The 113,589-nt window shown below is 64.5% G+C and carries 99 protein-coding genes, 1 tRNA gene, 1 other RNA gene and 1 riboswitch (2 of these 102 running past the window's edge); of the genes, 49 read left to right on the forward strand and 52 right to left on the reverse strand.

Going from position 1 to position 113,589, the window contains the following annotated elements:
• On the forward strand, positions 1-2,374 hold the 3' portion of the coding sequence (locus tag ACZ0AJ_RS04365) for a bifunctional diguanylate cyclase/phosphodiesterase (protein WP_499454007.1). The gene continues 227 nt to the left of window position 1, outside the view; the window shows 2,374 of its 2,601 coding nt (coding positions 228-2,601); the start codon falls outside the window, past its left edge; its stop codon occupies positions 2,372-2,374.
• Here the strand turns inward: ACZ0AJ_RS04365 and xth are convergent.
• Entirely contained in the window at positions 2,371-3,138 is a 768-nt protein-coding gene (xth, locus tag ACZ0AJ_RS04370; RefSeq protein WP_499452893.1) for an exodeoxyribonuclease III, read from the reverse strand. The two genes, ACZ0AJ_RS04365 and xth, sit on opposite strands and share 4 nt — an antisense overlap.
• Before the next feature lie 457 nt (positions 3,139-3,595).
• Between xth and ACZ0AJ_RS04375 the strand changes: the two genes are divergently transcribed.
• From ACZ0AJ_RS04375 to ACZ0AJ_RS04385, 3 genes are all read left to right on the forward strand, one after another.
• The gene (locus ACZ0AJ_RS04375; RefSeq protein WP_183550317.1) at positions 3,596-3,943 is read left to right on the forward strand and encodes a phiTE_015 family protein; all 348 of its coding nucleotides are present in this window, start codon (positions 3,596-3,598) and stop codon (positions 3,941-3,943) included.
• Positions 3,944-3,956: 13 nt separating this feature from the next.
• Positions 3,957-4,145: a DUF1653 domain-containing protein gene (locus ACZ0AJ_RS04380; RefSeq protein ID WP_499452894.1), complete on the forward strand. Its 189-nt coding sequence runs from the start codon at positions 3,957-3,959 to the stop codon at positions 4,143-4,145.
• Between the two features lie 124 nt (positions 4,146-4,269).
• A complete protein-coding gene (locus tag ACZ0AJ_RS04385; protein WP_499452895.1) occupies positions 4,270-4,656 on the forward strand; it encodes a hypothetical protein in 387 nt (128 codons plus the stop codon).
• A 322-nt stretch (positions 4,657-4,978) separates the two neighbouring features.
• Here ACZ0AJ_RS04385 and ACZ0AJ_RS04390 read toward each other — a convergent pair whose 3' ends face one another.
• The gene (locus ACZ0AJ_RS04390) at positions 4,979-6,472 is read right to left on the reverse strand and encodes a leucyl aminopeptidase (protein ID WP_183550324.1); all 1,494 of its coding nucleotides are present in this window, start codon (positions 6,470-6,472) and stop codon (positions 4,979-4,981) included.
• 63 nt (positions 6,473-6,535) lie between these two features.
• Between ACZ0AJ_RS04390 and lptF the strand changes: the two genes are divergently transcribed.
• The 3 genes from lptF to ACZ0AJ_RS04405 are packed head-to-tail and all read left to right on the forward strand — an operon-like array spanning position 6,536 to position 9,263.
• Positions 6,536-7,690, forward strand: coding sequence for an LPS export ABC transporter permease LptF (gene lptF, locus ACZ0AJ_RS04395; protein ID WP_499452896.1), 1,155 nt, complete (start codon positions 6,536-6,538; stop codon positions 7,688-7,690).
• Positions 7,687-8,871: an LPS export ABC transporter permease LptG gene (gene lptG, locus ACZ0AJ_RS04400; RefSeq protein ID WP_499452897.1), complete on the forward strand. Its 1,185-nt coding sequence runs from the start codon at positions 7,687-7,689 to the stop codon at positions 8,869-8,871. The genes lptF and lptG overlap by 4 nt, the downstream gene beginning before the upstream one ends.
• Before the next feature lie 11 nt (positions 8,872-8,882).
• The gene (locus ACZ0AJ_RS04405; RefSeq protein ID WP_499452898.1) at positions 8,883-9,263 is read left to right on the forward strand and encodes a sirohydrochlorin chelatase; all 381 of its coding nucleotides are present in this window, start codon (positions 8,883-8,885) and stop codon (positions 9,261-9,263) included.
• Between the two features lie 85 nt (positions 9,264-9,348).
• Here ACZ0AJ_RS04405 and cobA read toward each other — a convergent pair whose 3' ends face one another.
• Genes cobA through ACZ0AJ_RS04435 form a run of 6 tightly spaced genes read right to left on the reverse strand, consistent with a single transcriptional unit; the run spans position 9,349 to position 15,324 of the window.
• Positions 9,349-10,068, reverse strand: coding sequence for a uroporphyrinogen-III C-methyltransferase (gene cobA, locus ACZ0AJ_RS04410; RefSeq protein ID WP_499454011.1), 720 nt, complete (start codon positions 10,066-10,068; stop codon positions 9,349-9,351).
• Between the two features lie 15 nt (positions 10,069-10,083).
• Positions 10,084-11,409 (reverse strand): sulfate adenylyltransferase subunit 1, encoded by a 1,326-nt coding sequence (locus tag ACZ0AJ_RS04415; RefSeq protein ID WP_499452900.1) that lies wholly within the window; start codon positions 11,407-11,409, stop codon positions 10,084-10,086.
• Complete coding sequence (gene cysD, locus ACZ0AJ_RS04420) at positions 11,409-12,341, reverse strand: sulfate adenylyltransferase subunit CysD (RefSeq protein ID WP_499452901.1); 933 nt, start codon at positions 12,339-12,341, stop codon at positions 11,409-11,411. Before cysD ends, ACZ0AJ_RS04415 begins: the two co-directional genes overlap by 1 nt.
• Positions 12,342-12,365: 24 nt before the next feature.
• On the reverse strand, positions 12,366-13,082 hold the full coding sequence (locus ACZ0AJ_RS04425) for a phosphoadenylyl-sulfate reductase (RefSeq protein ID WP_499452902.1): 717 nt from the start codon (positions 13,080-13,082) through the stop codon (positions 12,366-12,368).
• Positions 13,083-13,085: 3 nt separating this feature from the next.
• Positions 13,086-13,643: a DUF934 domain-containing protein gene (locus tag ACZ0AJ_RS04430; protein ID WP_499452903.1), complete on the reverse strand. Its 558-nt coding sequence runs from the start codon at positions 13,641-13,643 to the stop codon at positions 13,086-13,088.
• On the reverse strand, positions 13,636-15,324 hold the full coding sequence (locus tag ACZ0AJ_RS04435; RefSeq protein WP_499452904.1) for a nitrite/sulfite reductase: 1,689 nt from the start codon (positions 15,322-15,324) through the stop codon (positions 13,636-13,638). Before ACZ0AJ_RS04435 ends, ACZ0AJ_RS04430 begins: the two co-directional genes overlap by 8 nt.
• A 165-nt stretch (positions 15,325-15,489) precedes the next feature.
• Here ACZ0AJ_RS04435 and ACZ0AJ_RS04440 point away from each other — a divergent pair, with 165 nt between their 5' ends.
• From ACZ0AJ_RS04440 to ACZ0AJ_RS04455, 4 genes are all read left to right on the forward strand, one after another.
• Positions 15,490-16,428 (forward strand): CysB family HTH-type transcriptional regulator, encoded by a 939-nt coding sequence (locus tag ACZ0AJ_RS04440; RefSeq protein WP_258836081.1) that lies wholly within the window; start codon positions 15,490-15,492, stop codon positions 16,426-16,428.
• A gap of 29 nt (positions 16,429-16,457) precedes the next feature.
• Positions 16,458-17,126: a class I SAM-dependent methyltransferase gene (locus ACZ0AJ_RS04445; protein ID WP_499452905.1), complete on the forward strand. Its 669-nt coding sequence runs from the start codon at positions 16,458-16,460 to the stop codon at positions 17,124-17,126.
• Between the two features lie 2 nt (positions 17,127-17,128).
• Positions 17,129-17,575 carry a YaiI/YqxD family protein gene (locus tag ACZ0AJ_RS04450; protein ID WP_499452906.1) on the forward strand — a complete coding sequence of 149 codons (447 nt, stop codon included), beginning with the start codon at positions 17,129-17,131 and terminating at the stop codon, positions 17,573-17,575.
• 196 nt (positions 17,576-17,771) lie between these two features.
• Complete coding sequence (locus tag ACZ0AJ_RS04455; protein ID WP_499452907.1) at positions 17,772-18,062, forward strand: hypothetical protein; 291 nt, start codon at positions 17,772-17,774, stop codon at positions 18,060-18,062.
• A gap of 117 nt (positions 18,063-18,179) precedes the next feature.
• On the opposite strand, the gene ACZ0AJ_RS04460 is transcribed toward ACZ0AJ_RS04455, so the two are convergent.
• Positions 18,180-19,073, reverse strand: coding sequence for a LysR family transcriptional regulator (locus ACZ0AJ_RS04460; protein WP_499452908.1), 894 nt, complete (start codon positions 19,071-19,073; stop codon positions 18,180-18,182).
• A gap of 146 nt (positions 19,074-19,219) precedes the next feature.
• On the opposite strand from ACZ0AJ_RS04460, the gene ACZ0AJ_RS04465 reads away from it, so the two are divergent.
• On the forward strand, positions 19,220-19,657 hold the full coding sequence (locus tag ACZ0AJ_RS04465; RefSeq protein ID WP_499452909.1) for a PACE efflux transporter: 438 nt from the start codon (positions 19,220-19,222) through the stop codon (positions 19,655-19,657).
• 123 nt (positions 19,658-19,780) lie between these two features.
• Here the strand turns inward: ACZ0AJ_RS04465 and ACZ0AJ_RS04470 are convergent, their stop codons facing one another.
• On the reverse strand, positions 19,781-20,203 hold the full coding sequence (locus ACZ0AJ_RS04470; protein ID WP_499452910.1) for a hypothetical protein: 423 nt from the start codon (positions 20,201-20,203) through the stop codon (positions 19,781-19,783).
• A 414-nt stretch (positions 20,204-20,617) separates the two neighbouring features.
• Here ACZ0AJ_RS04470 and ACZ0AJ_RS04475 point away from each other — a divergent pair, with 414 nt between their 5' ends.
• A complete protein-coding gene (locus ACZ0AJ_RS04475; RefSeq protein ID WP_499452911.1) occupies positions 20,618-21,586 on the forward strand; it encodes an IS1595 family transposase in 969 nt (322 codons plus the stop codon).
• Between the two features lie 113 nt (positions 21,587-21,699).
• Here ACZ0AJ_RS04475 and ACZ0AJ_RS04480 read toward each other — a convergent pair whose 3' ends face one another.
• The 9 genes from ACZ0AJ_RS04480 to ACZ0AJ_RS04520 all read right to left on the reverse strand — a co-directional run bounded on the left by ACZ0AJ_RS04480 (position 21,700) and on the right by ACZ0AJ_RS04520 (position 34,306).
• Complete coding sequence (locus tag ACZ0AJ_RS04480) at positions 21,700-22,740, reverse strand: porin (RefSeq protein WP_499452912.1); 1,041 nt, start codon at positions 22,738-22,740, stop codon at positions 21,700-21,702.
• Positions 22,741-22,892: 152 nt separating this feature from the next.
• Positions 22,893-23,999 carry a PAS domain-containing sensor histidine kinase gene (locus ACZ0AJ_RS04485; protein WP_499452913.1) on the reverse strand — a complete coding sequence of 369 codons (1,107 nt, stop codon included), beginning with the start codon at positions 23,997-23,999 and terminating at the stop codon, positions 22,893-22,895.
• 117 nt (positions 24,000-24,116) lie between these two features.
• Complete coding sequence (locus ACZ0AJ_RS04490; RefSeq protein WP_499452914.1) at positions 24,117-24,878, reverse strand: LytR/AlgR family response regulator transcription factor; 762 nt, start codon at positions 24,876-24,878, stop codon at positions 24,117-24,119.
• A gap of 100 nt (positions 24,879-24,978) precedes the next feature.
• Positions 24,979-26,262, reverse strand: coding sequence for a sensor histidine kinase (locus ACZ0AJ_RS04495; RefSeq protein WP_499456721.1), 1,284 nt, complete (start codon positions 26,260-26,262; stop codon positions 24,979-24,981).
• Positions 26,263-26,468: 206 nt separating this feature from the next.
• Positions 26,469-28,832: an EAL domain-containing protein gene (locus ACZ0AJ_RS04500; RefSeq protein ID WP_499454018.1), complete on the reverse strand. Its 2,364-nt coding sequence runs from the start codon at positions 28,830-28,832 to the stop codon at positions 26,469-26,471.
• 144 nt (positions 28,833-28,976) lie between these two features.
• Positions 28,977-29,834 (reverse strand): formate dehydrogenase accessory sulfurtransferase FdhD, encoded by an 858-nt coding sequence (fdhD, locus tag ACZ0AJ_RS04505; RefSeq protein WP_499454020.1) that lies wholly within the window; start codon positions 29,832-29,834, stop codon positions 28,977-28,979.
• Positions 29,831-32,158, reverse strand: coding sequence for an FdhF/YdeP family oxidoreductase (locus ACZ0AJ_RS04510; RefSeq protein ID WP_499452916.1), 2,328 nt, complete (start codon positions 32,156-32,158; stop codon positions 29,831-29,833). Before ACZ0AJ_RS04510 ends, fdhD begins: the two co-directional genes overlap by 4 nt.
• 215 nt (positions 32,159-32,373) lie before the next feature.
• The gene (locus ACZ0AJ_RS04515) at positions 32,374-33,642 is read right to left on the reverse strand and encodes a nitronate monooxygenase (RefSeq protein ID WP_499452917.1); all 1,269 of its coding nucleotides are present in this window, start codon (positions 33,640-33,642) and stop codon (positions 32,374-32,376) included.
• A 178-nt stretch (positions 33,643-33,820) separates the two neighbouring features.
• The gene (locus ACZ0AJ_RS04520; RefSeq protein ID WP_183550398.1) at positions 33,821-34,306 is read right to left on the reverse strand and encodes a YajQ family cyclic di-GMP-binding protein; all 486 of its coding nucleotides are present in this window, start codon (positions 34,304-34,306) and stop codon (positions 33,821-33,823) included.
• Positions 34,307-34,449: 143 nt separating this feature from the next.
• On the opposite strand from ACZ0AJ_RS04520, the gene murB reads away from it, so the two are divergent.
• From murB to blaOXA, 6 genes are all read left to right on the forward strand, one after another.
• Entirely contained in the window at positions 34,450-35,466 is a 1,017-nt protein-coding gene (murB, locus tag ACZ0AJ_RS04525) for a UDP-N-acetylmuramate dehydrogenase (protein WP_499452918.1), read from the forward strand.
• Positions 35,467-35,476: 10 nt separating this feature from the next.
• Complete coding sequence (locus ACZ0AJ_RS04530; protein ID WP_499452919.1) at positions 35,477-36,184, forward strand: SDR family oxidoreductase; 708 nt, start codon at positions 35,477-35,479, stop codon at positions 36,182-36,184.
• Between the two features lie 104 nt (positions 36,185-36,288).
• A complete protein-coding gene (locus tag ACZ0AJ_RS04535) occupies positions 36,289-36,672 on the forward strand; it encodes a BlaI/MecI/CopY family transcriptional regulator (protein WP_258836062.1) in 384 nt (127 codons plus the stop codon).
• Positions 36,669-38,384 carry a penicillin-binding transpeptidase domain-containing protein gene (locus ACZ0AJ_RS04540; protein WP_499454023.1) on the forward strand — a complete coding sequence of 572 codons (1,716 nt, stop codon included), beginning with the start codon at positions 36,669-36,671 and terminating at the stop codon, positions 38,382-38,384. Before ACZ0AJ_RS04535 ends, ACZ0AJ_RS04540 begins: the two co-directional genes overlap by 4 nt.
• Positions 38,385-38,393: 9 nt before the next feature.
• The gene (gene bla / locus ACZ0AJ_RS04545) at positions 38,394-39,257 is read left to right on the forward strand and encodes a subclass B3 metallo-beta-lactamase (protein WP_499454025.1); all 864 of its coding nucleotides are present in this window, start codon (positions 38,394-38,396) and stop codon (positions 39,255-39,257) included.
• Positions 39,257-40,033, forward strand: a complete 777-nt coding sequence (blaOXA, locus tag ACZ0AJ_RS04550; protein ID WP_499456723.1) for a class D beta-lactamase — start codon at positions 39,257-39,259, stop codon at positions 40,031-40,033. The genes bla and blaOXA overlap by 1 nt, the downstream gene beginning before the upstream one ends.
• Positions 40,034-40,289: 256 nt before the next feature.
• On the opposite strand, the gene ACZ0AJ_RS04555 is transcribed toward blaOXA, so the two are convergent.
• The 6 genes from ACZ0AJ_RS04555 to ACZ0AJ_RS04580 form a co-directional block, all read right to left on the reverse strand.
• Positions 40,290-40,580, reverse strand: coding sequence for a GIY-YIG nuclease family protein (locus ACZ0AJ_RS04555; protein ID WP_499452921.1), 291 nt, complete (start codon positions 40,578-40,580; stop codon positions 40,290-40,292).
• Positions 40,581-40,771: 191 nt separating this feature from the next.
• Entirely contained in the window at positions 40,772-42,004 is a 1,233-nt protein-coding gene (locus ACZ0AJ_RS04560) for an argininosuccinate synthase (protein ID WP_258836058.1), read from the reverse strand.
• Between the two features lie 112 nt (positions 42,005-42,116).
• On the reverse strand, positions 42,117-43,040 hold the full coding sequence (gene argF / locus ACZ0AJ_RS04565) for an ornithine carbamoyltransferase (protein WP_499456724.1): 924 nt from the start codon (positions 43,038-43,040) through the stop codon (positions 42,117-42,119).
• Between the two features lie 84 nt (positions 43,041-43,124).
• A complete protein-coding gene (rsgA, locus tag ACZ0AJ_RS04570) occupies positions 43,125-44,039 on the reverse strand; it encodes a ribosome small subunit-dependent GTPase A (RefSeq protein ID WP_183550427.1) in 915 nt (304 codons plus the stop codon).
• Positions 44,036-44,380, reverse strand: a complete 345-nt coding sequence (locus tag ACZ0AJ_RS04575) for a 4a-hydroxytetrahydrobiopterin dehydratase (RefSeq protein WP_499452922.1) — start codon at positions 44,378-44,380, stop codon at positions 44,036-44,038. Before ACZ0AJ_RS04575 ends, rsgA begins: the two co-directional genes overlap by 4 nt.
• Positions 44,377-45,639 (reverse strand): M48 family metallopeptidase, encoded by a 1,263-nt coding sequence (locus ACZ0AJ_RS04580; RefSeq protein ID WP_499452923.1) that lies wholly within the window; start codon positions 45,637-45,639, stop codon positions 44,377-44,379. Before ACZ0AJ_RS04580 ends, ACZ0AJ_RS04575 begins: the two co-directional genes overlap by 4 nt.
• Before the next feature lie 47 nt (positions 45,640-45,686).
• On the opposite strand from ACZ0AJ_RS04580, the gene orn reads away from it, so the two are divergent.
• Positions 45,687-46,271: an oligoribonuclease gene (orn, locus tag ACZ0AJ_RS04585; protein WP_183550437.1), complete on the forward strand. Its 585-nt coding sequence runs from the start codon at positions 45,687-45,689 to the stop codon at positions 46,269-46,271.
• 114 nt (positions 46,272-46,385) lie between these two features.
• On the forward strand, positions 46,386-48,875 hold the full coding sequence (locus ACZ0AJ_RS04590) for a hybrid sensor histidine kinase/response regulator (protein ID WP_499454029.1): 2,490 nt from the start codon (positions 46,386-46,388) through the stop codon (positions 48,873-48,875).
• Between the two features lie 27 nt (positions 48,876-48,902).
• Here the strand turns inward: ACZ0AJ_RS04590 and ACZ0AJ_RS04595 are convergent, their stop codons facing one another.
• Entirely contained in the window at positions 48,903-49,589 is a 687-nt protein-coding gene (locus ACZ0AJ_RS04595) for a UPF0149 family protein (RefSeq protein WP_499452926.1), read from the reverse strand.
• Positions 49,590-49,732: 143 nt separating this feature from the next.
• The gene (locus ACZ0AJ_RS04600; RefSeq protein WP_499452927.1) at positions 49,733-50,773 is read right to left on the reverse strand and encodes an alpha/beta hydrolase; all 1,041 of its coding nucleotides are present in this window, start codon (positions 50,771-50,773) and stop codon (positions 49,733-49,735) included.
• Positions 50,774-50,929: 156 nt separating this feature from the next.
• Here ACZ0AJ_RS04600 and ACZ0AJ_RS04605 point away from each other — a divergent pair, with 156 nt between their 5' ends.
• A complete protein-coding gene (locus ACZ0AJ_RS04605; protein ID WP_499452928.1) occupies positions 50,930-51,943 on the forward strand; it encodes a serine/threonine protein kinase in 1,014 nt (337 codons plus the stop codon).
• 117 nt (positions 51,944-52,060) lie between these two features.
• On the forward strand, positions 52,061-54,523 hold the full coding sequence (locus tag ACZ0AJ_RS04610; RefSeq protein ID WP_499452929.1) for a coiled-coil domain-containing protein: 2,463 nt from the start codon (positions 52,061-52,063) through the stop codon (positions 54,521-54,523).
• A 151-nt stretch (positions 54,524-54,674) separates the two neighbouring features.
• On the opposite strand, the gene ACZ0AJ_RS04615 is transcribed toward ACZ0AJ_RS04610, so the two are convergent.
• Positions 54,675-55,109, reverse strand: coding sequence for a DUF8785 domain-containing protein (locus ACZ0AJ_RS04615; RefSeq protein ID WP_221290079.1), 435 nt, complete (start codon positions 55,107-55,109; stop codon positions 54,675-54,677).
• 124 nt (positions 55,110-55,233) lie between these two features.
• A complete protein-coding gene (locus tag ACZ0AJ_RS04620) occupies positions 55,234-56,292 on the reverse strand; it encodes a DUF475 domain-containing protein (RefSeq protein WP_499452930.1) in 1,059 nt (352 codons plus the stop codon).
• A gap of 133 nt (positions 56,293-56,425) precedes the next feature.
• On the opposite strand from ACZ0AJ_RS04620, the gene ACZ0AJ_RS04625 reads away from it, so the two are divergent.
• The 4 genes from ACZ0AJ_RS04625 to ACZ0AJ_RS04640 all read left to right on the forward strand — a co-directional run bounded on the left by ACZ0AJ_RS04625 (position 56,426) and on the right by ACZ0AJ_RS04640 (position 65,981).
• Positions 56,426-56,848 carry a divergent PAP2 family protein gene (locus ACZ0AJ_RS04625; protein WP_499452931.1) on the forward strand — a complete coding sequence of 141 codons (423 nt, stop codon included), beginning with the start codon at positions 56,426-56,428 and terminating at the stop codon, positions 56,846-56,848.
• Between the two features lie 269 nt (positions 56,849-57,117).
• Positions 57,118-58,263: an efflux RND transporter periplasmic adaptor subunit gene (locus tag ACZ0AJ_RS04630; RefSeq protein ID WP_183550458.1), complete on the forward strand. Its 1,146-nt coding sequence runs from the start codon at positions 57,118-57,120 to the stop codon at positions 58,261-58,263.
• Between the two features lie 28 nt (positions 58,264-58,291).
• Positions 58,292-61,498 carry an efflux RND transporter permease subunit gene (locus ACZ0AJ_RS04635; RefSeq protein ID WP_499454033.1) on the forward strand — a complete coding sequence of 1,069 codons (3,207 nt, stop codon included), beginning with the start codon at positions 58,292-58,294 and terminating at the stop codon, positions 61,496-61,498.
• A 262-nt stretch (positions 61,499-61,760) separates the two neighbouring features.
• A complete protein-coding gene (locus ACZ0AJ_RS04640) occupies positions 61,761-65,981 on the forward strand; it encodes an ATP-binding protein (RefSeq protein WP_499454035.1) in 4,221 nt (1,406 codons plus the stop codon).
• A gap of 70 nt (positions 65,982-66,051) precedes the next feature.
• Here the strand turns inward: ACZ0AJ_RS04640 and ACZ0AJ_RS04645 are convergent, their stop codons facing one another.
• The 4 genes from ACZ0AJ_RS04645 to ACZ0AJ_RS04660 all read right to left on the reverse strand — a co-directional run bounded on the left by ACZ0AJ_RS04645 (position 66,052) and on the right by ACZ0AJ_RS04660 (position 69,988).
• Positions 66,052-66,450: a hypothetical protein gene (locus ACZ0AJ_RS04645; RefSeq protein WP_499452935.1), complete on the reverse strand. Its 399-nt coding sequence runs from the start codon at positions 66,448-66,450 to the stop codon at positions 66,052-66,054.
• A 291-nt stretch (positions 66,451-66,741) separates the two neighbouring features.
• Positions 66,742-67,719 carry an NAD(P)H-hydrate dehydratase gene (locus tag ACZ0AJ_RS04650; RefSeq protein WP_499452936.1) on the reverse strand — a complete coding sequence of 326 codons (978 nt, stop codon included), beginning with the start codon at positions 67,717-67,719 and terminating at the stop codon, positions 66,742-66,744.
• Positions 67,720-67,730: 11 nt separating this feature from the next.
• Positions 67,731-68,492, reverse strand: a complete 762-nt coding sequence (locus ACZ0AJ_RS04655) for a histidine phosphatase family protein (protein ID WP_499454038.1) — start codon at positions 68,490-68,492, stop codon at positions 67,731-67,733.
• Between the two features lie 95 nt (positions 68,493-68,587).
• Positions 68,588-69,988 (reverse strand): L-cystine transporter, encoded by a 1,401-nt coding sequence (locus ACZ0AJ_RS04660; protein ID WP_499452938.1) that lies wholly within the window; start codon positions 69,986-69,988, stop codon positions 68,588-68,590.
• 252 nt (positions 69,989-70,240) lie between these two features.
• Between ACZ0AJ_RS04660 and ACZ0AJ_RS04665 the strand changes: the two genes are divergently transcribed.
• Positions 70,241-72,037 carry a methyl-accepting chemotaxis protein gene (locus ACZ0AJ_RS04665; RefSeq protein ID WP_499452939.1) on the forward strand — a complete coding sequence of 599 codons (1,797 nt, stop codon included), beginning with the start codon at positions 70,241-70,243 and terminating at the stop codon, positions 72,035-72,037.
• Between the two features lie 33 nt (positions 72,038-72,070).
• Here the strand turns inward: ACZ0AJ_RS04665 and ACZ0AJ_RS04670 are convergent, their stop codons facing one another.
• The 5 genes from ACZ0AJ_RS04670 to ACZ0AJ_RS04690 form a co-directional block, all read right to left on the reverse strand.
• Positions 72,071-73,441, reverse strand: a complete 1,371-nt coding sequence (locus ACZ0AJ_RS04670; protein WP_499452940.1) for a DUF3526 domain-containing protein — start codon at positions 73,439-73,441, stop codon at positions 72,071-72,073.
• Positions 73,438-74,868 carry a DUF3526 domain-containing protein gene (locus ACZ0AJ_RS04675; protein ID WP_499452941.1) on the reverse strand — a complete coding sequence of 477 codons (1,431 nt, stop codon included), beginning with the start codon at positions 74,866-74,868 and terminating at the stop codon, positions 73,438-73,440. Before ACZ0AJ_RS04675 ends, ACZ0AJ_RS04670 begins: the two co-directional genes overlap by 4 nt.
• On the reverse strand, positions 74,865-75,620 hold the full coding sequence (locus ACZ0AJ_RS04680; RefSeq protein ID WP_499454041.1) for an ABC transporter ATP-binding protein: 756 nt from the start codon (positions 75,618-75,620) through the stop codon (positions 74,865-74,867). The genes ACZ0AJ_RS04675 and ACZ0AJ_RS04680 overlap by 4 nt, the downstream gene beginning before the upstream one ends.
• A gap of 166 nt (positions 75,621-75,786) precedes the next feature.
• The gene (locus ACZ0AJ_RS04685; RefSeq protein WP_499452943.1) at positions 75,787-76,107 is read right to left on the reverse strand and encodes a hypothetical protein; all 321 of its coding nucleotides are present in this window, start codon (positions 76,105-76,107) and stop codon (positions 75,787-75,789) included.
• Between the two features lie 85 nt (positions 76,108-76,192).
• A complete protein-coding gene (locus ACZ0AJ_RS04690; protein ID WP_183550491.1) occupies positions 76,193-76,387 on the reverse strand; it encodes a hypothetical protein in 195 nt (64 codons plus the stop codon).
• Positions 76,388-76,813: 426 nt separating this feature from the next.
• Between ACZ0AJ_RS04690 and ACZ0AJ_RS04695 the strand changes: the two genes are divergently transcribed.
• Genes ACZ0AJ_RS04695 through ACZ0AJ_RS04705 form a run of 3 tightly spaced genes read left to right on the forward strand, consistent with a single transcriptional unit; the run spans position 76,814 to position 79,848 of the window.
• Positions 76,814-78,094 (forward strand): CmpA/NrtA family ABC transporter substrate-binding protein, encoded by a 1,281-nt coding sequence (locus tag ACZ0AJ_RS04695; protein ID WP_499452944.1) that lies wholly within the window; start codon positions 76,814-76,816, stop codon positions 78,092-78,094.
• A gap of 28 nt (positions 78,095-78,122) precedes the next feature.
• The gene (gene ntrB / locus ACZ0AJ_RS04700) at positions 78,123-79,025 is read left to right on the forward strand and encodes a nitrate ABC transporter permease (protein ID WP_499452945.1); all 903 of its coding nucleotides are present in this window, start codon (positions 78,123-78,125) and stop codon (positions 79,023-79,025) included.
• A 13-nt stretch (positions 79,026-79,038) separates the two neighbouring features.
• Positions 79,039-79,848, forward strand: coding sequence for an ABC transporter ATP-binding protein (locus tag ACZ0AJ_RS04705; protein WP_499452946.1), 810 nt, complete (start codon positions 79,039-79,041; stop codon positions 79,846-79,848).
• A gap of 141 nt (positions 79,849-79,989) precedes the next feature.
• On the opposite strand, the gene ACZ0AJ_RS04710 is transcribed toward ACZ0AJ_RS04705, so the two are convergent.
• The 10 genes from ACZ0AJ_RS04710 to ACZ0AJ_RS04755 all read right to left on the reverse strand — a co-directional run bounded on the left by ACZ0AJ_RS04710 (position 79,990) and on the right by ACZ0AJ_RS04755 (position 86,867).
• Positions 79,990-80,247: a hypothetical protein gene (locus ACZ0AJ_RS04710; RefSeq protein ID WP_332529813.1), complete on the reverse strand. Its 258-nt coding sequence runs from the start codon at positions 80,245-80,247 to the stop codon at positions 79,990-79,992.
• A gap of 70 nt (positions 80,248-80,317) precedes the next feature.
• Positions 80,318-80,393: transfer RNA gene (locus ACZ0AJ_RS04715), tRNA-Lys, on the reverse strand.
• 73 nt (positions 80,394-80,466) lie between these two features.
• Entirely contained in the window at positions 80,467-81,222 is a 756-nt protein-coding gene (gene ybgF / locus ACZ0AJ_RS04720; RefSeq protein WP_183550502.1) for a tol-pal system protein YbgF, read from the reverse strand.
• 130 nt (positions 81,223-81,352) lie between these two features.
• Entirely contained in the window at positions 81,353-81,880 is a 528-nt protein-coding gene (gene pal / locus ACZ0AJ_RS04725) for a peptidoglycan-associated lipoprotein Pal (protein WP_183550504.1), read from the reverse strand.
• A 33-nt stretch (positions 81,881-81,913) separates the two neighbouring features.
• Positions 81,914-83,185 carry a Tol-Pal system beta propeller repeat protein TolB gene (tolB, locus tag ACZ0AJ_RS04730; protein ID WP_499454045.1) on the reverse strand — a complete coding sequence of 424 codons (1,272 nt, stop codon included), beginning with the start codon at positions 83,183-83,185 and terminating at the stop codon, positions 81,914-81,916.
• A 31-nt stretch (positions 83,186-83,216) separates the two neighbouring features.
• Positions 83,217-84,290, reverse strand: a complete 1,074-nt coding sequence (tolA, locus tag ACZ0AJ_RS04735) for a cell envelope integrity protein TolA (RefSeq protein WP_499452947.1) — start codon at positions 84,288-84,290, stop codon at positions 83,217-83,219.
• Between the two features lie 24 nt (positions 84,291-84,314).
• Entirely contained in the window at positions 84,315-84,746 is a 432-nt protein-coding gene (locus ACZ0AJ_RS04740) for a biopolymer transporter ExbD (RefSeq protein WP_183550513.1), read from the reverse strand.
• Between the two features lie 16 nt (positions 84,747-84,762).
• Entirely contained in the window at positions 84,763-85,446 is a 684-nt protein-coding gene (gene tolQ, locus ACZ0AJ_RS04745) for a protein TolQ (RefSeq protein ID WP_183550516.1), read from the reverse strand.
• Positions 85,447-85,469: 23 nt separating this feature from the next.
• Positions 85,470-85,874, reverse strand: a complete 405-nt coding sequence (gene ybgC, locus ACZ0AJ_RS04750; protein WP_183550519.1) for a tol-pal system-associated acyl-CoA thioesterase — start codon at positions 85,872-85,874, stop codon at positions 85,470-85,472.
• Positions 85,875-86,120: 246 nt separating this feature from the next.
• Positions 86,121-86,867, reverse strand: a complete 747-nt coding sequence (locus ACZ0AJ_RS04755) for an SDR family oxidoreductase (protein ID WP_499452948.1) — start codon at positions 86,865-86,867, stop codon at positions 86,121-86,123.
• Between the two features lie 174 nt (positions 86,868-87,041).
• Positions 87,042-87,161, forward strand: a riboswitch (ZMP/ZTP riboswitch).
• A 99-nt stretch (positions 87,162-87,260) separates the two neighbouring features.
• Between ACZ0AJ_RS04755 and glyA the strand changes: the two genes are divergently transcribed.
• The 9 genes from glyA to ACZ0AJ_RS04800 all read left to right on the forward strand — a co-directional run bounded on the left by glyA (position 87,261) and on the right by ACZ0AJ_RS04800 (position 94,281).
• Complete coding sequence (gene glyA, locus ACZ0AJ_RS04760; RefSeq protein WP_183550524.1) at positions 87,261-88,508, forward strand: serine hydroxymethyltransferase; 1,248 nt, start codon at positions 87,261-87,263, stop codon at positions 88,506-88,508.
• A gap of 73 nt (positions 88,509-88,581) precedes the next feature.
• A complete protein-coding gene (nrdR, locus tag ACZ0AJ_RS04765) occupies positions 88,582-89,049 on the forward strand; it encodes a transcriptional regulator NrdR (protein WP_183550526.1) in 468 nt (155 codons plus the stop codon).
• A gap of 103 nt (positions 89,050-89,152) precedes the next feature.
• Positions 89,153-89,680, forward strand: a complete 528-nt coding sequence (gene pilV, locus ACZ0AJ_RS04770) for a type IV pilus modification protein PilV (protein ID WP_499452949.1) — start codon at positions 89,153-89,155, stop codon at positions 89,678-89,680.
• Positions 89,677-90,690 carry a PilW family protein gene (locus ACZ0AJ_RS04775; protein WP_499452950.1) on the forward strand — a complete coding sequence of 338 codons (1,014 nt, stop codon included), beginning with the start codon at positions 89,677-89,679 and terminating at the stop codon, positions 90,688-90,690. The genes pilV and ACZ0AJ_RS04775 overlap by 4 nt, the downstream gene beginning before the upstream one ends.
• Positions 90,691-90,697: 7 nt before the next feature.
• Complete coding sequence (locus ACZ0AJ_RS04780; protein WP_499452951.1) at positions 90,698-91,342, forward strand: pilus assembly PilX family protein; 645 nt, start codon at positions 90,698-90,700, stop codon at positions 91,340-91,342.
• 27 nt (positions 91,343-91,369) lie between these two features.
• Positions 91,370-91,849 carry a type IV pilin protein gene (locus tag ACZ0AJ_RS04785; RefSeq protein WP_499452952.1) on the forward strand — a complete coding sequence of 160 codons (480 nt, stop codon included), beginning with the start codon at positions 91,370-91,372 and terminating at the stop codon, positions 91,847-91,849.
• Entirely contained in the window at positions 91,846-92,439 is a 594-nt protein-coding gene (locus ACZ0AJ_RS04790; protein ID WP_499452953.1) for a GspH/FimT family pseudopilin, read from the forward strand. The genes ACZ0AJ_RS04785 and ACZ0AJ_RS04790 overlap by 4 nt, the downstream gene beginning before the upstream one ends.
• A gap of 93 nt (positions 92,440-92,532) precedes the next feature.
• Positions 92,533-93,642 (forward strand): bifunctional diaminohydroxyphosphoribosylaminopyrimidine deaminase/5-amino-6-(5-phosphoribosylamino)uracil reductase RibD, encoded by a 1,110-nt coding sequence (gene ribD / locus ACZ0AJ_RS04795; RefSeq protein WP_499456726.1) that lies wholly within the window; start codon positions 92,533-92,535, stop codon positions 93,640-93,642.
• A gap of 6 nt (positions 93,643-93,648) precedes the next feature.
• On the forward strand, positions 93,649-94,281 hold the full coding sequence (locus ACZ0AJ_RS04800; protein WP_183550533.1) for a riboflavin synthase: 633 nt from the start codon (positions 93,649-93,651) through the stop codon (positions 94,279-94,281).
• On the opposite strand, the gene ACZ0AJ_RS04805 is transcribed toward ACZ0AJ_RS04800, so the two are convergent.
• The 3 genes from ACZ0AJ_RS04805 to ACZ0AJ_RS04815 all read right to left on the reverse strand — a co-directional run bounded on the left by ACZ0AJ_RS04805 (position 94,242) and on the right by ACZ0AJ_RS04815 (position 102,687).
• Positions 94,242-96,704, reverse strand: coding sequence for a hybrid sensor histidine kinase/response regulator (locus ACZ0AJ_RS04805; protein WP_499452954.1), 2,463 nt, complete (start codon positions 96,702-96,704; stop codon positions 94,242-94,244). The two genes, ACZ0AJ_RS04800 and ACZ0AJ_RS04805, sit on opposite strands and share 40 nt — an antisense overlap.
• A gap of 236 nt (positions 96,705-96,940) precedes the next feature.
• Complete coding sequence (locus tag ACZ0AJ_RS04810) at positions 96,941-99,883, reverse strand: M16 family metallopeptidase (RefSeq protein ID WP_499452955.1); 2,943 nt, start codon at positions 99,881-99,883, stop codon at positions 96,941-96,943.
• Positions 99,884-100,008: 125 nt separating this feature from the next.
• Positions 100,009-102,687, reverse strand: coding sequence for a two-component system response regulator (locus tag ACZ0AJ_RS04815; protein WP_499452956.1), 2,679 nt, complete (start codon positions 102,685-102,687; stop codon positions 100,009-100,011).
• Positions 102,688-103,033: 346 nt separating this feature from the next.
• Between ACZ0AJ_RS04815 and ribBA the strand changes: the two genes are divergently transcribed.
• Genes ribBA through nusB form a run of 3 tightly spaced genes read left to right on the forward strand, consistent with a single transcriptional unit; the run spans position 103,034 to position 105,149 of the window.
• Positions 103,034-104,146 carry a bifunctional 3,4-dihydroxy-2-butanone-4-phosphate synthase/GTP cyclohydrolase II gene (gene ribBA / locus ACZ0AJ_RS04820; RefSeq protein WP_499452957.1) on the forward strand — a complete coding sequence of 371 codons (1,113 nt, stop codon included), beginning with the start codon at positions 103,034-103,036 and terminating at the stop codon, positions 104,144-104,146.
• Positions 104,147-104,179: 33 nt separating this feature from the next.
• Positions 104,180-104,659: a 6,7-dimethyl-8-ribityllumazine synthase gene (ribH, locus tag ACZ0AJ_RS04825; RefSeq protein WP_183550546.1), complete on the forward strand. Its 480-nt coding sequence runs from the start codon at positions 104,180-104,182 to the stop codon at positions 104,657-104,659.
• Positions 104,660-104,678: 19 nt separating this feature from the next.
• Positions 104,679-105,149 carry a transcription antitermination factor NusB gene (nusB, locus tag ACZ0AJ_RS04830; RefSeq protein ID WP_183550548.1) on the forward strand — a complete coding sequence of 157 codons (471 nt, stop codon included), beginning with the start codon at positions 104,679-104,681 and terminating at the stop codon, positions 105,147-105,149.
• Positions 105,150-105,273: 124 nt separating this feature from the next.
• Here nusB and ACZ0AJ_RS04835 read toward each other — a convergent pair whose 3' ends face one another.
• Complete coding sequence (locus ACZ0AJ_RS04835; protein WP_499456728.1) at positions 105,274-106,182, reverse strand: transglycosylase SLT domain-containing protein; 909 nt, start codon at positions 106,180-106,182, stop codon at positions 105,274-105,276.
• Positions 106,183-106,699: 517 nt separating this feature from the next.
• On the opposite strand from ACZ0AJ_RS04835, the gene ubiD reads away from it, so the two are divergent.
• From ubiD to ACZ0AJ_RS04865, 6 genes are all read left to right on the forward strand, one after another.
• Positions 106,700-108,184 carry a 4-hydroxy-3-polyprenylbenzoate decarboxylase gene (ubiD, locus tag ACZ0AJ_RS04840; protein ID WP_499452958.1) on the forward strand — a complete coding sequence of 495 codons (1,485 nt, stop codon included), beginning with the start codon at positions 106,700-106,702 and terminating at the stop codon, positions 108,182-108,184.
• A gap of 69 nt (positions 108,185-108,253) precedes the next feature.
• Positions 108,254-108,352, forward strand: an RNA gene (gene ffs / locus ACZ0AJ_RS04845) — signal recognition particle sRNA small type.
• Positions 108,353-108,535: 183 nt separating this feature from the next.
• Positions 108,536-110,761, forward strand: a complete 2,226-nt coding sequence (locus ACZ0AJ_RS04850) for a DNA polymerase III subunit gamma/tau (RefSeq protein WP_499452959.1) — start codon at positions 108,536-108,538, stop codon at positions 110,759-110,761.
• Between the two features lie 40 nt (positions 110,762-110,801).
• Complete coding sequence (locus tag ACZ0AJ_RS04855; RefSeq protein WP_183550557.1) at positions 110,802-111,131, forward strand: YbaB/EbfC family nucleoid-associated protein; 330 nt, start codon at positions 110,802-110,804, stop codon at positions 111,129-111,131.
• 59 nt (positions 111,132-111,190) lie between these two features.
• On the forward strand, positions 111,191-111,781 hold the full coding sequence (recR, locus tag ACZ0AJ_RS04860; RefSeq protein WP_499452960.1) for a recombination mediator RecR: 591 nt from the start codon (positions 111,191-111,193) through the stop codon (positions 111,779-111,781).
• A gap of 111 nt (positions 111,782-111,892) precedes the next feature.
• Positions 111,893-113,589 carry the 5' portion of a penicillin acylase family protein gene (locus ACZ0AJ_RS04865; protein ID WP_499454054.1) on the forward strand. 709 nt of this gene lie beyond the right edge of the window, so 1,697 of the gene's 2,406 nt are visible here — the first part of the coding sequence; its start codon is at positions 111,893-111,895; its stop codon lies off the right edge, out of view.

Raw genomic sequence — 113,589 nt, forward strand, 5'->3', positions numbered from 1 at the left:
CGTGTGCGTGTCGCCCGAGGCGTATCAGGCCCTGGCCACCGAAGCATTCACCGTGCTGGGGCGGGGCGACATGTTCGAAAAGAGCGAGCAGCAGTTTAGGCGCCGTGATGGCTCGCCCTTCTGGGCGCGCCTGCGCGGCTGCTCGGTCGAACCGGGCGACCGCAGCGCGGGCACGATCTGGATCGTCGAGGATGTGACCGAGGCGCGCCAGGCGGCCAGTGAAATGCAGGCGATCATGACCAACGCATCGATCGGCGTCATGTTCACCCGTAACCGCGTGATCCGGCGCGCCAATCCTGCCTTCTGCACGATGTTCGGCTATGCCGCCGATGAGCCGATCGGTGTCTCCACGCGCGTGCTGTATCCGGACGAAGAGGCGTACCGCGCGCTGGGCCTAGATGCCTATCCGCAACTGGCCGATGGCCGGCCGTTTCGCACCGAACGCATCCTCGTGCGCAAGGACGGCGCGCCGGCCTGGGTCCTGATGATCGGCTACCAGGTCAATCCGCTCGACCCGGACAAGGGCACGATCTGGATGCTCGAAGACCGCACCCGCGAGAAGGGCGACGAGCAGTCGCTGCGCGAGGCGCTGATGGAAAACCGCGCGATCCTGAATAATGCGGTGCTGGGCATCGCCGTCGTCGAGAACGGCCGCACGCTGCACTGCAACCGCAAGATGGAAGAGCTGTTCGGCGCACCGCCCGGCGGCATGGACGGCGCGCCGGTACGCGAACTGTATCCCGACCAGGACAGCTGGCTGGCGGCGCGCGCCGTATCCGAGACGCAGTTCGCCACTGGCCAGGCCCACATGGCCGAGCATGAAATGGTACGCCGCGACGGCACGCGCTTCTGGGCGCGCCTGTCCGGGCGCCTGTTCGACGCTGCACTCACGCGCGGGCGCAGCGTCTGGCTGGTGGACGACGTGACGGCCCAGCGTGAAGCAGCCGACGCCGTGCGGCGTGCACGCGACGAGCTCGAAGTGCGCGTGGCCGAACGCACGGCCGAACTGGCCGGCGCCAATGCGCTGCTGCAGGAAGAAATCAACGAGCGGCGCCAGGCCGAGGCGCGCGTGCACCACATGGCCTATCACGACAGCCTGACCGGCTTGCCCAACCGCGCCATGCTGTCGGACCGGCTCGATGCGGCGATGCGCAGTGTGGCCAGCGGCGACGAAGCGCACACGGGCGCGGGCCTGGCGCTGATCTTCCTCGACCTCGACCGGTTCAAGACAATCAACGATTCGCTTGGCCACCTGGTGGGCGACCAGCTGCTGTGCGAAGTCGCGCGCCGGCTGGTGCGCTCGGTGCGCCCGGGCGACCTGGTGGCGCGCCTCGGGGGCGATGAATTCGTCGTATTGCTGCCCGGAGTCGAGGAGGGCGCTGCTGCTGCAGCGGTCGGCGACGCGATCATCGCGGCGCTGGCCTCGCCGTGCGCCATCGAAGGCCGCAGCCTGCACATCTCGCCGTCCATTGGCATCTGCCTGTATCCGCAGGACGGCGGCGACGTCGATACCTTGATGCGCCACGCGGACGCGGCGATGTACCAGGCCAAGGCGGCGGGCCGCAACAATTACCAGTTTTTTACCGAGCGCATGAACCAGGCCGCAGCGCGCCACTTCGACCTCGAATCGAGCCTGCGCGGCGCGCTGGCGCGAGGGGAATTCGAGCTGCACTACCAGCCGATCATGTGCACCGCCACGCGCCGCGTGCACGCGCTCGAAGTGCTGCTGCGCTGGCGCCGCGGGGGCAGTGAGCTGGTGGGCCCGGACGAATTCATCCCGATCCTCGAAGAGAGCGGCATGATCATGGCGGTGGGCGAGTGGGTGATCCGCACCGCGTGCACGCAGAACCAGTTGTGGCGCAGCGAAGGGCTGGACGTCGTGCCGCTCGCGATCAACCTGTCGGCGCGCCAGTTCACGCACCACGGCCTGGTCGACTCGATCCGCGCCATCGTGCAGGAGACCCGGATCGACGCGGGCCTGGTGGAATTCGAGATCACCGAGACGGCCCTGATGCAGCATGGCGGCCAGACGCTCGAGACGCTGCGCGAGATGAATGCGATGGGGATGTGCCTGTCCATCGACGACTTCGGCACGGGGTATTCGAGCCTGGCGTACCTCAAGCGGTTCCCGGTACGCAAGATCAAGATCGACCGCGCCTTCGTGCGCGAGCTGGAAGTGAGCGCCGAGGATCGGGCGATCGTGGCGGCCGTGATGGCGCTGGCAAACAGCCTGCAGCTGGCGGTGGTGGCCGAAGGTGTGGAGACGGAAGGGCAGTACGCGCTGCTGCGCTCGTTCGGCTGTGAGTTCGCGCAGGGCTATCTGTTTGCACGGCCGTTACCGGCCGCACAGATTGGCAGGCTGCTGGCCGGTTAGTCGGCCAGCGTCGCCACCACAGGGGCGTGGTCCGACGGCTGCTCCCATTTGCGGGTCTCGCGGTCGATGTGGCATGCGGTGCAGCGCTCGGCCAGTGCATTGGACAGCAGGATGTGATCGATGCGCAGGCCGCGGTTGCGGCGAAACGCCATCTGGCGGTAATCCCACCAGCTGTACTGCTTCTCGGGCTGCTCGAACAGGCGGAATGCGTCAGTCAGGCCCAGGGCGATGAGCGCCTGCAGCGCGTCGCGCTCGGGCAGCGAGAAATGGATACGGCCTTCCCATTCGGCCACGTCGTGCACATCGCGCGCCTCGGGCGCGATATTGTAGTCGCCGAGGATCGCGAACTGCGGGTGCGCAGCCATCTCGGCTGCGACCCAGGTCTGCAGGGCCGCCAGCCAGGCCAGCTTGTAGGCGTACTTGTCGGAGCCGACTTCCTGCCCGTTGGGCACGTACGCGCAGATGAAGCGCACGCCGCCGATCGTCGCGGCCAGCAGGCGCTGCTGTGGATCGTCGAAGTGCGGATTGTTGCGTACCACGTCTTCAATCGGCAAGCGGGACAGGATCGCCACGCCGTTATAGGTCTTCTGGCCCGAGAATGCGACCTGGTAGCCGGCAGCGTTGAGTTCGGCGGCCGGGAACTTGTCGTCAGTCAGCTTGGTCTCCTGGATGCAGAGCACGTCAACAGGATTGGCGTCCAGCCATTGCAATAAATGTGCAAGGCGGACTTTCAAAGAATTCACATTCCAGGTGACAATTTTCATCGGTTTATCTACAGTTAACGTTGTGAAGTTGCTGATCGCTCAAGTGTGTGTAGGCGAATTGCTTGCCAACCGGCTATTATTAACGAAATTACCGGATTGATTACGTGTCATGCATGAAATAACGATAGAGTTATGGATGCTGGGTTGGTATAATTACAACACCTGATGACACTATTCATTGGTAGCTTTCCAAAAAGTATTGCCCGATTCGCCCTTCGAGACTATAACTAGTCGGGTCCGGTACTTGTCGCAAAAAGCGACAGCATCGAGGGATTGCTTTTTGGTAATAATAAAATTGCGTAGGTGCAACTTTCATTGTACCATTGGCTGGTCGCGATGTAGCGTTGGTCGACAGCTCACACAGTTGTTTAAAGCCATCAACGTGCGCTAGTGGTACTATTGTGAAATATTGCGTTCAGGAGTTCATCATCCTGGCGCAGAATTGAAAAGGACAGAAATGCGCAGTGCATTTGAAGCATGGGCCCAGCGTGAAGGCCACATCGTTCGCCGCCGCGAAGACAAGCCCGAGGAATACCTCGTTTTCGAGACCCAGCGTCGTTGGGTGATCTGGCAAGCTGCTCTGGCGCATGGCGCCAAGACCGCAGCCGATTCGCCATCGAAGTTCGGCAAGGATGGCAGCCCTGTGCCAGCCATCGCGCCCGACGAAGCGGCAGTGCGCAACAGCGTGCTGAACGAAGTCCTGGACGCCTTCAGCGAACTGGACGAGACCGCCGGCATGGAAGGCGTGCTCAAGGTCATCCAGGGCCTGAAGAAAAAGCAGAAGGCCGAGGCCGAAAAGGTCTGACCCGGTCTGCCGGATGCGTTACCGCCACTACAAGGGCGGCATCTACGAGCTGGTGTGCGAGGCGCTGCTGGAATCCGACCACACCCCGGTCATCGTGTACCGGGACGAGGGCGGCACTGTCTGGGTGCGGCCCCGCGATGCTTTCTTCGATACCGTCACGGTCGGCGGCGCCACGCAACCGCGTTTCGCGCCCCTCGACTGATCCCACCTCAGTATTTGCGCGCCACTGCCGTTAAAGAAGCATCTGCTTCTCGACGGTTGCCATGTTGCCTCTACTCCGCCCGCTTGTCTTGTCCGCGCTTGCCCTGCTGGGCGGCTGCGCGACCATGTCCGATTCCCCCATGCAGCAGCTCGAAGTGCGCACGGTGCTCGATTACCGCGAGATCGGTGGGGTCGGCTGCATCCTGAGCAATGACGCCGGCCGCTGGTACGTCATCGCCCCGGGCCGCGTGACCGTCACGCGCAACAAGGGGCCGCTGTCGATCAGCTGCAAGAAGCAGGGCGTGGCCATCGCCGCCGAAACCGTGCAGGCGCAGCTCAATACCAGTAATCTCGTCGGCAACCTGGTCACGACGGCCGGCATCGGCCACTACGTTGACCGCTACTCGGGCGCCGGCTACGGCTACCCGGCCACGCTGACCGTACTGATGCAGCCAGCAGAAAAATCCCCCGCCGCCGCAGGCGCCGAACCCGTAGCAACAAGGATGTTCTGACCCGTTTGAGCAAAGCCGGGGTCAGGTCTGACATTCGGACACGAACTCGACAATGAAGCCGGTAAAGCCGGGGTCAGGTCTGACATTCGGACACGATCTCGACAATCGGATAAGCGGAACTAGCTGGCACAGGTCTATGTTAATACTGGGCAAGGCACCGTCGGAAATGGCTACGGCTGAGGTCGTGTCCGAATGTCAGACCTGACCCCCGCTGTACGGCTGAGGTCGTGCCCGAATGTCAGACCTGACCCCCGCTGTATGTGCTGGTTCGAGACGAAAAAAAGCCCCGCATGCGGGGCTTTTTCACGATGAGTGGGATTGCTTACACGCGATTCATCAGGAACGTGGTCAGGAGCGGTACCGGGCGGCCCGTGGCGCCCTTGGCGGCGCCCGACTTCCAGGCGGTGCCGGCGATGTCGAGGTGGGCCCAGGTGTACTTGCGGGTGAAGTTTTCCAGGAAGCACGCGGCCGTGATCGATGCGGCGCCCGGGGTGCCGATATTGGCCAGGTCGGCGAAGTTCGACTTGAGCTGGTCGTTGTAGATCTCGCCCAGCGGGAAGCGCCAGGCCACGTCGCCAGCCTGCTTGCCGGCCGTGAGCAGCTCGTCGGCCAGCGCGTCGTGCGCAGCGTCGTCGCGGGTGAACAGGCCGCTCGTGTGGTGGCCCAGGGCCACGATGCAGGCGCCCGTCAGCGTGGCGATATCGACCACGACGGCCGGGTTGAAGCGCTCGGCGTACGACAGCGCATCGCACAGCACCAGGCGGCCTTCAGCGTCGGTGTTGAGGATTTCAATCGTGGTGCCGTTCATGGCGGTGACGATGTCGCCCGGCTTGGCGGCGCGACCCGATGGCATGTTTTCGCAGGCGACGACGATGCCGATCACATTGAGCTTCAGGCCCATCTCGCCGATGGCGCGGAAGGTGCCCAGCACCGACCCGGCGCCGCACATATCGTATTTCATCTCGTCCATGCTCGGACCCGGCTTGATCGAGATGCCGCCCGAGTCGAACGTGATGCCCTTGCCGACCAGGACGACCGGTGCATCGTTTGGCGCGCCGCCGTTGTGGCGCAGGACGATGAACTTCGGCGCTTCTTCGCTGCCGCGCGCAACCGCCAGGAAGCTGCCCATCTTGAGCGCTTCGAGCTGCTTGCGTTCCAGGACTTCGAGGCCAAAGCCGAAGTCGTCGGCCAGCTTGCGCGCCGTTTGTGCCAGGTAGGTAGGGGTGCAGATGTTCGGCGACAGGTTGCCCAGGTCGCGCGTGAGCTTCATGCCGTTGGCAATCGCCGCGGCCTGCGCCAGGGCGGCCTTGGCGCTACCGGCGTCCGGCGTGGCAATGACCACCTTGCGCACGCCGGCGGGTGCCGGTTCTTTCTTGCTTTTCTGCGCGTCGGTACGGTATTCGGCGTCGCTCGAGGCCAGCACCAATGCCTGCAACGCCCAGTTCGCGTCGCGTTCTTTCACGCTGTCGAGCGGGAATGCGATAATGGCGTCCGTGGAACCCAGCGTGGCGAACATTTTCAGGGCGGCGGTTGCGCCCGTGGTGAAGCTTTTCTGGGAAACGATCTCGTCAGCGCCCAGGCCGACGAGCAGCACGCGCGCCGCAGTCACGCCCGCAACGCCGCGCAGCAGCAGGGTCGAACCGGGCTTGCCGCTGATGTCGCCGGACTTGACCGCCGCGCTGATCTCGCCATTCACGTCGAGTGCTTTTGCTGCAGCCGACAATTTTTTATTTTCGAACACCGCCACTGCTACACAGCCGGTCTTCGCCGCTGCCAGGGTGTTTTTTGTGTCGAATGCTTTTATGCTAAAGTCCATTTGGTTCTCCGATTCGTTGTTCGCGGCGGACTGCCTAATCTGCAATTATAACGACTCTATTGAATGATCTTCCGACGTTCCCTGCAACGTGAGTTGGCAAGTGCCGCTGGCGCGACCTTCACGGTGCTGTTTTCCATTCTTGTGACCTGGACGCTGATCGCCATTCTTGGCCGCGCGGCGGGCGGCAAGGTCGCGTCTGCCGACGTGCTGTCGCTGATCGTGTTCCGCAGTGCCGAGCTGCTGCCGATCATCCTGATCCTCACCTGCTTCATCGCCGTCGTCGCCGCCGTCACGCGCAGTTATCGCGATTCCGAAATGGTGGTCTGGTTCGCGTCCGGCCAGTCGCTGCTGGCGTGGATCCGGCCCGTGCTCACGCTGGGCCTGCCGATGGTGTTCGTCGTGGCCGCGCTGTCGCTGGTCGTCACGCCGTGGGCCAAGATGAAGAGCGCCGAATTCGTCGAGCGTTTCCAGAAGCGCGAAGACCTGCAGCGTGTCGCGCCGGGCCAGTTCCGCGAATCGAGCTCGAACGACCGCGTGTTCTTTGTCGAACGCAGCGCCGAAGGCACGACCGTCGTGCAGAACGTGTTCGTCAACAGCGTCAGCGGCAACACGCACTCGGTCGTGGTGGCCAAGCAGGGCGTGATTGAGTCGGACGGCAAGGGCGGCCAGTTCCTCGTGCTCAGTAACGGGCGCCGCTACGAAGGCATTCCAGGCCAGGCCAACTTCCAGACGATGGAGTTCGAACGCTACAGCATGCGCGTGGCCACGCAGGCCCCGATGCTCGGCGCCGACATTCCGGTCGCGGCCTTGTCCACGCCCGCGCTGCTGCTCGCGCCCAACCGCTTTACGCAGGCCGAACTGCTGGCGCGCATCGCCGCGCCGATCACCTGCCTGATCCTGATGCTGCTGGCGATCCCGCTCGGCTTCGTCAATCCGCGCGCGGGGTCGTCGGCCAACATGATCCTGGCGCTGCTGATCTTCTTCACCTATAACAATCTGGTGCGGCTGTCCGAAGCCAGCGTCAAGCAGGGCAAGGTCGCCTTCGCGACCGGCTGGTGGCCGCTGCACCTGTTCGCGCTGCTGTGCGTCGCGGGCCTGTTCGCCTGGCGCCTGAACGTGAACCACCCGTACCACCCGCTGGTCATGCTGAGCGCCTTCAAGCGCCGCCTGCGCAAGCCGCAGCCGCTGCACAAGCGTGACGAGGCAGCCGTCGAATGAAAATCCTCCAGCGTTACTTCGCAATCAATATCTTCCAGGCGGTGGCCTTCGTGCTGGCTGCCTTCCTGGCGCTCGTCGCCTTCATGGACCTGACCAGCATCCTGCCGTCGGTCGGCAAGAACGACTTCGGCATGCAGCACGCGTTTCTGTACGTGCTGCTGCTCGTGCCGGGCAATGTGTACCAGGTGATGCCGGTGGCCGCGCTGATCGGCACCATCTACACGATGGCGCAGTTTGCCTCGAGCTCCGAGTTCACCATCATGCGCGCCTCGTCGATGTCGACCCGGCATGCGGCCTGGATGCTGTTCAAGATCGGCGCCATCTTCGTCGTGGTGACGTTCATTTTCGGCGAGCTGATCACCCCGCGCACGGCGCCGATCGCCGAGCGCATGCGCCTGACGGCCAAGGGCGGCTCGGTCTCGGCCGAGTTCCGCTCGGGCATGTGGACCAAGGACAGCGTCCACGAAAACGGCGTGCGCGGCACCATCACCGGCTCGCGCTTCTTCAACGTGCGCCGTATCGCGGGCGACGGCCAGCTCGAAGACGTGCGGCTCTACGAGTTCGACAACAATATGCGCATGCGCTCGCTCGTGACGGCGGCGCGCGGCACCTATGGCGGCAACAACACGTGGCGCCTGACGGACGTGACGGAAACGATGTTCACCAACAGCCGCGAGTTGCCGGCGCCCGGTTCGGCCGTGCCGGAAGGCCAGGCCATCCAGAGCACGTATGGCCAGGAAACCGCGGCGATCGCGACGCGCAAGCTGGCCACCTACACGCTGGCCTCCGAGATCACGCCGAAGATCCTGTCGGTGTCGCGCTCGGATCCCGAGCGCATGTCGGCGGCCGAACTGGCCGTCTATACGCGCCACCTGGCCGAGAACAAGCAGGAGACCGAGCGCTTCAAGGTCGCGTTCTGGAAGAAGGTCATCGATCCGTTTTCGATTTTTGTCCTGATGGCGCTGGCGCTGCCGTTTGCCTATCTGCACACGCGCAGCGGCGGCGTGAGCCTCAAGATTTTCATCGGGATCATGATCGGCGTGAGCTTCCTGCTCATCAATTCCCTGTTCTCGCACCTCGGTGTGCTGACCATCCTGCCCGCGTTCTTCACGGCGCTGGCGCCCAGCCTGTTATTCCTGCTCATGGCGCTTGGTGCGCTGTGGTGGGTGGAGCGACATTAAGCATGACGAGCATGACGACAATGAAACGTGGCCTGATCCTGTTTGCCCACGGCGCGCGCGCCGCTTCCTGGGCAGTCCCTTTCGAGCGCCTGCGCGACCAGACGCGCGAGCGTGTGGCCGGTGCGGTCGTGGAGCTGGCATTCCTGGAACTGATGACGCCGAGTCTTCCAGACACCATCGACGCCATGCGCGCGCAGGGCATCGACGACATCACGGTAGTGCCGGTGTTCCTGGGGAAGGGCGGGCACCTGCTGCGTGACTTGCCCGCGCTGTGCGATGAAGTGCGCGCGGCGCATCCGGCGTTGACGCTCAATGTCGCCGGCGCCATCGGCGAAGACCCGGGCGTGCAGCGGGCGATGACGGATTATTGCGTCAATTCGTTGGGTGGCTGAACGCGTGGACGGGATACCCGTCCACCCTACCTGTTGTCTTGACACCGTAGGGTGGACGGATTCTCCGTCCACGCGTTCAACGACATCAATCCGGCTGGTGCTCGCGCCGCGCCAGCGCTTCACCCATCATGACCAGAACGGGCCCATGACCCGGCTCCAGGCCACGTGCCAGGTCCGTCAGCGTCAAACGCAGAATGCGTTGATCGACGCGACTGCAATTTTCCACCACGACCACCGGCAGATCGGCACGCCGGCCTTCAGCCAATAACCGTTCTGCGGTCGCAGCGGCCTCACGCCCACCCATGTACTGGACCAGCGTATCGGTTTCGGGCAGGGCAGGATGGTCCGGTTCATCCGGCGCGGTACTCGACGTGAAGAACGCCACGCTGCGCGCCACACCACGCTTCGTCAGCGGCTGCTTGGTGGCTGCCGCGGCAGCGACGGCCGTGGTAATCCCCGGTACGACTTCGACCTCGATGCCTTCGGCTTCGAGTGCCCGCAATTCTTCATCGGCGCGGCCAAACAGCATCGGGTCGCCGCCTTTGAGGCGCACGACCAGCGCATACTTGTGCGCGCATTCGACGATCTGGCCGTTGATCACGGTCTGCGCCATCGAGCGCTGGCCCGAGCGTTTGCCGACCGAGATTTTTTCGGCCCGCTCGCACAACGCCAGCATCTCGGGCGTGACCAGTGCGTCGTACAGCACCACGTCGGCGGCTGCCAGCAGGCGCGCGCCGCGCACCGTGATCAGGTCGGCCGCGCCGGGGCCTGCTCCCACCAGATAGACTTTGCCCAGTGCCGCCATACCGCCCCTTCGTTGTTATGCGTCGATGCGGATCATACCTGCGGCCACGGTCTGGTGGGTGACTTCGTCGATCAGGATGAACGCGCCAGTCGCGCGGATCGCGTCGTAGGCATCGGCCGCCAGTGGCTGCTGGACGGTCAGTTGCACGCGTGCGATGTCGTTGAGCTTGAGGCCCTCGGCCGGATGGCGCTGTTGCGTGTTCACGTCCAGCAGCGTGTCGATGCGCGCGAACTTGGCCGCCGTCTGGCGCGTGCCGTGCTTGAGCCAGTACTTGCGGCGCAGGTCGAGCGGCTCATCGGCCATCCAGCAGACATCGGCCGTGACTTGCTTGAGCAAGGTCGCCGGCTGCGCGCTACCGGCCAGCATGTCGCCGCGCGAGACATCCACGTATTCGTTCAGCACCAGCGTGACCGACTGGCCGGCCGTTGCCGACTGCAGCGAGCCGTCGAACGTGACGATCTCTTTCACCGTCGCGCTCTGGCCGGACGGCTGCACGACGAGCGTATCGCCCACGTTCACGACGCCCGATTCGATGCGGCCCATATAGCCACGGAAGTCCTTGGCCGCGTGGCCATTGTGGCGCGCCACCAGCTGCACCGGGAAGCGGAAGGGGGCGCTGTGCGCTTCGTCGTAGACCGACAGCGATTCGAGCAGGTCGATCAGCGTCGGGCCGCTGTACCACGGCGTGTTCGCCGATTTTTCCACCACGTTGTCGCCGGTGAGCGCCGACAGGGGAATCGCCGTGATGTCCTTCAGGCCCAGCGACGTCGCAAAACTCTGGTACTCGGCCACGATGCGGTCGTAGATCGCCTGGTCGTACCCGATCAGGTCCATCTTGTTGACGGCCACCACGACGTGCTCGATCTGCAGCAGTTTCGCGATCGTCGAATGGCGTTTCGTTTGCGTGAGCAGGTCGACGCCGCCGTCTTCGCGCAGCGTGACCTTCGACACGTCGATCAGGATGATGACGGCGTCGGCGGTCGATGCGCCCGTGACCATATTGCGGGTGTACTGCTCGTGGCCCGGTGTATCGGCGATGATGAACTTGCGCTTGGGCGTGGCGAAGTAGCGGTAGGCCACGTCGATCGTGATGCCCTGTTCGCGCTCGGCTTCGAGGCCGTCGGTCAGCAGCGACAGGTCGATCGTGTCACCCACGGTGCGCTTGTGCTTGGCGCGCGAGACGGCGGCCAGCTGGTCGGCGAAGATGCCCTTGCTGTCAAACAGCAGGCGGCCGATCAGCGTGCTTTTGCCATCGTCGACCGAGCCGGCAGTGATGAAGCGCAGCAGTGAGCGGTTGGCTTTGGTGTCGCCGTTGGCGTTGAGGTCAGTCATGGCGTTCATCAGAAGTATCCTGCTTTCTTGCGTTTTTCCATCGAGGCTTCGGAAGTCTGGTCATCCATGCGCGTGGCGCCCCGTTCGGTGATGTCGGTAATCGCCGTTTCGGCAATGATGTCGGCCAGCGAATCGGCGCTGGAGGCCACCGGGCAGGTGCACGAGATGTCGCCCACGGTCCGGAAGCGCACGGTGCGGTTCTCGACCGTCTCGCCCTCGCGCGCCGGGGTCAAGGGCGTGAGCGGCACCAGGAGGCCATTGCGCTCGATGACGTCGCGCTGGTGCGCGAAATAGATCGATGGCAGCGCCAGTTGTTCGCGGGCGATGTATTGCCACACATCGAGCTCGGTCCAGTTCGAGATCGGGAACACGCGCATGTTTTCGCCCGGATGGACGCGGGTGTTATACAGGTCCCACAGTTCGGGGCGCTGGGCTTTCGGATCCCACTGGCCGAATTCGTCGCGGAACGAAAAGATGCGTTCCTTGGCGCGGGCTTTTTCTTCGTCGCGGCGCGCGCCGCCGATGCAGGCGTCGAAGCCGTGTTCGGCGATGGTTTCCAGCAGCGTAACCGCCTGGGCCGCATTGCGCGAATCGGTGGCCGGGTTGCGCAGGCGCACCGTGCCGCGGCGGATCGATTCCTCGACGCTGCCGACGATCAGGCGCTCGCCCAGTTCAGCGGCGCGGGCGTCGCGGAAGGCGATCACTTCGTCGAAGTTGTGGCCGGTGTCGATGTGCACGAGCGGGAACGGAAAACTGCCCGGGCGGAAGGCTTTTTCGGCCAGGCGCAGCAGGACAACCGAGTCCTTGCCGCCCGAGAACAGCAGGGCGGGGTTGCTGCATTCGGCGGCCACTTCGCGCAGGATGTGGATCGCTTCGGACTCCAGCGCGTCCAGGTGGGCGGCGTTTACTTCGTTAAAGAGTTTCTCGGTAACAGATGTCATGGCGGTGCCTGTTGTTGTTGTGGCTTAGGCAGCCACGGATTTGATGCGGATAAGTTTGCCGTCAACCACGTGCAGCCCGCATTCCTTCGATTCCGGGTTTTCCCACCACCAGCGGCCGGCGCGCACGTCTTCGCCGGGCTGCACAGCGCGGGTGCAGGGATCGCAGCCGATCGACGGGAAGCCCCGGTCGTGCAGCGCGTTGTACGGCACATTGTTCGAGCGCAGATAGTCCCAGACGTTCTCTTCGCTCCAGTCCGTCAACGGATTGAACTTCTGCATGGCGTGGCTCAGATCGTCTTCCTGCACCGCCAGTTCGGCGCGGGTGGCCGCTTGCGCGCGGCGCTGGCCCGTGATCCAGGCGCGCTTGCCGGCCAGTGCGCGACCAAGCGGCTCGACCTTGCGGATGCGGCAGCATTCCTTGCGCATGTCCACGCTCTCGTAGAACGCGTTCAGGCCGTTCTGCGTGACGTAGCGCTCGACCGCCAGCGGGTCGGGGCGGAACAGGGCGATATCGTAGTCGTAGGTGTCCCTGACGCGATCGATCATCGCCAGCGTCTCGGCATGCAGCCGGCCCGTCTCGAGCGAAAAAATCGCAATCGGCAAGTCTGCCTTCAGGATCAGGTCGGTCAGCACCATGTCTTCGGCTGCCAGGCTCGATGCGAACACGGCCGGCGTGAAATCACGGGCAATACGTTCCAGAATCGCGCTGGTCTCGGCCACGCGACGATGCAGATCGCTCATGGGTTATCCCTGGCTAACGACGTCGGCGGGCGGCGCCGGGGTTTCGCGCGGCACGCGGCGGAACAACGGCACCGGATTGTCGATCGAGGCCTGGTAGGTTTCCGAAAACACCGACAAGCCCTTGAGCGCATCGTGAATGCTGCGGTCCTGGCGGGTGGCATAGGCGTCGAAACCGCAGCGCTGCATCTGGAACAGCTGGTCGCGCAGCACGTCGCCGATGGCGCGCAGTTCGCCCGTCCAGCCAAGGCGCCGGCGCAGGTTGAAGGCGGTCGAGTAGCCACGGCCATCGGTGAACTTCGGGAAGTCGATCGCGATGACCGCAAAGCGGCCCAGATCGTCCTTGATGCTCTCCGCACGCTCGTCGGGTGCCAGCCATACGCCGAGCTCGGCGCGCGCCTCCAGCACAGCACGCTGCGCCAGCCAGACGGTCAGCGGCACGATGATCTTGCCGGCCGGGACCTCGATCGTCTCGGCTGCATCGGTTTCGGCAAGACGCAGCACGCTCCAGTCGTCGGCGACGACGTCGCGGCCCTTGATGATCTGTGGGTGAGCGTCAAGCATACTGATCTTCCTTCGCGGCTTCGCCGGCCGGAATCGGCGTGGCATACACATGTTCCTTGAATGGGGCGATGCCGAGGCGGCCCACGGTGTCGACGAAGCGCTCACCCTCGATCCGACACTGGACATACGTCTCGAGCAGGCGCCCGATGACTTCCGGCATTTGCGGCGCCGAGAACGACGGTCCGATGATCTTGCCGATGGCCGAGGTGTTGCCCTGCGCACCGCCGACCGACACCTGGTACCACTCGCTGCCATCCTTGTCCACGCCCAGGATGCCGATATTGCCGACGTGGTGGTGGCCGCAGGCATTGATGCAGCCCGAGATATTCAGTTCGATGTCGCCGATGTCGTGCTGGAAATCCAGGTCGTCGAAGCGCTCGGCAATCGCCGCGGCAATCGGCAACGACTTGGCATTGGCCAGCGAGCAGTAGTCGCCGCCAGGGCAGGCGATGATGTCGGTCAGGAGGCCAATGTTCGGCGTTGCCAGGCCCTGCGACTTGAGCAATTGCCACAGCGCGAACAACTGGCTCTGCTCGACATCGGCCAGCACCAGGTTCTGCTCGTGCGTCACGCGCACTTCGCCAAAACTGAACTGGTCGGCCAGGTCGGCCACGAAATCGAGTTGCCCGTCGGTGGCGTCGCCCGGCGGCACGCCGGTTTTCTTCAGCGACAGCAGCACGGCGGCGTAACCCGGCACCTTGTGTGGCTTGACGTTGCGATCGAGCCAGTTGGCGAACGGCTTGTTGTCGGGCTGCGACGCAGCCACGTCGATCGTCTCGAGCGTGCGGTAGGCGTGCGGCTGGAACCACTTGGCAACGCGGTCGAATTCTTCCTGCGTCAGCGTTTCAGGGCCATCCTTCAGGTCGGCCCATTCGGCTTCGACCTGGCGCGTGAATTCCTCGACGCCCATGGCCTTGAGCAAAATCTTGATGCGTGCCTTGTACTTGTTGTCACGACGACCGTTCTGGTTGTACACGCGCATCACGGCTTCGGTGTAGGTCAGCAGGTGCTGCCATGGCAGGAACTCGCGGATGACGCTGCCCAGGATCGGCGTACGGCCCATGCCGCCACCGGCCATGAACTTGAAGCCGACTTCGCCGGCCTCGTTATGCACGACCGTCAGGCCGATGTCGTGCACGGCGATCGCCGCGCGGTCTTCGACTGCGCCATTGATCGCGACCTTGAACTTGCGGGGCAGGGCGGCAAATTCCGGGTGGAAGGTGCTCCACTGGCGCAGGATCTCGGCGAACGGGCGCGGATCGATGATCTCGTCGGCCGCCACACCGGCGAATTCGTCGGTGGTGATGTTGCGGATGCAATTGCCCGAGGTCTGGATGGCGTGCATCTCGACCGACGCCAGGTCGGTCAGGATGTCCGGGGTCTGCTCCAGCTCGATCCAGTTGTACTGGATGTTCTGGCGCGTGGTGAAGTGGCCGTAGCCGCGGTCATAGGTGCGCGCGATGTGGCCGAACATGCGCACCTGGGCGCTCGACAGCAGGCCGTAGGGCACGGCGACGCGCAGCATGTAGGCGTGGCGCTGCATGTACAGGCCGTTCTGCAGGCGCAGCGGGATGAATTCTTCTTCGAGCAACTCACCGCTCAGGCGGCGCGCCACCTGGTCACGGTACTGGGCGATGCGCTCGCGCACGATGAGGTGGTCGTACTGGTCGTAACGATACATGGGCTTGTTCCGGTAAGGGCGGATAGTGCACGCCCATTCAATAATGTTCCGATGATACGGAGATCGGCTTATATTCCAAACTACGGATAATTTATTTGCTTATATACGTAACCCGAATAAGCATCTTAAAATGCTGTTCGCAGAGCCAACAAGAATATTTACAGAATGAACCTCCACCAGCTGCGCTTCGTGCGCGAGGCCGTACGCCAGAACTACAACCTGACCGACGCCGCCAAATCGCTGTTTACCTCGCAGCCGGGGGTCTCGAAGGCGATCATCGAGCTGGAAGAAGAGCTGGGCGTCGACATCTTCACGCGCCACGGCAAGCGCATTCGCGGCCTGACCGAGCCGGGCCGGCTGGTGCTGCAGTCGGTCGAGCTGATCATGCAGGAGATCGAAAGCCTCAAGCGCATCGGCAAGGAGTACGCCGCCCACGACAGCGGCAGCTTCACCATTGCCACCACGCACACGCAGGCGCGCTACATGCTGCCGAAAGTGGTGCAGGCCTTCATGCAGAAGTACCCGAAGGTGCGCCTCTCGCTGCTGCAGGGCAATCCGAAGCAGATCGCCGACATGGTCAAGAGCGACCAGGCCGACCTGGCCATCGCCACCGAGGCGATCACGACGATCGACGGCCTGATCACGCTGCCGGCCTACCAGTGGGAACACGTGGTGGTGGCCCCGCCCGAGCACCCGCTGTTCAAGTCGCGGGCGATCTCGCTCGAAGAAATCGCCAGCTACCCGATCATCACGTATGATGCCGCCTTCGCCGGGCGCAGCAAGATCGACCACGCCTTCGGCCTGCGCGCCCTGAGCCCGGACGTCCTGCTGGAGGCGATCGACGCCGACGTGATCAAGACCTACGTCGAACTGGGCATGGGCATCGGCATCATCGCCGGCATGGCGTTCGACCCCGAGCGCGACCGCGGCCTGCGCGCGATCCCGGTCGGCCACCTGTTCGGCATGAACACGTCGCGCGTGGCGATCAAGCAGGGCGCCTACCTGCGCAGCTATGTGTACACCTTCATCGAACTGCTGACGCCGACACTGAATCGCAAGATGGTCGAATCGGCCATGCGCGGTGGGGACAATTACGAACTTTGATGCACAACGACATTTCAATGGAAACACCGATGGACAAGAATCCGGTTATCGCCTACTACGACAGCATTGCCGCCCACTATGACAACGCCGCCGCCGAGGTGGCCGACGAGCAGCTGGAAGACCTGGATGAAGCGCGCGAGCAAATTTCCACGCTGCTGGCCGGCCACCGCATCCTGGAGCTGGGCTGCGGCAGCGGCGCCTGGACCGAGGTGCTGGCCGAAACCGCCGAGTCGATCGTCGCCACCGACGCCAGCGCCGCAATGCTTGAGCTTGCGCAAATGCATGGCGAGGACCTGGACAATGTCGAATACCGCCTGATGGATGCACTGGCGCTCCCGGATGACTTGGGCACGGGTGAGGACAAGTTCACGGCCGTATTCCTGGGCGGCCTGTGGGCGCACCTGACCCGCAAGCAGCAGGACGACCTGCTGCAATCACTGAAAAAGCGTCTGGGCAAGGATGTGCTGCTGGTGCTGTTCGACGACAACTACGTCGAAGGCGAGAGCGCCGTCACCGTGCGCACCGACTTGCTGGGCAACACCCACGAATTCCAGCTCGACGCCGACGGCAAGCAGCATGAACTCGTCAAGAACTACCCGACCGACAGCGCGCTGCGCAAGCGCGTGGGCGTGGCCGGACGCGAGATCCGCGTGGCGCGCTGGGAGTTTTACTGGGTGCTGACCTGCCGGTTGAAGTAAGCATGCATATCTGGGTCGATGCCGATGCCTGTCCTGGCGTCATCAAGGACATTCTGTTTCGCGTAGCGGAGCGCACCCAGTTGCCCGTCACACTGGTGGCGAATCAGTTGATGCGCGTGCCGGGCTCGCGCTTTATCCGTGCGCTGCAGGTGCCCGCCGGCGCCGATGTGGCCGATGCCGAGATCGTCGAGCGCGTGAGTCCGGGCGACATCGTCGTCACCGGTGACATTCCGCTGGCGGCGCTGGTGCTGGAAAAGGGTGGCCTGCCGCTCAATCCGCGTGGCGACTGGTACACGAAGGACACGATCGCGCAGCAACTGACGATGCGCGCCTTCATGGAAGAACTGCGTGGCAGCGGCGTCGATACCGGTGGACCGGCGGCGTTCAGCCAGACCGACAGCCGCAATTTTGCCAATGCGCTCGATCGCGCGCTGGCGAAGCGGAAATAAATCCCATCTTGCCGATGACGGGTTCGCGACGAACTGCAGCGCTTGCGTCGCCGTGCCGGCAAATATACGGGCTATGATCGTACCCAATAAATGTAAGCATTTGTTAAGTCGGTCAACAGCTTGGCGAGCTCATCGTTGATTGGTTAGTAGCATGGAAAAACATGCACTTCCAAACAACCAACTGAGGAGCTGCACCATGAAAAAAATTACTTCTACCCTGATCGCCGGTCTGTTTGCCACCGCTGCCTTCGCCCAGACGCCATCCACGCATTCGTCGTCAGCAACGCCAGAAGCACACGCCACGACGGACACCAAGACCCCGAAAGCCGCATTTGTACCTAACGAGAATCTGAAGGGCAGCACGCAAACCGACGGCAAGCTGGTCAAGAAGGTCAGCAAGGCCGATGCGAAAGCGGTAGCGCAAGCCGACAAGGAAGCCAAAGCAACGGCGAAAGCCGAGAGCAAGGACGACGTCAAGGCAAAGTAAGGGCGCGGGGAGCGGTGCAAACCGGGACCCATGCAACATCTGTATCAGAGGCGGCAAGACCGGATCATCGTTTGGCCGCATGAAGAAACCCGCGAATGTCGCGGGTTTTTTTACGCATCAACCTTCGCCCTCGTGGTACTGCGCGAACAGCAGCCCCACGAAATCGACGACCGCCCTGATGCGCGCAGTCGTTCGCACCGTGCGATGCATCGAGAGCCAGATGGCCTGGTCCAATTCGGGAATATGCGGGATTGCCGTGACGAGGCCATGGGCTTCGCTTGCCAGAAACGAGGCCAGCACACCCAGGCCGGCACCATGCGTCACACCATCAAGGATGCCAAGGCCATAGCTGCAGCGCATCCAGGGTGCAGGGGCACCGGGCAGCGCCCGTAGCCACTGGTCGGACTGGAACTCGGCACGTGGCTCGTCGAAGCCGACGAATGGCACGCCGGTCCAGTCCTCGTTCACTATGGCGGCAGCGTAACGCGTTGCGATCGCCTGACTGCCATACAGTCCGAACGACAGTGTGCCGACCTGGCGCGCGACCAGGTCGAGCTGTTCGGGCCGGTAAGGCCGAATCGCGATATCGGCTTCACGCCGTGCCAGGTTATAGGGCCGGTGGGAGGTAACGATCTCGACCTCCACATCCGGATAGGCGTCATGAAACGGTGCGAAGCGGGTGGTGAGGAAGTAAGAGAGCCATTCGTCGGTATTGATGCGTACCACGCCCGACGCGGAACTTGCATTCTGCCGGGCCTGTGCATGCTCGACTTCCAGGGCAATATCGCTCATCTGTTCGGCCAGTGAGAACATGTCCACGCCAAACGTCGTTGGAACGCAGCCACCTTGATGGCGCTCGACCAGCTTCTGGCCGACCGCTTCTTCGAGCTGGTCAAGCCTTCGCGACAATGTCGCAGGGCTTAATCCCGCCCGGCGCGCAGCACCGCGCAACGTGCCTTCTTGCGCGATGAGTGCCAGCAAGCGCAGGTCGTCCCAGTTCAAGTGTTTCATATTTGCACCATGATGCCTCAGTTTCTTGGCTATGTGTGCATTTATAGACTATGGGATGATCTTGCCTTGCTTTGCCGGTCCAGCGTTTGAACGTACTGCTCGATGTCTGCCTGCCGTCAGCCCCACCAACAATAACAAGGATTTACATGCGTACATTCGCCGATCGCGTGCGCCACGCGCTTCTTTTCGAGGGAGTAGCTCTGGCTATCTTTATCCCAGGATCTGCCGTCCTGTTCGACCAGCCCGTGCAGGACATGGGCGTCATCGGCATTTTCTCGGCCACCATCGCCACACTCTGGAATTTCGTGTTCAACGTTGGATTTGACCGCGCCATGCTGCGACTGCGCGGCAGCGTCGAAAAGACGATGGCGATCCGGGTCATGCATACTTTTCTGTTCGAAGCCGGCCTGGTTGCCATGCTGATCCCGCTGATCGCCTGGTATCTGGGGATTGGCCTGTGGGCTGCGCTACTGATGGATATTGCTATCGTGACGTTTTATCTGGTTTACGGCTTTCTGTTCAATCTTGCCTATGACCGTTTGTTTCCGGTTACCAGCGTGGCAGCGCCTGCGCAGCCCTGCTGAATATCGCAGATTGGCCGGAACGTCTGGTTGGGAATAACGCGGCAACCCGCTGTATTGAGAAGCCGCATTGTGATTGATCCGCAGAGAGGCGTTGGCTGGGCAGTGGCCAGTCATGGTCCTTCACTAGCGCTGCGCAACAGCCGATGAGATCACCACCATATCAGCGAAGCGCGGGTCTGGCGCGTAGGTCATGAGCATGTCGTCGCCGAATTCGCCACGATTGAATTCCATGGTGACCCGGCCATCTCCCGACACGAATTTATAGGGGGCGACAGCAAGAAGACGCATTGGTTGCTGTTTATCGATTTTAGTCTCGATCGTGCGGGTGCCTGGCCGTACTTTCAGGCGCCAGCCATTTGCGAGATCGTAGGTTCCGGCAATTTGCCGGGCTTGTTCTTCGTGGATCCGAACCGGCTTTGCTGCTGCGCTGACAACCACGGACGTAACTGGCGCCGTGTCACTTTGTGGATAAGGCCAGGACTGCGCGCCAGAAGTTGAAGCGAGAAGAAGCAGGGTTGCGGGAAGCAAAACAGATGAAATGCGCATGATATCTCCTTATGAAATATAGGCAGAGGCGCCTGTTCTGGCGTTTGCGCAAAAAGGGCGTGATGCCTTGTCGTCGGGAAAACATTGACCACGTCTGAGGCTGTCGTGAGTCAGAGTGGAGTTTAGGTCGGGTGCTTTGAACGGCAAGCGTAAAACCATGATCCTGACTAAATTGACTATTGGCTCAAAAAGTCAGATGCAAACGACATGACACGCGATTCGTCTGGTCGTTTTCAGATTCGTATCAAATCCAGAGAGCCGAGCGGTAACCTCGCGCAAAGGCGAGGCAGGCACCAGATCAGATGGCAACGACCAGACAATGAAAAAGGCGCAGTCAACGTTAAATAGAGACTAGCTTTGAACTGATGAGTAATCCGATGGTCCAACCCCTGTCCCCAGCGTCAGGAGTCGACCATGAAAGCGCCACGTTTCAAGGGCTGGTTCGCAAAACTGCCTTCCCTGAGCCAGCCGCAGCGCTGGCAAGTGCAGGATGCCCTGCATCCTGCAGCCGGACTCGATCAGGTGGTTGCGCTCATCACTGAGGTCAGAACGCCAGGCCGCTGCTGCCCCAGGTGCGGCAACGAGCACTGCTACCGGCATGGTTTCGCCAACGACTTGCAACGCTATCGTTGCTGCTCCTGCGGCCGCACCTTTAACGACCTCAGCGGCACGCCACTGGCGCGGCTCAGGCACAAAGCCAAATGGCTCGCGTATTCGCAGGTGCTGCTCGATTCACTCCCCGTGCGCAAGGGCGCAGATCGGGTCGGCGTACACCGCAACACCGCCTTTCGCTGGCGACACCGCTTCCTGCATTGGATCAAGCTCGACCGGCCCGCGCTCCTGAATGGCATCGTCGAGGCTGACGAAACATTTCTGCTCGAGTCACAAAAAGGTTCGCGTACGCTTGATCGGCCACCGCGCCACCGCGGCGGGCATGCTGCCAAACGGGGCATTTCCGGTGAACTCGATTGCATCCTGGTCGCGCGCGACCGCGAAGGGCGCACCATCGACGCCGTCACTGGACGCGGTGTACTCAAAACTGCGCAACTCGAGCGTGACTTGCTACCCAGGCTCGACAGGCAGGCCTTGCTGGTCAGTGACGGCCATCCTGCTTACCGCGCCTTTGCACGCAGGCACAGGATCGCGCACCAGGCGGTCAATGTGAGCGCGGGTGTGCGTGTAAGGCGTCTGGGCAGCCTTGCCATCCACGTGCAGAACGTGAATGCCTACCACCAGCGCTTCAAGGCCTGGCTACAGGGCTTTCGTGGTGTGGCGTCGCGCTACCTGCCCAATTATCTGGGCTGGCGTTGGGCGCTGGATGGAGAGCGGATCATTTTGCCAGAACAATTGCTTTGCATTGCTATCAGTGTCATCAACAGATAACGCTGACTGCGCCATGAAAAATGCCGGCAGCGCCGGCATTAAAAATTCCCACGAACGCAGGAACTGAGAGCGACCGTCACACGCTGCCGTTGGCAGCATGTGCGGCGCCATGCTTAGAACGCGTGACGGATACCGACGGTCAGCACCGATGGATCGGCGCTCAGGGCGCTGATGGCCGGGTTGGTCGAGACCGGAGTCACGTTGTTCGACGATGCGTTGATGCCGAACGCAGCGCGGTTGTTGTTGCTCAGCTGGGCGTAGGTGCCGTAGAAGTTGGTGCGCTTCGACAGCGTGTAGGTGTACGACACGGCCACGGTGTTGCCCTTGGCGCCGTTGTTCAGCTTTTGCTGCTGGAAGTTCAGGAAGAACTTGTTCGCGCCCATTGCGTACGATGCGCCGATGTTGGCGTTCTTGTACTCGACGCCATTGCTGGCGGTGGTGCCTTCCAGTTCGGCTTCCAGGTAGTTACCCTTGATTTCGAAGTCGCCGAATTTGTAGCCGGCACCGAATGCCATTTCCTTGTCGTCGCCCGAAGCAAGGCGCTCGATGGTGTGGTAACCGGCGCCCAGGTACAGGCCGCCGATCTTGTATTCCAGCGCGATGCCCAGCAGGTCGCCCGATGGGTCGACGGTTTTTTCGGCGGTCGAGTACGCGGCATTGACGACGAAGCCCGACAGGTCGTTCGATTTGTAGTTGATCGAGTTCGACAGACGACGGGTCAGACGGTTGGTACCGAAGGCCGACAGGTTGCTGCCGTACATGCCCTGACCGTTGATGTCCGATGCGGCGGCGACAGCAGCGATTGGCGAGTATTCGCGGCCCAGGGTCACGGTACCGAAGTTGCCTTGCAGGCCGACCACGGCGCGGCGGCCGAAGGTTTGCGTGTCGGTGGCACCGGTGTCCAGCGCGACGCCGGCTTCGATGTTGAACAGGGCTTTCAGGCCATTGCCGAGATCTTCGGTACCGCGGAAGCCCAGACGGCTGCTCGACTGGTTGCCCGAGCTGATGGTGGTACGACGGTCTTCACCCGGCACATCGGTGTCCTCGAGAGCGACGGCCGCGTCCATCACGCCATAGATCTGGACGTTGGTTTGGGCGGATGCGAACAGTGGCAGGGATGACAGCACGGCGGCGGCCAGGAACTTATACTTCATGAAGATTCTCCAGTGTGGTTTCGACAAGATGTTGAGTTTGTAATCAACTCAGATCGACAGCGATCTTATCGAGACTATGTGTCGAGTTCATGACAGCTTGGCACTGTTGTTTTTATGCAATAGGACGCTTGGCACGCCCGAATTCTGGGGCGTCAGACGACATGGCCCGCAATGGGCAGCACGATATCGATGCGCGTTCCCGGTGGCTCGTCGGCGCCGATCGTGATGTCACCCTGCATGGCCCAGACCCGCTCGCGCATGCCGATCAGCCCCAGCGATTCGGCCTTGCCCATATCTTGCGCACGGATGCCGCGGCCGTCGTCCTGGATCGTCAGCAGCAGGTCGCCATTGGTGCGGTACAGGGTCACGCACACGTGCTGCGCACCCGCATGGCGCGCGATATTGGTCAGCGCCTCTTGCACGATGCGAAAGATAGCGGTGCTGGCCGCATCGTCCAGCCGCAATTCGGCTTCGTCGGCAAGGAGGGTGCAGGCGATGCCGTGACGCTCGGTAAATTCGTCGCGCAAGCCCTGCAGTGCGAAGTACAGTCCGCCTTCGTCGAGGGCGCGCGGGCGCAGGTTGGTGGCAATCCGGCGCAGCGCCGCGATGGCCGTCAGCAGATTGGTTTCCATGCCGCCGAGCAGGGGTGTGCTGGCCTCTGGCAAGCGCTCGACACGCGCCAGCAGCGTCAGGTCCATCCGCAGCGAGGCCAGCAGTTGCCCGAGATCGTCGTGCAGCTCGCGCGCGATATGCGTGCGCTCTTCTTCGCGGATGCTTTGCAGCGCCGACGACAATTGGCGCAACTGGTCGTGCGAGCGCGCCAGCGTCTGCTGGACCAGGTGGCGCTCGGACACATCGCGCAGGATCACCGTGTAGATCGGCCGGCCTTCGTGCTCGACGCTCGAGATCGACCCTTCGATGGGAAAGCGTTCGCCATCGCTGCGAATGCCCGTGACGGCGTAGTCGGTGGCGCGCCGGCCGGCGCGACCGAGGCCGGCGGGAAAATAATCGGGCGGGGTGCGGGCATCGGCGCCGGGTGCGACGATGAAGCGCGCCAGCGGGCTGCCCTGCAGGCTGGCCACGCCCGTATCGAACATGCGCGCCGCCGCCGGGTTGGCCAGCAGGATCGTGCTGTCCTGGCCGACTGACAGGATGGCGTCGCTGGCGCTGTGCAGGATGCGCCGGCTGTCGCAGGCGCGCGCGGCGCGCTGGTCGAGGCTGCGGTTGCGCCGCAGGTGCATCGTGCGCTGGAGTTTCATGCGGGCAGGGGCGAGAAGGCCACGGGCGTGGGCCGGACCTTCTACATTACGCGCCCGCTCCGGCGGGGCCTTGAGAGGTCACAAGGCGCGCACTGGCACGCGCGCCCCGCAACGCTGTCACATCTGCTTGAACAGGTGCAAAAAACTGCGGCTGACTTCGAGCTTTTCGGGCCGCCCCTTGACCATCACGAGGTGGCGGCCACGGATATCGCGCGTCACGCCTTCGATGGCATTGACGTTGACCAGCGTCGCGCGGTGGATTTGCCAGAACAGCGACGGATCGAGCTCATCAGCCAGGTCACGCACCGGCTTGCGGATCAGCGCCTCGAAGCCGCTCGTCTGCACGCTGGTGTATTTTTCGTCGGAGCGGAAGAACAGGATGTCTTCGACGGGAATCATGCGCAGATCCTGGCCGATGCTGGCCTGGATCCATTGCAGATGCTTCGGCTTGGGCGAGGCGATCTTTTCGGCCAGCTGGCTCAGCATGGCGCTGACGCTGTCGTTCACATTGGCCTGTGGCCGCTCAAGGCGCTCCTTCAGGCGGTCGACCGTCACCCGCAAGCGGTCCGGCTCGGTCGGCTTGAGGACGTAGTCGATGGCGCCGCGCTCGAACGCTTCCACCGCGTACTGGTCGTAGGCCGTGACGAACACGACCAGGCTCGTGTCGCCGATGTCGCGCGCCGCTTCCATGCCGGTCTTGCCCGGCATGCGGATGTCCAGAAACGTCAGGTCAGGCTTGAGTTCGCCCACCAGTTGCACCGCCTCGTCACCATTCTTCGCTTCGCCGACGATCTGCAGTTCGGGCCAGGCGTCCTGCAGGCGCATGCGCAGCTGGTCGCGCATCAGTCTTTCGTCATCGGCAATGATTGCGGTGGGCATGGTGGTCTCTTGAGCGTGTTGTTATGAAAATATGATTGAATGATTATTCAATGAAACTGATTTACAGGCAAGCGATCGATCGCCGCTGCCCGCCAGCTGATTACTTGGACAACTGGTACGGCACTTCGATCGTCGCGATCACGCCCGTCGGGCTGTTGGCGCCGATGTGCAGCCAGCCGGCCTCGCCATGCAGCAGCTTCAGGCGTTCGCGGATCGTCTGCAGGCCGAGGCCGGTGCCGTCGCTCGGCATCACGCCAAAGCCCACGCCGTCGTCGGCCACGGTCACGCGCAGGCGGCTGTCGACGACCTCGGCGACGATGTTCAGCGTGCCGCCTTCGGGCTTGCACTCCAGCCCGTGCTTGATGGCATTTTCGACCATCGATTGCAGCATCATCGGCGGGAAGGCCGCGCTGCGCAGGCCGTCCGGCACGCGCAGGTTAACGCTCAAGCGTTCTTCCATCCGCATCTTGAGCAGGTCCAGATAGGCATTGACCATGTCGACCTCACGCCCCAGGCCCGTCACGACGGCGTTGTCGCGCATCTGCGGCAGCACCGCGCGCAGATACTGGATCAGGCTGCGCTGCATGGCCGACGCGCGTGGCGGGTCGACGCGGATCAGGTGCTCGACCGACGCCAGCGTGTTGAATAAAAAGTGCGGCTCGACCTGCGCCTGCATCATCTGCATTTTGGTTTCCATCAGCTGGCGCTGCATCGCCTCGCGTTCGGCGGCCGCGTTGGCCACCTGGGCTTCGGCATCGGCGCGCTTCTTGCCACCCACCAGTGCCTTGGTGCCAAACAGCGCCAGCAGCAACAGCACGACGAAGTTCATGAACCAGGTGGATGCCTGCTTGTGATAGCGCGACACTTTTTGCTCGGCGGCGTCTTCGACGGCGGCCTCGATGGCGTTTGACAATTCTTCGCCGATTTGCGGCGGCAGTTCGATGTGGACCGAGTCACTGTTCGGCGAAATGTTCACGGCGCCAGCGGTCGAGGAGGGCGCTGTCGCCGTCACTGGCGGGCCCGGCGGTGCATCGGGTGTGTCCGGCACGGCGGGGACTTCGGGCGTTTCCGGTGTCGTTGCCGGGACCGGCTCGGCCGCGCGGGTCCGGGTGCGGGGATTGAAGCGGATGCCGCTCTCGTCGATCAGAATGCTGGCGTCGCTGCGACGGCCGGATTCGCGCTCGGCGCGGGCGATTTCTTCTTCGGCCGGGCCGTTGAACAGTTCTTCCTGCAGGATGCCGGCAGCGGTCAGCGTCAGGCCGGCAAAAAGAAGAAACTTCCACCATGACAGCTGGGTGACCCAGGTCGCCACGCCGTCGAAGGCGCGGTAGAGCCAGGACAGGGTGCCGGCCAGATGGTGCTGTGTCGTGCTGCGTGCTTGCATGGCGTCGTCGATCGTCGGAGGATGTTGCATCGGCCCGAAGCGGCGGCCGTTGGAATGATGCAACTTTAACGCGCCGGGCGCGCCAGGGCCAGTTTCCTGCGACAGCCTGCACAAATCGGGGAATGGACGGGGCGGGCGTTCTCATCACGTTGACGATGTGGCGGCGCCGCCGTTCGTTGAACGCGTGGACGGGGAACCCGTCCACCCTACAAGGTATGTTGGCGGTCCTTGAGGAAAGCGCGCGCGGCGGCGGCCGACAACGGCGCGCTGAACCATTGCCCCTGCATCTGGTCGCAGCCGTGGCTGCGCAAAAAGTCGACCTGCGCCTCGGTTTCCACCGCCTCGCCCACCACGGTGATATCGAGGTTGTGGCCGATGTCGATCAGGGTCCGGGCGAGCGCGCCCTTGCGGCCGTGGTCGGCGATGTCGTGCACGGCCTTGCGTGACAGTTTCACCTGGCGCACCGATAACTGCTGCAGGAACGCGAGATCGGACATGCCTTGCCCGAACTGGTCGACCGACAGCATCGCGCCTGTCGCGCGCAGTTGCACCGAGAGGTCGCGCCCCAGGCCGGGGTTGCGGATCAGGTCAGCTTCGGGTATCTCGATTTCGAGGCTCCCGGGCGGTAACCCGGCCTCTTGCATGCGGCGGGCGATGCCGCCGATGAAATCGGGCCGGCTGTATTCGCGGTGCGTCACGTTCACCGCCACCGGCAGGCCCGCGTAACCGGCGCTGCGCAGGTCGCGCGCGAAGGCGCAGGCCTGGTCCAGCACCCAGCCGCCGATCTCGACGATTTGCCCGCTCTCTTCGGCTTCGGCCAGGAAGGATGCCGGCAGCATCACGCCATGCTCGGGATGGCGCCAGCGCAGCAGGGCCTCGAACCCCCGCACCTTGCCGCTGCGGGCTTCCATCCGTGGCTGAAACAACAGGAACAACTGATCGTCCTCGAGCGCACTGCGCATGCTGTCGGCCAGTGCGGTGCGCGCTGCGCTGACGTCGTGCATTTCGCGGGAATGAAAGTGCACGCCGCCGCCATGGCGCTTGGCGCGGTGCATCGCCATGTCGGCGGCGCGGATCAGGTCAGCCGTCGTCGCGCCATCGTGCGGGTAGGCCGCCACGCCCAGGCTTGCGCCCACGGCGATGTCGTTGCCGCCAAACGAGACCGGCATGATCAATGCGCGCCGTAACCGTTCAACCATGCGCAGCGTGAAGCGCAAGGTCGGCTGGTCGACCAGCACCATCGCAAACTCATCGCCTGCCATGCGCGCCACCGTATCGCTGTCGCGCACGGCTGCCTGCAAGCGCCGCGCCACGACCTTGAGTACGGCGTCGCCCGCATCGTGACCGAAGGTATCGTTGATGGCCTTGAAACCGTCCAGGTCGATCAGCACCGCCGCCACCAGCGTCTGGTGGCGCTGGGCCAGGTGCAGGGCATGGTCGAGCCGGTCTCGCAACAGCGTACGGCTGGCAAGGCCCGTCAGGCTGTCGTGGTTGACGTCAGCCTCGACATGCTCGGCGCGCTGCTTGCTGGCCGTGACGTCATTGATGATGCCGATAAAATGCGTGACCTTGCCATTGTCGTCGTGCACGGGCGTAATGTGCAGGTCGTTCCAGAACAACTCGCCATTCTTGCGCAGGTTACGCAGCACGACGTGCACCGAGCGATGTTCGCGCAGCGCCCGCCGCATGCGGCTGCGCTCGTCGGCGTCCAGGCCAGGCGCCGTCATGAAGCGCGAATCGCGTCCGATGACTTCTTCGGCGCTGTAGCCGGTGATGCGCTCGAACGCCGGGTTGACGTACTCGATCAGGTGGTCGGGCCCCGTATCGTGGGCGATGATCACGCCGTTGCGCGCCGCATTGAGCGCGCGCCGGTACAAGGCCAGCTGGCGCTCGCGTGCGCGCTGGCGGGAAATGTCGATGCCCATGCCGAAGATGTACTGGCCGCCATTGCAATCGATGCGCGCGCCACGCAGCAGCATGGGCGTTTCGCGGCCACTGCGCGAGACGTAGTCGGTTTCCAGGGCGATCTCGGTGTTGTTGTCGAACATGGCCTCGACCTGCCTGAGCGCGCCGGGCCGGTCGCGCGGGTCGAGCATGGCGATGCCGTTGGCGGCGGCGATCTCGTCCGGCATCATCTCGCACAGCCGCTCGAGATTGTGGTTCCACAGCAGGACCCGGCCTTCACGGTTCATGATGTAGAAGGTGCCCGGCAGCAGGTCAACGACGGCGGACAGTGGTGTCGCGCCGAGCCGCTCGCCTTCCGATACGCCAATCACGGCTGGGGTAATCGTGATGCTGTAGCCGAGCGGGGCGCCGTCGCGGCCAGTCTGCAACATGAGGTGGAGGCTGGCAGGGCGGGGGCCGGCGCTTGTCGCCAATGTGGTCTGGCTCTGGGCGGCGCTTTGCAACACTGCCCAGCTGTCGCCGTCGAGCAGGCTGGCGACCGGCTGGCCGATGATGTCGGCTGCAGCAGGGCCGAACAGCGCGGCGCACGCCGGGTTCCAACTGGTGATGGTGCCCGCTTGATCAGTCAGGAAACTGACCTGCTCGGCAGGGGCAAACGTTGACATGTCGGGCCGCCTCTCTCGCATCGCGTCGCGTTGGTTGCGCGCATGCTTTCAGCTTATACCCGTTCAACATCGTTGTCGCGCGCCGCGCTTGAGACGTGCGCGGGTGTGCATCAGATCCCTGCATCAGACGCTCAGGTCAGACGCTCAGGTCAGGCGCTGCGGATGGCTGTAGACGACGTGGCGCCCGGCGCGCACGAAGCCGGCCAGCGTCACGCCGGCCGCATCGGCCAGGCGCACGGCCATGGCCGTCGGCGCCGAAATGGCCGCCAGTACGGCGATCCCGGCGCGCGCGGTCTTTTGCACCATCTCGAAACTGGCGCGGCTGGTCACGACGACGAAGCCGCTGTCGGCTGGTACGCCATCGTGCGCCACCGCGCCGATCAGTTTGTCGAGCGCATTGTGGCGGCCGACGTCTTCGCGCACGGTGCGCAGCACGCCATCGCGATCGGCCCAGCCCGCCGCGTGCACGGCGCCGGTTGCCAGGTGCAGGTGCTGGCGCGCCGCCATCGCGGCCATCGCGCGGTGCAGTGCATCGGGCGCAAACTGCGCCGTCACGCCATGCGCGCCGCCATCGCGTGCATCGATCAGGCCCGTTTCGCGCTCGAACCAGGCCAGGCTGTCCACGCCGCACAGGCCGCAGCCGGTCTTGCCGGTGCGTGCACGCCGCGTTTCCTTCAGGCGCGCCATGGCGCCGGGGGCAATCTCCATCGCCAGCGTGATGCCGTGCGGGCCCGTCTCGATGGCGATGTCGCGGATATCTGCCGCCTGGCGCACGATGCGTTCGGACAGTGAAAACCCCAGTGCGAAGTCTTCCAGGTCTTGCGGCGAAGCCAGCATGACGGCGTGACTGATGCCGTTATAGACAAGTGCTACCGGCACTTCCTCGGCCAGTACCTCGGCCAGCGCCTCGCTCGCGCCAGCCTGCCAGCAGGCCGCCGGCACGCTGCTGGCGACCGGATAGTCCGGCCCGCCGTCACCGGGGAAGGACGTGCGCGCGTTCATGCAATGCTCGTTGCTGCGCTGGTTGCCCCACGGGTGCTGCGCTCGAGCAGCACATCGATGGCTTTTGCCGCCGGCACCTTGCTCTCCTTTGCGTGGTGCCACAGCGGAATCAGCGGATTGCATTCCGGGTAATAACCGGCGATGCAGCCCGTTGGCACATCGTAGGGCACGATCTGCAAGCCTTCGACGCGGCGATTCACGCCATCGTCCGCATGCGTACGCAGCGCCACGACGTCGCCCTTGCCAAGGCCATAGCGTTCCATGTCCGCCGCGTTCATGAACAGCACCATGCGGCTGCCGTGCACGCCGCGGAAGCGGTCGTCATTGCTGTAAATGGTCGTGTTGAACTGGCCGTCGCTGCGGATCGTAAACAGGCGCAGGATGTCGGGGCCGCCCGGCATGTTCGGGTTGCCCGGCAGCTCTTCGGGCACCGTGAATTCAGCCTTGCCGCTCTCGGTTTTCCAGATGCGCTCGGCGGCGGCCAGTGGCTTGCGGTAGCCGCCCGGCGTCCACATGCGCTCGTTCAAGTCCTTGAAGATTTCGGGGAAGGTCACACCCATCGCTTTGCGGATGACGCGGTAGTCGGCCACCCAGGCATCCCAGTTGACATTCGGGTTGGGCGCCAGCGTCGCCTTGGCGATGCCGGCCACGATCGCCGGTTCAGACAGCAACCCGGGCGCGGCTGGCTCGGTCATCCCGCGCGAGCCGTGCATGTGCGACGTGCTGTCTTCGACCGACACCGACTGGTCGCCCGAACCCTGGCGATCAATCTCGATCCGGCCCAGGCAAGGCAGCAGGTAAGCCGCCTTGCCGTGGATGACGTGATTACGATTGAGCTTGGTAGCGATCTGCACGGTCAGCGGCAGTTCGCGCCAGGCCGCTTCCATCAGCACCGTTTCCGGCACGGCGCGCAGGAAATTGCCGCCCAGGCCGATGAAGCCCTGCAGGTCACGCTTGATGATGGCTTCGCAGGCGTCCACCGTTGTCAGGCCCATATCGCGTGGCGGCTCGAAGTTGAATTGTTCCTTGAGCTTGTCGAGCGGCGCCAGTTCGGGTTTTTCGGTGATGCCCACCGTGCGCTGGCCCTGCACGTTCGAGTGGCCACGCACCGGGCAGATGCCGGCGCCCGGCTTGCCGATATTGCCGCGCAAGAGCAGCAGGTTGACCAGCATCGTCACGTTCTGCACGCCATTGCGGTGCTGGGTCAGGCCCATACCGTACACGCCCAGCACGGCGCTTGATTTCGCATACACGCCCGCTGCCTCTTCGAGCGCCGCTTGCGACAGGCCCGCTTCGCGCTCGATGGCTTCCCACGAGCAGGCGCGCACGGCCTGCTCGAAGTCGCTGAAACCGTTGGTGTGTTCCTGGATGAATGCGATGTCGATCACGCGCTGTTCACCGGCCGCCAGCGCCGCATCGTCAAGCGCGAAGATCGCCTTGCACATGCCCATGATGACGGCCGTGTCGCCACCCGGCTTGACCTGGTGGTATTGCGTCGAAATCGCCGTCTCTTGCCTGGTCAGCATTTCCAGCGGCGACTGGGGATTGGTGAAGCTCACCAAACCGCGCTCGCGCAGCGGGTTGAAGGTGATGATCGGCACGTCGCGCTTGCGCGCTTCTTGCAGCTGGTGCAGCATGCGCGGGCTGTTCACGCCCACGTTCTGGCCGAAGAACAGGATGCAATCGGTGTCCTCGAAGTCGCTCAGCTGGACCGTGCCCACGGCAATGCCGATCGTCTTTTGCAAGCCGACCGACGTGCTTTCGTGGCACATGTTCGAGCTGTCCGGCAGGTTGTTGTTGCCGTACATGCGCGCCAGCAGCTGGTACATGTAGGACGTTTCCAGCGAGGCGCGGCCCGATGCGTAGAACACGACCTGCTTCGGATCGAAGCCGCGCAGCGCGGCGCCGATCTCGTTGAAGGCCACGTCCCAGTCGACCGGCAGGTATTTATCGCTGGCGGCGTCGTAGCGCAGCGGTGTGGTCAGGCGGCCGTGGTCTTCCAGTTGATGATCGCTCCAGGCTTCGAGCTCGGTCAGCGTGTGGCGCTGGAAAAAGTCGGCGCCGATGGACTTGCTCGTGGTCTCCCATGCGGTGGCCTTGGCGCCGCTGGAACAGAATTCGAACGGGTGCGGATTGGCCGGCTTGGCCCAGGCGCAGCTGACGCAGGCGAAGCCATCGGTCTTGTTTTGCTTGAGCAGCAAGCCCGTGTCTTTGACGACGACGTTCTGGTCGGTCAGGATCGTGCTGACGTCGCCAACGGAACCCCAGCCACCGGCCGGCATCGTCGCCTTGGTAATACGGACCTGCTTCTTCTCTTCGCTCATTGCTCACTCCCGCTGATGGAGTGATTACCGTAACGTTCATGCAAGACGGCTTCGGTGCGCCTGCGCACATTCAGCGGCGATCACGGGGCAGGGGCGGGACAAGGCGGTTCATTCGGGCGTAAACGCAAAAACGTCATTCCCGCGGGTGCAGGAGTGACGTTTTAGTGGTTGCCGTGCGAAGCGGCAACAGCAACAGCCGAGATAACGTCGCGTGATTACGCCGCGACAATCTCCTGCTTTTCGGGCAGGGCGATTTCGTTGTTGACGCTGAACTGGTAATCCTTGAACACGTGCTCGGCGCTCAGGATCTGGTAATTGCCATCTGCCAGCAAATGCGACGTGTCCTTCAGGCGATACGTGTAGTGTCCGCAGGTCCAGCAATTAAAGTTGCGCATGTGCGTGCACAGGCAGGTCTTGTCCATCACCGTGACTTTTTTCAGTTCCGGATGCGCCTGCACCTCGCGGTTGTAGGCATTGATGTACGAGCAATTGCCGGTCGCATCAAGTAGATAGCCATACGATTCGCAGCCCGGGCGAATGCCCGAGCCGATGGCCGGCGTATTCTTGAGCATGCGCATCGGATAGCCGGTCGGCGAGATGCCGTTGACTTCGATGTCTTCTTCGCTGGCGCGGAAGTATTCCTGCTTGACGTCGTCTGGCAGGCCGCATTCGGTGGTCACGGTAAAGCGCGTGGCGACCTGAACGGCGCCTGCGCCTTTTTCGAGGAAGCTGACGGCATCCGAACCGGTAAACACGCCACCGGCGGCAATCACCGGGATGCCCAGCTGCTCGGCCTTCACGAACGCATGGATCTCGTCCATGATCGTGTGCAGGTCGTATTGCTTCCAGTCATCCATGCCGAAGCCCAGGTGGCCACCGGCCAGCGGACCTTCGACGATGATGAAGTCGGGCTTGCGGTCCAGGCGCGAGACTTTACGCAGGAACAGTTGCAGCGCGCGCACGGACGAAACGATGATGCCCAGGTGCGCATCGCGGAAACGCGGGTGATCCTTGATCAGCTCGAACGAACCCAGGTGCAGGCCGGCCGACAGCGTGATGCCGTCGATGCCGCCGTCCAGCGCCGACGCCAGGCGCACGCGCAGCGTTTCCTTGGGCGCGTTCATGGTCAGCTTTTCCATGCAGTTCACGTAGATCAGGCCATCGCCTTTCTTCGCTTCCATGGTGGAGCTGACATGACGGCGCGTGGCCTCGGCCAGGTGATCCAGATCGAACTGGACCACGGCCTTGTTCATGTTGTTGATGTTGAACTTGTAGGTCTTGGTTTTTTCCTTGACGTACGTGGTGTCGAACTTGCGGTCGGACACGTCTTGCGACATTGCATCGGAGATATGGCCGATTCCGCCCAGGCGGGCTGCTTCCAGCGCCAGCTCGGACGTCGAAATGTCCACACCCATTCCGCCGATCATGATGGGCACGTATTCCTTATTGCCCATGCGCAGGCGGAAATCATCAACACGTTTCATTGCTATCCTTAGACTACCTAATCTGCCCGGAGTGGCTGCGGTGCGTGGTATTCGACCCCTGGTCGACGCACGGCGCCATTTTACTCCAAGCGTTACAAGGCTTCAGCGGACACATTGTCCACGGATCGCCCTGTGCCAGCGCCGGTCATACCGGCCCGTTGCAACGCGCTGATGCCGATCAGTCGCGGAAGTTGTTGAAGGCCAGCGGCAGGTCTTGTACGTCCTTGCGCAGCATGGCCATGGCCGTCTGCAGGTCGTCGCGCTTGGCGCCGGTGATGCGCACCGATTCGCCCTGGATGCTCGCCTGCACCTTCATCTTGCTTTCCTTGACCAGCTTGGTGATCTTTTTCGCGTCGTCGGTTTCGATACCGTTGCGCACCTTGATCACCAGCTTGACCTTGTCGCCGCCGATTTTCTCGACCTTGCCTTCGTCGAGAAAACGCACGTCGACCTTGCGCTTGGCCATCTTGTTGATCAGGACGTCCTTGACCTGCGTCAGCTGGAAATCGGAATCGGCAAACAGCGTCAGCTCCTTGTCTTTTTGCTCGACATTGGCCGAGCTGCCCTTGAAATCGAAACGGGTCGTGATTTCTTTGTTCGATTGTTCAACCGCGTTCTTTACTTCGACCATGTCTGCTTCGCAGACGACATCAAATGATGGCATGGGGTGTCCTTGTTTTGTCTTGCATGTAGATGAATCCCTCTATTTTAGCGGACGGCGGGCCGAATCGCGACCGTTTCACCCGTGTGGAAAGCCGGCAATGCACGAACCACTATAATGAAACGACACTTTTACGCCGTTACATCATGCCTCTCATTCACGACCAGCCGCTCGACACGTTCAATACCTTCCGCATTCCCGCCCGCGCGCGCCACTACCTGCGCGTGGATGGCGCCGAGCAACTGGCCGCGGTGCGTGCCGATCCGGCGCTGGCTGCCTTGCCGCGCCTGGTGCTTGGCGGGGGCAGCAATCTGCTGTTCACGCGCGACGTCGAGGGCCTGGTGCTGCACATGACAGGGCAGGGCCGCGAGGTGCTGGGCGACGAGGCCGGCAAGATCCTCGTGCGCGCCCAGGCCGGCGAAAACTGGCACGGCTTCGTGCGCTTCACGCTCGAGCAGGGCATCGGCGGGCTGGAAAACCTCTCGCTGATACCCGGTACCGTGGGCGCCGCGCCTATCCAGAATGTGGGGGCATATGGCGTCGAAACCAAGGACGTATTCCATAGCCTCACTGCCTACGACATGGCCAGCGGCGCCACGCGCACGCTGGACGCGGCTGCCTGCCGCTTCGGCTACCGCGACAGCATCTTCAAGCATCCCGACGGCGCCAATCTCGTCGTGCTGGACGTGACGTTTGCCCTGCCGCGCGCGTGGCAGCCGAACCTGCGCTACGCAGAGCTGGGCAATGCGGTGCGCGACGCCGGGTTGACGGCGCCTACACCGAACGACATCGGCCTGATGGTCGAAGCGATCCGGCGCCGCAAGCTGCCCGATCCGCGCGAAATCGGCAACGCCGGCAGCTTCTTCAAGAACCCGGTGGTGTCAAACGCGGAATGCACGCGCCTGCTCGCGCAGTTTCCAACCCTGGTGCACCACGCCCAGCCGGACGGCACATTCAAGCTGGCCGCTGGCTGGCTGATCGACCAGTGCGGCTGGAAGGGCCGCCACCTGGGCGCGGCCGGCGTGTACCACAAGCAGGCGCTGGTGCTCGTCAACCTCGGCGGGGCCACGGGGCAGGATGTTGTCCGGCTGGCCGCCGCGATTCAGGCCGATGTCGCGGCGCGCTACGGCGTGATGCTGGAACCCGAACCCGTCTTCATCTAAGGAACGCTTCATGAAAAAAGTCATCGTCACCGGCCACACCCGTGGCCTCGGGGCCGCCATCGCGGCCGAACTGCAATCGCGCGGCCTGGCCGTACTGGGCCTGGCGCGCGGGCGCTCTGCGCTGGCCGGGATCGAACAGGCCGAGGTCGACATGGCCGATCCGGCTGCATTGCAGGCCTGGCTCGCCGGCCCGGCGCTGCGCGATTTTCTCGCGGGCGCCGATGCGGCATACCTCGTCAACAACGCCGGCGTCGTCACGCCGGTGGGCGCGCTGGCCGCGCAGGCGCCGGCGGCCGTGCTGCAGGCGGTGATGCTCAACGTTGGCGCGCCTCTGGCGCTGGCTGCCGCATTCGTGCAGGCCGCGCCCGAAGCCGCGCGGCGCATCCTGCACGTGTCCAGCGGGGCAGGGCGCAATGCGTATCCCGGCTGGGCCGTGTACTGCGCGACGAAGGCCGCGCTCGACCAGCATGCGCGCGCCATCCAGCTTGATGGCGATCCGCGCGTGCTGGCGGTCAGCCTGGCGCCGGGCGTCATCGACACCGACATGCAGGCAGCGATCCGCGCGACGCCGGACGCCAACTTCCCGCTGCGCGAGCGCTTCGTCGAGCTGAAGGACACGGGCGGCCTGACCTCGCCCGAGGACTGCGCGCGCAACCTGGCCGACTATCTGCTCGCACCTGGCTTTGGCCGCGAAGCGGTCGACGATCTGCGCAACTGACGGTCATCGCAAGTTCTTGTTGACGCCGGTGCGACACTTGTCGCATCATTGCGGCAAGCGTCACATTAGGCGTCACGTCAAGCCTCACGTCAAGGACTGTTGCCATGGCCGTACCCTCGATTTCCGAACTGAGCCTGCTCAAGGCGCTGTGGCGCCAGCAGCCGCTCAGCGCCCGTGAAATCCACGACGCGGTCGAGGCCGAACTGGGCTGGTCGTACTCATCCACCCGCAAGACGCTCGAACGCATGCTCGACAAAGGCATGGTGCGCCAGGAGCTGCGCCACGGCGTGCAGGTGTATGCCGCAGTCAGCGACAAGGTCGATACGCTGGCCGCGTTCGCCCATGACTTTGGCAAGCGCGTGATGGAGATCGATACGCCGCTGCCGGTCAATATGTTCACCGGCAGCAAGCTGGTTGACGACGACGAGCTCGCGCGGCTGGAGCAATTGCTCAACGACTGGCCGGTCGACAAGGACGCGGCGCCATGAGCCTGCTCGACGCAACGCTCATCCGCTTCCTGTTTGCCAGCATCGGCTGCCTGGCCGCCGGTCTGGCTGTGTGGGGCGTGCTGGCGCTGGCGCAGCGGAACCTGCCGGCGCTCGGCATGCAGCGCACCCCGTGGATGCTGGGGCAGGTCGCGCTTGCGGCCACCTTCATTATCCTGATGCTGCCGCAGGCGCAGCAACTTCACATGCTGCCTGTGTTCGACGTCGACCTGTCGCCCATGACGGCCGCCACGGTCGCCACGTCCCCCCAGACTCTCGGGCCCATCAGCACGTTGGCAGAACCCCGCTCGTGGCTGAGCTGGACCGCGTGGGCATGGGCGCTGGCTTACATGGGCGGTCTGCTGTGGATGCTTGCGCGCCTGTTCCATGGCCAGCGCGCGCTGGCGCAGTTGCTGCGCGCCGGTGCGCACCTGCCAGCGGATGGGGCGCTGCCACCCATGATCGAAGTCGATGCCCCCATCTCCCCGATGCTGGTCGGCCCGTTCCGGCCGCGTCTGCTGTTGCCGCTGGCCCTGCGCACGATCGATCCGTTGCAGCGCGAGCTGATCGTTGCCCACGAACTGACGCACTGGCGCCGGGGCGATCTGTGGTGGCTCGCCGCCTGCGCGCTGCTCCAGGCGCTGTGCTGGTTCAATCCGGCGATGCGTCTGCTGCGCGCGCGCCTGGTCTGGGCCCAGGAGTTGGGCTGCGACCGCGACGTGCTGCGCGGCCGGCCGCAGGTCCAGCGCAAGGCCTACGCGGCCGCGCTGGTCGCGCAACTGCGCTTCCAGTATGGGGCCGCGCCAGCCAATGCCCTGGCCTTCGGCGGCGTCGCGCCGGACACGCTGACCGCGCGCGTCGCGTTGATTCGTACGCCGGTCCTCGCCCGGAATGCTGGCCGTGCCCGCTGCGCCGGCCTGGCTGCACTGGCGCTGGTGTTCGGCGCCAATCTGGCCCTGCAGCCAGCGCTGGCCTGGGGCGATGCACCGGAAACGCTCGACTGCACGCTGATGCTCGATGCTGCCACAGGGGCGGTGCTGGTCGAGGAAGGGCGCTGCGACGTACGCACCACGCCGGCGTCGACCTTCAATATCGCCGTGAGCCTGATGGGTTTCGATGCCGGCATCCTGCAGGACGCCCACACGCCGGCGCTGCCGTTCAAGGCGGGTTACATCGACTGGCAGCCGTCGTGGCGCGCCACTACCGACCCGACGAGCTGGATCCGCAATTCGACCGTCTGGTATGCGCAGCAGGTCACCAGCCGGCTGGGCGAACGCCGCGTACAGGATTACGTGGGTCGCTTCGACTACGGCAACCAGGACCTCACCGGCGGCGTCGACAGGGCCTGGATCTCGTCGTCGCTGCAGGTCTCGCCGCGCGAGCAGGTCGCTTTTCTGCGCAAGGTCGCCAACCGCGAACTGCCCGTCACCGCGCACGCCTTCGACATGACGGCGCAGCTGCTGCACTTGCCCATGCTAGACAATGGCTGGCAGGTGTACGGCAAGACCGGCACTGCCTCTGGTGATGGGGCCGGGGACACGGGCCGCGCGCTTGGCTGGTTCGCCGGCTGGGCCACGAAGGATGGGCGCACCATTGTCTTTGCACGCCAGAACCTTGGCCCGGGCCACCCGAACCTCACGGCCGGACCGCACCTGAAAGAACGCTTCCTGCACGCACTGCCGGGAAGACTCGCCACGCTGTCACCGTCCACATAAGGAATCGTCATGATGAAACACACAAGCCTGGCACTTGCTGCGGCTGGCCTCGTCGCGTGCCTGCAGCCTGCTGCAGCCAACGACTGGAACACGCCGCAGAAACCGTTTGCCCTGTACGGCAACACCTATTATGTCGGCACGCATGGGCTGTCGGCAGTCCTGATCACGTCGAAGGAGGGACATATCCTTATTGACGGCGGCAGCGACAAGTCGCCCGCGCAGATCGTGCGCAATATCCGCCAGCTCGGTTTCAAGGTCGAGGACATCCGCCTGATCCTCAGTTCGCACGAGCATATCGACCACGCCGGCGGCATCGCCGAGCTGCAGCGCCTGTCGGGCGCCGAGGTCCTGGCCGGCAGCGCCGCCGTCCCCGTATTGCGCAGCGGCCAGGCCAGCAAGGGCGACCCGCAGTACACCAACCTGCCACCCATGGCGCCGATCGGGCGCGTGCGGGGCGTGGCCAACGGTGACGTCGTCAAGCTCGGCCCGCTGGCCGTGACGATGCACGCCACGCCCGGCCACACGCAGGGCGGCGCGAGCTGGACCTGGGACGCCGTCGTAGGCGGCCGGACGGCGCACATGGTGTACGCCGACAGCCTGAACGCCATGGCCGCCGGACCATTCCGCTACCGTGGCCATCCAGCCTACCCAACGGCGCGCGCGGACCTCGAACGCTCGATCGCGACGCTCGCCGGCCTGCCGTGTGACGTGCTGGTTTCGGCGCACCCGGAAGGCAGCGATCTGTGGCAGCGCTACGCCCGGCGCGCTGCGCGGGGCAATGCCGCCTTCATCGACACCAACGCCTGCCGCACGTATGCCGACAAGGCGCGCGCGCGTCTGGCCGCACAACTGAGCAAGGAAACAGACCAATGATCAAGCATGTTGTTGCACTCGTCCTGATGGCGTTCGGCGCCGTCGCCCAGGCCACCGAATGGCGCGACAGCCCGGCCATCACACAGCTGTTCAAGAAAGAGGGTGTGACGGGAACGTTCGTCGTGCACGACGTGGCCCAGGACACCAACACGGGCCACGACCGCCAGCGCGCCGCAAAACGGTTCATCCCGGCGTCGACCTTCAAGCTCCCGAACTCGCTGATCGCACTGAGCACGGGCGCCGTCGCCTCGGTCGATGAGATCGTGCCGTACGGCGGCAAGCCGGTCGCGCGCCCCGAGTGGGCACGGGACATGGGCCTGCGCGAAGCGATCAAAATCTCGAACGTGCCTGTCTACCAGGAAATGGCGCGGCGCATTGGGCTGGAACGCATGCGCAGCGCGCTCGTGCGCATGAATTACGGGAATATGGACACGGGCACGGTGGTCGACCGCTTCTGGCTCGATGGCCCCCTTGAAATCAGCGCGCTCGAGCAGACGGTGTTCCTGGCCCGGCTGGCGCAGGGCCAGCTGCCGTTCGAGAATGTGCACATGGACGCCGTGCGCGCCATCGCGCGCCAGGATGGCCCGGCCGAACTGTATGCAAAAACCGGCTGGGGCAAGCGCCCCGGCCAGCCCGATATCGGCTGGTGGGTCGGCTGGATCAAAAAGGATGGCAAGCTCTACACGTTCGCGCTGAACATCGACATCCCGGACGGGGCGCCCGACAAGCGCGTGTCGCTGGCGAAAGCGGCGCTGCAGTCATTAGGGCTGTTATAGCGCCACGTCTGGTCGAAGAAAAGCCGGGATCAGGTCTGATATTCGGGCACGATCTCGACAGTAGGGTAGTCGAAATAAGGTGGCGCTGCGCGATGTTAATGCTGGGCCAGACACCATTGGAAATCGTTAAAGCTGAGGTTGTGTCTGAATGTCAGACCTGATTCCAGCTGTATGCGCGTGACCCCAGCTGTATGTGCGATAAGCTGACGAGGTTTGACGGCGGCAACAGCGTGGCGCTGGGATTGCGCCACGTGTTCTAGGCGATATCTTGGTACAGGTCGCGCCACATTGGATTAGCGGACTGGATCAGGTTGACTTTCCAGTTGCGGTTCCAGGATTTGAGGCGTTTTTCGCGCGTGATGGCTTCGTGGATATCGGTGTGGATCTCGTACCAGACAAGGCGGTTGATGCAGTACCTTTTTGTGAAGCTGGCGGCAGCTGCTTCGCGGTGTTGCCAGATGCGTCTGATTAGGTCAGAGGTAACGCCGATGTAGAGGGTGCCGTAGGGGCGGCTGGCCAGGATGTAGACGTACGATGGTTTGTCCATGGCGTCTACTGTGCGTTCACGGCGTTATTCGAGTTTGTGGCCGCTCAGAGTAACTTGGGTTCCCGCCTGCGCGGGAACGACGGTTTGCAGGTTCTCTGCAACATCAGCCGTCGTTCCCGCGAAGGCGGGAACCCAAGCAAGCATGCACATCGCAATTGCCAAAAAAAGCCGCCCTTGGGCGGCTTCCCTTCTTACTGCCCGCGCTTGGCGCGTGCTTTGGCCGCAATCCGCATGCGCAGCGCATTGAGCTTGATGAAGCCGCCCGCGTCAGCCTGGTTGTACGCGCCGCCATCTTCATCGAACGTCGCGATGTTCATGTCGAACAGCGAATCGGTCTTCGAGTCGCGCGACACGACAATCACATTGCCCTTGTACAGCTTGATGCGCACCCAGCCGTTGACGGTGGCTTGCGTGTGGTCGATCAGCGTCTGCAGTGCGACGCGTTCCGGCGCCCACCAGTAGCCGTTATAGATCAGCGACGCGTAACGCGGCATCAGGTCGTCCTTCAGGTGCGCCACTTCGCGGTCCAGCGTGATCGATTCGATCGCGCGGTGCGCGCGCAGCATGATCGTGCCGCCCGGGGTTTCGTAGCAGCCGCGCGACTTCATGCCGACGTAGCGGTTTTCCACCAGGTCCAGGCGGCCGATGCCGTGCTTGCCGCCCAGGCGGTTCAGCTCGGTCAGGACGGCGGCTGGCGACAGGCGCTTGCCGTTCAGGCCGACGATGTCGCCGCGCTCGAATTCGACGTCCAGGTATTCCGCTTCGTCCGGCGCCGCTTCTGGCGAGACGGTCCAGCGCCACATCGATTCCTCGGCTTCGGCGCTCGGGTTTTCCAGGTGACGGCCTTCAAAGCTGATGTGCAGCAGGTTGGCGTCCATCGAATACGGCGCGCCGCCGTTCTTGTGCTTCATGTCCACCGCGATGCCCGCGTCTTCCGCGTACTTCAGCAGTTTTTCGCGCGACAGCAGGTCCCATTCACGCCATGGCGCGATGATCTTGACGTCCGGCTTCAGTGCGTACGCACCCAGCTCGAAACGCACCTGGTCGTTGCCCTTGCCGGTCGCGCCGTGCGAGACGGCGTCGGCGCCGGTTTCGTTGGCGATCTCGATCAGGCGCTTGGCGATCAGCGGACGCGCGATCGACGTGCCCAGCAGGTATTCGCCTTCGTACACGGTGTTCGCGCGGAACATCGGGTAGACGAAGTCGCGCACGAATTCTTCGCGCACGTCGTCGATGTAGATGTTCTCTGGCTTGATGCCGAATTTAATGGCCTTGGCGCGTGCCGGTTCCAGTTCTTCACCCTGGCCGAGGTCGGCGGTGAAGGTGACGATTTCGCAGCCGTAATTGTCTTGCAGCCATTTCAGGATGACGGAGGTGTCGAGGCCGCCAGAATAGGCCAGTACTACTTTCTTGATGTCGCTCATGGGATGTTCCAGTGATGGAGGGAGGGTAGAGGAGTAATGGTCAGCTGGCTCGCAAATCCAGCCCGGCAAGCGCCGGGATTGACGGCCAACGATCAAGCTTCAGGGGTAAAAATCAATCTTCGATGCGGCCGAGCAGCAGGTACTCGATCAGGGCTTTTTGCACGTGCAGGCGGTTTTCGGCTTCGTCCCAGACGACCGATTGCGGACCGTCGATGACCTCGGCGGCCACTTCTTCGCCGCGGTGTGCTGGCAGGCAGTGCATGAACAGCGCGTCGCTCGCGGCGCGGGCCATCTTGGCTTCGTCAACGATGAAGCCGTCAAACGCTTTCATGCGCTCGGCGTTTTCCTTCTCGTAGCCCATGCTGGTCCAGACGTCGGTATTGACCAGGTGCGCGCCTTCGCAGGCGTCCGACGGGTTGTCGAACCGTGTGTAGCGCGTGGTCGAGACCAGGCTCGGATCCATCTCGTAGCCTTTCGGCGTGGCGACGTTCAGGTGGAAGCCGAACACTTCGGCTGCCTGCAGCCACGAGTAGAGCATATTGTTGGCATCGCCGATCCAGGCGACCGTCTTGCCGGCGATGGAGCCGCGGTGTTCGTGGAACGTGAACACGTCCGCCAGCACCTGGCACGGGTGGTGTTCATTGGTCAGGCCATTGATGACCGGCACGCGCGAATTGGCGGCGAAGCGGTCGATGATGTCCTGGCCAAAGGTGCGGATCATGATGATGTCGCACATGCGGCTCATCACCTGGCCGGCGTCTTCCACCGGTTCGCCACGGCCGAGCTGGCTGTCGCGCGTGTTGAGGTAGATGGCGGCGCCGCCCAGCTGGTGCATGCCGGCTTCAAACGACAGGCGCGTGCGCGTCGAGCTTTTCTCGAACACCATCACCAGCGTGCGGTCGACCAGCGGGTGGTACACCTCGTAGGCCTTGAATTTGCGCTTGATGATGGCCGCGCGCTTGATGACGTATTCAAACTCATCGAGCGTGAAGTCGGAAAACTGCAGGAAGTGCTTGATCGGTGGGGTACTCGTCATCATAAGTCTGCTCGTGTCTGCTGCTATGTTTGTCCCTTGAATTATAAGGGGAATTTCTTTCCGTTAGGGAAAGTAGTCAGGGTCTCAATACAGGGTCTGCGCCGATTCGTGCAGCAATTGCCCGTAGAGTTCATGGCGGTGCTTCCAGATCTTGCCCGCTGCCACGGCATCGAGAATGGCGCAGAACGGCTCGGCCAGGTGGCGGCAGTTGTAGTACTTGCAGCCGCCCAGGTACGGCTTGAACTCGACAAAGGCGCGCTCGAGCATGCCTTCACTCAGGTGGTACAGGCCAAATTCCTGGAAGCCTGGCGAATCGATGATCGCCCCGGCCTTGCCATCGACTTCGGGCAGCCAGTACAGGCGCGTGAACGTCGTCGTGTGCTTGCCGGTATCGAGCGCAGCCGAGATTTCGCGCACGGCGATGTCGGCGTCCGGGATCAACAGGTTGATCAGCGACGACTTGCCCATGCCCGACTGGCCGATGAAGATCGACGACTGGCCGGCCAGCAGCGGCTTGAGGATCTCGACCGTTTCTTCAGGATGCGCCTGGGCCGAGACCTCGTGCACCGGGTAGCCGAGGCGCGAATACTGCGCAGCGCGTTCGCGCGCGCGGGGCAGCAGGTCCGTCACGTCGGTCTTGTTGAGGATCAGGTGCGCCTCGATGCCGGCCGCCTCGCATGCCACCAGCGAGCGCGACACCAGGTCGTCGGCAAAGCCGGGCTCGGTGGCGATCACGACGAACAGGCGCGAGATGTTGGCCGCCAGCAGCTTGGATTTGTACTGGTCGGAGCGGTACAGCAGCGTGGTGCGCTCGGCGATGCGCTCGATCACGGCCTGGTTCTCGGACGTCCGGACTACGTGCACGACGTCGCCCACAGCCACATTGGTCTTCTTGCCGCGCGTGACGCACTGCAGTTTCTCGCCGTCGATGTCGGCCAGGTAGTGGCGGCCGTGGGCCGCGATGATGGTGCCGGTCAGTTCAGTAGGGGATGCGCTCATGCGGTTTCCTGGTTGAGGTACAGCGCATTGGCTTTCGCGGCGCAGATAAAGTCGTTGTCGGACAGCATGCTGCCCGCGGAATGGGTGGTCCAGCTGACGCGGCAGGTGGTGTAGCCGACCGTCATCTCGGGATGATGGTCTTCGTGCTCGGCCAGCGTTGCCACCGCGTTGACGAATGCGATCGTGGCGCGGTAGTCCGGTAGCGTGAAAGTGCGCGCCAGGACGCTGTCGGCCACTTCCCAGCCGGGCACTTCGTGCAGCAGCGTGGCGATGGCCGCCCCGTCAAGCGCGGCCGCCTTGCGCGTGCAATGGCGCGACGTGAGTGGTGGCGTCAGGCTCATGCGGCCGCCATCGTCAGGCGCTTGACCCGGACCGACGCCGGCGGGTGCGAATCGTAGAACGCCGAGTGCAGCGGATCGGGCGTCAGCGTCGACGCATTGTCTTCATACATCTTCACCAGCGCCGACACCAGATCGCGGTGATCGGTGTGCTGCGCAGCGAAGGCATCGGCCTCGAATTCGTGCTTGCGCGACGTGATGGAACTCAGTGGCGCGAGCACAAAGGTGAACACCGGCAGCACGAGGATGAACAGGATCAGCGCCATGCCGTCGTTCGACGCATTCATGAACGGCAGCACGCCCAGGCCCGTGTAGAACCAGGCCTGGCCTTTCAGGTAGCCGAGCAGGGCGAGGAAGGCCAGCGAGATCGCGAACATCGTCGCCACGCGCTTGACGATGTGGCGCAGCTTGAAGTGGCCCAGTTCGTGCGCCAGCACCGCTTCGATTTCCTGTGGCTCCAGGCGCGACAGCAGCGTGTCGAAGAACACGATGCGCTTGGCCCGGCCAAAGCCCGAGAAATACGCGTTGCCGTGGGCGCTGCGCTTGCTGCCATCCATGACGAACAGGCCGCGCGACGCAAAGCCCACGCGCGTCATCAAGCCATCGATGCGCTCCTTGAGGCTGACGTCGGCCAGTGGCGTGAATTTGTTGAACAGCGGCGCAATCACGGTCGGGTAGAACGCGATCATCAGTAGTTGGAAGCCGCTCCAGACGAACCACGTGTACAACCACCACAGCTGGCCACTGGCTTCCATCAGCTTGAGCACGACCCACAGCAGCGGCAGGCCGATCAGCGCGCCCACGAACGTGCTCTTGACCAGGTCGCCCCACCACAGGCCTGGCGTCATCTTGTTGAAGCCGAAACGCTGCTCGAGGACAAACTGACGATACCAGTCGAGCGGCAGGTCGAGCACACTGGCGATCACGGCAAACGCGACGACCAGCACCAGCTGGTGCATCAGGCCGGGGCCGGTGAATGGCAGGATTGCCAGCGACAGCAGTTGCAGGCCGCCCATCAGCGTGAAGCCGATCAGGACGATGGCGCCCCACAGCGTGCCGATCAGGCCAAGCCGGGTTTTGGCGACGGTGTAGTCGGCCGCTTTCTGGTGCGCCGCGAGCGGCACTTTCGGCGCAAACTCGGCCGGCACGCTGGCGCGATGGCGCGCGATGTGCCGGATATGGCGCGCGGCCAGCCAGGTGCGCAGCGACAAGGTGAGCAGCAGGAAAACGACGAACAAAACCGAAAACGCGAATGAAGACATTCTGTGCCTGTGAGAAAATGCAGGATTGATTAGGCAAAGAGAGAATTATGTCACAAGCGACACCTTCCGCAGTGCCGGGTACGCCCCAGCGGCCCAATGAATTCAACCTCGTCTGGCTCGACATGGAAATGACGGGTCTCGACCCGGACAATGACCGCATCATCGAGGTCGCCGTCGTCGTCACCGATCCCGACCTGAACATCATCGCCGAAGGCCCGGTGTTCGCGATCCACCAGTCGGATGAAACACTCGACAAGATGGACAACTGGAACAAGGGCACCCACGGCAAGTCGGGCCTGATCGACCGCGTGAAGGCGTCGACCGTGACGGAAGCCCAGGCCGAAGTCGAGCTGATCGAATTTCTCAAGCAGTACGTGCCGAAGAACAAGTCGCCGATGTGCGGCAATTCGATCTGCCAGGACCGCCGCTTCATGGCGCGCGGCATGCCGAAGCTCGAAGCGTTCTTCCACTACCGCAACCTCGACGTGTCGACGCTGAAGGAACTGTGCCGCCGCTGGAAGCCCGAGCTGGCATCCGGCTTCAAGAAGCACCAGAAGCACACGGCGCTGGCCGACATCGTCGAGTCGATCGAAGAGCTGCGCTACTACCGTGAGCACTTCATTAAGCTGTAATGCGCAAGCTGTGATGCCTTAACGGTAATGCGCGAGTTGTAAAGTTGCGCAAGGGCCACTGTCAAACCGGAAAAAGCTGCAATCCGGCAAGCAAGTTATGCGACAATCCCGGGCATGGACTCGCTCTCCGCTACCGCTTTTTCGGGTGACAGTGTGATGGCTGCGCAGATGCGCAGCCACGACTGGCGCCAGTGCCCGCTCGGCGCACCCGACACCTGGCCGCCGTCCCTGCGGACGGCGGTCGACATGATGCTGCATTCCGCGTTCCCGATGTCTGTTGCGTGGGGGCCACAGCACATCATCCTGTACAACGACGCGTATATCCCGATCCTTGGCGAACGCCATGCCGGCGCGCTCGGCCAGCCGTTCGCGGCCTTGTGGCCCGAGGTCTGGCCCGAGCTGCAGCCGCAGGTCGAACATGTCATGGGCGGCAAGCCGGTCTTTTTCGACGATTACCCGCTGTGCCTGCTGCGTAACGGTTATCCCGAACGCACCTGGTTCACCTTCTCGTATGCGCCGCTGCACGTCGCTGACGGCAGTGTCGGCGGCCTGTTCTGCACCGCGATGGAAACCACGGCCCGCGTGCTGGGCGAGCGCCGTGCTGCGTTCCGGCTCACGCTGTCCGATGCGCTCGCACCGCTGGCCGATCCGGGGAAGGTGATTGCCACCGCCAGTGCGCTGCTGGGGACAAAACTGGGCGCAGCGCGCGTGCTGTATGCCGAAGCCGATGCGCTCAGCGGGGCGCTGGCCGCGCCATCCGTCTGGCTGCAGGATGGCGCTGCGCCACGGGCACAAGCGGATCGCCTCGGTCCGGCCCTGATGGCAACCCTGCAGCAGGGCGCCGTCGTCTGCATCCACGATGCCGCCAACGATCCGCTCTCGCTGCAGTTGCCGTTCCATGAGCGCGTGGGCGCCATGCTGGTCGTGCCTTTGATGGCAGCGGGCCGGTTGGCCGCGTGCCTGCGTGTGGATGCACCGACGCCGCGCTCATGGACCGACCACGATATCCGGCTGGCGCGCGATGTGGCCGAGCGCACCTGGATCGCGGCGGGCACCGCGCGTGCGCACGTCCTGCTGCGCGAGGAGCGTGACCGGGGCCGCGAGATCTTTGCCAATATCTCCGAAGGCTTCGTGCTGTTCGACCGCAACTGGGTGATGCAGCACATGAACGCCGAAGGTTTGCGCATCTGCGCCGTCACGAGCGACGAGGTCATCGGGCGCAATCACTGGGATGTGTTCCCGGCCATGCTCGACTGTGAGGCCGGTCGCATGTACCACAGCGTGATGACGACCCGCAAGGCCGGCAGCGCCGAACAGTGCCGCGCCTTTCCCGATGGCCGCCGCGTCTGGATCGATCTGCGCGCCTATCCGACCCAGGACGGCGGTATCGCGACGTTCTTCCGCGACATCACCGACCGCAAGCTGGTTGAAGAAAAGCTGGTGGAGGCCGATCGCCGCAAGGATGAATTCCTGGCGATGCTCGCGCACGAGCTGCGCAATCCGCTCGCGCCGATCAGCGCCGCCGCCGAGCTGCTCCGGCTCGGCAACGTCGATGCGCGCCGGGTGCACCAGAGCAGCACCATCATCAGCCGCCAGGTGCGCCACATGACGCGGCTGGTGGACGATCTGCTCGACGTCTCGCGCGTGACGCGCGGCCTGATCACGCTGGGCCAGGCGCGCGTGGCGGCGCGTACCGTCATCGAAGAAGCGATCGAGCAGGTGCGCCCGACGGTCGACACGCGCGCGCAGACGCTCACCGTGCGCCTGCCGTCGGCCGGCGTCGCGGTGCTCGGTGACAAGGCGCGCCTGGTGCAGGTGGTGGCCAACGTGCTGGCCAATGCGGCCAAGTACACGCCGGCCGGGCGCTGCATCGACCTGCGCGCTGACCTGCACGGCAACCGGCTGGTGCTGAGCGTGCGCGACGAAGGCATCGGCATGGACGTCGAACTGACCGGGCGCGTGTTCGACCTGTTCACGCAGGCCGAGCGCTCATCGGACCGCGCCCAGGGCGGGCTGGGGCTCGGGCTGGCGCTGGTCAAGCATCTGGTCGAGCTGCACGGGGGCACGGTGGGCTGTTCCAGTCCGGGCCTGGGCAAGGGCAGCACGTTCGTCATCACGCTGCCGCTGCTGCTCGAAGAAGTGCCGGACCTGCCAGAGCCGGTCGTCGCGGCGCCAGCCGGCGTCGCGCGCCTCAAGGTGCTGGTGGTCGATGACAATACCGATGCTGCGGAAATGCTTGGTTTGCTGCTGGCGGCGCAGGGACATGACGTGGCGATCGAGCACGGGGCGCTGGGGGCGCTGGCGCGGGCGCGCAGCATGCGGCCCGATGTCTGCCTGCTCGATATCGGCCTGCCTGAAATCGATGGGCATGAACTGGCGCGGCGCTTGCAGCAGGATCCCGGGATGGCCGATTCGGTGCTGGTGGCGGTGACGGGTTACGGGCAGCCGCAGGACCGCGATGCGGCGCTGGCGGCAGGATTTGCGCACCACCTGGTCAAGCCGCTCGATGTGGAGGTATTGCTGGAGGTGCTGGCTGGCGTGCCGGGCAGGGGGCCCGGGCAGCAGGTTCACGAAAACGTACGGGAACAGGTCGGGCAGGATTGACAGCCAGGCCGTCAATCCTGCAGTTTATTATTCAGCGCCGCAGCACTTCTTGAATTTCTTGCCGCTGCCGCAGGTGCAGTCGTCGTTGCGGCCAACCTTCGGCTCGTCGCGCACGATGGTTTCCACGGCCGGCTTGCGCAGTGGCAGCCAGTGGCGGTAGATCGCTGGCACGTTGGCCTCGATCTGCAGCGCCAGTGCGTGCACCTTGACCGGATCGTCGACCTCGGCCAGTTCGGCTTCTTCGATTTCGTCCGCGCCCAGCAGGTAGATCGGGCGGATCAGTTCAGCGACGTCGCTGTCCCAGATCGCATCCCACGAGCCGGCGCGCAGTTCGACGCCTTCCCAGAAACCCCAGCACCAGGCTTCCGGATCGATCAGCACCTTGCCGTCGACATCGTGCTCGCAGAACAGCGGCTCGAAATCCTTTGGCGCAACCTCGAACGTGATCAGGACTTCGTTCATGAAGCGCATGATCAGGTTGACGATGCGTTCTTCGTCGCGCTTGTTCTTCCATTTCGGCGCCGCGGCCTCGTCTTCGCCCCAGACCATTGGCAGCCATTCGGCCGGCATGATCGATTCCGGACCGATCGCGATGGCGGTCAGGTAGCCGTGCAGGGTGTCCATCGTCATCGCGTCGTCGGAACAACGGTCGGAGAGCAGGAACTGGTCGAGTTCGTCGAATTCTTTTTCGGAGAGGGGCTGTTCGAGGTGCATGGGGTAGGTGGTCTGTGGCGCGAGCGCGCCTGTTGCGTCAAAGGCGCCAGTGTAACGCCTGCGCCGTCGCCGGGCACGAAAAACCTGCCGGCGAGGCGCTGCTTGCAACGTTTACTTCAGTGTCGAACGGTAGTACAGCAAGATTAACGCTTGGCGTTGAAGGCCTTGGTCAGCTCGTCCGCTGCGAACTGCTGGGCTTCCTTGGCCTTCGGCACCACGGCGTCCATGCCGAAGAACTCGTGGGTCACGCCGGTGAAGTGGCGGTAGTTGACGGTCACGCCTTCCTTCTTGAGGCGGTCGGCGTAAGCCTTACCCTCGGTCATGAGCGGATCGATTTCCGCGGTGATCACGGTTGCGGCTGGCAGGCCCTTGAGCGAGGCGGCCTTCATCGGCAGAGCGTACGGGCTCTTTGGATCGGCGCCATAGTGCTTGAAGAACCACGTCATCATCGCCTTGTTCAGTGGCTTGGCGTTGGCGTTCTTCTTGTACGACTCGTTGTTCATGTCGTCGTTGACCACTGGGTAGACCAGCAGCTGGTGCACCGGCATCTGGATTTTCTTTTCCATTGCCATCATCGACACCACGGTTGCCAGGTTGCCGCCGGCCGATTCGCCCGCCACTGCGACGCGCATCGGATCGCCATTGATGCTCTTGGCATTGGCCAGTGCCCACTGGTAAGCCGCGAATGCGTCTTCGGTCTGGGTCGGGAACTTGTGCTCCGGTGCACGGCGATAGTCGGCCGAGATCACGATCGCCTTGGCCTTCTTGGCCAGGCCACGCACCGATGCTTCATACACCTTGGTGTCGGCAATCACGAAGCCGCCGCCGTGGAAGTACACGACGACCGGGAACGGACCCGCGCCTTCAGGCGTGAAGATGTGGATCGGGAAGCTACCGCCCTTGCCCTGGATCGATTGCGTCTTCATCGTGACGCCTGGTTCCGGTGCGGTGCTCTTGCCGGCGTCGGTCAGCACTTTCTTGACAGCGTCGCTCGGGGTTGGCTGCTTGCGCGCTTCTTCCGGGCTCAGGGTTTCGATCGGCTTTGGCTTCAGGGCCGCCATCGCGTCCAGCACTTTCTGCATGTTCGGCTCGGCCTTTGGCGGCTGGGCAGCAGTTTGTGCGATGGCGGTGCCGGCCAGCAGGCCAGCGGCGAGAGCGATGACGGTCAAAGTCAGTTTTTTCATGGTCAGTCCTATGCGGTTATTTGTCCGCTGCACGATGCGCGGGTACATACATGACATGAGACCTTGTTAGATTGTCACACTCTGTGCGAGAACGAACACAGCAGTAGTGAAATGTTCGCAATCACCACGCGACCGTGCGCCGCCGTACAATGGGGCATGGATAACCTCAACCCTGCCACCGCCGACGCCACGCCTGACCACCCGTACGCGCGCCTCGATCCCGCGACTGTGCTCGATGCGCTCGACAGCGTCGGCTTGCATGGTGACGGGCGCCTGCTGGCGCTCAACAGCTACGAGAACCGCGTCTACCGCGTGGGTCGTGAAGAGGGCGAGCCGGTGGTGGTCAAGTTTTACCGGCCAGAACGCTGGAGCGATGAGGCCATCCTGGAAGAACACGGTTTCGTTGCCGAGCTGGTGGCGCAGGAACTCCCCGTGGTGCCGGCCATCGAGATCGACGGGCGCACGCTGCACACGTTCGACGGTTTCCGTTTTGCGGTGTTCGAGAGCCGCGGCGGGCGCGCGCCCGAGCTGGGCGACCCCGCCGTACTGGAATGGATTGGCCGTTTCATCGGTCGCATCCATGCACAGGGCGCCGTCAAGCCCTTCCTGCTGCGCCCGGCGCTCGACCCGGTCACGTTCGGTCGCGAACCGTTCGACTGGCTGCGCAGCCACGACTTCGTGCCACCCGAACTGATGCCGGCCTGGTCGAGCGTGATGGAACAGGCGCTTGAAGGCGTGGCACGCTGCTACGAGCGCGCCGGTGAATTGCCGCTCGTGCGCCTGCATGGCGATTGCCACGGCGGCAACGTGCTATGGACGCCCGACGGGCCGCACTTCGTCGACTTCGACGACAGCCGCATGGGCCCGGCGGTGCAGGATCTGTGGATGCTGCTGTCCGGTGAGCGGCAGGAGATGGTGGGCCAGATGGCCGACGTGCTGGCCGGTTACGAGGATTTCTGCGATTTCCACCCGCGCCAGCTGTATCTGGTCGAAGCCTTGCGCACGCTGCGCCTGATCCATTACTCGGCGTGGCTGGCAATGCGCTGGACCGATCCGGCATTTCCGGCTGCTTTCCCCTGGTTCAATACCCAGCGTTACTGGCAGGACCGCATCCTCGAACTGCGCGAGCAGGTCGCGTTGATGGATGAGCCGCCGCTGTGGCAGATGTAAGAATGCAGAGGGGCGTGGCGAAACGCCAAGCTGATGCACAATTGCCACCCAGTTCGGCATAGCACGAGAACCGGATTTGCCGGATAATCAACCCGACTGCCGCCACAGAGACTCCGCATGGAACCGAACCCAGCCCAACAAGACGACACCGACTTCACGATCGACCTGTCGCCGGCCGCCGGCGCGCTGGCGCCGACCGATGCGGTGCCAGTGCCAGTGCCGACGCCGATGGCTGCCGCGTTCGCGCAGCCGGTGGTGCCGGTCACGCCGGTGCTGCCCGCTGCGGTAGAACCTGCCGAATTTGCCGGTCCGGGTCGCAAACCACTCGAAATGCGCGAAATCCAGGAAGCGATCGCCCGTGTCGAAGCTGAGGCGAAAGCGAATATGGCGGCCGAGAGCCGCCACCACGCCGAGGCACGTGCCCGCTCGCTGGCCGACGAGCGCGCCTCCATCGACGCCGCTGCCGCTGCGGCGGCGCAAGCCAATTCCCAGGCCTCCGAAGACGCCATCGCCGCCAACCGCGAACGCCTCGACTCGCTGCGCGCCGCCGCGCAGGCCTCCAGCGAACGCCTGGACGCGATCCGTCAAGAAACTGCCGAGCTGCGCGCGCGCGTAAAAAGCGATACCGAAGTGCGGGTCGCCACCGAAGCGCGTGCCCGCCTCGAAGAAGAGGCGCGCCGCCGCGCCACGGCCCAGATCGAAGCCGAGGCCGAACTGGCTGCCAAGGCCGCCCGTGCGGCCGACGAACTGGTCGTGCACACCGAGCAGGCGCGCCTGCAGGCGGTCGAACGCATGGCTGCTGTCGAGGCGGCGCGCGAAGAAGTGCAGCACAACGCCAGCGCCGACGCCCGCATCGCCATCCTGGCGCGCGAGCGCGAGCGGGCCGAACGTTCCGCGCGTCAGACGGCCGAGAAACTGGCCGACGCCGAAGCCGAAGCCCTTGAACTGACCCAGCAGCGCGAGCGCGCCGACCAGATCGCGCTGACGTCGGCCTTTGCCCGCGCGGCAGCCGAAGCGCGCGCACTCGAAGAAGCACGCGCCTACGCCCACATCGAGCAGGAACGCGAGGCGATCGCGCTGGCCCAGGCCGAGTCCGAACGCGTGGCCGGTCAGTCGCTGCGCATGCGCCTGCAAACCGAAAAAGACATCCGCGACGCCGCCGTGCACCGCGAGCGGCAAGAACAGATGGCGGCCTCGAGCGCCGCCGCACGGCGCGACGCCGAAACACGCATCCTGGCCGCGACCGAAGCGCGCATCGAAGCCGACCGCAAGCTGCGTCTGGTGGCCGAAGACCGCGCCCGCGCCGAAGAAGAAGCGGGCGAGCAGGTGCAGGCGCGGCTGGAAGCCGAAGCCCAGGCCGCGCTTGACGCGCGCGCGCGCATGGCGGCCGATGAAGCGGCTACGGTCGCGGCGCAGCGCGAGGCCGAGGAACACCGGCGCGAACGCGCGCTGGCCGACGAGCGGGCCGCACTGGCGCAGGCGGCAGCCGACGCGCAGGCAGCAGTGAACGATGACGACGCGGCAGCGCTGGCGCTAGAAGCGTCGCAGGTGCAGTTGCAGCAAGAGGCCGCGCAGCTGGCGGCGCAGCGCCGCGAACAGGCTGAACACCTGGTGCAGGCCGAGCAGGAACGCAAGACCGCCGAGGCCGAGGCCCTGGCAGCACTGGAACAGAAAATCGCGGCCGAGCATGAGCTGACGCTGGCGGCGCAGGCGCGCAGCGAGGCCGAAGCGGCGGCTGCCGCAGCCCTGCAGGCGAAGGTCGAGGCCGAGCGGCGCATCGAGGACGCGCAGCGCGCCGCCTGGGAAGCGCAGCAGGCGCAGGCCGATGCGGCCATCGAAGAAGCATCGCAGGCCGAGGCGGCAGCCGCCGCCCAGCAGGCGCACGCGCGCCGCGCCGCCGAGCTGGCGCAGGCGCAGGCCGAACGGGCCGAGGTCGAGCAGCAGCAGGTGACCCTGACCGAAGCGGCTATCGCCGCCGAGCGCGATGCAACCCGCGCCGCGCGCGAGGCACTCGTGCTGGTCGAGCGCAAGCTGGCCGCGCAGCGCGAGCAGGCTGCCGCCGACACCCGCGCCAACGAGGCGCAGGCGGCGCGGCTGGCATCCGAACAGGCTGCGGCGCAGGCGGCCGTGTCGCGCGCCGACGCCGAGCAGGCGCAGGCCGAACTGGCACGCCAGCGCGAACTGGCCGAGCTGGCCGCGGTGCAGGCCGCGCTTGAAAAACGCGAAGCGCAGCGGGCGCTGCTCGAACACGCGCAAGAGCACGCCGAAATGCAGCGCAAGGCAGCGCACGCGACGCAGCAGATGGCCAACGCGCGCAAGCAGCTGGTCAATCTGGAAAGCCGGCGTCAGGACGACGATGCGGTCGAGCTGGCAGCGACGCAGCGCGCCATCGGCGAGCGCAAGGTCGAAGCAGGGCAGCGCTCGGTCTCGGCCGATCTGACCCGCGAGGTGCTGGGCCGGTTCAAGCAGTCGCAGGCGCGGGCCGGCGATACATCGGCGGCGCAGGCGGCCGCCAGGCTGGCAGAAGTGATTGCGACCCAGCGCGAGCTGGATGGACACCGCAAGGGCGATCCGGACTGATCGGGGAGGGCATGTAAATGCCCCGATGCTCTACGCACGTCGTTCCTGCGAAGGCGGGAACCCAAGTTCGCCGCGTAGCGGCAGCGTTTGACGTCACACGTACGGCATGCAGCCTTGGGTTTCCGCCTGCGCGGGAACGACGGTGGTGTGCTTACTGGGCCGGCGCCTGTTCAGGCAAACCCGGCGCCTGGCTTGGCGACAGCGGATTGTCCGGGCCGCCGGCCACTTTCGACACGAAATACTCGGTCTCGCCAAAGCAGGTGGTCGGCACACCCTTGTGCTGGTCATACGTCAGCTGCACGCGCTTGCCCATGCTGGCCAGGAGGGCCGGCACCACGGTTTCGTCGCGCACCGTAAATACAAAGCGCTCGGGAATCGCGCCCGGCATGCTCGACAGCAGAATCTCGCCTTCCCACGTTTTGCACAGCCAGCCACGCTTGGAGAATTTCTGCAGGTAGCCGGCCCGTTCACCTTCCGAATACGACCAGGTCAGCGTGAACCAAGTATAGCCTGCAGCCAGGACAGCAACGATGGCGATGAGGATGAGCAGGATGGCGGAAGTGCGCTTGGGCATGGTGGTCGGCATGGTTGGGTGGCTGGTCGATCAAGAAAGTGGACGGAGTTGGCAAACAGGCAGCGCAAACGCGGTGCGCGCCCATTCTGCCATGCCTTGCCTTAATCGCAAACCGGGATTGCTGACAACGAAGGATTCAGCCCGTCTGGCTGGCGCCTAGGGCGTCTTCTGCGGCCAGCCGCCGGCGATGCCGGATCGATGACCATAGCGAGACGAGAATGAACGCCAGCCCGGACAGCCCCGTGAACCATTCGGGAATGTGATAGTGGACGCTGGCGAACATGATCAGCGCCAGGATGCCGATGGCGTAGTGCGCGCCGTGTTCGAGGTACACGAATTCCTGCAGCGTGCCCTTGTAGACCAGGAACACGGTCATCGAGCGCACGAACATGGCCCCGATGGCCAGCCCCAGCATGATGATGACGACATCGTAGGTGATGGCAAACGCGCCGATCACGCCGTCGAAGCTGAACGACGCATCGAGCACCTCGAGGTACAGGAAGCCCCCGATGCTGCCCTGCGAGATCATCGCGCCCACCGACGGGTCGTGTTCCTTCGCTTCGAGCAGGTTGCTGAGCCATTTCACCGCTATATAGATCAGCACGCCCGTGACGCCGGCGATCAGCACTGCCAGCTTGCGCGCCTCTGGCATCAGGCGCATGGCGGCGACCACGCACAGCAGCGTGAGCAGCACGGCCAGGCCTTCGGTGCCGTACTTGCCGACCTTCGCTTCGAACCAGTCGAACCAGTGCAGCTCTTTTTCTTCATCGAACAAAAAGTTCAGGAACACCAGCATCAGGAAGGCGCCGCCGAAAGCGGCGACCTCGGCGTGGTGCGCGGTCAGGTTGCGTGAATACTCGGCGGGATTGTCGAGCGCCATGTGCCAGACGTCCGGCAGCCCCAGGCCGGTCGCGGCTGCCACGATCACCAGCGGAAACAGCAGGCGCATTCCGAATACCGCCACCAGGATGCCGACGGTGAGGAACAACTTGCGCCAGAATTCGTTCCAGTGCTTGAGCACCGATGCGTTGACGACGGCATTGTCGAAAGAAAGCGACACTTCGAGCACGCCGAGGATGGCGGTGATCCACAAGGCTTGCAGCAGCCCCGGCCAGCCCCGGTGCGCGTAGCCCCACCAGCCGGCGAGCACCATGAGCACTGCCGTTACGACGAACGACCACCGGAAATGCCGCATATGCGCCTCTTGTGTGCAGGTATCTGTTGGGACAATATTACCGTGTCCCTGCCAAAATGGGCAGTACCGAAAGTCGCCCGCCGAGCCTTGCTTCTGAGATAATTCTGCCCAGCATTTTTCACTCTAAGACATCATGGAAATCATTTATCTCATCACACCGGTACTGACCTGGATGGTAGTCGGCCCGATCAAGTTCCTCATATCCAGTGTGCGCTACCGGCGCTGGGCCTTCGACCTGGTCGGCAATGGCGGCTTTCCCAGCAACCACAGCGCCGTCGTCTCCAGCATGGCCACGCTGATCGCGCTACGCGAAGGCATGGGCCATCCGGCGTTCGGCGTGGCGGTCACGCTCGCTTTTATCGTCATGATCGACGCCAACAGCCTGCGCCAGCACGTCGGGCGTCACGCGGTCACGCTGAATCGCCTGAATGAGGGCAAGCAAGACTATGTGATCCTGCGCGAGCGCATGGGCCACACCCGGTTCGAGATCGCCGGTGGCATCCTGACCGGCATCGGCATGGGCTTTCTGATCTACACCGTGCTGGGCGGGTTCTGATGTACGTACGGGATGCGTGCGCCGCGCATCCCGCCGCGCATCCCGCCAGACCTCCGGTTGTCCGTTGGTTGTTCATTGGTTGTCCGTTTTTTACTGCATTTCATCCCGGACGGAATGCAGCTCATCGCCAGATTCCGCACTTCATCCATCCATTTCCGCACTACACAGGTTCGTCAATTGACGCTGCTGGAGACCTCCTGAATACTGCGCGCTGGATGTATCTGAACTTATTTTTATAAAAACACCGAGTCCATTTCCGGAGAACCACCATGCTGCGCAAAACACTCCTCGTTCTAGCCATCGCATCAAGCTTAGTCGCTTGCGGCAAAGATTCCAAAGCCCCCGAGGGCAAGGACAACAAGCCGACCCAGCTGACCGTGGCGCAGGAGGATGTCTTGACGATCCAGAGCGCGTCGGTGTCGTCGGGCCCCGTGATTACCGGCTCGATCGAGCCCGAGCGCCGCGCCGACCTGCGCGCCGAAGTCTCGGCCATCGTGCTGCAGGTGCTCAAGGAAAACGGTGAACCGGTCAAGCGCGGCGACGTGCTGGTGCGCCTCGACGAGACCTCGATCCGCGACACCCTGATGTCGGCCGAAGACATGCAGCGCGCCGCCTCGCTGGCCGTCGACCAGGCCAACCGCCAGCTCGAACGCCTGAAAACCCTGACGGCGTCGGGCATGACGTCGGCCAAGGCGCTGGACGACGCCGAAATGGCGCGCAACAACGCCATGAGTGAACTGTCGAGCTCGCGCAGCCGCGTGGCCACCGCGCGCCAGCAGCTGGCCCGCACCACCGTGCGCGCGCCGTTCGACGGCATCGTTTCCGAGCGCAAGGTCTCCAATGGCGACACCGCCACCATCGGCAAGGAACTCGTCAAGGTCATCGACCCGACCAGCATGCGTTTCGAAGGCGCGGTCTCGGCCGACTCGGTCAGTACCGTCAAGATCGGCCAGAAGGTCAACTTCCGCGTCAATGGCTACGCGGACCAGACGTTTGCCGGCGTCGTCAGACGCATCGATCCGGCTGCCAATCCGGTGACGCGCCAGGTCGAAGTGCTGGTGGGCTTTGTCGACAATGCGCAGCCGCGCGTGGCCGGCCTGTACGCCGAAGGGCGCGTCGACGCAGCCGCGACCGATGCGCTGATGCTGCCCGAGAGCGCGCTGGTGCGCGTGGGCGACGCCAGCCACACCTGGCGCATCAAGGACAAGACGCTGTCGAAGGTCAAGCTGGTGGTCGGCGCGCGCGACGCCCGCACCGGCAATGTCGAGATCAAGCAGGGCCTCGCGGCCGGCGACGTGGTGCTGCGTGCGCCGACGTCGAACCTGAAGGACGGCCAGAAGGTCGACATGCCGAACGCCCGTGTGGCCAGCGCCAATGGCGCGGGTGCGGGCGCCGGCGCGGTCCAGGGCAAGTAAGCCCAGGAACACCAAAGGAAAACCCACCATGTTCCTGTCCAATTTTAGTGTCAAGAAACCGGTCGCGACGATTGTCATCATCGTCGCGATGATGGCCATCGGCCTGCTGGCCCTGTCCAAGCTGAAGGTCAACCAGGAGCCGGACGTCGAGATTCCGATCATCGTGGTCGACATTCCCTATCCGGGCGCATCGCCCGAGACTGCCGAGCGCGAGATCACCAACCGCCTCGAAAAGCAGATGCAGGCGATCCAGGGCGTCAAGGACGTCAATTCCAACTCCTACGAAGGCGGCGCCTCGATCTGGATGGAATTCGACTTCGACCGCGACCTGATCGAAGCATCGGACGACGTGCGCAACGCGATTGCCGCCGTGCGCTACAAGCTGCCGATCGAAATGCGCGAGCCGGTGCTGCGCCGGATCGATCCCTCGGCCCAGCCGATCATGTCGCTGGCGCTGTCGTCGAGCACCCAGAGCCACGCCGAAATCTCGCGCTACGCCGAAGACGTGCTGGCCGACGAGTTCCGCGGCATCGATGGCGTCTCGACCGTGGTCGTCAACGGCGCGCTGCGGCGCGAGCTGTCGGTGCTGCTGCGCGCCGAGAAGCTAAGTGAATTCAATGTCTCGGCGTCCGATGTCACCAATGCGCTGCGTAACGGCAATACCAATGCGCCGGTGGGCAAGCTGCGCAGCGAACTCGACGAAAAAGGCATTCGCCTGGTCGGGCGCATCGAGCGGCCGGAAGACTTTTCGCAGATCGTCGTCAAGCGCAATGGCGACCAGATCGTGCGCCTGAGCCAGGTGGCCGAGATCCGCGATGGCTTCGCCGACGTGAACACGCTGTCGGTGCGCAGCGGCAAGCCGAATGTGGGCCTGCAGATCTCGCGTTCACGCGATGCCTCGACCGTATCGCTGGCCAAGCGCGTGCACGAAGTGGTGGCGGCGCAGAGCAAGCTGCTGCCGGCCGGCACCGAACTCGAAGTCGTGCGCGACGGCGGCAAGGATGCGCAGTCGAGTCTGAACAACGTGATCGAAGCGCTGGTGCTGGGTGCGGTCCTGACCGTGTTCGTCGTCTATGCGTTTCTCAATTCGTGGCGCTCGACGCTGATCACCGCGCTGGCGCTGCCGACGTCGGTGCTGGCCGCGTTCATCGCGGTCTGGCTGTGCGGCTTCACGCTGAACTTCATGACGCTGCTGGGTCTGTCGCTGGCGATTGGCGTGCTGATCGACGATGCGATCGTGGTGCGTGAAAACATCGTGCGCCATATGGAGATGGGGTCCGACCGCCGCACCGCCGCGCTCGAAGGCACCGCCGAGATCGGCATGGCGGTGGCCGCGACCACGTTCTCGATCATGGCCGTGTTCGTGCCAGTGGCCTTCATGCCGGGCGTGTCCGGCGAGTGGTTCCGCCCGTTCGCGCTGACCGTGACCTGCTCGGTGATCGTGTCGCTGTTCATCTCGTTCACGCTCGACCCGATGATGTCGGCCTTCTGGGGCGATCCGCCGGATCACCACAGCCGCCCGAAGACCGGCATCGGCGCCGTGCTGGATCGCTTCAATCACTGGTTCGACCACCAGGCCGACCGCTACGGCCGCGTGATCGCCTGGGCGCTGCATCACCGCCGCGCGATGGCGTGCCTGGCAGTTCTCAGCCTGATCGGCGCGCTGGCCATGCACCATTTCTTTGGCGGGTCGAGCTTCCTGCCCAAGCAGGACTCGGGCAACCTGCAGATCGAGGTGCGCACGCCAGCTTCGTCGTCGATCGAGTATGCGCGCCGCAAGCTCGAAGCGGCAGCCGTACTGGCCCGTACCCTGCCTGAAACGAAAGACACCAACAGCAACGTCAAGACCAGCGGCGGCACGATCTACGTCGACATCGGCAAGCGCAGCGAACGCAAGCGCACCGCGTCCGAAGTCGCCGTCGAGCTGCGCGCCAAGATTGCCAGCCTGGTGGGCGCCGAATACACGGTCATCGATGACCTGTCCGGCGGCGGCAAACCGGTGCAGGTGGAATTCACCGGTCCCGATTCGCGCAAACTCATGGAGCTGACCACCGCCTACATGGAAAAGCTGCGTGAAGTGCCGGGTGCGGTCGACGTCGCGCTGTCCGAGCAGGATCCGAAGAACGAGCTGCAGATCGTGCTCGACCGGGGTCTTGCCAATGCCCTGGGCATTTCGGTGGGCGATGCGGCGCAGTCGCTGCGGGTGGCGTTTGCCGGCATCGAAGTGGGTGACTGGGTCGATCCGACGAGCGAAACCCGCGACGTCGCCGTGCGCCTGCATCCGGACGACCGCGTCAATACCGACAGCATCGAGCGTCTGCCGATTCCGGTCACCGGCACCGGCATGATGGTGCCGCTCGAGCAGATTGCCTCGATCACGATGGGCAAGGGCCCGTCGGCGATCCGCCACAAGAACGGCGAGCGCATGATCACCGTGTCGGCCAATGCCCAAGGCCGTTCGGCGGGCGAAGTCACGACCGACGCCATGAAGCTGGCGCGCACCTTCGACTTCCCGCCGGGTTATGGCCTGGCGCTGGGCGGTTCGGGTGAAGACCAGCAGGAGCTGTTCACCCAGATGCTCATTGCGCTGTTCTCAGGCATCGCGCTGATGTACCTGATCCTGGTGATGCAGTTCGGTTCGTTCACGGCACCGATCGGCGTGATGCTGTCGCTGCCGCTGTCACTGATCGGCGTCGTGCTGGCCCTGATCATGACCGGCAACACGCTCAACCTGATGAGCATGATCGGCATCCTGATGCTGATGGGACTGGTGGCCAAAAACGCGATCCTGCTGCTCGACGCGGCCAGGGCGCTCGAGGACGAAGGCATGGACCGCGAAGAAGCGCTGATGGCGGCCGGGCGCAAGCGCCTGCGGCCGATCCTGATGACCACCTTCGCGCTGATCGCCGGCATGCTGCCGGTGGCGCTGGCCCTGGGCGACTCGGGCGAGTTCTACCAGCCACTGGCCATTGCAATCATCGGCGGCACGATCACCTCGACCATCCTGACGCTGCTGGTGGTGCCAACCTTCTATGACAGCATCGAGATCGCCCGCGACCGCATGGTGGCCAAGTATGGCCGCCGCGCCGAGCATCGCAATGCGCTGGTGGCGTTCCTGATGACGTTTGTCGAAGCCATCCTGGCGCTGACGCTGGTACGCCTGGTGTATCGGGTGATCATGCGCCTCGTGCAGATGGTGACGGGCCGCGGCCGTACCAAGGTCGCGCCGGTCTGATTCGCCAGGGCAGGGCGCTGCGCGCGCCTTGCCGGATTTACCGGACACGGCCAGTCTCGACTGGCCGTGTTTTTTTATGCGTGACTAATGGTTGCTTTACCGGGGTTGTAAAATAGCACCTCGGCAACCGACGGACGACGGCTTATGGTCTAATAGCGGCTGTTTTGCCATGCACCTTGCCATTAGGCAGCATGTGCAACGGTGGCGTGCCTTCGCATGACGCCACGCCGCATCTCTATTTTCCTCCGTAAGGTCCAGCCCCATGCCCGCAGCCCAGCCCATTGCCCTGTTCGTGAACGACGACATGAACTGGCTCGCCGGTGGGGGTGAAATGGGCGAACTGATCCGCAGCATGGACTGGTCGGCCACGCCGCTCGGACCGCTGTCTGGCTGGCCGCAAAGCCTGCGCACATCGGTCAGCCTGTGCCTGTCGTCGACGTTCCCGATCCTGGTCTGCTGGGGCCCGGACGACATCCAGATCTACAACGACGCCTATCGCCCGATCTGCGGCGACCTGCATCCTGCCGCCATGGGCGCGCCATTCAAGGTGGTCTGGGCCACGGCCCTGCCGGTCGTGGGCGAGGCCTTCGAACTCGCGCACCAGGGCTCGGGTGCGTACATCCGCGACCAGCAGATGTTCCTTGATCGCAGTGGCTACCTTGAAGAAGCCAATATGACGTTCTCGTTCTCGCCGATCCGCGACGAGTCGGGCGCGATCGGCGGGATCTTCCACCCAATTACCGAAACCACGGTCCAGGTGCTCAGCGCGCGCCGCAGCAAGGGTTTGCGTGACCTGACCGCCAGCCTGGCAGGCGTGCGCTCGATCGGTGACATCGGTACGCAGCTGGCAAGCCACTGCGCGCACATGACGGCAGACGTGCCGTTCGTGCTGTTCTACCAGATCGATGCCGGGACCGGCACGCTGGCGTTGCGTGGCAGCGCGGGCCTGGCGGCGGGCAGTGCACTGGCCCCGGTGGCAACCGCGTTGGATGACAGCATCTGGCCGTTTGCCCGCAGCAGCAGCTCGCATACGGTCGAACAGGCCGACGACGTTGCCGCGCGCCTCGGGGAGGTCGCTTGCGGGCCCTACGATGACGCGCCGCGCTCGGCGCTGGTGCTGCCACTGACCTTGCCAGGGCAGCAGGAGCTGTTCGGCTTTGTCGTGGCCGGCGTCAGCGTGCGCCGCGCGCTCGACGCCGATTACCGCAATTTCTATGCGTTGCTCGGGGCGGCCGTCAATACTGCGGTGGGCAACGTCGTCGCCTACGAGCAGGAACAGCGCCGCGCCGAAGAACTGGCCCAGATCGACCGCGCCAAGACCGCATTTTTCTCGAACGTCTCGCATGAATTTCGCACGCCGCTGACGCTGATTCTCGGCCCGCTCGACGATGCACTGGCCGATGCGCCCGAGTCGATGAATGCAGTCCAGCGCCAGCGCGTCGAGCTTACGCACCGCAATTCGCTGCGCCTGCTCAAGCTGGTCAATTCGTTGCTCGACTTTTCGCGCATCGAGGCTGGCCGCGTGCAGGCCAGCTACGTCCCGGTCGATCTCACGCGCCTGACGGTCGATCTTGCCGGCGTGTTCGAGTCGGCCATGGCCAAGGGCGGCCTGCATTACACCGTCGATCTGCAGCCATTGACCCAGCCGGTGTTTGTCGATCGCGACATGTGGGAAAAGATCGTCTTCAACCTGCTGTCGAACGCCTTCAAGTTCACGCTGCACGGCGGCGTGACGGTGACGCTGCGCGAACATGCCGGCATGGCGCGCCTGTCGGTGCAGGACACCGGTACCGGCATTCCCGAGCACGAACTGCCGCGCATGTTCGAGCGTTTCCACCGCATCGAGGGCGCCCCAGGGCGAACCTACGAAGGCACCGGCATCGGCCTGGCGCTGATCCAGGAACTGGTGCGCCTGCATGGCGGGACGATCGCGGTGTCGAGCACCTTCGGCGAAGGCACGCGCTTCGATGTCGACCTGCCGTTTGGTGACGCCCACCTGCCGCCGGATCGCATCGTGCAGGCGCCGGAGGCGATGGCCGACCGCCAGCGCATGGGCGCGGCGTTCGTCGAAGAAGCACTGCGCTGGCTGCCCGACACGCAGGAAGGCGCTGCGCCGGCGCCGGAACCGACGCCGGATATGGACATGGACACGAGCGCGCCCGTGCAGCCTGACGCGCGGCCGCGCATCCTGGTCGCCGACGACAATAACGACATGCGCGCCTACCTGAAATCGCTGCTCGAACCGCATGCCGACGTGCGCGCGGTGGCCGACGGCCAGGCGGCCTATGAAATGGCGCTGCTGGACCCGCCCGACCTGTTGCTGTCGGACGTGATGATGCCGCGCCTGGACGGTTTCCGCCTGATCGCCAAGGTGCGCGCCAGCGAAGTTCTGCGCCATCTGCCGGTGATGCTGCTGTCAGCGCGCGCCGGCGAAGAGGCCAAGGTCGAGGGCCTGCAGGCCGGCGCCGACGACTACCTGGTCAAGCCGTTTTCGGCCAACGAGCTGCTGGCGCGCATCGGCACCCAGGTAGCGCTGGGACGCGAGCGGCGCCAGAACGCACGCGATGCACAGGCGCGCGAAGCGCATGTGCGGGCGCTGATCGACGCTTCGCCCGCGATGCTCTGGACCACCGACAACGACAGCCTCTGCACCTACCTGAGCCAGCGCTGGTACGACTACACGGGCCGCACGCCCGAGCAGGACCTGGGCATGGGCTGGCTCGAGAACGTGCACCCCGACGACGCCGCGCGCTCAGGCGAGATCTTCCTGGCCGCCAGCGCGGCGCGCGAGCCGTTCTCGTTCGACTACCGCCTGCGCAGCCATGACGGCAGCTACCGCTGGTTCATCGATGCCGGCCTGCCGCGCGTGAACGCCGCCGGGGAGCCGGACGGCTATGTCGGCACCGTGATCGACGTCCATGCGCGCAAGCTGTTGCAGGAGCGCTTCGAGCGCGTGTCCGAGGCAGGCGATATCGGCGTCTGGTACGCCGACGTGCCGTTCACGCATTTCCAGATCAACGCCGAGATGGCGCTGCACTTCGGCGTCGACATGGGGCGCGCCGCTTCGGTGAGCGAACTGCTGGCGGCGGTCGATCCGGAAGACCGCGAACGGCTGGCCGAGAGCGTCGAGCACGCGGTACGCGCCGGTGCGCCGCTGGACCTCGAATTCCGCACCCGTGTCGCCGCAGCGGACGGTGGCGACGGCGCGCCGCGCTGGTTGCGCGCCATCGGCTGGTGTGGCCTGGACAAGAATGGCCAGCCCGAGCGCTTCGACGGCGTCACGCTCGACATCGACAGCCAGAAACACGCCGAGCAGGAACTGCATCGCCTGGCGCGCGAACTGGGCGCGAAAAACCGCGCGCAAAGCGACTTCCTGTTTACGCTTGCTCACGAACTGCGCAATCCGCTGGCGCCGATCCGCTCGGGGCTGGAGCTGATGCGCATCGGCGCGGCCAGCGGCGACGTGCAGGCCATCATGCGGCGCCAGGTCGATCACATGGTGCACCTGGTGGACGACCTGCTCGACATGGCGCGCCTGGCAGAAGGCAAGGTCACGCTGCGCTGCGAACGTGTGCTGCTGGCCGACGCGGTGCGCGAAGCCGTCGACATGAGCATGCCGCTGGTCGAACGTGGCCGCCACACACTGGCCGTGCACCTGCCGGATGGTTATGTCGGCCTGCACGCCGACCGCCACCGCGTGGCCCAGATCCTGAGCAACCTTCTCAACAACGCGGCCAAATACACGCCGCCCGGTGGCGCGCTGGAAATCCGGGCGCAGATCGAGGGCGATGAAGTCGCGATCTCGGTGCTGGACAACGGCATCGGCATCGCCGCCGATGCGCTCGAGGGCGTTTTCGACATGTATGCACAGGCCCATGCGGGCGCCGAGATGGCGCAGGGCGGTCTGGGTGTGGGCCTGAACCTCGTGCAGCGCCTGGTGAAGCTGCATGGCGGCCGGGTGGCCGCTACCAGCGCCGGGGCCGGGCAGGGCAGCCAGTTCACGGTCTGGCTGCCGCTGCCGGCCGACAGCGCCACGCCGCTGCCAGTTGTAGCCGATGCGGCGCTGCAGGCAGCGCTCACTGACCCGGGCATGCTGCGTATCCTGGTGGTCGACGACAATGTCGATGCGGCCCAGACGCTGCAGGCGCTGCTGGAGATGAACGGGCACGCGGTGACGGCCGTGCACGATGGCGCCTCGGCACTGCTGCAGGCGGCGGCGCTGTTGCCGCAAGTCGTGTTTCTCGATATCGGGTTGCCGGACATGACCGGGTACGATGCGGCCGAGGCGATGCGGCGCATCGCCGGCATGGAAACATCGACGCTGATTGCGCTGACGGGGTGGGGCGCGGAACAGGACCGCAAGCGCTCGAGCCAGGCAGGGTTCGATCATCACCTGACAAAACCAGCCGACTTCTTGATTGTGGAGCAGTTGATCCGCGACGTGGCGGAGAGCGCGCAGGCCCAAAACAAACAGCCCGGCTAAAAAGCCGGGCTGCGATGGTGCGCCAAACCCGCCCCAACCTGCAGGGCGCTGTTCGGCTGGTTGACCGCGATTACTTGCCGGTCGTGCCAGTTGCTGGCGTGGTGGTGCTTTGTGGGTCGGTGGTCTGTGGGCTGGTGGCGCCTTCTGCAGTGCCGGTCATGCCCGTGGTGCCGGTGGCGCCAGTCGTGCCCGTGGTGCCTGCTGCGCCCGACGTGTCGGTCGTGGTGCCGGTGGTGCCGGCAGCAGCGCCGGTGCCCATATCGCCCGTACCGGTGGTGCCGGTGCCCGTTGCGCCAGTGCCGGTGTCACCCATGGTGCCGGTGGCGCCCGAGGTGCTGCTTGGCATGGTTGCCGAGGTGTCGGCTGGAACGGTCGTGGTCGCTGCTTCATCTTTCTTGCATGCGCCCAGCAGGGTTGCCAGCACAGCGGCGGTCAGCAGGATTTTTGGTGCCTTGGTCATTGCATTCATTTTTCACTCCTCGATTGACGTCTATTTGTGTGCCGCAGATCCCGGACTACTTGTTGGGACATTACGGCGCCAGATCAGTTCCACTGCGACCCGATGGCCACTGGTGAAACGGTGAGGGTACCGACGCAATACGCGGCCCCAGTGCGTACTTCTGTGAATCTGTTTCGACTTCAATGTGTTTCAATGCATCTGTGTCAATTAGACCGCAAGCCCGACAGCTGGTTCGTTAGATACCGCACACTTACGGAAATCGGTAACATTTTTTACACACATCGTGTGACCGCCGGTGTTCTAGGTTCCCAGGTGTACATCGCCTGCCACGGGCACGGCATCCTTTACCGCTGGCTTGTCTTTCTGGCCAAACTGTTCCAGTAGAACCGGTACCTCGGCGGCAAGTTCACGCGCCAGATAGCCGAGCGTCCCCAGGCGCTGGGCGAGCCGGTCGCCGGCGCGTGCATGCAGCGCCACGCCCCAGCAGGCTGCCTGCGCTTCGGTCGCGCCGCGCGCCAGCAGGCCGCCAATGATGCCTGCCAGGACGTCGCCCGAGCCGGAACTGGCCAGCCCGATATTGCCGGCGCCTTCGTGCTGCCACAGCGTGCCGTCCGGCGCGGCGATCACGGTGCGCGCGCCCTTGAGCGCGATGACGGCATTCCAGTCGCGCGCCGCGGCCAGGGCCGGCGCGTCGGGCAGGCCGACGATGCAATCCTTGTCGATGCCTGTCAGGTGCGCCATTTCGCCGCAGTGCGGCGTCATGATCACGGGACGCTCGAAGCGCATCGGCTTGCCTTCGGGCCAGTGCTCTGGCGGATAGAGCAGGACGTCCATCGCACAGGCGTCGAGCACCAGCCCGACGTCCGCTTCAACCAGGCGGGGCAGCAACGCATGCACCAGGCGCGCCGTGCTCGCTTCGTCGCGCATACCGGGACCGATCAGCACCGCATTCACGCGATCGGCCAGCGGATCGAGGCTCGCCACCGCGTCGAGGCTGAAGCCATCGGTATCGTGCTCGGTCAGGCCAATCACGCGCGCCTCGGGCATCGCCAGCGCCACCAGCTGGGCGACACTGGCGCCGGTCGCGATCGTGAGCTTGCCGGCCCCGGCGCGCAGTGCGGCCGTGGCCGCCAGGATGATGGCGCCCGGCATTTCGCGCGAGCCGCCGATGATCAGGATGTGGCCGCGCATTTCCTTGTCGCCGCCGGTGCCCGGCTGCGGCAGCGGCCAGGCGGCCAGCATGGCGGCGTCGACATCGTGTACCTGGTTCTTGTCCATGCTGGGTGACCTTATGCGTTGGGGGCCGATGCGACGTCCTTGGCCACGGTGACCGGTGTGCCGGTCTGCTCCAGCGGCGCGACGAAATTGACCAGGCGCAGTGCCAGATCGCCGCGCTTGCCGGCCTCGGGATCGAATTCGTACGATGTGACGGAACAGTTCGGGACATCGCCATTGCGGTCGAATTCGAGGATCTGCGCTTCGGTGAGGTGCTCGAACAGGTAACGGAAGCAATTGACCGTGACCTGGTGGGCGACGATCAGCACGCGCTCGCCAGCAAATTCCCGTTCGAGCGTATCCATGACACTGCGCAGGCGCAGGATGACGTCGCACCAGCTCTCGCCGCCGGGCGGGCGGAAATAGAACTTGCCGACGTGGTGGCGCTGCTCGTAGAGGTCGGGGAAGTCGTGCGCGATGCCATGCGTCGTCAGGCGGTCAAGGACGCCAAATTCCTTTTCGCGCAGGCGCTCGTCTTCGCGCACGCACAGGTCGTCGCGGTCGAGGTGGCGCATCACGAGGTTGGCCGTTTCGGCGGCGCGCACGTACGGCGAATGCAGCACGACGGTCGGGCGCTGCGCTGGGGGGAGCGATGCGAACCAGGCGCCGAGGGCGTCGGACTGGCGCTCGCCAAGGTCGGACAATGGCACGTCGACGTCGCGCTCGGCGATGTCGATGCGGTGTCCTGCTGCTGCTTCAGCCAGGTCGCGGGCGACATTGCCGGCGCTTTGTCCGTGCCGCACGACCCAAATTTCCTGTGGCCATTTTTGTTCCATGAAGTCCGCCAAAAAGTTATCTTGGCGTCATCATAGAAGGTTTCATGACGGCTTCAGCGCACGATTGTTCCGTGCACGGAAACCGCCCTGTGGCGTCAGACGGCCCGCGCCTCGCTGTCCAGGTTGATGTCGGCGTCGTCGTTGAACACGCGCATGTCGGTCTGGCCCATGACCCGGCTGGTCACCGTGCCGGCAGCGATCGAGCCGCTGACATTCAGCGCCGTGCGGCCCATGTCGATCAGCGGTTCGACCGAGATCAACAGGCCCGCGAGTGCGACTGGCAGGTCCATCGCCGACAGCACGATCAGCGCGGCGAAGGTGGCGCCGCCGCCGACGCCGGCCACGCCGATCGAGCCGAACGCGATGATCGCCAGCAGTGGCAGCAGGAACGCGGCGGTGAACGGATCGACGCCGACCGTCGGCGCAATCATCACCGCCAGCATGGCCGGATAGATGCCGGCGCAGCCATTCTGACCGATCGTGGCGCCGAACGAGGCAGCGAAATTGGCCGTGCCTTCCGGCGTGCCCAGGCGCGCGGTCTGCGTGGCCACGCTCATCGGGATCGAACCCGCGCTGGTGCGCGACGTGAAGGCAAAGACCAGCACCGGGAAAATCTTTTTCACGTAGCGCCAGGGCTTCAGGCCACTGGCTGCGACCATCGCCAGGTGGACGCAGAACATCAGCGCCAGCGCGGCATACGAGGCGACCACGAAGTTGAGCAGGCCAAGAATATCTTGCCAGCTCGAGCTCGAGACCACCTTGGCCATCAGCGCGAACACGCCGTACGGCGTCAGGCGCAGCACGAGCGTAACCATGCGCATCACGATGACGTGCGCCACGTGCACGAAGCTGCTGAACGACGTGAAGACTTCCGGCTTCTTGCCGGCGATGCCGGTGGCGGAGACGCCGATGAAGATCGCGAATACCACCACGGCGATAGTCGAGGTCTTGCGCGCGCCCGTCATGTCGAGGAACGGATTCGCCGGGATGAAGGACAGCAGCAGTGACGGCAGCGACAGTTCCTTGGCCGCGGCCAGGTTGCCCTGCATGTATTCGCCGCGTGCGACTTCGGCGGCGGTGGAGGTCAGGCCGACCGCCGTCAGGCCGAACAGCTTGGCCATCAGGATGCCGATCGAGGCCGCCACGATGGTCGTGATGAGCAGGATGCCGATCGTGAGCGTGCTGATCTTGCCAAGCGACGAGGCGTCGCGCAGCTTCAGGATCGCCTGGATGATCGAGACCATGATCAATGGAATGATGATCATCTGCAGCAGTTGGACATAGCCGCTGCCGATCACATTCAGCCATTCATTGGTGGCCTTGATTTCCGGCCCACCCACGTCATACATCACCTGCAGCGCAGCGCCGAGCACGACGCCAAGGCCAAGGCCAGCGAACACGCGCTTGGTGAATGAAACATGGTTGGCCTGCAACCGGTACAGGAAGAAGCAGACGGCCAGGGCAATGGCCAGGTTGAGCAGGACGGGAAGTGTCATTGGGGCTTCGATGGGCGGCGTGGACAATCATGTCATTTTATCGACAAAGTTGCCTGTTCACAGTGCGCTTGTCATTTTTGCCAAGGCGCAGCATTGACTGGGGACTAACGGATTGTTGCGGACCAGCGACGCCCGGCCCGTCTTGTGTAGGGAACCCGTCAATCTCGCGTTCAATACTTCCCATGGGTAAGGATAAGTTTCTATAATCCAATAAAGTATCTTCTTATTTCTCCTCACGTCAGCCCAGCGAACATGTTCAAACATCTCAGCATCAAGTCGCGCCTCATTTTCGTCATCGCGTTCCTCGCGGTCGAACTCATCGCCGGCGCCGTCATCGGCATCTACAACCTTGGTACGGCCAACGCTGAGCTCAAGCAGATGTACGATCGCCGCCTGGTCGGATTGAGCCAGGCCGGGGAAGTCACGCAGCTGATCACGGCAAACCAGCTGGCCGTGGCCAAGGCCGTCAACCTGGAGGATGCCGGTCAGCGCCGCGCTTCGATGGACGCCGTCGATGCGAATATCGCCACGATCAGCAAGCTCTGGGGCCAGTACACGCAGGTCCCGATGAGCGAAAAAGAGCGCGCCCTGGTCAGTCAGATCGCAGCGTCGCGCAAGGCGTTCGTCGACGGCGGCCTGTTGCCGGCAGTGGCCGCGATCCGCGCCAATGACAATGCGCAGGCGATCCAGCTGCTGAACGGGCCGATGACGCAGTTGTATGCATCGCTCAATGCGCTGGGTATCCAGCTGATCAACGAGCAGCAGGCCGCAGCACTGGCCGAATACCAGGCGTCGCAGGCAACCTTCGAACTGGTGCGCGCGGTATGCCTGGCCGGCCTGGCCTTTGGTCTCATCATGGCCGCGCTGGTGGGCTATCTGCTGGTGCGCGCGATCGTGCGTCCGATCGAGCAGGCCGTGAAGATCGCCGGCGCCGTCGCCCAGGGCGACCTGACCCAGACCATCGATGTCACGTCGACCGACGAAACCGGGCGCCTGCTGCAGGCGCTCAAGGACATGAACGATTCACTGGTGCGCATCGTCGGCCAGGTCCGCACGGGCACCGACAATATCGCCACCGCTTCCAGCGAAATTGCGGCCGGCAACCTGGATCTGTCGTCGCGTACCGAGCAGCAAGCCGGCTCGCTGGAAGAAACCGCTTCGTCGATGGAAGAACTGACATCGACCGTCAAGCAGAACGCCGACAATGCGCGCCAGGCCAATGCGCTGGCCACGTCGGCGTCGGAAGTGGCGGGCAAGGGCGGCGCCGTGGTGGCCGAGGTGGTGCAGACGATGGGCGCGATCAATACGTCGGCCACGCGCATCGTCGACATCATCGCCGTGATCGACGGCATCGCGTTCCAGACCAATATCCTGGCCCTGAATGCGGCCGTCGAAGCAGCGCGCGCCGGCGAGCAGGGCCGCGGCTTTGCCGTCGTGGCGGGCGAGGTGCGCAGCCTGGCGCAGCGCAGCGCGGCGGCGGCCAAGGAAATCAAGGTGCTGATCGACGATTCGGTCGAGAAGGTGCACCACGGCTCGGAACTGGTGGACCGCGCCGGCACGACGATGGCCGAGATCGTGCAAAGCGTGAACCGCGTGACCGACATCATGTCCGAGATCACCGCCGCCAGCCAGGAGCAGACAGCCGGCATCGAGCAGATCAACGGCGCTATCGCGCAGATGGATCAGGTGACGACGCAGAATGCGGCGCTGGTCGAACAGGCGTCGGCGGCGGCGACCTCGCTGCAGGAAGAAGCGGCCAAGCTGGCGCAGACCGTGGGCGAGTTCAAGCTCGTGACGCCGTCGGGCGTGCGCGCAGTCGTGGCCAAGCCGCGCGTGGTTGCCAGTGCGCCGAAGATGGTGGCCAATGCAGTGGCCAAAGCGGCGCCGCCTATGGTGGCCAAACCTGCGCTGAAGCCGGTAGCGAAAGCGCCGGTAAAACCGGTCGTGACAAAAGCCCGCGCCGATGCCGCGCCAGCCGCGAAGCCGGCGAAGCCAGCGAAGGCAGAGACCGCCAACGCCAGCACCGGCGACGGCTGGGAAGAGTTCTGACGCAGTCCGGGGTTGGCGGCCAGGCCGCCAACCCTACCGCACCGTGCGCAATGTGCGCAGCCCCGCCGCCAGCAGCAATAAGGCAAGCACGGCCAGCGCCAGCAACTGCCCGAGCGCCAGCGTCCCCTTCATCGCACGGCCGTCATACACGGGCAGCTTCGCCGCATCGCTTGGTGTGAACGGCCGCTCGTCGAACAGGTACGGATAGAAGAACTGCCGCAGCTGCGTGTGATACGCCCCGATCCGGTCGTGGTAGGCCAGTTGCGAGGCCAGGTCGGTATCGGCCAGCCGGTGCAGCAGCACCTGCACGTTCACCGACGCCAGCAGCAGCCCGGCGCGCGCCGTCCAGTCTTCGCGCGCCATCATGCTGGCGCGGTACTGCGCCACGCTGGGCGCCACCGCATCGTCGCCCGCCTGGTGCATCGCGTAATACCATTTCCAGTGGAAGCGCCCGGTGACCGGCGCCGTGTCCTTCCATTCGGGATGCGTGCGGAAGAATTTCTGGAACGTCTCAGGCTTGGGCACGTCCCACGCCGAGTGCACGGCCTGGCGTTGCGCCAGCGCCAGCTCGACGCCTTTCGACACCGGCGACAGGCGCGCGATGCCGGCATCGGCCAGCGTCGGCAGGATCATCGTCAGCCCCACCAGGCTCGCCAGCAGGATCGCGGCGCTGCCGGCCGACGTGCGCGCACGCGCCGCCACCCAGGCTGCCAGGCCGAACCAGAACGCCAGGTACAGCGTCGCTACCAGCGCAATCTGGGCGAAGCCAGTCACGCCAGCGCCGGCGATGAAGGCGCCCACGGCCAGCGGCAGCAGCGCAGCGAGCCACAGCAACCCGTAGCGCAAGCCGACGCGGCGGCGCCAGGTATTGGCCGCGCCTTTCGGCAGGGATGCCAGCAGGCGCAGGCGGCCGGCTTCGCGCTCGCTCGACACCAGATCGTGCATCAGCGCGATGACGAACAGCGGTGTCAGGTACACCAGCACGAACGCAAAATCGAAGCGACCTGGCATGGCCAGCTCGGGATTGATCGACTCCGATTCGTACAGCTGCGCGTGCAGCCCCAGGATGCGCACGCGCAGCGCGGATGGCTGCAGATCGCGCCCGCCGATGGCGGCAAACGCCAGCGGCGACGGCGGATTGACGGTCAGGTGCGGCAGGTAGTAGCCGACCGCGCCGGCTTCGGCGCCGCCGGTTTTACTGACAGCGCGTAACTGCGTGGCCAAGATGGCCGCGTGGTCGTGGGCATGGCTCGCGGCGATGCGTTCGAGCGTGGCGCGCTGCTGGCTCACGGCGTGCAGGCCGGTCCAGACCGACAGCGCGGACAGCAGCGCCAGCAGCACGACAGCGCCGACGGCCAGGCGCGAGTACGCGATCTGGCGCAGTTCTAGGATTAACGTTTTCATGCCGGATTCCTTTCGAGGCGTTTGGCGATCCAGCCACCGATGGCGCATAACGCCAGCAGCCAGCCGCCCAGCAGGGAGAACGCGGGCCAGGCGTGGCGCACGGCGACGTCGGCGAACGGGGCAGGGGCGTAGCCGAAGCGCGGCGTGTCTTCCCAGTGGTGCTTGTCGATGCGCTCGTCGCCGGCGCCGGTGGGCGTGACGACGTTGACGTGCAGGCCGTTGAGGCGCTGCACGAAGGCGTAGCGGTAGCGTTCACCTTCGAGCAGGAAGCGCGCGTGGCTGTCGAGGTTGGTGCCGGACAGCGCGGTCGACATGCGGCGCAGCGCGACCAGCGGACTGGCCACGCTGGCCGAATGCACGATCGCACTTTCCTCGGTCTGGCGCGCATGATCGGCGCGCATGAATTCATCGAACAGGGCGCTGGTCATGCGTTCGCCCTCGGCCATCAACAGGCCGCTGTAGTTGACCGGCAGGTCTTCCACGCGCGCCACGCCGTAATGCGCCAGCGTGCGCGCCCGGAACGCCTTGAAGTACGGGTCGTCCGGATTGTGGGTATCGCCGATCTTGGCCAGGCGCTCGTGGATGGCGACCTCGGTTTCGATACGGCTCGGGCGGCCCACGTTGCCGGCCGCGATATCGGGCATCACGCGCGGCAGCAGAATTGCCGTGACGATCCAGCCGGCCACCAGCGCCAGCAGCGCATCGCGCGCCCGGGGCAGCGATGCCGATACCAGCACGGCCGCCACGACCCATACCAGCAGGTACAGCGCATACCCGGCCAGCAGCGCGATCGCCTCGTAGGCGACGGCGGGGTGCACGACGGCGATTGCCACCAGCGCGATGAACGCCGGTGCTCCCAGCAGCAGTGCCACGCCCGCATGGGCCGCGAGCTTGCCAAGCAACAGGGTCGCGCCGCGCACACCCTGGACGATCTGCAACCGCAACTGGCCGCGCTCGCGTTCGCGCGCGACGCTGCCAAAGGCGAGGAACACGATCAGCAGCGGCGTGAGCACCTGCAGCACGAAGGCCGGCGTCAGCTGGCCAAAGCGCAGCAGCACCGACGACTGGGCGGCGTCGCTGAAGTTGGCGCTGTTCTGGCGGTGGCCTTCCAAAAACAGCGTGCTGCCGGTGAACGGATCGACGCCGAAATCGAAGAAGGCGAGGGGACTGAGGGGCCGGAACACATAGTGTCCGTAATGGACGACACGGTGCGGGTGGCGGTCCGGCTGGTTGGCCCACTGGGCATCGACCGTGCTCTGGAAGCGCGCCCGCTCGGCATTGACAGCGGTGACGCGCTCATGGCTGACGACGATGGCCACGAGCGTGAGGGCCAGCATCAGGATGCCGGCGGCGACGGCCACCTGGTTGCGCAGCATCGCGCGCCACTCGCCCACGGCGACCGCAGGCAGTGCTCGGGAAACGCTCATGCGGCCTCCGGTCTGGCGGCAGCGTTCGTGGCACCGGCGTAGCGCCGGTACAGGTCGCGCACGTCATAGTGTTCGGCGCCGCTGGCAGCCACTTCATGGCCGATGTGGCCGCGCTCCAGAAAGCCGATGCGGTCGGCCACTTCGGCTGCGCCCAGCAGATCGTGCGTGACCATGAAGACGGCGCTGCCCCGCGCGCGCAGGTCCTGCAACAGCGTGTTGAATTCGCTGGTGGCCTGCGGATCCAGACCCGTGGTCGGTTCGTCGAGCAGCAGCAGCGGCACCTGGCGCGCCACGGCGAGCGCGATCGCGACCTTCTGGCGCATGCCTTTCGAGTAGCCGCCGAGGCGACGCGTCCATGCGGCCGGATCGAGCCGCACGGCATGCAACGCGTCGTCGATGGTGCCATCCAGCGCTGCACCGGTCCGATCGCTGCCGGCCAGGCGCAGGAAGTAGTCGATGTTTTCGCGGGCGCTCAGGTGTTCGTAGAGGGCGACGTTTTCGGGCACGTAGGCTAGCTGGCCGCGCGCGGCGAGCGGGTCGGCGGCGACGTCGATGCCGCACACACGCACGCTGCCAGTCTGCGGTGCGAGAAAGCCGAGGAAGGCGTTGAGCGTCGTCGATTTGCCGGCGCCGTTGCCGCCCAGCAGGGCATAGATTTCACCGCGCGCAACGCGCAGGTTCAGGTCGCTCAGCACGGTCGTGGCGCCATAGGCGACGGTCACGCCGGTCGCCTCCATGGCAGGAGTGGTCATGGTCATCGTGTTCTTTCAAAGTCAACAAGGGATGCCGGCGCACGCATGCAGCGTGCACGCTCGATGCAGACGTGCGCGCAGAAGCGGCGCCGGCAAACGGGCTGGAGATGACTCGCGCCGCTACGCCGTCAGGTCACGTTAGTGACTGCGTCGGCGCAAGGACGAATCAGTGGACGGACTGGTGGCGTGGTGGCGCCTGGGGGGACGGGATCAGGTACTGGCGCCGATAGAACGGCGCGGGGCGCGGCAGGCGCGCGAGAAGGTAGGCGACCGCCAGGAAGACGGCCAGCAGTTGTGGCGATACGGCCGGCAGGTCCGCCGTGGCATGGGCGGCAACCTGACAGCTGACGCAGTCGGACAGCTGCTCGGCCAGGTCATGCTCGTGGAACGAGCTGCCGATGAGTTGCAGTGCCAGGATCAGCGCGCACGCACACATGAGCAGCCGGCGCAGTGCCGTGCTGGTGTGGGTGACGCGTAAGGTGTGCAACAGCGACATGCAATCCTGGTTGAACGGGTGACGGCGCAGTATAGTCCGGCCATGATGGCGCGGGCAAGGCATCAGGATGGCCGGCTTACTCGAACGCCACCAGCAGCGTGGCCAGGCTGATGCAGACGACGGCGACCACGCCAATGCGCTGGCGCAGGCGGCGACTGCTCGCGACGATGTCTTTCGCGATATGACGGCGTGGCTTTTTTGGATTGCTGCGGTCGACGGCGGTCGCCGTATGGATCGGCGTGCGGTGACGCTGGACTTGTTCGGTGTGCATAAATGGCTCCAGTTGCAGGCCCCGGCGGTGCAAGGTCAGTAGTGGTAGTAATGTGCTTGTGCTTGTGTTTGAGGCAATAAACAATCCTAGCATGCACGCATTCACTTGTGGAAGGCCGCGTTGTCAACCGTGCGCGCGTACGGACAGCCAGCACACCAGCCTGCAACGCCGTCCAAAAAGAGGCGCTGCGCGATCGTAGTGCGCCGCGCGCGCCATGCTGCGGTGCACCGCAGCGGCGACCATTCTCGCGCTCACTCTGCGGCGGCCACTGGCACGAAGCTTGCGTAATGGTTAATGCGCAACGGAGCGCACGAGGTGAATGCCAACGCTGGCCCAGCCTCCCCGGACAACGACGTCTACCAACGCATGAACACGTTCATGTGGGGTAGCCGTTTTTTTTTGCCTGATCACTTTTTGGGATTTGCAATGGAAAATCAACAGCGTCAAGCGCAAGGCAACTCGTCCACCGGCACGAACGTCGATGGAACACGCCGGAACATCATCCAGGGTGCTTCGCTGGCAGCGGCCGGCGGCCTGCTGGGGCTGACCGGGGGTGGGGCATGGGCGGCGGGGTCAGACAAACCCGAAAAGACCGAGATCAAAATCGGTTTCATTCCATTGACCGATTGCGCATCGGTCGTGATGGCGTCGGTGCTGGGCTTTGACAAGAAATACGGCGTCAAGTTCGTGCTGAGCAAGGAGGCCTCGTGGGCCGGCGTGCGCGACAAGCTCGCCAATGGCGACCTGGATGCCGCCCACGTGTTGTACGGCCTGCTGTATGGCGTCCAGATGGGCATTGGCGGCCAGAAGAAGGACATGGCCGTGCTGATGGGGCTGAACAACAACGGCCAGGCCATCACGCTGTCCAAGCAACTGGCCACCAAGGGTGCGGTCGACGGCGCTTCGCTCGCCAAACTGATGCGCACCGAAAAGCGCGACTACACGTTCGCACAAACTTTCCCGACCGGCACCCACGCGATGTGGCTGTATTACTGGCTCGCCGCCAACGGCATCAATCCGATGAAGGATGCCAAGGTCATCACCGTGCCGCCGCCGCAGATGGTGGCCAATATGCGCATCGGGAATATGGACGGCTTCTGCGTCGGCGAGCCGTGGGGCCACCGCGCCATCATGGACGGCATCGGCATCACGGCCACGACGACCCAGGACATCTGGCGTGACCACCCCGAGAAAGTGCTGGGCTCGACGCTGGCGTTTGCGAAAGCCAATCCGAACACGTGCCGCGCGATGATGGCCGCCATTCTGGAGGCGGGCAAGTGGATCGATGCGTCGCTGGCCAACAAGAACAAGATGGCCGAAGTGATCGCCGCCAAGTCGTACGTCAACACCAGCAAGGATGCGATCGACCAGCGCATCATGGGCCGCTACCAGAACGGCATGGGCAAGACCTGGGACGACGCGAACCACATGAAGTTCTACAACGACGGCCTGGTCAACTTCCCGTACCTGTCCGATGGCATGTGGTTCATGACGCAGCACCGTCGCTGGGGCCTGCTCAAGACCGATCCGGATTATCTGGCGGTGGCCACGGCGGTCAACCAGGTCCAGCTGTACAAGGACGCGGCGACGATGACGAAGACGCCGGTCCCGGCGGGCTTGCTGCGCACATCGAAGCTGATGGACGGCACCGTGTGGGATGGCAAGAACCCACAGGCGTATGCCGCGTCGTTCAAGGTCAAGGCTTGACCATTCACCCGTACTGCGAGGAGCCGTCATGAATGCCCTGTTGAAATCCGTTCCCAACGAGCCGGCGCCAGTGCCGGTGGCCGTCAGCGGCCCGGCGCGCATGGTCACGCCGCGCAAGCCGGCCGCCGCCGTCGCTGCGCGCCGCGCACAGCCGTTCGCCACGGCGGTCCGGCGTGTGGCGCCGCCGCTGACCGGCATCGCGCTCGTGCTGCTGGTCTGGCAAGTGATCGCCGCGCAGAACGAGGCGTTTCCGTCGCCGCTGGTCACGTGGCAGGCAGCGCTCGAACTGTTTGCCGATCCGTTCTACCGCAACAGCCCCAACGACCAGGGCATCGGCTGGAACGTGCTGGCGTCGCTGCAGCGCGTGGCGATCGGCTTCGGCCTGGCGGCACTGATCGGGATTCCGCTGGGCTTCGTGATCGGGCGCGTGCAATTTGTCAGCCGCATGTTCGGTCCGATCATCAGCCTGCTCAAACCGGTCTCGCCGCTGGCCTGGCTGCCGATTGGCCTCCTGGTATTCAAGTCGGCGGACCCGGCGGCGATCTGGTCGATCTTCATCTGCTCGATCTGGCCGATGATCATCAACACAGCCGTGGGCGTGCAGCGCGTGCCACAGGACTACATGAACGTGGCGCGCGTGCTGAACCTGTCGGAGTGGAAGATTCTCACCAAGATCCTGCTGCCATCGGCGCTGCCGTACATCCTGACTGGCGTACGCCTGGCGATCGGCACCGCATGGCTCGTCATCGTCGCAGCCGAAATGCTGACCGGCGGCGTGGGCATTGGCTTCTGGGTATGGGACGAGTGGAACAACCTGAACGTGGCCCACATCATCATCGCGATTGCCATCATCGGCGTGGTCGGCCTGCTGCTCGAACTGGCGCTGGTGTCGCTGGCACGCGCACTGACCCACGAACAAGTGGCTAACTGAAAGGGTTTCGATCATGGACGAACTGCAAAAGAAATTCATCGACATCACCGGCGTCGAGATGGCGTTTCACACGAAGAAGGGCGTGTTCCCGGCGTTGCAGGGGATCGACCTGACGGTCAGCAAGGGCGAATTCATCACGCTGATCGGCCACTCGGGCTGCGGCAAGTCGACGCTGCTGAACCTGGTCGCCGGGCTGCTCAAACCGACGGCGGGTCTGCTCATCTGCGCGGGCCGCGAGATCGGCGGCCCGTCACCGGAGCGCGCGGTCGTATTCCAGAATCACTCGCTGCTGCCATGGCTGACGTGCTACGAGAACATCCACCTGGGCGTCGAGCGCGTATTCGGCGGGGCGGAATCCCGCGCGCAGTTGCGCGAGCGGACGATGGACGCGCTGGCGCTGGTGGGCCTGACGAGCGCCGAAACCAAGCGGCCGCATGAAATATCGGGCGGCATGAAGCAGCGCGTCGGTATCGCGCGGGCGCTGGCGATGCAGCCGAAGGTGCTGCTAATGGACGAGCCGTTCGGCGCACTCGACGCGCTCACGCGCGCGCACTTGCAGGACGAGCTGCTCAAGATCGTGGCGGCCACGAAATCCACCGTGGTGATGGTGACGCACGATGTGGACGAGGCGGTGCTGTTATCGGACCGGATCGTCATGCTGACCAATGGGCCGGCAGCCACGATCAGCGAGATCGTCGCCGTGGAACTCGAGCGGCCCCGTGACCGGGTGGCGCTGGCACAGGATGCGCGCTATACCGAGCATCGCCGGCAGGTGCTGGAGTTCTTGTACCGCAAGCAGGCGCATCCTGCCGTGGCGGCCTGACATTTCCAGCGTCGTAGGGTGGACGGGTTTCCCGTCCACGCGTTCAACGATCGCCGAATTGCCGAGAATTCACGCGCATGTTGGACGCGTGGACGGCATAGCCGTCCACCCTACGGTTCTTCAGTGAGCGGCAATGCCTGCTTAAACGGCTTTTTTCTTCTGCACCTGACGCTGCTGCTGCTTGCGCTGCGTCTGGTTGCGGTTCTGCTTGCCTTCGTGGAGCGCGGTGGCGTCCAGCTTGGCTTGCTCGGCGGTGCGCAGTTCTTCCTTGTCGTCGTGCGCGACGAAGTAATCGTTGGCTTGCGCGTCGACCACCAGCTTGATCGCCGCTTCGTCGGTGAGGTCATACATCTCCGTGAGGAGCGTGGTCACCTCGTCGAGAAAATCTTCATAAGTCATGGTGCGATCATCCTAATGTGAGCGGAATACAAAAAAGCCAACCCGAAGGTTGGCTTTTTTGCTGAATCTTTGGTAGGCCGTGCGGGATTCGAACCTGCGACCAACGGATTAAAAGTCCGCTGCTCTACCAGCTGAGCTAACGACCCGAAGAAGCAAGATTATAGGGGGCGACACGGGCGCTGTCAAATGCTGCGCCCGGTGTGTGGTGCCCCTTTGCCGTTACTTCAGCGACGCCAGGCGATCGCGCGCGGTCTGCGCGGCGCTCGAATCCGGGTACTTCGCCACCAGCGTCTGGAGCGACTTCTTCGCGTTCTTGTTGTCCTTGAGCAGGGTGTAGCTGCTGGCGATATTGAGCATCGCGTCCGGCACCTTCGGGCTCGTGGCATAGGTGGTCGTGACGACCTGCTGCGCGGCGATGGCTTTCTTGTAGTCGCCCAGCGCGTAGAAGGTGTTGCCGAGCCAGTACTGCGCATTCGATGCGTACGGTGACTGCGGATACTGGCGAACGAATTCCTGCAGCGCGACCGACGCGCCCTTGTAGTCGCCTGCCTGGAACTGGGCGGTGGCGGCTTCGTACGCGGTCTTTTCGGTTGGCAGCACTTCGGCAGTCTGCCCGTCGATCACTTCGGCGCGTGGCTCGACCTTCTTCAGGCGCGCATCGAGGTCGGCGTACAGCTGCTTCTGGCTGTTCTGGGCCTTGGCGACTTCGTTGGCCAGCACTTCGATCTGGCCGCGCAGGCGGGCAATTTCCTGCATCGTCTGCTCGTGCTGGTTGAGCATCTCGATCTGCACCGTCTTGTCCGATTTGCTGTCGATGCGTGCGGTCAGGTCGCGCGTGATGTTGTCGACCTTGGTGCGCAGGTCCAGGATGGCCTTGCGCGCTTCTTCGTCGTCGAACGGGCCGGCGACGGCGTGCAGCGGCATCGACAGGGCCAGCACGAGACATGCGAGGCGGGACTTGGACAGTTTGAGCATAAGCGTTGTGTTCTTTCTACTAAGCCGGTGACTTCGGCGGTTGCTGAGATAAAACAAGGGGCGGGTAGCAGTCTGCACTGCGTCCCGCCCCCTGTCAATCGAACCTGTCCGGCTTGTTCAGCCGAATCGATTATTGATAGACGATGTCTGCGCGGCGGTTTTCAGCCCACGATTCTTCGTTGCTGCCGGTGGCTTTTGGCTTTTCTTCGCCCAGCGACACGGCTTCGATCTGGCCTTCCGACACGCCCAGCGATGCCATCGAACGACGGACGGCTTCAGCACGCTTCTGGCCCAGGGCCAGGTTGTACTCGGTGCCGCCGCGTTCATCGGTATTGCCCTGGATCAGGACTTTACGCGAGGTGTTCTTGGTCAGGAAAGCCGAGTGGTTCTGGACCACTGGCTGGCCGTCAGCGCGCACGACGAAGCTGTCGTAGTCGAAGTAGATGCTGCGCTTGGCCAGAACGCCTTGTGGGTCGTTCAGCGGATCGACGCTGCCGGTCTGAACCGGGTTGATGTCACGTGGATCGGCAGCAGCTGGCGCTGCCGGCGTTGGCGATTTCTCGACGACTGGCGTTTCGTTCAGCTTGGTTGGCGACGAGCAAGCGGCCAGCAGGGCTGCGGTGGAAACGATGAAAGCTACACTCTTGAAGTTGCGCATGGATTTTCTCCTGTTATGTTGAGGTTTTACTTCTTACTTCATGAAGGGACCCCAGCTGGGCTCCCGAATGTTTCCCGCTTTGGTCGTCAAGCGTTGCTTGACTCGTCCATCCACAGACACCACGGCCAGCGAGGTGCGACCGCCACCCTTGGTTGCATACATGATGTACTTGCCGTTAGGCGAAAAACTCGGTTCGGTGGCCCCATCGGCCAGGCGCAGTTCCTGGCCGCTGGCCAGGTCCATCGCATATAAGGAGTAAGCGCCGCCGCGCTGCGAAATCCAGGCCAGCGTCTTGCCGTCGGACGACACGCGTGGGCTGATGTTGTAGCTGCCATTGAACGTCACGCGGGTGGCGTTGCCGCCGGCTGCGCTCATCTTGTAGATTTGCGGGCCACCGCTGCGGTCGCTCGTGAAATAAATGGTCCGGCCGTCGGCCGAGAACTGCGGCTCGGTATCGATCGCCGGGTTGTTGGTCAGGCGCTTGTGGCCGGTGCCGCTTGAATTGACCGAGTAGATCTCGGTATTGCCATCCTTCGACAGGGCCACGGCCAGCGTCGAGCCGTCCGGCGACCACGATGGCGCCGAGTTGTTGCCCTTCTGGTTCGAGATCACGTTGCGGCGACCCGTCATCAGGTCTTGCAGATACACGACCGGCTTGCGGTCTTCCATCGAGACGTAGGCGACTTTCGAGCCGTCCGGCGACCAGGATGGCGAAATGATCGGCTCCTTACCCTGGGTGGCGATGACTTCGTTCTCGCCATCGGCGTCCGACACGGCCAGCACATAGCGCTTGGCGCCGCTGTCGGCCTTCACGTAGGCGATGCGGGTCGAGAAGATGCCGCGCACGCCGGTCAGCTTTTCATAGACATCGTCGGCGATGCGGTGCGCCTGCAGGCGCGTGTAGCGGGGCTGGACTTCGCCGCCCATCTGCGAGATTTCGCCGCCCTTGACGGTGTCCATCAGCTTGTAGCGGATGGCGAACCGGCCGTCGGCTTGTTTCGACACGCTGCCGACCACGAGCGCGTCGGCGCCGCTGGCCTTGAAGGCAGCCAGATTGATGCTGCCGGCGTCACGGTCGCTGATGACCTGGCCGGCGTCGATGACCTTGAACACGCCACTACGCTCGAGGTCGGCGCGGATGACGGCCGAGACTTTATCGGGTGCGACGGATTCGTCGGCGAAGGCCGCAATGGCGACCGGGATCTGGTTGCTGCCGACACCGGCGATTTCGATTTGCAGCTGCGCATTGGCTGCCGATCCCATGGCGAGGGAAGCGCTAAACAGCAGGAAATGGATTTTTTTCATAGTTTCTCTTGTAAAACTGGTTCGAACCGAATCAATCGTAATCGCGCATCGAGAAATTCACGTCAAGCGTGCGCTCCACGGTCCCGTCCTTCTTTTTGGGCAGTGGCGATGCTTTCTTGATACCATTTTCCACTGCCCTGTCAAATTCTGGCACACCGCTGCTTTTCACCAACCTGACCGACATGATTTCACCGGTCGGCAACTGCTCGACACGGAACGTGGCGCGTGGATTTCCCGATACATCGGTGTTACCCGGATAGGCCGTGCTGCTCTTGATGGCTGCCGTGATCGCGGCGATATAACCGCCGTCCGACTTCGGCCCCGTCGACTTTGCGGCGCTGCCGCCGCTGCCCATGGCGCCGGCCATGCGCTTGAGCTCGTCGGCACGCAGCTTCGCGAGCTTGGCGTCTTCGGCAGCAGCTGCCTTGGCTTTGGCTGCGTCCGCTTTCTTCTTCTCGGCAGCCGCTGCGACCTGATCGGCTTTCTTTTTCTCGTCCGCTTCTTTTTTCTTTTCCGCCGCGGCCAGCGCTGCCGCTTTTTTCTCGGCTTCCTTTTCGGCTTCTTTTTTCTTTTCGTCTGCTTCCTTCTTGGCGAGCAGCTCTTTTTCTTTCTCTTTCTGCTTGCGCTCGGCCTCGTCCTTCTTCTTTTGCTCGGCGAGCTTTTCTTCACGCTCGCGTTTTTCCGCGTCGCGTTTCTCGGCCAGCGCTTTCTTCTTCGCTTCCTCGGCCTTGCGTTCCTTTTCGCGCTGCAATGCGATGTCCGGCGCCGGCTTCGGCGCCGGCTCTTCGACCACCGGCGGTGGCGGCGGTGGTGGGGTGCGCACAGGTTCTGGCGTCGGCTCGGGCGCGGGTTCCGGTTCAGGCGTCGGCTCGGGCTCCGGGGCTGGCTCGGGCGGCAACTCGGGGGCGGCGGCGGTCTGCACCGACATGTCCCACACTTCGGCCTCGACCGTAATCGGCGTCTTGGCCGTCCAGCTCACGCCGATCCACAGAAACGCCAGCAACGCGGCGTGCACGGCCACTGCCAGCAGGAACGATGGCAGGCGGCTCGGTTCAGGCGGCACGTGGTACGGCACGCCGGCGTTGTCTGGCTTTATTTCGGGCATATTCTAGGCATCAATGCATCGACATCACTGGGTGGCCAGGCCAACCCGGTTGATACCCATCTTCTTGGCTTCCGAGATCAGTTGGATGACGTCGTCGTACTTGCTCTCGCGGTCGCCCGCGATCAGCACCGGATAGTCGGGATGTTCTTCATGCAGCGCGCGCAGGCGCTGCAGCAGGGCAGAGCGGTCGGCCACGTCTTCCTGGGCCACGCGGCCCTTGCCCTGTACGCCGATCGACAGGCGATTCTCGGGCTCGATCGACACCTGGATATAGGTGTCCGGCGGCAGCGCCGATTTCTCGGCGCGCGGCAGGTTGACCACGCTCGGCGCCTGGTTGGCCGGCACTGCCATGAAGATAATGAGCAGCACCAGCATCACGTCGATGTACGGCACGACGTTGATCTCGGATTTGAACTTGCGGCGACGTCCGCCGCGCATGCTGCTGGAAAAGGCCATGGTCAGGCTCCCTCGATCAGCGCGACTGGCGCTGGAGAATGTTCGAGAATTCTTCGACGAAGCTCTCGAAGCGGTTGGCCAGGCGGTCGATATCGTGCGTGAAGCGGTTGTACGCCACCACGGCCGGGATCGCGGCAAACAGGCCGATCGCGGTCGCGATCAGTGCTTCGGCAATGCCGGGCGCGACGATCGCCAGCGTGGCTTGCTCGACGCTGGCCAGCCCGCGGAACGCGTTCATGATGCCCCAGACGGTACCCAGCAGACCGATGTACGGCGAGACCGAGCCGACCGATGCCAGGAAGTTCAGGTGCGATTCCAGTGCATCGAGTTCGCGCTGGAACGATGCGCGCATGGCGCGGCGGGCCCCGTCGAGCACCGAGTTCATGTCGAGCGTTTCGCGCGAGGCTTGCTTGCCTTTAATGAATTCACCCATGCCGGACTCGAAGATGCGGGCCAGTGCGCCGCTCTGGTCGCGCTGGCTGCTGGCGCTCTGGTGCAGCGTGTGCAGGTTGCCGCCGGCCCAGAAACTGCGCTCGAACTGCTCGGTCTGCGCACGGGCGGCGCGGATCGCGAATACCTTGCGGAAGATGTAGGTCCAGCTCACGATCGACAGCAGTAACAGCAAGGCCATAATCAATTGCACCAGCACGTGGGCATTGCCGATCAGGGCGACGAATGAAAGGTCTGGGGTGACGGTCATGGGCTATTTATTTAGGTATGTATTCAGGCGGCACGCATTTTAGCAGCCACGTGGTCGGGCAAGGGGCGCGGGCGCATTGTGGCAATATCGACACAACACACGGTCACGCTCGCCGTATTGAGCAGGGTTTCACCGCACCAGGCCTGCTGCAGGAACTGGACCGAGGCGCGGCCCAGCCTGGCAATACTGGTCTGGATCGTCAACTGGTCGTCGAGGCGCGCCGCCGCGTGGTAGTCGAGGGTCACATTCTTGACAACGAATGCGGTGTTGTCCGCATCGAGCAGGGCTTGTTGCTGTACGCCGAGTGACCGAAGCCATTCGGTGCGGGCGCGTTCAAAGAATTTCAGGTAGTTGGCATAGAACACAATGCCGCCAGCGTCGGTATCTTCGTAATACACCCTGACTGGCCAGTTAAATACTGAAGACATTGTTACTGCCGATACATGAACATGAGAAACATTCTACGCGAGTTTCCTTCTCGATATCACCGTTTCCGGCTTTCGATCGTGGAAATTACTTACGTACCCTTCGCACAAAATTGTGCTTTTGAGCGGTAGTAGACTTGAAACTTGGCAAAAAGACCAATCACTGTAACATTTTCTCACAAATGGCGACCGTGCTATCGGTGGCCATTGGGCCTGCCCGTGCAAGTGAACGCGCGGGCAGGCCAGCGCTCAGGCGCGCTTGATCGTGAATGGCGAAAAGCCCTGGCAGGTCGGCATCAGTTCAATGCTGTTGACGTTCACGTGCGGTGGCAGCGTCGCGATCCAGTACGCGGTGTCGGCAATATCTTTTGCGCTCAGTGGCGTCGTGCCTTCGTAGACCTTGGCTGCGGCCGAATCGTCGCCCTTGAAGCGCACATTGGAGAATTCCGTGCCGCCGGACAGGCCCGGCGCCAGATTGGTGGCGCGCACGCCGGTGCCGACCAGATCGGCGCGCAGATTGAGCGTGAACTGTTCCACGAACGCCTTGGTGGCGCCGTACACATTCCCGCCAGGGTAAGGGTAGTGACCGGCAGTCGAGCCGATATTGATCACCAGTCCGCTACCGCGCGCAACCATGTCGGGCAGCACGAGACGGGTCATCGTCACCAGGCCTTTGCAATTGGTGGCGATCATGGTTTCCCAGTCTTCCAGCGGCACTTCGTGCGCCGGCACCGTGTTGAGGGCCAGGCCAGCATTGTTGATCAGCACATCGATCCCTTTCCAGTCAGCTGGCAAGCCGGCCAGCGCTGCCTCGATCGATGCGCGGCTGGTGACGTCGAGCGTTACCGGCAGGGCGGCGTCGCCCAGTTCGGTCGCCAGCTCGGCAATGCGGTCGGTGCGGCGGGCTGCCAGGATCACGCGGTGGCCGTTCGAAACGAAGGTGCGCGCCATTTCGGCGCCGAAGCCGGCCGATGCGCCGGTGATGAGGACGATCATGATGAATCCTTGAAAAGGGCAGTGAGGGGAATATAAGAAGGCAAATGCAGGCTGGCAAAATTGTAGCCGAAATGATCAGGCCGCCGTGGCGGGCAGGCGATTACGACCCGGCTGGTCACCAGAACGGCGCTTTCCTTGCCCTTCAATGGGGAGTTCAGTACAATTTGCGGACTTTACGTCTCACGTAACTGGCGAAACACCGCACAAGCGCCACCGATTGGTGCGCGGCGCGGCAAAGGTGGGTACCCACCGGGGAACGTGAGACGCCATACGCCGTTCGCCTGGGCAGCCATCAACCGGTACGCGTTCGATCGCGGCTGCCCGCGCCCTTTGGCTCCCGCACCCGCACACAGCGCCGCTCGTTGCCTGGAATACTATCGATTGGAGTTTTACATGTTTGCTAAAGACCATACGCTGGCCAATGTCGATCCGGATCTGTGGAATGCCATTCAGAAGGAAAACGTCCGTCAGCAAGACCACATCGAGCTGATCGCGTCCGAAAACTACACCTCGCCAGCCGTCATGGAAGCGCAGGGCTCGCAACTGACCAACAAGTATGCCGAAGGCTATCCGGGCAAGCGCTACTACGGCGGCTGCGAATACGTCGACGTCGTCGAGCAACTGGCGATCGACCGCCTGAAGCAATTGTTTGGCGCGGAAGCAGCCAACGTGCAGCCAAACTCGGGTTCGCAGGCAAACCAAGGCGTGTTCTTCGCCGTGTTGAAACCAGGCGACACGATCATGGGCATGTCGCTGGCCGAAGGCGGCCACCTGACCCACGGCATGCCGCTGAACATGTCGGGCAAGTGGTTCAACGTCGTCTCGTACGGCCTGACCGCTGACGAAGACATCGACTACGAAGCCCTCGAGCGCCAGGCGCACGAGCACAAGCCGAAGATGATCATCGCCGGCGCATCGGCGTTCTCGCTGAAGATCGACTTCGAGCGCATCGCCAAGGTCGCCAAGGCCGTCGGCGCCTACTTCATGGTCGACATGGCCCACTACGCCGGCCTGATCGCTGCAGGCGAGTACCCGAACCCGGTGCCGTTCGCCGACTTCGTCACCTCGACCACGCACAAGTCGCTGCGCGGCCCGCGCGGCGGCATCATCCTGATGAAGGCCGAGCACGAGAAAATCATCAACTCGGCGATCTTCCCTGGTATCCAGGGCGGCCCGCTGATGCACGTGATCGCCGGCAAGGCCGTCGCGTTCAAAGAAGCGCTGACGCCTGAGTTCAAGACCTACCAGCAGCAGGTCGTCAAGAACGCCAAGGCACTGGCCGACACGCTGACCGCGCGTGGCCTGCGCATCGTGTCGGGTCGCACCGAATCGCACGTGATGCTGGTCGACCTGCGCGCCAAGAACCTGACCGGCAAGGAAGCCGAAGCCATCCTGGGCCAGGCGCACATGACCTGCAACAAGAACGGCATCCCGAACGACCCGCAAAAGCCGTTCGTCACGTCGGGCATCCGCCTGGGCAGCCCGGCGTTCACGACGCGTGGCTTTGTCGAAGAAGACGCCGTTACCGTGGGCAATCTGATCGCCGACGTGCTGGACAACCCGCACGACGCCGCGACCATCGAGCGCGTCAAGGGCGAAGTCAAGAAACTCACCAGCAAGTACCCGGTTTACGCCGCCTGATCTGGCTGACTCTGTCTATCCGGGCCGGTTCGCTGGCCCGATAGTCTCCACGTAGTATTGCAGCCCCGGCGCCATGAAATGTCCCTTTTGCCAGCATGAAGATACACAAGTCCTCGATACCCGCGTATCGGAGGAGGGGGACGCCATCCGGCGCCGGCGCCGCTGCGGCAAGTGCGACAAGCGCTTCACCACCTATGAGCGCATCGAACTGTCGATGCCGATCATCGTCAAGAAGAACGGCAGCCGTACCGAGTTTGCCTCGTCGAAGCTGCGCGGCAGCCTGATGCTGGCATTGCGCAAGCGGCCCGTGGCGGCCGAAGCCATCGACAAGGCCGTTGCCTCGATCGAAGAAAAGCTGCTCACCAGCGGCCTGCGCGAAGTCGACACCGGCCATGTGGGCGAGCTCGTGATGCAAGAGCTCAAGGGCCTCGACAAGATCGCGTACATCCGCTTCGCCTCGGTCTACAAGAATTTCGAAGACCTGGATTCGTTCCAGGCGGCGCTGGCCGAAGTCGGGCATCAGCGCAAGCTCGACAACTAATTCCTTTCCAAGGTTCCCCGATCCGCGCGGCCTGCGCTTGCGCCGACGCACGGGCGCGTAAAGCCGGCCTGATAACGTCGTAGCTCGTTATCGGGAGGCTTGCATGCGCAACCATTCACACCACGGTTTTACGCTCATCGAAGTACTGGTGGCGCTGTTCGTGCTCGCCATCGGCATCGTCGGCGCCGGGGCGGCCCAGCTGGCGGCCCAGCGCACGCACCAGCAGGCGGCGCTGATGGCCGAAGCGGGCCAGCTGGCAAGTTCGCTGGCGGCGCGCATCGGCGCCAATCTGCCGCTGGCCAGCCTGCCCGATGGGAGCAATCCCTATCTGTCGCTCGACTACGACGCGGTCGCCGATGGCCCGCCTGTCGCCGCCGCCCCATGCTTCGGCACTGCCGCATGCGATCCGCTGGCGCTGGCGGCTTTCGACCTGGATGAGACACGCCTGCTCGTGCACCGGCGCTTTCCCGGGGGACGCATTGCCGTATGCCGCGATGCGGCCCCGTGGGATGCCGCCAGCCACCGCTATCGGTGGGCATGCAGCGGCGGGGCGCATGCCGCCGTGGCGATCAAGATCGGCTGGCACGGCAACGATGACTTGCCGGCGTTCGTGCTGATGGTGGCGCGATGAGTATTCATCGTCATTGGTTCGTACGTCAGGCAGGCTTCACCATCGCCGAATTCATGGTCGCGATGGCACTTGGCCTGGCCGTGCTGCTGGCGGCTGGTTCGCTGCTGATTGGCGCGACGCGTGCGCATGCGGCGCTGCTCGAAGCGGCCGAGATGGACGACGCCGGCCGTTACGCGCTCGATGCGCTGGCGCGCGCCGTGCACCTGGCGGGCCACGTCGACTGGGCCGCGCATCCGGTGATCGATCCCGCGCTACCGGCTGCCATTGCCGGACTGGATGCGTCGTCGCTGACCCATGCCGGCGCTGGCATCGATGCGCCGCTTCCGGCGACGGTCAACGGCAGCGACGTGCTGGCGCTGCGCTTTGCCGGCACCGGCGCGCCGCCGGCCGGCGACGGCGGCACGCTCGATTGCGCCGGGTTCCCCGTGCACCGCGATCAGGAAGGCTGGAGCATTTTTTATGTTGCGCGCAATGCGCAGGGCGACGCCGAACTGCGCTGCAAATACCGGGGCGCCGGCAGCTGGTCGTCCGATGCCGTGGCAGGGCGTGTCGACAGCTTCCAGGTGCTGTATGGCCTCGATACCGATGGCGATGGTGCGCCCAACCGGTACGTGAACGCCAGCGCGATCCGGGCGCTCGACGCGGCGCTGGTGCTGGCCGGCTCGACTCTCGGTGAGCGTGACGCCGATCTGCGCACGCGCAGCCACTGGAAGCACGTTGCGAGCGTGCGGGTCGGCTTGCTGCTGCATGGGCCGCGCCAGGCGCCTGCCGTGGGCGCGGGCCTCGTGCATTGGCTGTTCGGTCCGGGGTATGACGGTGCGCTGGCGGCTGCCGATCCCGGCGTCCGGCTGGCGGCGGCCGACCTCGATCGGGGCGGCGAAGCGCGCATGCGCAAGGTGTATGGGGCGGTCATTGCGGTGCCAATTGCGGTGCCAAATGTGGTGCCACTCGCGGTGCCTGTCGCTCCACCCAGCGTGCCACCTTCTGCGCCGCCGCTGGCCGCGCGTTGAGCTGCCTATGCGCCACCGACTCCCACCCACGCCGCGACGCCAGGATGGCATCGCGCTCATCACCGCACTCGTGCTGATGCTGGCCGTGCTGATGACGGGAATCGCCTCGGCGCGCGGCGCGCTGCAAAGCACCCGCGCCGCTGCGTACGAACGCGATCGCGCGCTGGCCCTGCACATGGCCGAAGCCGCCTTGCTCGATGCCGAACACGATATCGACGGCGGCGCGGAGCCAGGCTCGGCGCGCGCCAACGCAATCCGCGGCGGCAGTGGGGATGCCTTCGTCGGCGCGTGTCTGGGCGCCCGGCCGTACAACGGCTTGTGCGCTTACGACGCCGACGCCGATGGCCAACTGGCCCGGCTGGCGCTTGACGATGGCCCGGCCATCGCGTTCGGCACGTTCACCGGCGCCACGCTGCCGACCGGGGAGGGCGGCTTGCCGCTCGAGACGCCACGCTACCTGATCGAGCTGATGCCGGCGTCCGCCGATGGCCAGCTCTACCGCATCGCCGCGCGCGGCGCCGGCAGCATGCCGGGCGCCGGGGCTGCCGTGCAGGCCTATTACCGCCTGCCATCCGGCGGCGGGCATGGCCGGCGGGTTGGCTGGCGCGAGATCGGCAACTGGTCCGCGATCGTCATCGCCGCATCCGAATGACGCAACCGGGCAAACAGGAGCAAGTTCATGACACGACACCGCAACGGCTTCACGCTGATCGAACTGCTGATGGTGCTGGCAATCGTCGGCATCCTGACATCGGTGGCCTATCCCTCGTATGCGCGCCAGATCGTCAAAGCGCGCCGGGTCGAAGCCCAGCTGGCGCTGCTCGACCTGATGCAGCGCCAGGAACAATACCGTGCGCAGCATCACAGCTATATCGCGTTCTCGATGGCCACCGGCGCTGCCGACACGCATCAGTTCCGCACCTGGCTTGGCAACAGCGCCGCCGCCAGCGCCTATGAGCTCGACGGCGAGGCATGTCCGGAGCAGACGATTGCCGCCTGCATCGTGCTGCGTGCGCGACCCGGTACGGCCAATGTCAACGCGGCATTTGCCGATCCGGAATGCGGCACGCTGACGCTGGCCAGTACCGGCGCGCAGGGTGCAAGTGGCGCAGGTGACCCAAGTGGCGCAAGCGGCCAGTCCACACGCTGCTGGCCATGACCACCCGCCTTGAGACCACGCTGGCCCGCGCCATCCTGCGCCGCCACTGCACCGGCCTGTCGATGGCCGAACTGGCCGTGGTGCTGGGCATGGTGGCGATCACGTCGTCGCTGGCGGCGCCCGGCCTGCACCGGATCGTGCAGGGTCAGGAACTGCGCGTGGCCGCAGCCGACCTTTACAGTGCGGTCCAGCTCACCCGCTCGATGGCGATCGCCCGCAACGAGCCCGTGATCCTGACATCGAACGACGCGGCCGGCATCGACTGGTCGCGTGGCTGGACCGTGTACGTCGATCGCGACCACAACCGCCAGGCCGGCGCGGGCGACGAGATCCTGGCCGTGCGCGCCACGCTGCCGCAGGGCGTGCGGGTGAGCTATTCCTTTGCCAGCCCTGCAGCCCCGCAATACATCGCCTACAATGGCGCGGGACGCAGTTGCAGCGATACGAGCAGCGCCGCGGCACGGCCCGGCACGCTGTCGCTGTTCCACGGCGGTGGGGTACGCCGTATTAAAATCAACATGCTTGGCCGCCCGCGCCTGTGCAACCCGGCGCGTGACGCCGGCTGCGATGGCGTCGCCGCACCGCCCTAAAGTAAGACTGAAAACAAGCGCATTGCACGATGCGCACCGATGAGAGACCACGTGACGCACGACAGCCAACCCATTCTCAACGACACCGAAGGCATGGCCGCGGCGCTGGCCTGGGCCGCGCGCGGCATGTTCATCACGGCGCCCAATCCGCGCATCGGCTGCGTGATCGTCAAGGACGACGTCGTCATCGGCGCCGGCCACACGCAGCCGGCCGGCCAGGCGCACGCTGAAATCCAGGCGCTGCGCGACGCCGCCGCGCGCGGCAACGATGTGCGTGGCGCCACCGCCTACGTCACGCTCGAACCCTGCAGCCACCACGGCCGCACGCCGCCTTGTTCGGATGCGCTGATCGCTGCCGGCCTGGGGCGCGTGGTGGCGGCCATGGTCGATCCCAATCCACTCGTGGCGGGGCGCGGCCTGGCGCAGCTGGAAGCGGCGGGCATCGCGGTGCGTTCCGGGATCATGGCGCGCGAAGCGCAGGAATTGAACATCGGCTTCTTCTCGCGCATGGTGCGCGGCCTGCCGTGGGTGCGCCTGAAAGTGGCCGCCAGCCTGGATGGCGCCACGGCCCTGGCCGGCGGCGAAAGCCAGTGGATCACCGGGCCGGATGCGCGCGCCGACGGCCATGCCTGGCGCGCCCGCGCCAGCGCGATCGTCACCGGCATCGGCACCGTCAAGGCCGACAATCCGCAGCTCACCGTGCGCGGCCTGGCCACGCCGATGCAGCCGCGCCGCGTGATCGTCGACAGCCGCCTCGAGATCGATCTCGATGCGCACATTCTGCAGGGCGAACCGTGCTGGCTCGTCGCCGCGGCCGAACAACCGGGCGACGAGAAAGCCGCCGCCCTGCGTGCCGCCGGGCACGAGGTGCTGTACCTGCCGAACGCCCACGGCAAGGTCGACCTGCCGGCGTTGATGCGCGAACTGGGCCGCCGCGAAGTCAATGAAGTGCACGTCGAAGCGGGCAGCAAGCTCAATGCCTCGCTCGTGCGCGAAGGCTGCGTCGACGAATTGCTGGTCTACCTGGCGCCGAGCCTGATCGGCCCGGGGCAGGGCATGTTCGACCTGCCGCCGCTCACGCAACTGACCGAGCGGCGCCAGTTGCGCTTCCACGACGTCACGCGCGTGGGCGACGACCTGCGCATCCTGGCCCGCTTCGCCGAAGCTGCTCCCCCATCCTCTGCTACCCCCAACAAGGAATAACGTCGTATGTTTACTGGAATCGTCGCCGCTGTCGGCACCATCACTTCCGTCGCGCCGCTGGCCGGCGGCCTGGACGCCGGCGTGCGTCTTGCCATCGATGCCGGCCCGTTGCCGCTGGCCGACGTCGGCCTGGGCGACTCGATCGCCATCAACGGCGCCTGCATGACCGTCACCGAAAAGAGCGCCACCGGGTTCACGGTCGACGTCTCGCGCGAAAGCCTGAACAAGACCGTGGGCCTCGACGCGCCCGGCGAAGTCAATCTCGAGAAAGCCCTGACGCTGGCCGAGCGCCTTGGCGGGCACCTGGTGTCGGGCCACGTCGACGGCCTGGGCGTTGTGCACAGCTTCGAGCCGGTTGGCGAATCGCGCGAACTGATCATCGATGCGCCGCACGAGCTGGGCAAGTTCCTGGCCTATAAAGGATCGATCGTCGTCAATGGCGTGTCGCTGACCGTCAACCGTGTGCACGACCTGGAAGAAGGCGGCCAGAAAGTCTGCCGCTTCTCGATCAACCTGATTCCGCACACGATCGAGGTCACCACGCTGCGCCACCTGGCCGCCGGTTCGCGCGTCAATCTCGAGATCGACCTGATTGCGCGCTACGTCGAGCGCATGCTGGCAGCGACCACCGCGAGGTAATCGAGCACCCGGCTCGAGTCCACCGGCTTGGTGAAGTGCGCGTCAAAGCCGGCGGCGCTCGAGCGCGCCAGGTCGTCCTGCGCGCCCCAGCCCGATACCGCGACGATGGTGCAGCGTTCGAGCCCGGCGATCTGCCGCAAGCCGCGCGCCACGTCGTGGCCCGACATGTCCGGCAGGCCGATATCGAGAAACACCACGTCCGGTACGCATTGCGCGGCCATCTGCAGCGCCTGCTGGCCGTCATGCGCGAGCGTGACGTCGTGGCCCGCCATCTCAAGCAGCATCGATAGCGTCACCGCCGCATCGACATTGTCGTCCGTGACGAGAATGCGCAATGCCTGCGTAGCCGGCGTGCCCTGCGCGGCGACTTCTTCAAGGGGCGCCGGCGCCGGCGCGTCGTCCAGCGCGAGCCTGACCACGAAGGTGCTGCCCTTGCCGATGCCCTCGCTGTACGCACTGACCGCGCCGCCATGCAGGTCGACCAGCTGGCGTACCAGCGACAGGCCGATGCCCAGGCCGCCCTGTGCGTGCTGGCGGTTGCTGCCCACCTGGCTGAACATCTCGAACACCAATTCCAGCGAGGCGGCGGAAATGCCGACGCCGTTGTCGGTGACGGTGATGACGGCGTGGGCGCCATCCTGCGTCACGCGCAGCGACAGCACGCCGCCTGGCGGCGTGTACTTGGCCGCATTGGTCAACAGGTTGCCGATGACCTGCGCGATGCGGGTGGCGTCGGCCTGTACCGGCAGAGGCGCAGCGTGCAGCTGCAGGTCGAACGCATGGCGGTGCTTGTCGATCAGCGGCAGGCTGGTCTCGACCGCATTGGTCACGATGGCGTTGAGGTCGACGCGGGTCTTGCGTATCTCCACCTTGCCATTGGTGACGCGCGCGATGTCGAGCAGGTCGTCGATCAGGTGCGCCAGTTGCCGTACCTGGCGCTCCATCATGTCGCGCACATTGGCCGCCACGGCGGGGTCGCGAGGCCCCACGCGCAGTAATTCCAGGCCCGTCATCAAAGGGGCCAGCGGATTGCGCAGTTCGTGCGCCAGCACGGCGAGGAATTCGCTCAGGTTGCGGTTGGACCGGGCTACTTCGTCGAACAGCTCGCGCTGGCGCGACTCAGCCAGGCGCAGCGCGGCTTCGGTGCGTTTGAAGGCATCGATGTCGGTGACGATCGCCACATGGCCGCGCATGACATCGTCGCGGCCCTTGAGCGGCACGGCCGCCACCTGCGTCCAGATCTCGACACCATCGTCGCCCAGGTAGCGCGCTTCGATGCCCGGCACGACGCGTTCGCCGCGCGATGCGCGCGCACCTGCGAAATCACGGCGCGCCAGCGGCCGGCCATCTGCATCGAACGCGGTCCAGCGCATGTAGCGCTCTTCGTCCAGTGACGGTAGCACGCCGGTGGGCAGGTAGCGGTGCATTGCCTGGTTCGACAGCAGCAGCTTGCCGTCCTGGCCGGCCACGGCCACGCCCACCGGCAGGGCGTCGAACATCGTCACGAGCGTGTCGCGCGTCTCGTGCAATGCCTGTTCGGTTCGCTTGCGGTCGCTGATGTCGAGCACATTGCCGACAAAACCCAGGAAGTCGCCGTTCGCCGCAAAGCGCGGCTGTCCGGTCGCAATCACCCAGCGGTAGCCATCGACGACATGCCGCAGCCGATGCTCCATGCTGAATGGCACGCGGCGCGCATTGGCATCGACGACGGCGTGCAGCGCCGCGTCGCGCTCGTCGGGATGCACGGCGGCCGTCCAGCCGAACGCCAGGCTCGTCTCCCGGTCCTGGGCCGTGAATTCGTGCCAGGCGCGCGACAGGAACGAGAGCTTGCCATCGGGCTCAGTCACCCACAGCATGGCCGGCGCGGCGTCGGCCAGGTCCAGGAAGCGCGATTCGCTGCGCGCCAGCGCACGTTCTGCCAGGCGGCGCTGCAGGATGGCGGCGGCCTGGTTGGCAGCCACGCCCAGCAGCAGGCGCTCGTGTTCGGACGGAAAGCCGGCGCGCCGCGCGCCGATGACCACGACGCCTGGCTCGCTGCCAATGCCGAAGCGCGCCGTGCCGAATTGCAGCGCCGCGTCATTGTCACCGTCAGCGTGCAGGGTGGCGGGCCACAGGTCATGCAGGTCGGCCGACCCGATGGCGGCGTCGAGCGCCGCGCGCGCGGCCGGCAGCATGGCGCCGTCAGCGTCATCGTTGCGCCGCAGGCGAATCGCGTCCAGGGGATCGATCTCGCCCTTGCCCGGCAGGTGGATACCGACCAGGTCCAGGTCCAGCGTCGTGAGCAGGACGCTCGCCAGGCTGTCGATGACGCCTTCCGGCGGCATGTCGCCCCAGATGGCCGGCAGGGTGGTCATGGCAACCAGATCGCGCGTGGTCTTGCGCAGGCGGTCGATTTCGGCGCGGTACTCGTCGGGTGAATGCATGCGGCTGCCGACTCAGTGCGCTGGCATCACGCGGTGGTGTGCTTGGGCGCCCTGCAACAGGGCGCTGGCCAGGTGAACCGGGTGATCGGGCATGCTCATGGGTTGTTACCAGTAGAGCGCCAATGGTGCCTGGCGCCGGCGTTAATGTGTACGGGGGCGAATGCCCGCTGCGGGCACGCATAGTATAGACGATGCGCGCCGGCAGCCGGAAAGGCCAGGCCGGCGCGCGTGGCCCATCAGGTTCCCGGCAGTATCGACTGACCCGGCTGACCCGGATGCCCCGGCTGCACTGCGGGCAGCGTCTTGGCCACGTTGGCTGCCTTGGCGGCCGCCTCGGGATTGAGCACCACCTGCACATAGTTCTTCGTATCGAAGTAACGCCGCGCCGCCGCCTGTACGTCCTGCGCCGTCAGTGCGGCCACCTGCTGCTCGACCTTCAGGATCGACGCCGGATCGGTGCCTTCGGTCAGGCTCGATTGCAGGTTCGCCACCCAGTAACCGTTCTCACGCAGCGATCGGCGGTGGTTCTGGATCCAGCCGGATTTCACTTTTTCCAGCTCGGCGGCGTCCGGCCCGTTCTCTTGCAGGCGCTTGATTTCGGCAAACGTCGCGGCCACCACCTTGTCGACATTTTCCGGCCCGGTCGGCAGATTGATGCCGATCGAGTAGTTCCCGTACGGGATCTTGCTGAGCGCGCCGCTGGCGCCGCCGCCGTAGATCATTGCCATCTTTTCGCGCAGTACCTCGATGATGCGCAGATTGGTCACTTCGATCAGCGCCGACAGGCGCAGCTGCTCGGCCTCCGAGAATTCAGCCGGACCCGTGAAGTTGATCGAGATACTGCTCTTGGGCTCAGTGCCGCTGCGTACTTCGCGCTTGACCACGCCCGTCACCGGGCGCAGCCCCACGTCGCGGTACGCCACCGGCAGCGCGGGCGTGGGCAGGGTGCCCAGATAGCTGGTCAACAGCGGCCGGATCGCTTTTTCGTCGAAGCTGCCCACCAGGATGAACGTCATGTCCTTCGCGCTCGAGAAACGCTGGCGGAAAATGGCGATGCTGCGATCGAGGTCGATCTTGGCGTATTCGTCGGCCTCGAGCGAGCGTGGCGCGCGCGGGTGATTGCCAAACAGCGCCGACACCACGGCGTCGCCAAAGCGCCGCCCCGGCTGGCCGCTGGCGTTGCGCGCAATCTCGGCCTGCTTGTCGATATACGCGTGGAACAGGTCTTCGTCACGGCGCACGCCCGCGAACTTCAGCCACAATAGCTGCAGCATCGTTTCGATGTCGGTGGCGCCCGAGGCGCCCGCGATCACGTCGGTGTAGCTGCCCAGGCCCACGGTCACGCCGGCCGCCTTGCCGGCCAGGATCTTGCGCATGTCCAGCGGCGTGAAGTTCTTCACACCCATGCTGGCCACGATCGCGTTGGAAAAGCGCGCATTCAGGATGTCCTGATCGGGAAACAGGCTTTGCCCGCCGGGGCGCGCCGCGCTCAGCACCACCTGGTCATTCAGGAAATCGGTGGGTTTCAGGATTACCTTCACGCCGTTCGACAGCGTCAAGCGCGTCAGCCCCAGCGCCTTGTCGTGCTCTTCGTGCGTGATCGTGCCGGGTTGCGCCGGGCGTTCCATCAGGCGCGCCGCCAGCAGTTTTTCATCGTACGCTTCGACCGGCAGGCGCGCGGCCTCGCTCACCGCCGCCAGCAACTGCGGGCCGGTAGGCGTGTCGGGCTTGGCCACGCCCGTGTACAGTACCAGCTTGCCCGAGTCTTGCGGGATCGTGCTGCGCGCATAGGCGTTCATCTCGGCCTGCGTGATGCCGGGCACCAGGTTCTGCACGTAGCGGTATTCGGTCTCGATGCCGGGAATGGCTTCGGCCTGCAGGAAGTTGCGGATGTATTCGGCAGCATACGTGCCCGAATCGCTCTTGGCGCGCTCGTTCCAGGCCTGCTCGTAGGTGCGCATCAGGTTTTTCTTGGCGCGTTCGAGTTCCTGCACACCGAAGCCGTGCTGGCGTGCGCGTTCGTTTTCCTGCACCAGCGCTGCAATGGCGGGCTGCGCGCCACGCGGGCCGATGGCGGCCGACGCATTGTAGGCACGGTAGCGCGGGGTCAGTTTGCCCAGCGAGCTGCTGGCGCCCAGCCACGGCGCATCGGGCAGTTGCGAGATCTCGGCCAGGCGCGCGCTGAGCATCGACGCGAACAGGCCCTGCACCAGCTCTTCGCGGTAGGCGCGCACGGTGCCCAGGTCGCGCACCGGTTGCACCGGATAGCGGATCAGCACCGCATTGCCATCGGCCTCGGGGTCCGTCACGACCAGCGCCTCGGTGTCGGCGCGCGCCGGAATCGCGGCGTAGTCGCGCGGGCGCGGCGTGGCCGGATTCTTCAGGCGCGTGAAGTGCTGCTTGACGAGCTTCTCGGCCTGCGCCGGATCGATGTCGCCGACGACGACAACCGCCATCAGGTCGGGCCGGTACCAGTCCTTGTAGAAGCGCTTGAGGGTCTCGGGCTTGAAATTGCGCAGCACGTCTTCGCGGCCGATCGGCAGGCGCTCGGCGTAGCGCGAGCCGTTGAACAGGCGCGGATAGATCTGCTTGCCCATGCGGTCGGCGGCGCCTTTGCCCAGGCGCGCTTCTTCGAGGATGATGCCGCGCTCCTTGTCGATGGCGTCAGTATCGAAGCTCACGCCGTGGGCCCAGTCTTCCAGCACCTGGAAGGCGCGGGTGACGTTCTGCGGTTTGTCGGTCGGAATCGGCAGGATGTACACGGTCTCGTCGAACGAGGTGTAGGCATTCAGGTCGGCGCCAAAGCCCACGCCGATCGATTGCAGGTACGACACCAGCTCGTGCTTGCGGAAATTGGTCGAGCCATTGAACGCCATGTGCTCGACGAAGTGCGCCAGGCCGCGCTGGTCGTCGTCTTCCAGGATCGAGCCGGCCTTGACGACCAGGCGCAGTTCGAGCTTGTGTTCGGGGCGCGCATTGCGCTGGATGTAGTAGGTCAGGCCATTGGCCAGCTTGCCGACCTTGACCTGCGGGCCGACCGGGATCACGGCGTCGAGCTGCAGCGCGTCCATTTTCGAGACGGCTGCCTTTGGCGCGCTGACCTGGGGCGCACTGTGCGCCAGCGAGGACACGCACACCAACGCGGCCAGGCAGGCGCCGCGTACGAATTTGTTGCTCATTGGGGGTTCCCGGTGACTTGATCGGTGCATTTTACAGGGCGCGTGCCCGTGCACGGCTGGGCTTAAGGCTGCGCTAACGAACGCTGCAGGGGCCGTACAGGTACCGTGCCGTGACGCCGCAGCGCTTACAGCATCACGCTGCCCAGCGCCAGCAACCCCGCCATCTCGAGCGCCGGGATCGGCCGCCCATACAGATACCCCTGCATCACGTCGCAGCCGAGCGAACCGAGAAAATCGCGCTGGCCGATCGTCTCGACGCCTTCAGCCACGACGGCCAGCGACAGGCCCTTGGCCAGCGCGATGGTGGCCTGGGCAATCGCGGCGCTGCGCTGCTCGCTGGTGATGTTGCGCACGAAGGTCTGGTCGATCTTGAGTTTGTCGAGCGGGAAGCGCGACAGATAGCCCAGCGATGAGTAGCCGGTGCCGAAGTCGTCCAGCGAAAGCGAGACGCCCAGCGCGCGCAGTTCGGCCATCTGGGCTTCGGCTGCGCTGCTGTCGCCCAGCATCACGCTTTCGGTCAGTTCGACTTCGAGCCAGCGCGGTGCAAGGCCGCTGTCGCGCAGCGCGCTGCGCACGACCGACACGACGGCGCCGGCCTTGAACTGGTGGGCCGAGACATTGACGGCCACGCGCACCGGCGCCAGGCCGGCATCCTGCCAGGCCTGGTTCTGGAAGCAGGCCTGGCGGATGACCCATTCTCCGATCGGATGGATCAGGCCCGTGTCTTCGGCCAGCGGGATGAAGTCGGCCGGCGAGACATTGCCGATCTCGCCGCTGTTCCAGCGCAGCAGGGCTTCCATGCCGACCAGTGTGCCGTCCAGATGGGACACTTGCGGCTGGTAGTGCAGCGCCAGTTCGTCGCGTTCGATCGCGCGCCGCAGGCGCGTCTCCAGCGCCAGCCAGCGCAGCGCCTCGGCATTCATTTCGCCCTTGAAGAAGCGGAAGCCATTGCGCCCCGATTCCTTGACGTGCGTGAGCGCCGCGTCGGCCGCCTTGAGCAGGTCGCCCGGCGCATCGCCATCGCGCGGGTAGATGCTGATGCCCACGCTGCCCGTCACCACCAGGTCGTGACCGCCCACGCCATGCGGCTCGGCGACAGCGTCGATCAGCTTCTGGGCGCAGTAGATCACGTCATCGGTGTCGTCGAAATCGGTCATCAAGAGCACGAATTCATCGCCCGACAGGCGCGCCACGGTGTCGGTGGGGCCAGCCAGCGCGCTGACGCGGCGCGCGACTTCGCGCAGCACGGTGTCCCCGGCAGAGTGGCCCAGGCTATCGTTGATGCGCGAGAGCCGGTCGACGTTGAACAGCAGCAGCGCGACCTGGCTGGCATCCTGGCGCGCTGCGGCCAGGGCCTGGCCCACGCGGTCGTTGAACAGCGAGCGGTTCGGCAATTGGGTCAGCGCGTCGTGATTCGATAAAAAATCAAGCTGGTGGTGCGCCGCTTTCAGCGCTGACAGGTCGGTCGACACCGACACATAGGCCGTCAGGTTGCCGGCATCGTCGCGCACCGCGCTGATGCTCATGCTGGCCGGGTAGATTTCGCCATTCTTGCGGCGGTTCCAGATTTCGCCGCGCCACTGGCCGTCTTGTTCGAGGCAGTTCCACATGCTGGCGTAGAACGCGGCGTCGTGCCGGCCCGAGCGCATGAAGCGCGGGTTGGTCCCCATGACGTCGGCTTCATGGAACCCGGTGATCGTCTCGAAGGCCGGATTGGCGGCGACGATGTTGGCGTCGGCGTCGGTCATCAGGATCGCTTCCTGGGTGCTGTCGAACACCTGGCGCGCCAGTTCCAGCCGGTGTTCGCTGTCGCGCAGGGCGGCGTCGGCATCGGCGCGGGCGATGGCCTCGAGCTGCAGCTGCGCCGCGTGGTGCTGCACCACTTCGTACAAATTCAGGTTTTCGTAGGCCACCGCCAGTTGCGCGGCGAGCGCCGTCGCCCAGCGCTCTTCTTCGTCGGTGAAGGGCGCAGCGTTGTCGGCGCGCGTGCAATACAGCCAGCCCAGTGGATGCTGCAGGTCGTGCACCTGCAGGCCGAGCAGGTGCACGACGCGCGGATGGCCGACGGGCAGCGTGGTCAGCAGCGTATCTTCCGCATCGAGGCGCAATGGCGCCCGGGCGCGCAGCAGCACGCCCGGCAGGTCGTGTTCATCCAGCGCCGACGGCAACAGCAGGGCGGCGTCGACACCATACGTGCCCAGGTGGCGCACGCTGCTTTCCGAGCTGCCCAGCAGGCACAGGGCAACGCAATCGGCGTCGAGCACGCGGCGCACGGCGTCGACGAATGCCGCAGCCAGCGCCTCGACCCGGCGCTCGCCGACGAGCATCATGCACATGCGTTCGAGTTCGCCGAGGCGTGCGCCCAGGTCGAACGGCAGGGCGCGCTCATGCTCATGCTCTGGCTCGGCGACAGGGCAGGGCGCCGGCGCGCCGCCGGCCACGCCCAGTTCGGCGTCGACAGCCTCGAGGATCCGGTGCGGGTCGGCCGGCTTGCCCAGCACCGTGGTCACGCCGCAGCGCGCCGCCATCGCCACCGTTTCGCGCTCGGAATACACGGCCGAGAAGAAGATGACGCGCGTGTTTTGCAGCGCCGGCTCGGCGCGCAGTTGCTGGACGAACTCGTAGCCATCCATCGTCGGCATCAGGATGTCGGTGATGATGAGGTCAGGCAGCTCGGCGCGCGTAATCGCCAACGCGCAGGCGCCGTTTTCGGCTTCGAGGATGCGGTGCCCGCTCAGGCCGAGCAGGGCGCTCAGATAACTGCGGTTGCTGGGCCGGTCGTCGACAATCAGGATCGTCGCCATCAGCAAAGCCTGCCGCTGGCAGTGGCGCCTGAAGAGCGAACAGGATGAACTAGCGGCATGGCAACTCCGTCGGAAAGACTGCCGCGGTGGAAGGGTAAATACGGCAATAATATGTTAATCATAATCCAGTTGGTGACAGTCGTGCCGCGGGCTTGCCACGCGAATGAACTAGCTTAACAATTAACCGACACGCGGTCACCTGTGGTTGTCTATTGGCAACGCATGGTTGACGACAAGGGCACATCGTGCTGGCAATTTGGCGCTCTGGCCATCGGGAATGCCGTTGGGCGTCTGTAAATCCTTTAAAATAGCGGATTACGCAAAACCCCTGTTTCAAGGAATCTGTATGTCCATTTCCAGCACTGAGGAAATCGTCGCCGAACTGCGCGCTGGCCGCATGGTCATTCTGGTCGACGAAGAAGATCGCGAAAACGAAGGCGACCTCGTGCTTGCAGCCGATTTCGTCACCCCGGAGGCGATCAATTTCATGATCCGCCACGCCCGCGGCCTGGTGTGCCTGACCCTGACCGAAGAACGCTGCGATCAGTTGGCGCTGCCAATGATGACGTCCAAGAACGGCACCTCGTTCGGCACCAATTTCACCGTCTCGATCGAAGCGGCAGAAGGCGTGACCACCGGTATCTCGGCGGCCGACCGCGCGCGCACCATCCAGGTGGCCGTCCACAAGGGCACCGTGCCGGACGATCTGGTCCAGCCGGGCCACATCTTCCCGCTGCGCGCCCAGAAGGGCGGCGTCCTGATGCGCGCTGGCCATACCGAAGCCGGTTGCGACCTGACGCAGATGGCCGGGCTGTCGCCTGCGTCGGTGATCTGCGAGATCATCAAGGAAGACGGCACGATGGCGCGCCTGCCCGACCTGATCGAGTTCGCCAAAGAGCACAATCTCAAGATCGGCACCATCGCCGACCTGATCCATTACCGCAGCCAGAACGAATGCCTGGTCGAGCGTATTGCCGAACGCGCGCTGTCAACCGAGTCGGGCGAATTCAAGCTGGTGGCGTTTCGCGACGCACCAAGCGGCTCGGCCCACCTGGCGCTCGTGCACGGCGAGCTGTCGCCGGATAAAGAAGCACTCGTGCGCGTGCACCAGCCGGTGTCGATCCTCGACCTGCTGGAAAACCGCGCTACCACCCACTCGTGGGACATGGCTTCGGCGATGCGCACGATCAAGGCCAGCGATGCCGGCGTGATCGTGCTGCTCAATTGCGGCGAAACGGCCGAGCAATTGTTTGCGCAGCTGGCGCCGCAGGATGCACGCGGCAACCGCGCCGGCGCACGCGCCGCGTCGATGGACCTGCGCACCTATGGCATCGGCGCCCAGATCCTGCGCGCGCTGGGCGTGCGCAAGATGCAGCTGCTGGCCAATCCCCGCAAGATGCCGTCGATGACCGGGTTCGACCTGGAAGTGACCGGTTACGTGCCGCGTCCCGACGCCTGAATCATCCCATCCAACTAATACAAGAGGTCAGTCATGACGGTAGGAACTTTTGAAAGCAATATGCAGGGCGAAGACCTGCGCATCGGTATCGTGCAGGCCCGCTTCAACGAGACCGTGGGCAATGGCCTGCTGTCGTCGTGCCTGGCTGAGCTCAAGCGCCTGGGCGTGGCCGATGAGGACATCCTGCACGTGACCGTGCCGGGTGCACTTGAAGTGCCGCTGGCGCTGCAGCGCATGGCTGTGACCGAACAGTTCGACGCACTGATCGCGCTGGGCGCCGTCATCCGCGGTGAAACCTACCACTTCGAGCTGGTGTCGAATGAATCGGGCGCGGGCATCACCCGCATCGGCCTCGATTACGGCATCCCGGTCGCCAACGCGATCCTGACCACCGAGAACGATGCGCAGGCAGAAGTGCGCATGGCCGAAAAAGGCGCCGACGCCGCGCGTGTCGCCGTCGAAATGGCCAACCTGCTGATGGCGCTGGACGAGCTGGTGCCAGAAGACGAATAACACTAAAGGCAAGAGAACAATGACCGACAAGAATATGCACGCCAACCCGAGCAAGAACCGCACGCCGCGCCACCGCGCGCGCGAGTTCGCGCTCCAGGGTCTGTACCAATGGCTGCTGAACAATGAACCGGCACGCATCGTGGCTGCCAATATCCGCAGCGCCCATGGTTTCGACAAAGCCGACAGCGAGTTCTTCTCGGCGCTGCTCAATGGCGCGATCAGCACCTCGGTCGAGCTGCGCGAGTCGATCGCCCCGCTGATCGACCGTTCGATCGCCGAGCTGTCGCCGATCGAGCACGCGGTCCTGCTGCTGGGCGCGTACGAGCTGAAGAACCATCCCGAAGTGCCATACCGCGTCGTGATCAACGAAGCAGTCGAGCTGACCAAGTCGTTTGGCGGTATCGACGGCCACAAATATGTCAACGGCGTGCTGGACAAGCTGGCCCAGCGCCTGCGTCCGGACGAAGCGGCAGGCGATCAGCGCCGCTGATCGTTTGGCTGCACTATATAAAAGCCACCGTGCGCGAGCCGGTGGCTTTTTTGTTGGTCGTTGCCCGCGTAACCGGCGTAAAAAAACCACCGCCGCAGCGGTGGTTTTCTGATGGGCCGTCGAATTACAGACCGGCCAACGCGTCCGAGGCAACCACCGGTGCGGTGGCAGCAGTGGTCGCTTCAGGTACTGGCTTTGCTTCCGGCTTGACGCTGTCTGCCTCGGGCTGCTTGCTGACGACGACTGGCGCCGACGTCGGTGCTGGCGTATTGCGCTTCATTGCCGGCACGTTCTGGCCTTTCGCGACCTGGTTCAGCAGGCGGTACTCGTTGATGACCTTCGCGCCGTAACCCTGGTCGCTGTCCATGTCGGCGGCACCGACATAGGTCTTCAGGCCGCCTTCGACCGAACCGGTGCGCTTGACGTAGTCTTTCAGGATCAAGGCGCCGACACGGATGTTGGCAACTGGATTGAGGGCTGCCTGCTGGCCGCCGACTTTCTCGAACTTGTCATGGTGCACCTTGGCCATCACTTGCATCAGGCCCTTGGCGCCCATCGCGCTTTCGGCGAACGGGTTCAGGCCGGATTCGATGGCCATTACCGCCAGGATCAGCAGCGGATCGAGTTTCAGATCGTGCGCCGTCAGGTAGGCGGTCGATACCAGCATATTGGCGGCGTCGCTGGCGACGCGGTAACGCTTCGACAGCCACTTGGTCACGTACTGCTGCTGCTTGGTGTTGCCAAGCGTGGCGGACGACGTGCCCATGTGGGTCGTTTCCACCGCAACCGTCTGCGCCGTGGCCTGCATTGCGGGCATGACGGTGGCGACAGGTGCTGCCGGCATATTGACGGCGACGACCGGTTCCGGATGCAGCATCTCGGAGACGCGCTTGGCGACGCTGTCGTTGGAGTAGATCAGGGCCATCAGGGCCACAGCGCTAAGACCGAATACGGTCAGGGTAGAACGCGCAGTTTGTACAACACTGCGTGCCGTTTTGGTCACGGATGACACCGTGATGGGCTGGCTGGCCATGGAATGCATGAACTTTGCGCTCATGATAAAACGATGAAACATCGAATTTCCCCTTGTCGCGGCAAAAAGAAGCCCGTCGTCGCGCCAAAGGCGTTACGTGGGGGTGCTCTGGACCGTGCATCAGAAAATCGTTTGTCGCCGCGACGCGGCCGACTAACGCCGTCATTGCCTTGCTTCAGCTGGCTGCCGTCCAACATGGGGACTGGTGCCAGTGGCTCAACAACTGTCTCGGGGGAGTGGGCAGACGCCCGTTGAAAACACTCCTACAATGTCATGTGGGGCCCCGACCCCGTGAATGCATGAGAACAGCTAAAATCGTGTCAAAAAAAGTATCGCTGCCTCATCAAGTAGGACGGATTGTATGGGCGAGCTTATATCAAGTCAACCCTAGCACGACTGTTCTATATAACTTCCAGTTATTAAGAACGTACTGATGAGCGTGAAACACTTGTCGAATCAATCACTTGGCGGCGTCGCTTCACTAATGTTCTGCAACCGAAGAAAAGCTTAAAACTTGATGAAATATACAGATCTGCGTGATTTTATGGCCCAATTGGAGCGCATGGGTGAGCTCAAACGTGTCGATTTCCCTGTCTCGACGCACCTTGAAATGACCGAAGTGTGCGACCGCACGTTGCGCGCCGAGGGTCCCGCGCTGCTGTTTTCCAAGCCGACCGGGCACACGATCCCGGTCCTGGCCAATCTGTTCGGCACGCCAAAGCGGGTAGCGCTGGGGATGGGCGCGAGCGATGTAAGCGAGCTGCGCCGTATCGGCCACGTGCTGGCGCGCCTGAAGGAACCCGAGCCACCGAAGGGTTTTGCCGACATCATGGGCATGGGGTCCTTGGTCAAAGCAGTGTGGGACATGGCGCCCAAGGAAGTCAAAGGCGCGTCCTGCCAGGAGATCGTCTGGGAAGGGCAGGACGTTGACCTGGCCCGCCTGCCGATCCAGCATTGCTGGCCAGGCGACGTCGCACCATTGATTACCTGGGGCCTGGTGATCACCAAGGGGCCGAACAAGAAGCGCCAGAATCTGGGCATCTACCGCCAGCAGGTGCTGGGCCGGAACAAGGTCATCATGCGCTGGCTGGCGCACCGGGGTGGCGCGCTCGACTTCCGCGAGCACGCGCTGACCAATCCAGGCAAACCGTATCCGATCGCCGTGGCGCTGGGCGCCGATCCCGCCACGATCCTGGGCGCCGTGACGCCGGTGCCCGATTCGCTGTCCGAATACCAGTTTGCCGGCTTGTTGCGCGGCAGCCGCACGACGCTGACCAAGGCGATCGGCAGCGAACTGCGCGTGCCAGCGTACGCCGAGATTGTGTTGGAAGGCCATATCTATCCGGATGCGAACCACCCGACCGGTTTCGAGCATGCGCTCGAGGGGCCATATGGCGACCATACTGGCTACTATAATGAGCAGGACAGTTTCCCGGTGTTTACCATTGACCGGATCACGATGCGGCGCGACCCGATCTACCACTCGACCTATACGGGCAAACCGCCGGACGAGCCGGCCGTGCTGGGCGTGGCGCTCAATGAAGTGTTCATCCCGTTGCTGCAGAAACAGTTCACCGAGATCACCGACTTCTATCTGCCACCGGAAGGTTGCAGCTACCGCATGGCAGTCGTGCAGATGAAGAAGCAGTACGCGGGCCACGCCAAGCGCGTGATGTTCGGTGTCTGGAGTTTCCTGCGCCAGTTCATGTATACCAAGTTCATCGTGGTGGTCGACGAAGACGTCAATGTGCGCGACTGGAAAGAAGTCATCTGGGCGATCACGACGCGCGTCGATCCGACCCGCGACACGGTGCTGGTCGACAATACGCCCATCGATTACCTGGACTTTGCGTCGCCGATCAGTGGCCTGGGCAGCAAGATGGGCATCGATGCGACCAATAAATGGCCGGGCGAAACCAACCGCGAGTGGGGCACGCCGATCGTGATGGCGCCGGACGTCAAGGCGCGCGTGGATGCGATCTGGCAAGAGCTGGGGATCTGATGACAGTGGCCGGCGATGGATGTTGCCGGCCATTTCCCCAAACCGCCTGCGTGCGGTATAATTCGCGCTGGCGGGCCCCTGCGCATTGCGGCATGGTTTACCTGGTCAGGTCGGGAACGAAGCAGCCAAAGCCGTTCACCGCAAGTGCCGCAGATCAGGCTCGCCTCTTTCGTTGTTTCCCGCGTCATTACGCGTCTGTATTTTCTTTTTGTCCCCCTGTTTGCATCACGTTCGCCAGCACGGCGCTGTCACGTCTGTCGTGACGTCTGTCGTCAGCGCCGCATGCCGTCTTGTATGCCAGCGCATCCGCCGAATGTCCGCGGCGGGCGTCATCTGCGGTAAAATCGTGGCATGTCCTATCAAGTCCTCGCCCGCAAATACCGTCCCAAGAATTTCGATACGCTGGTCGGCCAGGAGCACGTTGTCCGTGCACTGAGCCACGCCCTGCGCACCGGGCGGCTGCACCACGCCTATCTGTTCACGGGCACGCGCGGGGTCGGCAAGACCACGCTGTCGCGCATCCTGGCCAAGTCGCTCAATTGCATCGGCCCGGACGGGCAGGGCGGCATCACCGAGCAGCCATGCGGTGTCTGCGAAGCCTGCGTTGCCATCGATGCCGGCCGCTTTGTCGATTACATCGAGATGGATGCGGCGTCCAACCGCGGCGTCGACGAGATGGCCCAATTGCTCGAACAGGCGGTCTACGCGCCAAGCAATGCGCGCTTCAAGGTCTACATGATCGACGAGGTGCACATGCTGACGAACCACGCGTTCAATTCGATGCTCAAGACGCTCGAAGAACCGCCGCCGCACGTCAAGTTCATCCTTGCCACCACCGATCCGCAAAAGATTCCCGTGACGGTGCTGTCGCGCTGCCTGCAGTTCAACCTCAAGCAGATGCCGCCGGGGCACATCGTCGGCCACCTCGAAGACATCCTGGGGCAAGAGGGCGTCACGTTCGAACAGCCCGCGCTGCGCCTGCTGGCGCAGGGCGCGCACGGCTCGATGCGCGATGCGTTGTCGCTGACCGACCAGGCCATCGCCTACGCCGCCGGCCAGGTCACGCTCGAATCGGTGCAGGGCATGCTCGGCGCGCTCGACCAGTCGTACCTGGTGCGCCTGCTCGATGCGCTCGCCGCGCAGGACGGCGCCGACCTGATGGCGGTGGCCGATGAAATGGCCAGCCGCAGCCTGTCGTACAACGGCGCGCTGCAAGACCTGGGCACGCTGCTGCACCGCATCGCGCTGGCGCAATCGGTGCCGGGCGCGGTGCCGCAGGACTTGCCCGAGCTGGCCGACATCATGCGCCTGGCCGGCTTGTTCGAGCCGCAAGAAGTACAGCTGTATTACCAGATCGCCGTGCATGGCCGTAACGAAATCGGCCTTGCGCCGGACGAATACGCGGGCTTCACCATGACGCTGCTGCGCATGCTGGCGTTTCGCCCCGGGCAGGGCGGCGCCGAGGTCCAGGCCCCGCCCGCCGCCGCACCGATCAACGTGCCCGGCGCCCGCGCCGCTGCCGCCGCTGCCGCCAGCCATGCAGCGGTGACGCCGCGCGCGGCTGCGTCGGCTCCTGCATCGACGAATGCACCGGTTGCGGCGACACCGCCGGCAGCTGCGCCACGTCCGGCAGTGCCAGCACCAGCGCCACCGCCCCCAATACCTGCAGCGCCGACGGGCGCCTCGGCACCCGGCGCGCCGCCGATGACGTCGGCCCGCGCCGCCATCAATGCGGCGCTGGAAGCAGCACGCGCCGGCGCTGGCATGCGCTCGGGCGGCAACAAGCGTCCCGAGTCCGCACCGGCGCCGGCTGCCGACCCTGCACCACCGCCACCGCGGCCTTCAGCACCGGCCGCGCCGGGTCCGGGCGCCACGATGCACGCGGCGTCTTCGGCGCCGCAAGGCCGGTCTGCGCCGCCATGGGATGGCGGCGGCCAGCAGGCCGTCGCGCAATCCGTTGCACCGGCGCAGGCGCAAGCAATTGCACCGCCGCAGCCCGCGCTGCGCGCCCAGCAGCCACCTGATGATGATGTGCCGTCCTGGGTCACCGAGTTCTCGGACGACACGGCCGTGGCCACCGTCACCACCGAGGCCGCGCCAGCCGTCGTCGTTGCCCCGGCTCCGGCCGCGGCTGTGCGTGCACCGCGCGTGGCGCCGCATGCCTACGTCATCACGCCAGTTCCCGAGATCGATTGGGACGGCAACTGGCCGGCGCTGGCCGGCAGCCTGCCGCTGCGCGGTGTGGCCCAGCAACTGGCGTTGCAGACCGAACTGGTTGCGTGCGAAGCGCGCGACAACGCAGTCACGTTCCGCCTGCGCGTGCCGGTCGACACGCTGCGCGCCAGCGGCAACAGCGAAAAGCTGGCGGCGGCGCTGCAAGAACATTTCCCGAACCTGCGCGTCTGCGTGGAGTCCGATATCGGCCCGGTCTGGTACACCGCCGGCGCCGAACAGAAAGCGGCGCGCGAGGCGCGCCAGCGCGAGGCCGAGGCCCTGGTCGCGGCCGACCCGTTCGTACAGGAACTCGAGCAACGCTTCGATGCGTTCGTCGTGCCCGGCTCGGTCAAGATCGCCTGATCCAATCACTACAGATAACCCCCATTTGGAGAACCACACCATGATGAAGAACCAGCTCGCAGGCTTGATGAAACAGGCGCAAGCCATGCAGGACAACATGAAAAAGGCGCAGGAAGCGCTGGCCCTGGTCGAAGTCGAAGGCCAGTCGGGCGCCGGCCTCGTCAAGGTCGTCATGACTTGCAAGAACGACGTCAAGCGCGTCACGATCGATCCGTCGCTGCTCGGCGACGACCGTGACATGCTGGAAGACCTGGTGGCCGCCGCGTTCAACGACGCGTCGCGCAAGGCCGAAGCCACCGCCGCCGAAAAAATGAGCGGCGTGACCGCCGGCATGCCAGGCCTGCCGCCTGGCTTCAAGATGCCTTTCTGATCCAGGGATGATGCGGCACTGCCGGCGCCATGCCGGCGGGCCGCTTTATTTACCCATCCATGTCGACATCCCTCGAATTTCTCATCGAATCGCTCCGGCGCCTGCCTGGCGTGGGCCCCAAGTCCGCCCAGCGCATGGCGTTTCACCTGCTCCAGCATGACCGCGAGGGCGCCGCGCAACTGTCGCGCGCGCTGTACCAGGCGGTCGACACCGTGCACCACTGCATCAAGTGCAATACCTTCTCGGACATCGAGATCTGCGACCTGTGCGCCGATCCCGAGCGCGACCACACGCTCTTGTGCGTGGTCGAAACGCCGGCCGACCAGTTGATGGTCGAGCAGACGCTGACGTGGCGCGGCTTGTACTTCGTGCTGATGGGGCGCCTGTCGCCGCTGGACAATATCGGGCCGCGCGACCTGCATCTGGAAAAGCTGGTGACGCGCGCCACCGACGAGGTGGTGGGCGAAGTGGTACTGGCCACCAATTTCACCAACGAGGGCGAAGCCACCGCGCACTACATCAGCGAAATGCTCAAGGCGCGCGGACTCAAGGTCAGCCGTCTCGCACGGGGCGTTCCCGTTGGCGGCGAACTCGAGTACGTCGACGCGGGCACCATTGCGCGCGCGATGCTCGATCGGCGCAGCACGTAGCTGGCATTGTCACCAATCTCCCGACGAGGCCCGTTGACGCGGGCCTCGTTTCTTTGTGGCACAGTTTTCTGGCAACATACACAGCACTAGCGCAGCTCTCAGGGAGACACCATGCAGGGATGGAAGAAATGGACGTTGCGCGGCCTGGCCGCGTTGCTGGGCCTCGTGCTGCTGGTGCTGCTGGGCGCCTGGCTATTCCTGCGCGCCAGCCTGCCGCAGCTCGATGGCGCGCATCAGGGCCCCGGCCTGTCGGCCGAAGTGCGCATCGAGCGTGATGCGAGCGGCGTGCCCATGATCACCGGCGCCACACGGCTAGACGTGGCCTATGCGACCGGCTTCGTGCATGCCCAGGAACGCTTCTTCCAGATGGACCTGCTGCGCCGCACGGCATCCGGCGAGCTGGCCGAGTTGTTCGGGCCACGCGCCGTTCCCCTCGATCGCGCCAACCGGCTGCACCGTTTCGCTTCCCGCGCCCAGGCCACGTTCGCGCGCCTGGCGCCGGCCGAGCGGGCGCTGCTCGAACGCTATGCGGCTGGCGTGAATGCCGGCCTGGCGGCGCTGGGTGCGCGGCCATTTGAGTACGCGCTGACCGGCGCGGCGCAGCGGCCGTGGCATGGCGCCGATTCGCTGCTCGTCGTCTGGGCCATGTACATCGACCTGCAAGGCATGCAGGCGTCGCGCGAACTGGCGCGCGGCTGGCTGCGCGAGCACAGCGACGCCGCGCAACTGGCTTTTCTGTTGCCCGAGGCGACCGCGTTCGACACCACGCTCGATGGCGGCGCGCCGCCAGCGCCGGCCCCGATTCCGGCGCATGCGCCAGCCTGGTGGGGTGGGGCGCCCGCCGCAGCGGATGCCCCTGTCAAACTGGCCGGCCTCGACGTCACCGATTCCGTCGGCAGCAACAACTACGCACTGGCCGGCAGCCGCAGCACGAACGGCGCGGCGATCGTCGCCGACGACATGCACCTGGGCCTGCAACTGCCCAACATCTGGTACCGGCTGGCGCTGCGCTTTCCCGATCCGGCGGCGCCCGGTGGTCAGCGGCGTCTCGTCGGCGTGAGCCTGCCCGGCGCGCCGCCTTCCGTCATCGTTGGCAGCAATGGCCAGGTGGCGTGGGCCTTCACCAACAGCTACGCCGATGCGCTGGACCTGGTCGAACTGGGCGTCGATGCCGCGCGCCCGGGGCAGGTCAAGGTAGCGGGCCAGTGGGAAACGCCGCAGGAACACGTCGAGTCGATCCTGGTAAAAGGCGCGCCGGCCGAACGGATGGTGGTTCGCGAGACCTCGCTCGGCCCGATCCGCGAGGTCGCCGGCCGCAGCTACGCCGTGCACTGGATCGCGCACGATCCGGCGGCGCTGAACATGCAGCATCTGAAACTCGAGTCCAGCGCCACGCTCGATGCCGCGCTGGCGACGGCGGCCACTGATGGCATCCCGGCGCAGAACTTCGTGGCCGGCGACGCGCAGGGGAATATCGGCTGGACGATCGCCGGCCTGCTGCCGCAGCGCACGACCGCGCCGAGCGACACGACGTTTCCACTGATGACGGACAGCGCAACGCCCACCTGGACGGGCGCGCTACCTTATGCCGCGCATCCGCGTGTGGTCAATCCCGCCAACGGCCAGCTGACCACCGCCAACAGCCGCCAGTTGATGGGCGCCGGTTACGCGCTGCTGGGCGACGGCGGCTACGACCTGGGCATGCGCAACCATCAGCTGCACGATGGCCTGGCGGCGCTGGGCGCACAGACCGACGTGCGGCGCGCATTCGACGCCGCGCTGGACGATCGCGCGATCCTGATCGGCGC

The sequence above is a fragment of the Telluria sp. AC161 genome, assembly GCF_979258535.1.

Bases quoted from the DNA above. Each gene is read 5' to 3' on its own strand.
- xth (WP_499452893.1), bottom strand. From the start codon at position 3,138: ATGAAAATTGTCACCTGGAATGTGAATTCTTTGAAAGTCCGCCTTGCA.
- ACZ0AJ_RS04375 (WP_183550317.1), top strand. From the start codon at position 3,596: ATGCGCAGTGCATTTGAAGCATGGGCCCAGCGTGAAGGCCACATCGTT.
- ACZ0AJ_RS04380 (WP_499452894.1), top strand. From the start codon at position 3,957: ATGCGTTACCGCCACTACAAGGGCGGCATCTACGAGCTGGTGTGCGAG.
- ACZ0AJ_RS04385 (WP_499452895.1), top strand. From the start codon at position 4,270: ATGTCCGATTCCCCCATGCAGCAGCTCGAAGTGCGCACGGTGCTCGAT.
- ACZ0AJ_RS04390 (WP_183550324.1), bottom strand. From the start codon at position 6,472: ATGGACTTTAGCATAAAAGCATTCGACACAAAAAACACCCTGGCAGCG.
- lptF (WP_499452896.1), top strand. From the start codon at position 6,536: ATGATCTTCCGACGTTCCCTGCAACGTGAGTTGGCAAGTGCCGCTGGC.
- lptG (WP_499452897.1), top strand. From the start codon at position 7,687: ATGAAAATCCTCCAGCGTTACTTCGCAATCAATATCTTCCAGGCGGTG.
- ACZ0AJ_RS04405 (WP_499452898.1), top strand. From the start codon at position 8,883: ATGACGACAATGAAACGTGGCCTGATCCTGTTTGCCCACGGCGCGCGC.
- cobA (WP_499454011.1), bottom strand. From the start codon at position 10,068: ATGGCGGCACTGGGCAAAGTCTATCTGGTGGGAGCAGGCCCCGGCGCG.
- ACZ0AJ_RS04415 (WP_499452900.1), bottom strand. From the start codon at position 11,409: ATGAACGCCATGACTGACCTCAACGCCAACGGCGACACCAAAGCCAAC.
- cysD (WP_499452901.1), bottom strand. From the start codon at position 12,341: ATGACATCTGTTACCGAGAAACTCTTTAACGAAGTAAACGCCGCCCAC.
- ACZ0AJ_RS04425 (WP_499452902.1), bottom strand. From the start codon at position 13,082: ATGAGCGATCTGCATCGTCGCGTGGCCGAGACCAGCGCGATTCTGGAA.
- ACZ0AJ_RS04430 (WP_499452903.1), bottom strand. From the start codon at position 13,643: ATGCTTGACGCTCACCCACAGATCATCAAGGGCCGCGACGTCGTCGCC.
- ACZ0AJ_RS04435 (WP_499452904.1), bottom strand. From the start codon at position 15,324: ATGTATCGTTACGACCAGTACGACCACCTCATCGTGCGCGAGCGCATC.
- ACZ0AJ_RS04440 (WP_258836081.1), top strand. From the start codon at position 15,490: ATGAACCTCCACCAGCTGCGCTTCGTGCGCGAGGCCGTACGCCAGAAC.
- ACZ0AJ_RS04445 (WP_499452905.1), top strand. From the start codon at position 16,458: ATGGACAAGAATCCGGTTATCGCCTACTACGACAGCATTGCCGCCCAC.
- ACZ0AJ_RS04450 (WP_499452906.1), top strand. From the start codon at position 17,129: ATGCATATCTGGGTCGATGCCGATGCCTGTCCTGGCGTCATCAAGGAC.
- ACZ0AJ_RS04455 (WP_499452907.1), top strand. From the start codon at position 17,772: ATGAAAAAAATTACTTCTACCCTGATCGCCGGTCTGTTTGCCACCGCT.
- ACZ0AJ_RS04460 (WP_499452908.1), bottom strand. From the start codon at position 19,073: ATGAAACACTTGAACTGGGACGACCTGCGCTTGCTGGCACTCATCGCG.
- ACZ0AJ_RS04465 (WP_499452909.1), top strand. From the start codon at position 19,220: ATGCGTACATTCGCCGATCGCGTGCGCCACGCGCTTCTTTTCGAGGGA.
- ACZ0AJ_RS04470 (WP_499452910.1), bottom strand. From the start codon at position 20,203: ATGCGCATTTCATCTGTTTTGCTTCCCGCAACCCTGCTTCTTCTCGCT.
- ACZ0AJ_RS04475 (WP_499452911.1), top strand. From the start codon at position 20,618: ATGAAAGCGCCACGTTTCAAGGGCTGGTTCGCAAAACTGCCTTCCCTG.
- ACZ0AJ_RS04480 (WP_499452912.1), bottom strand. From the start codon at position 22,740: ATGAAGTATAAGTTCCTGGCCGCCGCCGTGCTGTCATCCCTGCCACTG.
- ACZ0AJ_RS04485 (WP_499452913.1), bottom strand. From the start codon at position 23,999: ATGAAACTCCAGCGCACGATGCACCTGCGGCGCAACCGCAGCCTCGAC.
- ACZ0AJ_RS04490 (WP_499452914.1), bottom strand. From the start codon at position 24,878: ATGCCCACCGCAATCATTGCCGATGACGAAAGACTGATGCGCGACCAG.
- ACZ0AJ_RS04495 (WP_499456721.1), bottom strand. From the start codon at position 26,262: ATGCAAGCACGCAGCACGACACAGCACCATCTGGCCGGCACCCTGTCC.
- ACZ0AJ_RS04500 (WP_499454018.1), bottom strand. From the start codon at position 28,832: ATGTCAACGTTTGCCCCTGCCGAGCAGGTCAGTTTCCTGACTGATCAA.
- fdhD (WP_499454020.1), bottom strand. From the start codon at position 29,834: ATGAACGCGCGCACGTCCTTCCCCGGTGACGGCGGGCCGGACTATCCG.
- ACZ0AJ_RS04510 (WP_499452916.1), bottom strand. From the start codon at position 32,158: ATGAGCGAAGAGAAGAAGCAGGTCCGTATTACCAAGGCGACGATGCCG.
- ACZ0AJ_RS04515 (WP_499452917.1), bottom strand. From the start codon at position 33,642: ATGAAACGTGTTGATGATTTCCGCCTGCGCATGGGCAATAAGGAATAC.
- ACZ0AJ_RS04520 (WP_183550398.1), bottom strand. From the start codon at position 34,306: ATGCCATCATTTGATGTCGTCTGCGAAGCAGACATGGTCGAAGTAAAG.
- murB (WP_499452918.1), top strand. From the start codon at position 34,450: ATGCCTCTCATTCACGACCAGCCGCTCGACACGTTCAATACCTTCCGC.
- ACZ0AJ_RS04530 (WP_499452919.1), top strand. From the start codon at position 35,477: ATGAAAAAAGTCATCGTCACCGGCCACACCCGTGGCCTCGGGGCCGCC.
- ACZ0AJ_RS04535 (WP_258836062.1), top strand. From the start codon at position 36,289: ATGGCCGTACCCTCGATTTCCGAACTGAGCCTGCTCAAGGCGCTGTGG.
- ACZ0AJ_RS04540 (WP_499454023.1), top strand. From the start codon at position 36,669: ATGAGCCTGCTCGACGCAACGCTCATCCGCTTCCTGTTTGCCAGCATC.
- bla (WP_499454025.1), top strand. From the start codon at position 38,394: ATGATGAAACACACAAGCCTGGCACTTGCTGCGGCTGGCCTCGTCGCG.
- ACZ0AJ_RS04555 (WP_499452921.1), bottom strand. From the start codon at position 40,580: ATGGACAAACCATCGTACGTCTACATCCTGGCCAGCCGCCCCTACGGC.
- ACZ0AJ_RS04560 (WP_258836058.1), bottom strand. From the start codon at position 42,004: ATGAGCGACATCAAGAAAGTAGTACTGGCCTATTCTGGCGGCCTCGAC.
- argF (WP_499456724.1), bottom strand. From the start codon at position 43,040: ATGACGAGTACCCCACCGATCAAGCACTTCCTGCAGTTTTCCGACTTC.
- rsgA (WP_183550427.1), bottom strand. From the start codon at position 44,039: ATGAGCGCATCCCCTACTGAACTGACCGGCACCATCATCGCGGCCCAC.
- ACZ0AJ_RS04575 (WP_499452922.1), bottom strand. From the start codon at position 44,380: ATGAGCCTGACGCCACCACTCACGTCGCGCCATTGCACGCGCAAGGCG.
- ACZ0AJ_RS04580 (WP_499452923.1), bottom strand. From the start codon at position 45,639: ATGTCTTCATTCGCGTTTTCGGTTTTGTTCGTCGTTTTCCTGCTGCTC.
- orn (WP_183550437.1), top strand. From the start codon at position 45,687: ATGTCACAAGCGACACCTTCCGCAGTGCCGGGTACGCCCCAGCGGCCC.
- ACZ0AJ_RS04590 (WP_499454029.1), top strand. From the start codon at position 46,386: ATGGACTCGCTCTCCGCTACCGCTTTTTCGGGTGACAGTGTGATGGCT.
- ACZ0AJ_RS04595 (WP_499452926.1), bottom strand. From the start codon at position 49,589: ATGCACCTCGAACAGCCCCTCTCCGAAAAAGAATTCGACGAACTCGAC.
- ACZ0AJ_RS04600 (WP_499452927.1), bottom strand. From the start codon at position 50,773: ATGAAAAAACTGACTTTGACCGTCATCGCTCTCGCCGCTGGCCTGCTG.
- ACZ0AJ_RS04605 (WP_499452928.1), top strand. From the start codon at position 50,930: ATGGATAACCTCAACCCTGCCACCGCCGACGCCACGCCTGACCACCCG.
- ACZ0AJ_RS04610 (WP_499452929.1), top strand. From the start codon at position 52,061: ATGGAACCGAACCCAGCCCAACAAGACGACACCGACTTCACGATCGAC.
- ACZ0AJ_RS04615 (WP_221290079.1), bottom strand. From the start codon at position 55,109: ATGCCGACCACCATGCCCAAGCGCACTTCCGCCATCCTGCTCATCCTC.
- ACZ0AJ_RS04620 (WP_499452930.1), bottom strand. From the start codon at position 56,292: ATGCGGCATTTCCGGTGGTCGTTCGTCGTAACGGCAGTGCTCATGGTG.
- ACZ0AJ_RS04625 (WP_499452931.1), top strand. From the start codon at position 56,426: ATGGAAATCATTTATCTCATCACACCGGTACTGACCTGGATGGTAGTC.
- ACZ0AJ_RS04630 (WP_183550458.1), top strand. From the start codon at position 57,118: ATGCTGCGCAAAACACTCCTCGTTCTAGCCATCGCATCAAGCTTAGTC.
- ACZ0AJ_RS04635 (WP_499454033.1), top strand. From the start codon at position 58,292: ATGTTCCTGTCCAATTTTAGTGTCAAGAAACCGGTCGCGACGATTGTC.
- ACZ0AJ_RS04640 (WP_499454035.1), top strand. From the start codon at position 61,761: ATGCCCGCAGCCCAGCCCATTGCCCTGTTCGTGAACGACGACATGAAC.
- ACZ0AJ_RS04645 (WP_499452935.1), bottom strand. From the start codon at position 66,450: ATGAATGCAATGACCAAGGCACCAAAAATCCTGCTGACCGCCGCTGTG.
- ACZ0AJ_RS04650 (WP_499452936.1), bottom strand. From the start codon at position 67,719: ATGGACAAGAACCAGGTACACGATGTCGACGCCGCCATGCTGGCCGCC.
- ACZ0AJ_RS04655 (WP_499454038.1), bottom strand. From the start codon at position 68,492: ATGGAACAAAAATGGCCACAGGAAATTTGGGTCGTGCGGCACGGACAA.
- ACZ0AJ_RS04660 (WP_499452938.1), bottom strand. From the start codon at position 69,988: ATGACACTTCCCGTCCTGCTCAACCTGGCCATTGCCCTGGCCGTCTGC.
- ACZ0AJ_RS04665 (WP_499452939.1), top strand. From the start codon at position 70,241: ATGTTCAAACATCTCAGCATCAAGTCGCGCCTCATTTTCGTCATCGCG.
- ACZ0AJ_RS04670 (WP_499452940.1), bottom strand. From the start codon at position 73,441: ATGAAAACGTTAATCCTAGAACTGCGCCAGATCGCGTACTCGCGCCTG.
- ACZ0AJ_RS04675 (WP_499452941.1), bottom strand. From the start codon at position 74,868: ATGAGCGTTTCCCGAGCACTGCCTGCGGTCGCCGTGGGCGAGTGGCGC.
- ACZ0AJ_RS04680 (WP_499454041.1), bottom strand. From the start codon at position 75,620: ATGACCACTCCTGCCATGGAGGCGACCGGCGTGACCGTCGCCTATGGC.
- ACZ0AJ_RS04690 (WP_183550491.1), bottom strand. From the start codon at position 76,387: ATGCACACCGAACAAGTCCAGCGTCACCGCACGCCGATCCATACGGCG.
- ACZ0AJ_RS04695 (WP_499452944.1), top strand. From the start codon at position 76,814: ATGGAAAATCAACAGCGTCAAGCGCAAGGCAACTCGTCCACCGGCACG.
- ntrB (WP_499452945.1), top strand. From the start codon at position 78,123: ATGAATGCCCTGTTGAAATCCGTTCCCAACGAGCCGGCGCCAGTGCCG.
- ACZ0AJ_RS04705 (WP_499452946.1), top strand. From the start codon at position 79,039: ATGGACGAACTGCAAAAGAAATTCATCGACATCACCGGCGTCGAGATG.
- ACZ0AJ_RS04710 (WP_332529813.1), bottom strand. From the start codon at position 80,247: ATGACTTATGAAGATTTTCTCGACGAGGTGACCACGCTCCTCACGGAG.
- ybgF (WP_183550502.1), bottom strand. From the start codon at position 81,222: ATGCTCAAACTGTCCAAGTCCCGCCTCGCATGTCTCGTGCTGGCCCTG.
- pal (WP_183550504.1), bottom strand. From the start codon at position 81,880: ATGCGCAACTTCAAGAGTGTAGCTTTCATCGTTTCCACCGCAGCCCTG.
- tolB (WP_499454045.1), bottom strand. From the start codon at position 83,185: ATGAAAAAAATCCATTTCCTGCTGTTTAGCGCTTCCCTCGCCATGGGA.
- tolA (WP_499452947.1), bottom strand. From the start codon at position 84,290: ATGCCCGAAATAAAGCCAGACAACGCCGGCGTGCCGTACCACGTGCCG.
- ACZ0AJ_RS04740 (WP_183550513.1), bottom strand. From the start codon at position 84,746: ATGGCCTTTTCCAGCAGCATGCGCGGCGGACGTCGCCGCAAGTTCAAA.
- tolQ (WP_183550516.1), bottom strand. From the start codon at position 85,446: ATGACCGTCACCCCAGACCTTTCATTCGTCGCCCTGATCGGCAATGCC.
- ybgC (WP_183550519.1), bottom strand. From the start codon at position 85,874: ATGTCTTCAGTATTTAACTGGCCAGTCAGGGTGTATTACGAAGATACC.
- ACZ0AJ_RS04755 (WP_499452948.1), bottom strand. From the start codon at position 86,867: ATGATCGTCCTCATCACCGGCGCATCGGCCGGCTTCGGCGCCGAAATG.
- glyA (WP_183550524.1), top strand. From the start codon at position 87,261: ATGTTTGCTAAAGACCATACGCTGGCCAATGTCGATCCGGATCTGTGG.
- nrdR (WP_183550526.1), top strand. From the start codon at position 88,582: ATGAAATGTCCCTTTTGCCAGCATGAAGATACACAAGTCCTCGATACC.
- pilV (WP_499452949.1), top strand. From the start codon at position 89,153: ATGCGCAACCATTCACACCACGGTTTTACGCTCATCGAAGTACTGGTG.
- ACZ0AJ_RS04775 (WP_499452950.1), top strand. From the start codon at position 89,677: ATGAGTATTCATCGTCATTGGTTCGTACGTCAGGCAGGCTTCACCATC.
- ACZ0AJ_RS04780 (WP_499452951.1), top strand. From the start codon at position 90,698: ATGCGCCACCGACTCCCACCCACGCCGCGACGCCAGGATGGCATCGCG.
- ACZ0AJ_RS04785 (WP_499452952.1), top strand. From the start codon at position 91,370: ATGACACGACACCGCAACGGCTTCACGCTGATCGAACTGCTGATGGTG.
- ACZ0AJ_RS04790 (WP_499452953.1), top strand. From the start codon at position 91,846: ATGACCACCCGCCTTGAGACCACGCTGGCCCGCGCCATCCTGCGCCGC.
- ribD (WP_499456726.1), top strand. From the start codon at position 92,533: ATGGCCGCGGCGCTGGCCTGGGCCGCGCGCGGCATGTTCATCACGGCG.
- ACZ0AJ_RS04800 (WP_183550533.1), top strand. From the start codon at position 93,649: ATGTTTACTGGAATCGTCGCCGCTGTCGGCACCATCACTTCCGTCGCG.
- ACZ0AJ_RS04805 (WP_499452954.1), bottom strand. From the start codon at position 96,704: ATGCATTCACCCGACGAGTACCGCGCCGAAATCGACCGCCTGCGCAAG.
- ACZ0AJ_RS04810 (WP_499452955.1), bottom strand. From the start codon at position 99,883: ATGAGCAACAAATTCGTACGCGGCGCCTGCCTGGCCGCGTTGGTGTGC.
- ACZ0AJ_RS04815 (WP_499452956.1), bottom strand. From the start codon at position 102,687: ATGGCGACGATCCTGATTGTCGACGACCGGCCCAGCAACCGCAGTTAT.
- ribBA (WP_499452957.1), top strand. From the start codon at position 103,034: ATGTCCATTTCCAGCACTGAGGAAATCGTCGCCGAACTGCGCGCTGGC.
- ribH (WP_183550546.1), top strand. From the start codon at position 104,180: ATGACGGTAGGAACTTTTGAAAGCAATATGCAGGGCGAAGACCTGCGC.
- nusB (WP_183550548.1), top strand. From the start codon at position 104,679: ATGACCGACAAGAATATGCACGCCAACCCGAGCAAGAACCGCACGCCG.
- ACZ0AJ_RS04835 (WP_499456728.1), bottom strand. From the start codon at position 106,182: ATGGCCAGCCAGCCCATCACGGTGTCATCCGTGACCAAAACGGCACGC.
- ubiD (WP_499452958.1), top strand. From the start codon at position 106,700: ATGAAATATACAGATCTGCGTGATTTTATGGCCCAATTGGAGCGCATG.
- ACZ0AJ_RS04850 (WP_499452959.1), top strand. From the start codon at position 108,536: ATGTCCTATCAAGTCCTCGCCCGCAAATACCGTCCCAAGAATTTCGAT.
- ACZ0AJ_RS04855 (WP_183550557.1), top strand. From the start codon at position 110,802: ATGATGAAGAACCAGCTCGCAGGCTTGATGAAACAGGCGCAAGCCATG.
- recR (WP_499452960.1), top strand. From the start codon at position 111,191: ATGTCGACATCCCTCGAATTTCTCATCGAATCGCTCCGGCGCCTGCCT.